We start from the raw sequence: 115,343 nt of genomic DNA, 5'->3' as shown, positions 1-115,343 counted from the left end.
TTGTCGACAAGGGCGGGGATTACGCGGATTCTGCCTGTAAATCAAGGGCTGATGCAGATCATAGCGGGATGGCGAGGGAAGCCTATAAAGGCAGAATGGATCAAGGCGACATCATCAAATGGTTGATGGCAGGGGATCCTGCCATCGCGTACCAAACCTCACGTGACCTGTTGGGAGAAGACAGGTTTAAAATGCGTCACGCAATGTTGAAAGGCGGTCAGGTTGAGAGGCTATTGGCATTGCGCGGCACGGATGGCGGTTGGGGTGACGGATATTATCGTCCCCGTTGGGCCTGCACCCATTACATCCTGCTAGAATTGAAAGAGATGGGTTTGGTTGCTCTCCCAGAAATTGCGGCGCTGCTCAATCAGGTGGCGTGCACGCATATGGCGGGCGAAGGCGGGCTGGGTCATGCACCCGGCGTTGCCAAGGCGGATGTTTGTATCAATGGCATGTTTCTGAATTTTGGATGCGCATTTGGGTTAGAGGAAACGCACGCTGCAGAGGTTCTAGATTGGCTTCTGTCGCAACAGATGTTCGATGGCGGCTGGAATTGTCGCAAAAACCGCTCGGGAGCAGTACATTCGTCCCTGCATTCTACGCTGTCGATCGTTGAAGGCTTGCATGAATACATCTGCGCCGGACATTCGTATCGAGTAGCAGAGGCACGCGCTGCAGCCGAAGCTGGCCGGGAATTCATCCTACAGCACCGGTTTTATCGCTCGGACCGAACCGGGCGGATCATCAAGTCAGAGTTCCTACGATTTCCCTATCCACCGCGCTGGAGATACAACGTGCTGCGCGCGTTGGACCATTTCCGCAATGCTGGATGCGCTTATGATCCACGGATGAAAGACGCACTGGACGTGATCGCGTCGAAACGCCGTGCCGATGGGCGCTGGCCGATTTACGCCTCCCAGAAAGGCGACACTTTAGGCCCTGAGAAAGGACCCGGGCCCAGCTATTGGGTCACATTGTTGGCTTTGAGGGTGTTGAAAATCTACCCGCGTGCCTGATCGACCACCGACAAGGCAGCCGCCACGGCATCCTCGATCGACAGCTCCGAGGTATCAATAGTCACCGCATCCCCGGCGGGTTTCAAAGGCGCCTCTTTCCGTTCGCTGTCACGTTTGTCGCGGGCGATCACGTCGGCCAGAACTTGATCGCGTGTCACATCATGTTCCTTGGCCGAAAGCTCCAGAAACCGGCGCTCGGCCCGCACTTCGGCGCTGGCGGTCACGAACAGCTTCACATCTGCGTCCGGACAAATCACCGTTCCGATATCGCGCCCATCCAGCACTGCTCCACCATTGCGGGCTGCGAAATTGCGTTGAAAGTCTACAAGTGCGGCGCGCACTTCAGAAATCACTGCGACTTTTGATGCTGCCTGCGCCACTTCGGGCGTGCGCAGATCGCCTTGCATGTCGGCAGGGGTGAGCGTCTTGGCAGCTTCAATCGGGTCGATGTCAGACAGCGTTTTCGCGCCAACAGCCCGGTACAGCAGTCCAGTATCAAGATGGGCAAATCCGAAATGGGCAGCGACTGCTTTGGAAATTGTTCCCTTTCCTGCCGCGGCAGGCCCGTCAATCGCAACGATGAATGTCATCCCGTTTGTCCCTTCCAACGACGCCACATCATGCCGGCAACCCCTGCAAGGAGTATGGTCAAAGCGACGGTCACAAAGCCCGATTTCAACATGGTGAGAAGTGCTGCGATCGAGACCACTTCTTCGTCAATGCCATTCGCACCCAGACGCAACAGATCCGCTACGGCACCGTTTTCATTCCAGTCAAAAACAGCGGCCAGAACAGCAAGACCCGAAAATCCTGCAGCCCATTTCGTTGGAAACAACAAGAGATAGGCCAAGATCAAAGAGAGGGCCATCAGACCGGGGTAAAGCGTATCCAGCTTGTGCTGCACACCCAAATAATGTGCTTTCCCGTTTTCGTTTAGAGCCATCAGAAATTCGCGCGCGTCGTCAGTCGTATATCCACTTGGGCGCAGATCGAACGGCATCAATCCATTCGCATCGCCCATAATGATCGGTAAGGACCAAAGCACCATGGCACAGTACACAAGTACCGTTGCGGCAAACACCGCCCAGAAGGTTCTCTTCAAGCTCATCCGTTGTTGCGCACCATCTGTGCGCCAAGGTCCGACATCAGCGGCTCAAATACCGGGAAGCTGGTGGCGATGGGGCCGCCATCATCCAAATTGACTGGCTTTTGCGAGGCAAAACCAAGGCAGGCAAAGCTCATCGCGATGCGGTGATCCAACACTGTGGCAACAGTGCAGCCGCCGGGGACACCATCGGGACCAAGGCCTTCAACGCTCCACCAGTCTACGCCTTCATCCACGGTGACACCTGCGGCACGCAGACCTTTGGCCATCGCGTCGATCCGATCGCTTTCCTTCACGCGCAGTTCGTGAACGCCAGGCATTTCGGTCTTGCCAGTGGCAAAGGACGCCACAACCGACAAGATCGGGTATTCGTCGATCATGCTGGCAGCCCGTTCCGGCGGCACCACGATGCCCTTCATGTTGGGCGAGTATTTCGCACGCAGATCCGCGACGGGCTCGCCGCCTTCCGTACGTTCGTTCTCGAACGTCAGATCCGCGCCCATGTCTTGCAGCGTATAAAACAGGCCTGCACGGGTTGGGTTCAGGCCAATGTTCGGGACTAGCACGTCCGATCCAGGCACAATCAGGGCTGCACAGACGGGAAATGCGGCCGAGCTTGGATCGCGCGGAACGGTAATCGTTTGCGGTTTCAGTTCCGGCTGACCAGTCAAAGTGATCTTGTGACCCTCGTCGGTGTCCTCAACCGTGATATCAGCCCCGAAACCCGCTAGCATCCGTTCGGTGTGGTCGCGGGTGGCTTCTTTTTCGATCACCACGGTTTTGCCCGGCACGTTCAAGCCAGCCAACAACACAGCGGATTTCACCTGCGCCGAGGCCATCGGAGTGGTGTAGGTCACATTCACAGGTTCGCGCGCACCAACGATGGTCATCGGGATGCGGCCACCTTCGCGGCCATAACTTTGCGCACCAAACTGCGCGATGGGGTCTGTCACGCGACCCATCGGGCGCGAGCGAAGCGAAGCATCCCCGGTAAAGGTCGCAGTGATCGGAGATGTCGCCATCGCGCCCATGATCAGACGCACGCCGGTGCCTGCGTTGCCACAGTCGATCACGTCTTCGGGTTCGGCAAACCCACCAACGCCCACGCCATTCACGCGCCATTCGCCTTCGCCCAAACGTTCCACATCAGCACCGAAAGCGCGCATGGCATCCGCGGTACCCAACACATCCTCGCCTTCCAAGAGGCCAGTGATGTGTGTTTCGCCCACGGCCATCGCCCCAAGGATCAGCGAGCGGTGGCTGATCGACTTATCGCCGGGCACACGGGCCTCGCCTTTCAGCGGGCCAGATTTGCGAGCGGTCATGGGGATGGCGGGGCCGTGTCCGGACATAGAGGGTCTCCTGTATTCTTAGAATGCTGATAGCGCAGACATTCCAACGAAGCCAGAGCTATTGGGCTTGCTAGACAACCCCGAAAGATTAGATGCGGCGGAAAGTCAGATAGTGCGGTGTACGGCCTTCGCGCAGAGCTTTTTGCTCATAGCGCGTCGAGATCCAGTCGCTCCAAGGTTTGCGCCAGTCTTCAGCATGTTCGCCCAGCCATTCAAAGCCCGCGCGCGGAACCTCTTCCAGCGTTTGGCGCACATAGTCGGGAATGTCTGTGGCGACGCGGAACTCGGCACCGGGTTTCAGCACCTTATGGAAGGGCTCAAGGTATTCGGGCGTGACAAAACGGCGGCGGTGGTGGCGTTTCTTGGGCCACGGATCTGGATAGAGCAGGAACGCCTTGTCGATGCTTTCCGGCGGCAGCACGTCAAATAGGTCGCGCACATCCCCCGGATGAACAGCAACATTTTCGCAACCGGCCGCGCGGATTTTACCCAGAAGCATGGCCACGCCATTGATGTAAGGTTCACACCCGATGATGCCGATGTCCGGATAGGTGGCGGCCTGATGCACCATATGCTCACCGCCGCCAAAGCCGGTTTCGAGCCAAACTGGCTTGCCACCAAACAGAGCGTTCAGGTCTAGCGGTGTACGATCGGGGTTCTCCTCCCAATCCACAGCACCGGGGCTGAGCGCTTTCAGATCTTCGTCCAGATAGGTCTTCTGACTGTCGCGCAGCCCTTTACCTTTCAAGCGGCCATAAAAATTGCGCCATGGCGCGCCCGAGCGGTGTTTGTTTTGCGATGCATCATCTTGTGTCATGGCCGGGCCTATGCCGTGCAAAGGGCGGGCGCGTCAAGTGACGGCCCGCCCTTTTGTGTTCTTGGTATGTGGTTCAGACCGCTTTCTTCAGCGCATCCACCAAATCGGTTTTTTCCCAGCTAAAGCCACCATCTGCTTCAGGTGCGCGGCCGAAGTGACCGTAAGCGGCCGTGCGTTGGTAAATAGGTTTGTTCAGGTCCAGATGCTCGCGAATTCCGCGCGGGGTCAGGTCCATTTCCTGCGCAACGGCGCGTTCAATCTCGGCCTCGGGCACTTCGCCTGTGCCGTGCGTATCGACGTAAATCGACAGCGGTTTAGCCACACCGATGGCATAGGACAATTGCAAGGTGCAGCGTTCAGCCATACCCGCGGCGACAATGTTCTTCGCCAGATAGCGCGCAGCGTATGCGGCCGAGCGGTCCACCTTTGTTGGATCTTTGCCTGAGAACGCACCGCCACCATGAGGCGCCGCGCCGCCATAAGTGTCCACGATGATTTTACGGCCGGTCAGGCCAGCGTCGCCATCAGGTCCCCCAATCACGAATTTTCCTGTCGGGTTCACGTGCCATTCTGTGCCACCGTTGATCCAGTCCGACGGAACGACTTCACGAATGTAGGGTTCTACCACGGCGCGCACGTCGTTGCTGGTCATCGTTTCATCCAGATGCTGGGTCGACAACACAATCGAGGTCACCTCAACCGGTTTCCCGTTCTCATACCGCAGTGAAAGCTGCGATTTCGCATCGGGGCCAAGTGTCGGTTCCGTACCGTTCTTGCGCACCTCTGCCAATCGCTTCAGGATCGCGTGCGAGTACTGAATTGGCGCCGGCATCAGCTCGGGCGTTTCATTTACGGCATAGCCGAACATGATGCCCTGATCCCCTGCTCCATCGCGATCCACGCCCTGTGCGATATGGGCGGATTGTTCATGCAAGAAGTTCAGCACGCGGCAGGTATTCCAGTGGAACTGTTCCTGCTCATACCCGATGTCGCGGATGCAATCGCGCGCAATTTGGCCGATCGAGCCCATCATGGCCTTCAGACGATCCTGATCAGTTAGGCCAACTTCACCGCCGATGACAACCATACCACTGGTGGCAAAGGTTTCGCAGGCCACGCGGGCTTGGGGTTCTTCCGCCAAAAATGCATCCAGCACCGCATCTGAGATACGGTCGCAAACCTTATCGGGGTGGCCTTCAGAAACGGATTCCGAAGTGAAAGTGTAGTTCTGACGTGACATGAAACATGCTCCATTTGAATCTGCCCGTCACGCCAGGAAGCCGTTGTGACGGTGGTCCAAAGTGGTATCCGGCCTATTGCTGCAAAGGTCAACGTGAAAAGCGACTGCGGGTTGAAATGGCGGCGAGTGCGACACAGGCCAGCAACAGAAAAAGTGGGATATCGCCGAAACGGGCGTAAATAGTTTCGGGTTGGGCATCGGGCAGCGTGACATCGAGAAACCCTGCCTGTCCAAGTGGAAGAGATTTCATCACACGCCCATGTGCATTGATCGAAGCGCTGATCCCAGTATTCGCAACGCGTATGATCGGCAGGCCAAATTCGATGGCTCGAAACCTGGCTTGTACAAGGTGCTGCTGGGGGCCTGAAAAGTCACCGAACCAAGCATCATTTGTGACCTGAAGCAACCAGTCCGGTCGGGTGGGCGCATTCCGGATATCCCGCGGGAAAACCGCCTCATAGCAGATCAGTGGCAACACTGTACCAAGCGGCCCTAAGTCCAATACTACGGGTCCCGGTCCGGCAGAGTACCCTTGCCCAAGTTGCGACGCAAAGGCCCGAATGCCAAAACGAAGCATGGCATCCCCAAATGGAATGTACTCTCCGAATGGGACCAAGTGATGCTTGTCGTAGACGGGATGGGCGCTCCCATCTGGCTCAACCATTGCCAAACTGTTGAAATAGCGCTGCCCGTCAGCTCGTTGAATGCCCAGCAGAACCGGCTTTCCATTTGCCGCATCAGCCACATGTGGCAGCAACCACTGGACGTGTTCGAGCAGCGACGGGACCGAAGTTTCTGGCCAGATGATCAAATCGAGGTCCGCGCCTTCGGGTTCGGCAGCCGTAAACTGCAACTGCCGCTCTACGAAACTCTCTGCGTAGTCCGGATCCCATTTCTGATGTTGGGGTGCATTTGGCTGCACCAGTCTAAGCGTATGTTCGGTGTTCCCGGGGGGCTCAGTTGACACCAGAAACGTTGCCAATCCGAGCACCGCAGTCAGGCCCCCGAGTGCCCACAATCCTTTGGCTGTGCGACCAACGATAAAGGCTGCGAGGAGACAGACCCATATCAAGGATAAAAATGTCAGACCCGCCACACCAATCCACGAGGCAAGCTGCGCAACAGATGTGTCGATCCATGCAAGGCCCGGGCCACCCCATGGAAATCCGGTGAACAACGTGCCGCGCAAAAGCTCGGCTGCGGTCATTCCAGCAGGCCAGAGCAGCCATTCAAGTCGGCGTTGTGGCCCAGCCAACCAGCGCGCGACTACCCAGCCCAGCGCCCATAGCAAGGAAAGACCGCCTGCCATCCCGAGAAGGGCGAAGGGGGCCATCCAGCCATGACGATCGGGCTCAACGAAGAAGGGATTGACCAGCCAACTCATCGTGACGGTGAAATAGCCAAGCCCAAGTAGCCAGCCATGAAGTGCTGCAATGCGTGGGGAATGGCTGTGACGCCAGATCAAATAGCCGACAAGAAGTCCAGCAAGCGTAGCAGCCCAGATCTGAAACGGAGCTTGCCCAAGCGCCGCGATCACACCCGCCACTATCAGGACGACAACACGCCAGCTTGGATGGGCCGCAATGCGCGCCGCACAGGCGTCAATGTCAGGCATTCTGTTTTGCAGTGTCATTTGCGTCGGGATTTTCATCCGCTGCGTCTTCGGCAGGCAATGGGCCGGGCACGCGCAGGCGCAATCGTTTTATGCGACGCGGATCAGCGTCCACAACCTCGATCTCGGCCCCACCAGGATGCGAGATCACTTCCCCTCGCGCTGGCACCTGCCCGCACAGAACAAACACCAACCCGCCAAGCGTTTCGATCTCGTCCCCATCGGCTTCTTCATGTTGAAGCTGAAACCCAGTTGCGGCTTCAAACTCATCAAGCGGAGTTTTGGCTTCAATCAGATACCACCCGGGCTTTTCTTCAACCCACAGCGCGCCTTCTTCAAGGTCGTGTTCGTCTTCGATCTCGCCGATTACCTGCTCGATCAAATCCTCGATGGTCACAAGGCCATCCACGCCGCCGTATTCGTCGATCACCAGAGCCATATGGATCCGCTCGGTTTGCATCTTTTGCAGCAGCACCCCGATCGGCATCGAGGGGGGAACAAACAGCAGTGGGCGGATCAGCTTCCGCAGAACAAAGCGCGCGGATTTCTTACCGGGCTTGCCATTGAACCCATGGTTCAGCGCCAAGTCTTTCAGGTGCACCATGCCAATGGGGCTGTCCAAAGTCCCGTCGAACACAGGCAAACGAGACAAACCACTTTCGCGGAACTCATCAACCAGCTCGTCTTTAAGGATATCAACAGGGGCGGATACGATCTCGGATTTCGGGATCATGACATCTTCGACGCGCAGGCGACGTAGGTTCATCATGCCGGGAACAGCGACAGGGGCCGTTCCGTTTCCCACGGGCGCAATGCTCGCGGGCACGATCTGTTCAGGTTCGACTGGTTTGCGCATACCAAAGATGCGGCTGAAAAATCCCGGTCTGTGATGTCTTGCTTCATCCTTCAGCGCGCTATGCGCTGCGTTAGAAGATCCGTCTGCGGTGTCGCCCATTAGTCCTTTTCCAGTTTCGCGCAAAAATTGCGCTGTTACTCTTCATATGGATTGGAAATGCTCATCTTGCCAAGGATTTCAACCTCCAACCCCTCCATCAATGCTGCATCTTTGTCGTCTATGTGATCATAACCCAACAGATGAAGCACGCCATGCACCAAAAGATGGCTTACGTGTTGGGGAAAATCCTTACCCTGCTCACCCGCTTCGCGCAGGCACGTCTCATAGGCGATGGCTATATCGCCAAGTTCCGGATCCTGAGGGGGCGCCGGATTGCCGCCCGCATCGCCCGCTGCACGTTCCTCTGATGGCCAAGACAACACGTTGGTTGCACTTTGCTTGTCGCGGAAGTCGCCATTTAGCTCTGCGATACGCGCGTCATTACACGCCAAGACACCGATCTCGAACTCACCCCCATTGGTGGGCTGAAGCTTCAGATGGCTTGTCACCGCCTCGGCTGCCGTCTGCGCCAAATGCTGAAGCCCCCCTTCTTCCCAGCGGGGATCTTCAAAAACGATATCAATCAGCATTTCAGGTATCGTGCGCCTGCTTTGTTGCCCGCGCCATAGCTTTTTGCGAAGCGTCGTCATAGGCCTCAATGATCTTGGCCACCAGCGGATGACGCACGACGTCTTTCGATGTAAAATAGTTAAAGGCGATCTGATCAATGCCCTTCAAAAGACCCTCTGCATCACGCAAGCCGCTGTCTACACCGCGCGGCAAATCGACCTGAGACCGATCGCCCGTGATCACCATGCGCGAGCCTTCGCCCAAACGAGTCAGAAACATCTTCATCTGCATGGTGGTAGCATTCTGCGCCTCGTCCAGCACGACAAAGGCATTCGCCAAGGTACGTCCTCGCATAAAGGCCAGCGGCGCAATCTCGATCTTTTTCTCTTCGATCAGCTTGGTGACCTGTTTCGAAGGCAGAAAATCATTCAGCGCGTCATAAAGCGGCTGCATATAGGGATCGACCTTGTCCTTCATGTCACCTGGCAGATAGCCAAGTTTTTCACCAGCCTCGACCGCTGGGCGTGACAGGATCAGACGGTCCACATGCCCGCCAAGGAACATGTTCACGCCAACCGCCACGGCCAAGTAGGTTTTGCCGGTGCCCGCAGGGCCGATCCCGAAGGCAAGCTCTTTGTTAAATAGGCTTTGGACATAGGCCTTTTGCGCATCGGTGCGCGGTTCAATGGTCTTTTTGCGGGTCTTAATCTCGACCGCGCTACCCTTGAACATCTCCATCTGGTCGCCATCGCGGGTGCCCGTGCCATCCTGCGTTCCGCCCATGCGGATTTCGGCGTCAATGTCACCCGGCTCCACTGCCTTTCCAGCCTCAAGCCGCTCGTACAACGCGCGCAGAACTTCGCCAGCCTTCTCGCGCGCACTGTTTTCACCCATGACCGCAAGCAGATTGCCGCGCCGGATGATCTGAACGCCCAAGTGGCTTTCGATATGGGTAAGATTGCGATCAAACTCGCCGCACAGGTCAATGAGAAGGCGGTTGTCGGGAAATTCCAGCAGCATTTCAGGGGCCGTTTCGGCTTCTGTTGCTGCGGTCAGGTCTGCTATTCCCAAATGGGGTCTCCTGTCAGATGTATGCCCTGATGGTGCCAAGAGCCGAGGGGACACGCAAGCCCCCACGTTAATTCTTCATGTGATTGTCATGAAGTCGCGCGTTTTTTGGGCCAACTAAACCGTTTCAAGCTATTGCTGAGATCCAACAATGACTGGAAACGCTTTAAAGATTAGTCCAGCAGTTCGCCCTTCAAAGAATTGGTGCGGCTTTCCACGATCTTGACGCGACGCAACGCGCCAACGGGCGCATCACTTTGCACATGAACGGCATGTAGGTGATCCGATTTCCCGACCATTTGCCCCTCAAACCGGCCCTTCTTTTCAAACAGAACGCCGACTTCCTGCCCAACCATCGCGCTTTGAACGGCACGTTGCTGTTCGGTCAGCAATGCTTGCAGGCGATGCAGCCGGTCCGTGGCGGCAGCATCATCGACCAATGCGCGCTCAGCGGCCGGCGTGCCGGGGCGGGACGAGTATTTGAAGCTGTAGGCCTGACCATAGTTAACTTCGCGGATCAGGTTCATGGTGTCTTCGAAATCCTGATCGTCCTCTTCCGGGAAGCCAACGATGAAGTCGCCCGAGATCAAGATGTCCGGGCGCGCCTCGCGGATGCGCTCAATCAAGCGCAGATAGCTTTCGGCTGTATGGCTCCGGTTCATCCGCTTAAGGATCTTATCCGATCCCGACTGAACCGGCAGGTGCAGATAGGGCATTAGCTTCTTGCAGGTGCCGTGTGCTTCAATCAGATCGTCGGTCATGTCATTGGGGTGCGATGTGGTGAAGCGAATACGCTCCAGCCCGTCAACCTCGTCTAGTGCCCAAATGAGCTTGGCCAATGACCAGTCCCCATCTGGCCCAGCGCCGTGATAGGCGTTGACGTTCTGCCCCAGCAGAGTGATTTCGCGCACGCCGCGTTCAACCAGATCCCGCGCCTCACGCAGGATACGTTCGACCGGGCGGCTGACTTCTGCCCCGCGCGTATAAGGCACCACGCAGAAGGCACAGAACTTGTCGCAGCCTTCCTGTACCGTCAGAAACGCCGTCGGATTACGCTTGGCCTTCTGTCTACGCAGTTTTGGCAGATGTTCAAACTTGTCTTCTTCGGGAAAGTCCGTATCGAGCGCTTTCTCACCCTTGGCCACCTGCTCCATCATTTCTGGCAGACGGTGGTAAGTTTGGGGTCCAACCACCAAATCGACCATCGGCTGGCGGCGCATAATCTCTTCGCCTTCCGCCTGTGCCACGCATCCAGCCACACCGATTTTCAAGTCAGGGTTCTCAGCCTTCAGCCCTTTGAAACGGCCCAGTTCGGAATAGACTTTCTCGGCGGCCTTTTCCCGAATATGACATGTGTTCATCAAGATCATATCCGCATCATCAGGCGTGTCCGTCTCAACGTACCCATCCGCGCCCAGCGCTTCGGCCATGCGTTCGCTGTCATAAACATTCATCTGGCACCCATAGGTGCGGATGTAGAGTTTTTTCTTGTCGGACATGGCGCGTTTCCCAAGATTTTGCAGCACGTGTTCAAGTCCCCGCCTCCTACAGCAAAGGGATCAGGCCCGCAACGCTTGCAAAACCTGTTGTTTTCGGGAAGTTTCTGACGGCAATCTGCAAAGAGCACAGATAAATGGGAACATATCATGCGGCATAGCGATCTTAGTCAGTTCCTAGAAACCTCAGGTGATGTCCTATCCCAAGGCCCTGTTGCGCTGATCTTTGTCGAGGATTTGGTTGAAGTTGAAAGCACAATTCAGCACCATCAGGATGCTGGATTTCGGCAGGTACTGGTATTTGCGCCTGACGCCTTAGAGTTGACCGCCGAAATGGAAGGTTCTGTACATCGGATCAGCTTCAACACATCCGCGCCGGGTGCCGTGGTAGAGGCTGTCAATCAGGTGATCGAAGCCGCACCGGGAACCTGGATATACTACTGCTACAACGCCGAATACCTTTTCCACCCCTTCTGTGAATCCCGCACAGTGGGAGAGCTGATTACCTTCCAAACAGAAGAACGCCGCGATGCGATCTTAAGTTATGTTGTCGACCTATATGCTGATGATTTGGAACAATTCCCAAATGCGGTTTCGATAGAGAACGCTCACCTGGACAAATCCGGTTACTATGCGCACGGACGAAACGACCCAGACGGAAATCCCCACGAGCGTCAGTTGGATTTCTACGGCGGGCTGCGTTGGCGATTCGAAGAACATGTACCGGTGAACGGTCACAAGATTGATCGTGTATCCCTTTTTCGGGCCAAACCCGGGCTCAAATTACGCGACAACCACACGTTCAACGACGAAGAATACAACACCTTTTCCTGCCCCTGGCACCACAACATCACCGTTGCAATCACAAGCTTCCGAGCGGCCAAGGCTCTGAAAACAAACGCCGGTTCAAAACACGATATTCCGAACTTCAAATGGCACAATACCACGAAGTTTCAGTGGAATTCGCAGCAATTGCTGGATCTTGGCCTTATGGAGCCCGGTCAGTGGTTTTGACCAGCATTCCAACTTACTCCGTTTCACGATAAACATGGCGGATCACCAAGCGAGCACCCGCCGCGACAACGCCTCGGCCTCGTTTATTCATCCCAAGACATCACGAGGTACTGATGACCGAAGTCACGCAAGGCGCGAAGGTGCGCATTCACTATACTGGTTCGCTTGAAGACGGCAGCGTTTTTGACAGCTCGGAAGGGCGCGACCCGCTGGAGTTCGAAGTAGGGTCCGGCATGATTATTCCCGGCCTCGACAAAGCCCTGCCCGGCATGACGGTTGGTGAGAAGAAAAAGGTCTCCATCGCCCCAGAAGAGGCCTATGGCCCACGTCAAGATCAGGCAATTTTGGAAGTCCCGCGCAGCGACATTCCTGCTGAAATTCCGTTGGAAGTTGGCATTCAGTTGCAGATGTCCGGCCCACAAGGCCAACCGGTCCCCGTGACCGTCACCAACCTGACCGATGACACCGTCACGCTGGACGCAAACCACGCGCTGGCAGGTAAGACATTAATCTTTGATTTTGAGGTTTTGTCGATCGGTTAACGATAGTGCGCATCGCTGGGTCGCGCGCTGAAACGTGCGGCTCAGCTACGGCGCAGACGGATCACCACATCGACTTTCGAGATCTCGGCACCTTCCGGCGCTTCCGGCAGTTGCGCGATCTTCAGGTCTTCATCCGGCGCATCCATCAATTCTTCCGTATCTTCCCAGAAGAAATGCGGGTGGTTCGAAACATTGGTGTCAAAATAGCTGCGCGCACCATTCACTGTAATCTCGCGCAGAAGTCCGGCGTCCGAGAAAACGCGCAGCGTGTTGTAGACCGTTGCAAGTGACACCTTATCCACTCCGTCGCGGGTTGCCTCGTACAGGCTTTCTGCGGTGACGTGGCGGTGATTACCGTCCCCAATCAACAGCTGAGCCAAGGCCAATCGCTGCCTGGTCGGGCGCAATCCGGCACTCGTCAACCAATTGGCTTCGGTATGTTTTTCTTGCTGCGTCATATTCTGGAACTCTTGGTACCTGCAGGGCGTTTCCAAACGAATATAGGGGGTCTGGGCACCAAGCGCCAATAAAAACTGGCTTTTGTGAACAACATACCCTTTCTGAGCGATCAGCTACCCTTGCGCCAAGCTTTCCCCGGGTGCTAGAGGGTGATGTAACTGAAGACACAAGATATGGGGCGGAGTGAATGGCGGACTACCCGACGAGCTTTGGCAAGGAAGACCTTTTGAAATGCGCGCGCGGAGAGCTTTTTGGCCCCGGCAATGCGCAGCTTCCAGCGCCCCCCATGTTGATGATGGACCGCATTACCGAAATCTCGGGTGATGGCGGCGCACATGGGAAAGGTCACGTTCTGGCCGAATTCGACATCACGCCCGACCTTTGGTTCTTTGAGTGCCACTTCCCCGGCAATCCGATCATGCCCGGCTGTCTTGGCCTGGACGGCCTGTGGCAACTGACCGGCTTCAACCTAGGTTGGCGCGGCTGGCTGGGTCGTGGCTACGCACTGGGCGTGGGCGAGGTCAAACTGACCGGTATGGTCCGCCCAGATCGCAAGATGCTGACCTACAAAATCGACTTCACTAAAGCGATCCAAACGCGCCGCCTGACAATGGGTGTGGCCGACGGTATTGTGGAAGCTGATGGAGAGGTTATCTATCAGGTCAAAGATATGAAGGTCGCTCTGTCCGAGAGCTGATCCGACTTACTATCGGTGCCCGAAGGCACCGCTACACGGAGGAGTGCGCGTATGCGTCGTGTCGTCGTTACCGGTCTGGGCATCGTCTCGGCCATCGGGAACAACAAGGACGAGGTTCTGACCTCGCTCAAGGCTGGCAAGTCCGGCATTTCCGCCAATCAGGACATGATTGATCATGGGTTCCGCAGCCAAATTGCGGGTATGCCTGACATCGACATTGCGGCACATGTGGATAAGCGCACGCTGCGTTTTATGGGGCCGGGTGCGGCCTATGCCCATATTGCCATGAGCCAAGCGATCGAAGATGCTGGCCTTGCTGAAGATGACGTGGTGAATCCACGCACCGGCCTTGTGGCGGGTTCAGGTGGTCCATCGACCAGCGCAATGTTTGCAGCCCACCAGACCGCCCTGAAAACCGGCGCCACGAAGCGGATTGGACCGTTTGCGGTTCCGAAATGCATGGGGTCGACCATTTCCGCGAACCTTGCAACTGCCTTTAAAATCAAGGGCATCAACTATTCGATCACCTCGGCCTGTTCGACCAGCCTGCACTGCATTGGCAACGCGGCCGAACAGATCATGATGGGCAAGCAGGATGTGATGTTTGCCGGCGGCGGCGAGGAGCTGGATTGGACGCTTTCGTGCCTCTTTGACGCAATGGGCGCGATGTCCTCGAAATACAACGACACGCCCGAGAAAGCCTCGCGCGCCTTCGACGCGGATCGCGACGGGTTCGTGATTGGCGGCGGCGGTGCCATTCTGGTGCTGGAAGATTTGGAACACGCCAAAGCACGTGGCGCGAAGGTTTACGCTGAAGTCACTGGTTACGGCGCGACCTCGGACGGCCACGACATGGTGGCACCGTCCGGTGAAGGCGGCGAGCGCGCAATGCGCTTGGCCATGGACATGCTGCCCGAGGGCCGCAAGGTCGGCTATATCAACGCCCATGGCACATCGACCCCCGTCGGTGATGTGGGCGAGGTTGAAGCCGTACGACGCGTCTTCGGCGAAGGCACAACACCTCCGATCAGCTCGACCAAATCGATGACAGGTCACAGCCAGGGCGCCACCGGTGCTCAGGAAGCGGTCTATTGCTTGCTGATGTTGGAAAATGACTTCATCGCGCCCTCGATCAATGTTGAAAACCTTGATCCCGGCATCAATGAAGGCGAGATCGCCACGGCGCTTGTAGAAAACGCTGGTCTGGATTCGGTGATGACCAACAGTTTTGGCTTTGGCGGCACCAATGGCTCGATGATCATGAGCAAATACCAAGACTGATACGACGACGAATTTGACACAAACAGAATTGAGGGACTGACATGGCAGGGCTTATGCAAGGTAAACGCGGCCTCATCATGGGGGTTGCAAACCAACGCTCGATCGCTTGGGGCATTGCGCAGGCAATGGCAAACGAAGGCGCAGAACTGGCGTTTTCCTATCAAGGCGATGCGTTTGGCGGGCGGGTTGCTCCGCTGGCTGAATCTGTTGGGTCGGACATTCTCGTCGACATGGACGTGACTGATGACGCGGCACTGGACAAAGGGTTCAACGACCTGTGGTCAAAATGGGACTCAATCGATTTCCTTGTTCACGCAATTGCCTATTCGGACAAGAACGAGCTGACCGGCCGCTTCGTCGACACGTCACGCGCGAACTTCAAGCACTCGATGGACATCAGTTGCTATTCCCTGATCGAAGTCGCGCGTCGCGTGGCCCCAAAGATGACCGAAGGCGGCACAATCCTGACCCTGACTTATGGCGGGTCGAACCGCGTGACGCCATTCTACAACGTAATGGGTGTCGCCAAAGCCGCACTGGAATCTTCCGTGCGTTATCTGGCCAACGACCTTGGCCCTGATGGCATCCGCGTCAACGCGATCTCACCCGGTCCGATGAAAACGCTGGCTGGCGCAGCCATTGGCGGCGCGCGCAAAACCTTCCGCCACACGGAACAAAACGCTCCGCTGCGCCAGAACGCAACGCTTGAAGCCGTGGGCGGCACCGCTGTTTATTTGGCAAGCGATTACGGCAACTGCACCACTGGCGAGATTATCACCGTGGACAGCGGCTTCCACGTTCTGGGCATGCCTCAGCCGGACAATCTCTGACGGGCACTGCGGCCCTCACCAAGAAGGCTCCCAATCGGGAGCCTTTTTTGTTTCAGATCTGGCTCTGGACCCTATCCCTGATCTGGTGCTTACTGCGCCAAACAAGATGAGGACCCGCAACATGCAAACATTCACCGCCAATGACGGTCTTGAACTTGCCTATCGGGACGAAGGTGAAGGTCTGCCGGTGCTGGCCCTGTCCGGACTCACGCGCAACTCAGACGACTTCAACTTCGTTGCGCCTCATCTGCAAGGCGTCCGCCTGATCCGCATGGATTATCGCGGGCGCGGACAATCTGACTGGGGTGACCACAAAACCTATACGGTGCCGCAAGAAGGGCTGGATGCGCTTTTCCTGATGAACCATCTGGGAATCGAAAAAGCCGCCATCCTTGGCACCTCGCGTGGCGGTCTGATCGCGATGGGGTTGGCAGCCACAGTAAGGGACAAACTTCTGGGCGTTTGCATGAACGACATTGGTCCCGAACTTGCCCCAAACGGGCTGGACAACATCATGGGGTATCTGGGGCGCAAACCGCGCACCAAAACCATCGAAGAGGCCGCCGAGGCGCGTTCGAAACTCATGGCTGATTTTGGCTTTAAAGATGTGCCGATGGAGCGCTGGATCGAAGAATGCCACAACCTGTTCGAACAGGACGATAAAGTCCTTACCAACCGCTATGACCCTGCCCTGCGCGATGCGGTCGAAGCCGCTGGTGCCCAACCCGCTCCGGACCTTTGGCCCTTCTTTGACGCGATGGATAGCCTGCCGCTGGCCTTGATCCATGGTGAAAATTCGGACCTTTTGTCCAATGACACCGTCGCCGAAATGCAAAAGCGCCGCCCAGATATGGGTTATGCAAAGGTGCCCAACCGCGGCCACGTGCCCTTCCTTGACGAACCCGAAGCCCTTGCAACCATCACAGAATGGCTAGGGAAGATGAGATGAACATCAACGAGATCAGAAACGCAGCCCAACGCTGTGCAGGGCATGTCCGGCGCACGCCACTTTTGTCTTCGCCGTTTCTGGATGAAATCGCAGGGCGGCGCATATTCGTGAAGCCCGAATGCCTGCAACATACGGGAAGCTTCAAGTATCGCGGTGCACATAACGCGATTTCCCAACTGACTGCCGATCAACGCGAGATGGGTGTGATCGCCTTCTCATCCGGCAATCACGCGCAAGGCATCGCGCTTGCGGCCCGCCAAAACGGCGCACCTTCTGTGATCGTGATGCCATCAGACGCCCCGCGCATGAAAATTGACAACACCCGCGCGCTTGGGGCCGAGGTGGTGCTCTATGACCGCACCAATGAAGACCGCGACGCCATCGGCGCCCAGATTGCAGAAGAACGCGAACTTACTCTGATCAAACCCTTCGACAACGAGGCCGTAATTGCAGGCCAAGGCACTGTTGGGCTTGAGGTTGCCAATCAGGTTCGTGAAGAATGCATTTCAAATGCACAGGTGCTGGTCCCTTGCGGTGGGGGTGGTTTGACCTCGGGCATTGCGCTTGCATTGGAGCATGAAGCTCCCGGCATGAAGGTACGTCCCGTTGAGCCTGCGGGGTTCGACGATGTGACACGCTCGCTTATCAGCGGTCAGATTGAAGAAAACGCCCAGCGCGCCGGGTCGATCTGCGATGCGATTATCACGCCCTCGCCCGGTGAGATCACCTTTCCCATCATGAAACGCCTGTGCGGACCCGGCATTGTTGTGCCGGATGAAAACTGCCTGCGTGCCATGGCGCAAGGATTCACCCGGTTGAAGCTGGTGATCGAACCCGGGGCGGCCATTGCCCTGGCTGCGGCCCTATTCCATCCCGACCAGATCGAAGGCGACGCGGTGATTGTAGTGGCCACCGGGGGCAATGTTGATGCCCCAGTATTCGCCGATGCCCTAAACCGTTTTGCCTGACCGGAGACCCCTATGACTGATTTCACGATTGCCTCGTTCAATGTCAAAAACCTAATTGGCGCAGACCAGGAGTTTTACCAGTTCCTCAGCTACACCCCAGAAGAATATGCGTGGAAGCGCGACTGGATGGCGGATCAGATGATGTCTCTGGATGCCGACATCATCGCTTTTCAAGAGATTTTCGAAGAAGACGCTCTTCTTGACGTGATCGGCGAGGCCAACATCCGCGCTCACGAATTGAACGCGGCAACCATTCCGGACGAAAGCAAACGCTATCACCGCAAGGCGATCTTTCGAAAGCTTGCCACACATCCTTGGCCCAAAGACGGGTTGGCTTTCGCGGCGAACTCGGCCGATGGTGGCCCCGGGGAACGTCGCCCTGGCGTAGCGGTGCTGTCGCGCTTTGGCTTTGTGGGCGAGCCCGAGATTATTCAGGATCTGCCCGAGCCCGTGACCATTCCCTTCCCTGCACTGCGTGGGGATGAAGGGGATGCGGGGCACTACACGTTGACCCGCCTGTCACGCCCAATCCTCAAGGTCCGCGTGCCCGTTGGGGATCAGGTCATCACCATCTTCAACTGCCACCTGAAATCTAAACTGGGCGAGTTCATTCGACCCGAAGGTGCCCCCTATGCACCCGAAGTTGATCTGACCCGCTATGACCCGGTGGGCCGTGCCCTTGGGTCTGCCCGCTCCGCCATGCGTCGAATGGCTGAGGCATGGGTATTGCGCAAGCTTGTGGTCGCGGAAATTAAAGTTGGCCATCCCGTCGCGGTTGCCGGAGATTTCAACGACGGCGAACATGCAGTCAGCTCGGAAATTATCGCGGGCGAAGTGCCGTTCAAGAACTATTCCTGGATGCTACGCCACGATGCCAAAACCGATCGCGACCGGTATAGCCGTGAAGAGAACAAGCAGATCACCGCCGCGGTCGAGGCCGTGCGCCTACATTCGGCCGAAAAGCTTTTCGTGCGCAAGTCGTTGCGCGATATGGTCTATACCTCGGCCTTTGGAGGTGTGTTTGAAAGCATCGACCAGATTTTCCTCAGCCGCCATTTCCACCCGGACAATCCCAAGCGGATCGCCGACATGACGTATTTCAGCGTCTTGAATGACCATATCACCGATGGCTCTCATCCCGAGGCACCGTATAACAAGCTCGCCTCGGATCACGGTCAGATCATGGCACATTTGACCCTGCTGGATGATGAGGAATGATCATCATACCCAATGACAACGGCGTGGCGCTTCACGTGGTTGACAGCGGGCCAAAGGACGGTCCCGCCGTGGTGTTTGCCCATGCGCTAGGGTCTGACTTGACTATGTGGGACGCGCTGACGTCGGAACTGCCAGACCACCTGCGCCTGATCCGAATGGACATGCGCGGACATGGCCAAAGCCGATGCCCCGACGGTCCCTATCCGATGGGGGACCTTGTGGGTGACGCTGGCCGCGCATTGGACCAGCTGGGCGTGAAAGACTGCGTCTTCGTAGGCCTCTCGATCGGCGGTATCATCGCACAAGGGCTGGCGGCCGAACGGCTGGATCTGGTCCGCGGGTTGGTGATTTCGAACAGCGCGGCCAAGATCGGCACACCGTGGATCTGGGCTGCACGTATTAAGAAGGTTCACGACAGCGGGATCGACGCTGTGGTTGATGCCAATATCGACCGTTGGTTTTCGCGCGCCAGCAAACGGGATCACCCGGAACTGCTGGAGGACGCTCGCGCCCGCATGCGCGCCACCCCGCTTCAGGGCTATCTAGGCTGCATGGAAGCCATCGCGGACACTGATTTATACGAAAGCACTGCACGGCTGCGGCTGCCAACGCTAGCGATTGCAGGCAGCGAAGATGGCTCGACCCCTGCCGACATGGTCCGGGAAACCGCTGCCCTGATCCCTGGCGCGCGCTTTGAACTGATCCGCGGCACGGGCCACATGTCCCCGGTCGAGAAATCCGCCGAGTATGCCGCGCTTTTGACGGACTTCCTGCGTTCCATCGGACATTTCTAGGAAACGCCGCGTCGTTTTCCGCCATTCCTGTCGCAACTCTGTTGGCAAGTCCGCGGTTTCCGCGCAAGCTTGCTTGAAAACCATGCCAACAGGAGCCGCCATGGACCGGATCAAAGCCGCCGTCTGCCACGAGTTTGGGAAACCGCTGGTGATCGAGGAGATCTCGATCCGCCCGCCAGAGGGCAGCGAGGTTGAAGTGACGCTGGACGCCGTCGCCATCTGTCACAGTGATATCTCCTATGCAGATGGCGCTTGGGGTGGATCCTTGCCCGCCGTCTATGGCCACGAGGCCGCCGGGCGGATCACCAATGTCGGCGATCACGTAAAGGGTCTGTCCGTGGGCGATCCCGTCGTCGTGACCCTGATCCGTGCCTGCCAAACCTGCCCCAGCTGTGCGTCTGGCACGCCAACTGCTTGCGGCACGCCCTATGATGGGGATCACGGGCCGATCACGGATGTAGACGGCGGCAAGATGCATCAAGCGATGGCCACTGGCGCGTTTGCTGAAAGGGTTGTGGTCGAACAAAGCCAAGTGGTCAAACTGCCCGAGAATATGGCGATGGACATCGCATCCCTATTGGCCTGCGGTGTGATCACCGGGGTTGGCGCTGCTGTCAACGCAGGCAATGTGCGCGCAGGCGATGTTGTCGTGGTCATCGGCGCAGGCGGCGTTGGCCTTAATGCCATTCAGGGCGCACGTATCGCCGGTGCCTCGCGGATCATCGCTGTCGACATGTCGGAAGAGAAGCTGGACGTCGCGATGGAATTTGGCGCCACGGACGGAGTACTCGCCACCTCAGAAAAGCCGTGGAAAGCCGCGATGAAGGCGACGGGGCGTGGAGCCGACGCTGTACTGGTCACCGTGGGCGCGATCCCCGCCTATGACAGCGCCCCGCGCTATCTGGCCCCCGGCGGTAAGGTGGTGATGGTCGGCATGCCCCATTCCGGAGACATGTCCAGCTATGAACCCGTGGTTCTGGCAGCCCTTGGTCAGGGCATGGTTGGGTCCAAAATGGGCGATGTGGTCATCCAGCGCGACATCCCGTGGATGATCGACCTCTATCAACAGGGGCGTCTGAAATTGGACGAGCTGATCTCGGGCCGATGGTCCTTTGATCAGATCAACGAGGCGATTGCCGACACCAAAACCGGGGCTGCGCGGCGCAACGTCATCCTGTTCGATAAGGTCTGATCGCATGAAGCTCCAAGATCTCGACATCATCGTAACCGCCCCGCCTGCCCCTGGCTGGGGTGGACGCTATTGGATCTTTGTGAAAGTCACGACGGACAACGGGATCACTGGATGGGGCGAGGTTTATGCCAGCGCCGTTGGCCCCGACGCCATGCTCGCTGTGATCGAGGATGTGTTTGCCCGCCATATGCAGGACGAAAACCCTGAGAATATCGAGTTGATGTTCCGCCGCTCTTATTCCGCCGGGTTCACACAACGCCCCGATCCCACTGTGATGGGGGCGTTCTCGGGGCTCGAGATCGCCTGCTGGGACATTTTGGGTAAAGCACGTGAGCGTCCCATCTGGGCGCTGCTGGGCGGCAAGATGAACGAACGGTTGCGGTCCTACACTTATCTTTATCCCGATCCACATCACGCCCTGCCCGAATTCTGGACCTCGCCGGAAATGGCTGCCGAGGCTGCCCTCACCCGCGTCGAACAAGGTTTCACCGCACTGAAGTTCGATCCTGCCGGACCTTACACGATCCGGTCGGGCCACATGCCTTCCATGAAAGACATCTCGCGGTCAGTGGCGTTCTGCAAGGCGATCCGCGAAGCCGTCGGCGACCGCGCCGACCTTCTATTCGGCACGCACGGCCAATTCACCACGGGCGGTGCAATCCGCATGGCCGAAGCCATCGCCCCCTATCAGCCGCTTTGGTTTGAAGAACCGATCCCACCTGACAACTTGGCGGAAATGGCGAAGGTCGCGCACGCCAGCACGGTGCCCGTTGCCACCGGTGAGCGTCTGTCGACCAAAGCCGAGTTTGCAGAAGTGTTACGACGAGGCGCCGCTTCAATCCTGCAGCCTGCACTTGGTCGCGCAGGCGGGATTTGGGAAGCCAAAAAAATCGCTACCATCGCCGAAGTGCACAACGCTTTGATTGCTCCGCACCTATATGCAGGACCAATTGAATGGGCCGCCAACCTGCAACTGGGCGCGTCCATTCCGAACCTATTAATGGTGGAAACCATCGAACAGGGGGGCGACTTCCACCTTGCCCTGACCGGCAACACGATCCGCTGGGAAGACGGGTTTGTTATACCACCGGACGCACCGGGACTTGGGATTGAACCGGACGAAGCCCTGATGCGAGCACATCCTTACACGGGAAGCGGATTACATTTGGAGATGCAGGAAGACCCCTGCAGCTATGATCAGGAAAATCAGTTTGAAGGAGGTGCACCGTCCATCAAATCTGACGACGCATAGCCCGGCCTAAACCAGCAGCGGTTTCTTGTTTTTGAAATGACGCTCAACAAGCTTCATTTGGCGCTTCGCATCAGGCGTGAACTTGGCAAAACTTGGGCTATAGTCCCGATCCGCCAGTTCCGGGAACAACGTCAGAACCTCATTTCGGGCTTCATCACTAATCGCCTTCAAGGCTTCTGGCCCGGTGTACAAGCTTTCGCTGGGTGCCCCTTCGGCATAGACCACCTGATGGTCGTCAAACAGCATGTGATAGTAGGTCACTTCGGTCATCGATTGGTCAATGTAAATGCCCGGAAGATGCGTCAACTTGATCGCATGCACCAATACATCCGTCGTTCCAAACATGCGCTGCGCAATGGGCGACCTGACCAGCATCCGGTGTTGACGGGAAACCATAAGATCGCGGTTCGGCAAGCCATCGCCCAACGCACCCGCGGTAATGCGGATCGGGAACAGCTTTGGGTTGCTAAGAAGCTTCTCGACCGTCACCGGGCTTTTTCCGATCCATCGCACAGGTTTCTTACCTTCGGCGGTCAGAACCAGATCACCAACTTGAACATCCTCAATCGCAACGGGGCCGCGTTCGGTTTCGATAAGTGTCCCTGTGGTAAAACAGGTGACATCATCCCATGGGAACCCAGAAGTCCAGTCTTGCCAGCCCCCTAGACTGTCAACGACAGCCCCGTCATCAAAAGCAGACCCCGGTGCTGGTACAAAAATAAAATTGCTACCTGTCGACCAAAGATAAAAATCTTCGGTATGTGTGGTACCGCCCGAATCCGTGAACGTCAGTTCGTAGGTGCCGCCGCGTGGATTGGTGTATGTCGTTCCACCGATCGTGATCTCTTCTGTGAAATCATCGGTGAAGTAAGGGGACATGTTGGGGTCATCATCTTCAATGGTAACAGGCAGCAAAGTGGTGGGCGAACCGGTCCCCGACCATATCCAACCTTGTACGTTATAGGTGGGCATAGCTCACCTCCACTCAACACACAGGCTTTCATCGCTGACTGAGAGCAATCCAATATAGCTATCGGCAGCTCAACAATTTCAGTCCTGTTCGCAACATAAATACTTGTCCGATAGTAGTACATTAATCAAAAGCTTGCAATTTTCATCTCGCTATAACTGCATTTCATGTCAAAACACACCCTAAAGAAGAGTGTCGCCAGTTTTCTCGAGGCTAAGGTTTTTCTGGCTTTTGGATACAGTATCCGTTAGTGACGATCTAACCCTGAGTTCCAACCCTGTTCCGCAAAAGGAAATCCCATGTCGCAATCCGTGTTCTCGGGCACCATGCCCGCTTTGATGACCCCATGCACAGCCGATCGCACGCCCGACTACGACGCGTTGGTCAAAAAGGGGCACGAGATGATCGCGACCGGCATGTCCGCTGTGGTTTATTGCGGGTCCATGGGCGATTGGCCGCTTCTGACAGATGAAGAGCGCATGACAGGTGTTGAACGCCTTGTTGAAGCAGGCATCCCGGTTGTTGTGGGAACGGGTGCAATCAACTCGAAATCTGCGGTAGCCCTTGCGGCGCACGCGCAGAAGATCGGTGCGGTTGGGTTGATGGTTATTCCGCGGGTTCTGTCACGCGGATCATCGATGGCTGCCCAGAAAAACCACTTCAAGGCGATCCTGTCTGCTGCACCGGATGTGCCCGCCATCATCTACAACAGCCCCGTTTATGGTTTCGCGACCAAAGCAGACCTGTTTTTCGCTCTGCGCGCCGAGCACCCCAACCTGATTGGCTTCAAAGAGTTCGGCGGCAAAGATGACCTGCGCTATGCGGCGGAGCACATCACCAGCCAAGATGACAGCGTAACGCTGATGGTTGGTGTCGATACCGAGGTCTATCATGGCTTCGTCAATTGCGGCGCGACGGGTTCCATCACCGGGATTGGCACTGCCCTTCCGAGAGAGGCACTTCTGCTGGCAGCCTTGTCGCAGAAAGCTGCAGAAGGTCATGCAGAAGCTCGCAAGCGCGCGCTTGAACTGGAAGATGCCTTTGGAGTTCTAGCCAGCTTCGACGAAGGCACCGATTTGGTGCTGTACTATAAGCACCTTCTGGTCCTGAATGGCGAAGAGGAATACCGCCTGCACTTCAACGAAACTGACGCCCTGTCAGATGCCCAGCGAAACTACTGCGAACAACAATACGCTTTGTTCAAAGCATGGTATGCTGACTGGTCAACACAGGGTGGCATCATCGCCGAGTGCATGTAAGCCAATCCGCAACCCAACAGGATCAAAATGCGCAGCAGCAAAACCATTCATGTCGTATCCGCCCATGCCGAGGGCGAGGTTGGCGATGTGATCGTCGGTGGCGTCGCCCCTCCGCCCGGAGACACAGTTTGGGAACAGCGCAATTTCATTGCCGAAGATCAGACCCTGCGCAACTTCGTGTTAAACGAACCACGTGGCGGCGTGTTTCGCCACGTGAACCTTCTGGTTCCACCCAAGCACCCGGATGCCGACGCGGCCTGGATCATCATGGAGCCTGAAGACACGCCGCCCATGTCGGGATCAAACTCGATCTGCGTGTCTACCGTGCTGCTGGACAGTGGCATTCTGCCAATGAACGAGCCCGAAACACACCTGACACTGGAAGCTCCGGGTGGGTTGGTTCGTGTGCGTGCCGAATGCAGGAATGGCAAAGCTGAACGGATACACGTGCGGAATGTGCCCAGCTTTGCGGACAAGATCGCGGTGCCGCTTGAGGTGGAAGGGGTGGGCACATTGACCGTTGATACGGCTTATGGTGGTGACAGCTTTGTCGTTGTCGATGCGCAATCACTCGGCTTCGAAATCGTCGAAAGCGAAGCCAAAGACATCGCCAGACTGGGTGTAAAAATCACCAATGCTGCGAACGACCAACTGGGCTTCTCACACCCTGAAAATCCAGATTGGAACCACATCTCGTTTTGCGCCTTTTGCGGTCCGCTCTCGCAAACGGAAACGGGGCTCACCGGCAAATCAGCCGTTGCGATCCAACCGGGGAAAGTTGATCGCTCGCCCACCGGCACAGCTGTTTCAGCCCGCATTGCGCTGATGTCCGCGAAAGGTCAGATGCAGGTGGGGCAAACCTTCGACGCGGTGTCGATTATTGGATCACGCTTTTCAGGAAAGCTGATTGAAACCACGAAAATTGGAAACACCGCTGCAATCATCCCCGAAATCTCGGGCCGCGGGTGGATCACCGGCACACACCAACACATGCTTGATCCTGATGATCCTTGGCCGGGCGGGTATCGCCTAAGCGACACATGGGGCGCTTAAGGCAGGCGTATCTGACCAATTGGTCAAGGAAACAATAGGTGCATCCCACTTGAACATCTGGCACACCGGTTCCAAAATGCCGCGCAACCAAACTCAGGGCCAACAATGACCGTCAAACGCAAGATCGCACGACAAAGCCTTCCGGATGTGATCACCAATGACCTGCGTGAGCGTATTCTAAGCGGCGACCTTATCGAAGGGACGGTAATCCGTCAGGAAGCTTTGGCGGATGAATATGACGTATCGCGCATGCCGATCCGTGAAGCCTTGAAACGGTTGGACGCAGAAGGTCTTGTCCATCTGACAAACAACCGCGGTGCATCCGTTGTGAAACACTCGATCGCGGAAATTGGTGAGATCTTTGATCTTCGTATTCTGATCGAAGTGGATTTGTTCAAACGTGCCATCCCAAACATGACGCAGGCCGATTTCGACAAATGCGAGATGATCCTGGCGCAAATGGAAACATCCTATGATGCGGATGATGTGGCCCATTGGGGTGCCCTAAATTTTGAATATCACACAGCGCTTTATGCAGCGGCAGAGCGCGGACTGACGAACGAGCTGTTGCATCGTGTGAACCTACAATCCGATCGCTATGTGCGGATGCATCTCAGTCTTATGGAACAGCGCGATGGCGCAAAGGACGAACACAGCCGTCTTTTGGAACTCGCGAAAGCCGGTGACGTGGACGCAGCAACAGCATTACTGACCCAGCATATCCAAAATACCAAAGACGAACTTCTGACCGTAATCACAGCACTGCGAGACGCTGAGGCGCGCTGATCAGCTGGTCAAGAAATGTCGGGGAATCTGACACCCGGCAAACAACTTCATTCGTTCCGGATAGAAAAGGACCAGACAACATTGATACGCTGTCTGGTCCATTTGTTTAGGTGCCTACTCAGCAGCCGAAGCTTGCTCTGCACGTGCCGACTTGTCGCGCAAGCCATCACGGTACAGTGCTTTCGTGAGCGAGATACACATCAGGCCCATCACCATCGTGAACGGCAAAGCGCCGATGATCATGGCGCTTTTCAGAGCTTCCATGGGATCAGCTCCACCGTTGGTCTTACCTGCGATCAACAACGTGCCAATCACAAACGTCAGGATAAGACCCCAAACGATTTTGTGCTTGTTGCCGATGTTCTGATCACCGCCAGACATGATGGTGTTCATCACCAGAATGCCCGAGTCAGCAGAGGTCACCAGGAAGGTCATGATCAGAACCACACACATCACGGTGATGCCGGTCAGAAGCCCGCCCGAGATGATCTGCTCAAGTGTCACGAACAGTTTGGCGGTGTTCGACGCACCGATGATTGCACCTTCGGCAGCACCGCTCAGTTCCATATCGATGGCAGTGCCACCCAGAACAGTCATCCACGCAAAGCAGACAAGTGCAGGGGCCAGAACGCAGCCTACGATGAATTCACGCACTGTGCGGCCTTTCGAGATACGCGCAAGGAACAACCCAACGAAGGGTGAGAACGCGATCCACCAAGCCCAGTAGAAGGTGGTCCAGCCAGCTTGCCAGCCGAACTGACGACCTTGCTCACCCGCAGCATATGCGGCTGTCAGAACTTCGTCAGGCAAGGCTGCAGCTTCGCCTTCAAGACCAGACTTGAAGCCTGCAAAAGAACCCCAAGCATTGGTTGCCCCACCACGCAGAGCGTCCGCATATGGAACGGCCTCGGCGGGCAAAGACGCCGCGAAGTCAGTCGCAGATTGCGGACCAAATGCGCCGAAGCTTAGCGAAACGTAGTGCAGGATGTAGTCAACAAATGCGGTTGCATAAGTTGTCATGGCGAACATGAACGATCCGAAAATGACAAAGGTCATCAGCAGGATGATCGACAGAACCAGGTTAAGGTTCGACAGGTATTTCACCCCGCGTCCAACACCGGAAACTGCAGACAGAATGGAAAGGCCCATGATCACAACAAGACCGACGATCAGGCCAACTGTGCCCGGCGCAGGTGCATCACCTGTCATGTCCATCATCCATTCAGCACCGGTGATCGCATAAAGACCATCGATAAACTGTGACACGCCAAAACCGATAGTTACGGATACACCAAGGATTGTTGCAACAACCCCAAGAACATCCACAACATGGCCAAGAAAGCCGTTCATCATCTTACCGAAAAGCGGTGTCAGGGCAGAACGGATCGTCAGCGGCATGTCACGCGTGTAGGCGTAATAAGCCAGCGATAGTCCAGTCGCGACGTAGATTGCCCAGGCATGGAAGCCATAGTGCAGGAACGTGTAGCGGAAGCCGGATTGAACGGCCTCTGGGCTGTTGGCACCTACGCTGCCTGCGAGCACTTCGGGGTTGGATCCCCAAAGGCCAAGAGGCTCGGCCGTGGCGAAGACCATCAGGCCTACGCCCAGACCAGCGCCAAACATCATCGAGAACCATGAGAAATTTGAGAACTCAGGGGCTTCGCCTGCGCGTCCCATGATCCTGCGACCAGTTTGCGGCAACAATGCCACCACCAGCAGGAAGAACGAGAAAAGGCCAACGATGACGATGTAGAACGAGTTGAAGCTTTCCAGAAGCTTCCAGTTCAGGCTGCCAAGAACGCCATTGGCGTTGGCAGGCCAGACAAGGGCCCAGATAACCAGGCCAACCATGATTGCTTTGCTGAGAAGCGCGATTTCAACGCTGTGCCCCTCGTAGAACCCACTTGCGGCCCTTTTGACCTGCAAATCGGTGAATGGTTGCTTTAAAGACATGCGTCTCCTCCCTGTTCGCACGTGAATTTTTCCGGGTTAGTTGATTTTCCGATGGCGGCCCCCCGGATGGTTTCCGCTCGGTTTAATTCAGGATAGACTCGATTTTAGCCAGTGTCGCCACATTCACAGCAACACCATTATCCTTGGCGGACAGCCGTTTGTTACGGCGTCCATCACCGGGCAAATGTGCGCCTTCTTGTTGGTGGATTGCTTCGACCAAACCGACAACACCTGTGGAATAAGCGTCACCCGAAGTCGTCCCTGGATCAACTGCCAAAAAGAATTGTCCGGTTTTCGGTGGGCCGCCTGCTGTCCCCGAAAACGGTGACGCATTGATGCCCAGAGTGGCTCCGGTCATAGCGGCTGCCATGATTTCGGTCATCAAGGCGACACCAACACCTTTGTAGCCCCCAGACGGCGCCATGGAGCCTTTCAGGCCAACTTCAGGATCGGTTGTTGGATTGCCTTCTGCATCGAGCGCCCAGCCGACGGGGATGGGTTTGCCTTCGCGGGCATGCTTCATCACTTCGCTTTTGGCGATGGTGCTGGCGCTTTGGTCGATCAGCACCGCTGGCTGCCCATCAGAACCCGGCGCAGCAATCGAGAAAGGGTTTGTGCCAACAACAGGCTTGGCACCGCCAGACGGCGCAATCGAGGCTGGCGCATTGGTGAAACCAATCCCCAACAAACCCGCCTGTGCCAGTCTGTGTGTGTGATAGCCCAGAACACCACAGTTATAACTATTGCGGATCGCCAGCGCGGCAATGCCTTGCTCGCGCGCAGCGGGGATCAAGGCTTCGAACCCCTGATCAATTGCGGAATGCGCAAAACCAGTGGCCGCATCAACAGTGATGACGCCCGGCTTTGGGCGCTCCAGAACAGGCTTGGCTTGTCCATCAACTTTCCCGCACTGAACGTGCTCACAGTAAATTGGGATATAGGCCAACCCGTGGCTGGCAACGCCGTCAGCTTCGGTCGCTGCGGTGGCAACGGCCAGCGGCCGTGCATTTTCCTCTGACGTTCCGGCCGCCACAAGCGCACGAAAGGACAGGTCTTCGATTTCAGCCAGTGTAAGTGTTTTCGTCTCTACCATAGTGTTGCCTTCTCAATCATTGTCGGACAGCCCCGCACCGGCACCCAGCTTTCGGGATTCCTCGGTTGCAGGGGCATAGGTTCGGTGTGCAAATCGGTTCAAAGCGTCCCAACTTGCTTTGTCGGGATGCGCACGTGTTTGTCTTTGGTGGGCCTTAACGGCGTCGGACGTGAGGGACACCACAACGCGCCGAGCGGTGTCAGGAAAATCCCCGGCCAGCTCCAAGCAAACGCCATCAGTCTTGGCAACGGCCCCGTCACAGTCGACACTCACCGTTTGCTGCGTAAGCTTTGCGACATTTGCGGCAAAGGGCAGAAGGAGGGACGGAACGGCCACATTTTGCATCTCGATCGACGTATCCGTCAGATGCCGTGCGCAATCAGACAGCAGAGCCCCGACAACGACTGGGCACAGATCACCTTCACTTTTCCAGACACCTTCAATTGCATGCGGTCGGTGGTCGTCCAACCGATCCGTAAGTTCACGATCAAGAACATGCAGCAGTTCTGCGCTGCCGTTTTGGCCCTGAACACACAGCCAGCGTGCAGCCTTTGAAGCCTCTTCGGCCAAGCCCCAGGAATATCCTGCGCCACGTGCGGCGCGTTTGGCGGTGGCTTCCATTTCGTTCAGGGAATAGCTCATTGCGCGACCTCCGGGTAAACCCAAAGATCCGCGTTCTCGTGGGTCAGCTCGTCGGGATAGGGCGCACCGGCATACATACAAATCCGGACCCAACGATCTGATCGTGGGTCAAAACGGGTTGCCCCGAAAAACGACAGCTTCGCCCGCAACATGTCGATGGGTAGAACCGAAGCCGAGATCGTATTATCGCGAATTTCCCCGTAAGGCGCGATTTGGCTGATCTGCGCCCGCCGAATGGTGTGGCGATGTTCTGGGTGCTGCAAAAGAAACTCAGCAATCGGCTGATCCGCGTCATACGAGGCCAGCGCATTGAACGCAGCAACGGCATCCCGGGCAGGGGCAAGCGGTTGCTCATATTCCGCGATGGGTTCCTCGAAACGCTCCCCAAGACGCGGTTCAAGCTTCTCCTCCGACACATACCAAGCCCGCGCTTGGTTTTCCTTTTCGGTCCAATCGGTGTCAAACGCCCAACCAAAACTGTCTTTGATCAAGGCACGGGTCTGCGCAATCGTGGCGGCCCCGTCGATCACGAAAGCCTCTTTATTGCTGTCCGCCATGCAAGTGGTCAGTCCGTCAACAAGATCGCCATAAGGCTCAAGCATCAAAGACGCGACAAGCTCTTGCCCTTCTTCGGTAAGTGCAGTTGCAGCCCAGTTCATAAGCTTGTCCCACGGGGCATCCCCTGCGAGCGCACCTCCGGAAAGATAGGCGTTCAAAAGCTTCAAGTCAGCTTTCAGCTCATTAAGCTTCTTAATCTGAATTGGGTGTTCGGATCGCCACTGATCAACCGACTTAGCGCTTCGTTGCAGAAGCGAGGTGAAGACGTCGCGCTCATCCGCACTTGCAGATTTCAATGCACGCACGCGTGCAATCGCCTCTTCCCTCACCATGATCCAGTTGTTGAACAAGACCGGGTGGTTGACGATGAACGGCGCCATACCCAAGCCCGTTGAATTTCCGATGCCAAGCTGGCGCGCGATGTTGGGATCAAGAGCAACAGCTTGGTCGCCCCCTTTCGCATTCGCCACGTGCTGCACTAGATCACGCACAAATGTCCGGGTCAGAAACACCGACAGCATCTCGGCCTGGAAAGGAACGGCCATCTCTTCACGATCAGCGATACCTTCGCGGTCCGATGCACCAAGCTTGCCCGATCCATAGACCGCCGTCGTACGCATCAAATAGCCAACCGCGTCGATCTTCTCCTGATCAGGCTGCTGCCCCGCTGCCAGTGCATCGACAAAATGTGCCCACAGACGCACGGACCTGTTGGCGCGAGACACCGAGATTTCACGCCCGCTGACTCGACCGGCTTCCTGCAGCGGCACATTCTGAGACAGACGTTGGATGTCCGCCGCATCTGGCACTCCATCAAACAGCGTAAATGTTGCATCCCATGCGGTCGCAATCACTCGGTCTGAACGCATTTCGGGGGGAAGGTCATGTGCAAACGCAACAAGCGAATAAGCGCGATCGGGACCTTGCGCTGTGTAAACTGCATTCCCTACGCCATCGGCATTGATGTTAAATACCGGGCGAGTGAACTTCCAGTTTTCGCGTGCCATGCGACGGGTCAACACGCGCATGAAGCTAAGCCGGCACTGATGCAAAGACCCTAGCCGTTTCAACCTCATCACATCTTCAGGGGCGCGGCGCGTGATATGATCGGCTGCTTGTCTCATTTGGATTGTGGCCCGAAATTGTTATCGAAGAAGCGGTACCAATTGCCGCCCATAATGCCGGCAACCTCGTCTGTGTTCATCCCCGTTGCGCGCAATCCGTCTTCGATATTTCCGAAGTCACGATTGTCCTCAAACCAGCTTGGCATGGGAGGGAAGCCGGGCGCGGATTTGGATCCTTCGCCATAGTCGATTTCTTTCGTCCAGCGGCCAACACGCATCCATTCCACAATACTGTCGGGCTGATCCTGACACAGATCGGTGCCAATCCCCAGATGCTCTACCCCGTACTTTTCTGCCGTCCGGGCAATCATCTCGCAGAAGCTTTCGAGCGTGCAATCGGACTTGTCCTTCAGGTGATGCGGATAGATCGAAAAGCCGAGCATTCCACCATGTTCGGTCACCGCGCGGATCACCGCATCGCGCTTGTTGCGCAAGGCAGGCGACCAATCATACGGATTCGCGTGAGTGATGGCGATGGGACGCTCGGACATTTCGGCGGCCTCGATGGTAGACCGATCAGCCGAATGGCTCATGTCGACCACAAGGCCTACCCGGTTCATCTCTTTGATGACCTGTTTGCCCATGCGGGTGATGCCGGTATCTTCTGCCTCGTAACAGCCCGTCGCAAGAAGCGATTGGTTGTTATAGGTCAGCTGCATAAAACGCGCACCCAATGTGTGTACGATTTCAACCAGACCGATGTCGTCTTCAATCGGCGACGGGTTTTGGAAGCCAAAGAACACGGCAGTGCGGCCAGTTTCGCGGGCCACGTCGATGTCGCTGGCCCACTGACCTTTCATGATCAGATCGGGATAGGTCTCGAACCAGCGGTTCCACTTTTCAAAATTCAGGACGGTCTCGCGGAAGTTCTCGTGATACGAGATGGTGACGTGGATCGCGTCCACGCCCCCTTCACGAAGCTGGCGAAAAATCTTCTCGGACCAGTTGGCGTATTGAAGACCGTCAATCCGCATCAGACGGGACCGGCGCTGATGTAAGCGGTCTTAACGGTGGTGTAGAACTCGGCGGCTGCCTTGCCCTGTTCGCGTGGTCCGTAAGAGCTGTCACCACGGCCACCGAAAGGCACGTGGTAATCCGTGCCTGCGGTTGGCAGGTTCACGGTAACAACACCGGTGCGCGCGTTGCGGCGGAAATGCGTGGCGCGAGCCAGCGATTTCGTGACGATGCCTGAAGTCAAACCGAAATTGGTGTCATTCACTGTGGCCAGCGCTTCGTCGTAACTGCCCACTTTGATCACACTGGTCAGGGGCGCAAACATTTCCTCGCGGTTGATGCGCATGTCATTGGTGGAGTTCAGGAACACGCCCGGTGACATGTAGAAACCTTCAGTCGGCATTTCCAGACGTGCACCACCACAGGCCAGTTCAGCCCCTTCCGACTTGCCCAGATCGACATAAGCAAGGTTTTCGCTCAGCTGCTGTTCGCTGACGACCGGACCCATCTGGGTACCCTCTTCCAGCGCGTGGCCAACTTTCATCGCTTGTGTGCCTGCCACCAGCTTTTCGACAAAGGCGTCGTGAATGACTTCATGGACAACAAGGCGCGAAGACGCGGTACATTTCTGGCCGGTGCCGCCAAAGGCGCCACCAAGCGCCAGCGTGACCGCCAAATCCAAATCGGCGTCGTCCATTACGGCCAGCGCGTTCTTCGATCCCATCTCCATCTGCACTTTGGTCAAGTTCTGGATGGCGGCGGCGGCAATACCTTTGCCCACCGGCACAGAGCCCGTAAAGGAAATCGCGTTCACTTTCGGGCTTTCCACCAGACGCTGCCCAATCGAGCGGCCAGCGCCCATTACAAGGCTGAACAGTCCCTTTGGGATGTCCTGACGGTTGATGATCTCGGCCAAAGCAACGGCCGATGCAGGCGTCGCATTGGCCGGCTTCCAAATCACAGCGTTGCCATAGCAAAGCGCAGGCGCAATTTTCCATGACGCGGTGGCGGTTGGGAAGTTCCACGGGCTGATGATGGCCACGGTCCCAACGGCTTCGCGACGCACGTCAATCTCAACACCCGGACGGACGCTGTCGGCGTTCTCGCCCAATTGGCGCAGACATTCGGCGGCGTAGTAGGTGAAGAATTGACCGGCGCGATACACCTCGCCTTTACCTTCTGCAAACGGCTTACCTTCTTCACGGGCCAGAAGCGTCCCCAGCTCTTCACAGCGTGCGATCAGTTCGTTGCCGATGGCCATCAGAACCGCTTGCTTACGCTCCATGCCATAGGCTTCCCACTCGCGCTGGGCGACACGGGCCTGATCCAAGGTCGCTTCAAGCTGGTCACCGCTGGCTTGTGCAAACATACCGACAAGATCGGATAGGTCTGACGGGTTGCGGTTTTCGATCTCGCTTTCGCCAGTCTGCCATTCGCCAGCAATCAGGTTTTTTTGGATATCAGTCATGGAAGAGTCGCCTTACACAGAAGTCAATTTCATCCAGTATGGACTTTTTACATCACTTCAATCAAACTCAAATTACTGAAGTAAGTTTCAATAATTTTGAATGTTGATCAATGACGCTGAAAATCGAAATGCTCCGGGGCTTCGCGACCGTTGCGCGACGTGGAAATCTAAGTGACGCAGCACATGCGTTGGGACGCACGCCATCGGCTGTATCTATGATGCTTAAACAGCTTGAAATACACCTGGGTGAACCGCTGTTCGAAACGGACCGCAAGAACAAATTGACCGCCCTTGGCGAATACGTTCTTGAACAGGCAGAACGCGAGCTGTCTCAGTTTGACAGCACCGTTCGAGCCATCGAAGGCTTTGCAAAGGCTACGCATGGACACGTGCGGATCGCAGCGGTTCCGTCCGTCGCAGGGTCAATCATTCCACAGGTTTTCCTGCGCTATATCAATGAACTAAGCAATGTGGATATCGAACTGCGAGACATGGATTCCCATTCCATCTTGCACGAGCTTTCCCGTGATCGCATCGATATCGGCATTGCAACCCTTGGTGAAAACAACGCAGGGCTTCACAGTCAGTTTCTGCTGTCTGACGCCTTTGGTGTGATCTGTCCAAAAGACCACCCGCTGGCGAAACAGCAAGGGCCGATAACTTGGGATGCACTGTGGAACGAACGGTTGATTGCCAACAGCCTGTCCGCCGGGATCGATGCCGCCCCCTCGCACGAGTTGCACCAAAAAGCACTGCTGACGGCACAAAACCTGACGTCCCTGACCGCGATGGTTCGAGCGGGAATTGGAATCACAATCCTGCCGGAAATGGCAGTCAGGGCATCAAATTCCACAGACCTTGCGTTTCGACCACTCACCGATCCCGTTGCGAAACGGCGAATCCACTTGCTGCGCAAAGCTGGGGCCACGCAGTCCCCGACCGCCCGGCGACTGGAACGTCACATCCTCGATTGCGCCAGCGAGTTGACTCAACAGGATGGGTTTGGAGCGGAGCCATGACCGACACACCTCTTACCCTTGGCATTCTGATCTTTCCAGGCTTTCCAATGGCGTGCCTGACATCCTGTATCGAACCCCTCCGCGCTGCCAACGAGATATCTGGACGTAAGGCGTTTCGATGGCAGGTGATTGCCGAAACAAACACGCCTGTTCCTTCCTCTGCGGGTGTCAGCTTCGCACCCGACATGGCCCTGTTCGAGGTCCAAGACATTGACCTGTTGTTGTTTACGTCCAGCCCAAATGAAAGCTTCAAAACGCCAGCCCGGGCACACGCAGCGCTGCAACGTTTGTCACGCCGAAAAACCCGGCTGGGTGCGATTAGCGGCGGTGTCTTTGCTCTTGCCCGCACAGGGCTAAGCGGTGACACGCCAATGTCTGTGCATTGGTGCTATGAAGCCGCGTTTCAGGCGGAATTTCCAGACATCCCAATCCAGAACACGGTGATTTGTCAGGATGGACCGCTGACCACAATTTCAGGTGCCTCGGCAGTTTTCGATCAAATGCTTACTCTGATCGAAGAGCGTTTGGGCGGCGACATCATGGCCGAGGTCGCCTGCTGGTTTCAGCACCCCTATATCCGAAGCGCAACGGCTGCTCAGAAAACGCCTGCGCACACGACTGCAAAAAGTCGAGACCAGCTTCCTCAACAGGTGGCGAAGGCCATCGAGCACTTTGCAGAGCATATCGAAAGTCCGATACAAATCAGCGATGTCGCCGAGGCCGTCGGGGTTTCCACCCGATCGCTTGAACGGAACTTCAAAGAGGCGACAGGACAGAGTCCTCTGAAGTATTATCGTAGGATGCGTATGAACCAAGCGCGGCAGCTTGTGCTTTACTCAAACACTCCTGTGACCGAGGTGGCTTTCATGGTTGGCTATTCCACGCCCAGCGCGTTCCTGCGTCACTATCGCGAAAGCTTTGGTCGAACGCCGATTGCAGATCGACGTGCCAAGAATTCGATGCGTGTTGGATCCAGCGATGCGCTGCCCATCGGTTGATCAGGCGATCGACTGGGCCGCCGCCATCAGCGCATGATGCAATGACGCCGCCGAGGAGCGCGGGGCAATCACCGCCACGCGGTCGTCATCCAGACGCCACAGGAACGCGCCCAGATGCTCGATCGTGCCACGGGTGACATCTCCGGCGGCCATTGTGCGCAGTCGGACGTTGGACAGCCGTTCAAACAGGTCGCAGAGCGCGGCGCCTGAAACGTCGAACCGGCACCAGCCGTCGGTCTGTTCCACGACCGAGGCCGTGTCGCCGACCATCTGCTTTAACTCAGCCGCCAGCAGTTCATGCTGGTCGTGACTGGCAGAGATCATCCACTGATCGGGGCCGGTCCATAACGCGGTGAAGTCGCTTTGAGACTCGGTTTTTCCCACGCCTGGAAGGATCAGTGGCAGTACTTTTTGCAGCGCATCCCGTCGGCCATCGCGCGCGGCCACAGACGCCAGTGCCTGATCCACAACCTCGGTGATGGTCTGCGTTCCGATTTGGTCCACGCGCGGAGTGTCCGCGCCCAGAGGGGTGATGGGTTTCAACTTATGCACGGAGCTTCTCTCCTTCCGGATCGACGAAGTGCGGACTGACTATTTCGACCAGAACTTCATGCCCTTCCAAGGGATTAACCAGCCGCAGCTGTTCGCCTATACGTTCGAAGCCAGACTTCACGAAGCCAAGCCCGATCGCACTTTCAAGGATCGGCGAATAGGCTGCCGAGGTGACATAGCCCTGATCATGCGCCGCATCGATGGGACCCAATGTGCCCATCAAATGCCCTCCGGCAGGCACGGGTTTCGACGCATCCACCGGGCGCAGGCCCACAAGGTTCAGCGCGTCCTCAGTGTTCATGCCCTCTCGCCGCGCCAGCACACTTCCAACAAAATCCTTCTTGGTCGAGACCATACGCCCAAGCCCAAGGTTCAGCGCGGTGGTGGTCCCGTTCAGTTCATTCCCTGCCGCGTGGCCCTTTTCGATCCGCATGACACCCAGCGCCTCGGTGCCGTAGGGGGTCACGTCGAACTCTTCACCTGCCGCCATCATCTCGCGCATCAAGGCGTCACCATATCGGGTGGGGACAGCGATTTCATAGGCCAGCTCGCCCGAGAACGAGATGCGGAAGAGCCGCGCGCGGCAGCCACCGCAGACGGTGATTTCACCGCAGGACATGAAGGGGAATGCCTCGTTCGAGATGTCGAACTCGGGGTCCACGATCTTTTGCAGAAGCCTGCGCGCATTGGGACCGGCCACGGCGTATTGCGCCCAGGCCTCGGTGGTGGAAATCAGCTGTACGTCTAGATCCGGCCACAGGCATTGGCGGGCGAATTCCATGTTGCGATAGACCAGAACCGCGTTGGCAGTGGTGGTGGTGACAACGAAGTGATCCTCGGCCAGACGCGCGGCGGTGCCGTCGTCATAGGCCACGCCATCTTCGCGCAGCATCAGGCCATAGCGCACCTTACCCACAGGCAGTTTCGCAAACCCGTTGGCATAGATTTTGTTCAGGAATTCGGCGGCATCCACCCCCTGCACGTCGATCTTGCCCAGCGTGGTTACGTCGCAAATACCGACAGAGCTGCGGGTCGCCAGAACCTCGCGATCCACGGATTGACGCCAGTGTGTCTCACCTTTCTGTGGGAACCATTGCGCGCGCAGCCAGTTGCCGACCTCAACAAACACGGCGCCCTGCTCCTCGGCCCATTTGTGGCTGGGGGTCAGGCGGGTCGGATGGAATTCCTTGCCCACCGCACGGCCCGCAAACGCACCCATCGACACGGGCGTATAGGGTGGGCGGAAAATGGTGGTGCCGGTGTCGGGGATCGACTTGCCGGTCAGCTCGGCCATTACAGCCAGCGCGCCCATGTTCGACGTCTTGCCCTGATCGGTTGCCATGCCCAGCGTGGTGTAGCGTTTCAAGTGTTCTACGGATGTGAAGTTTTCCTGATGCGCCAGCTTCACGTCCTTGACAGTCACGTCATTCTGGAAGTCCAGCCACGCGCGTTTCGCGCCCGAGACGTGCCAAAACGGGGTGAGCGACACCGGGCCATCTTCCGCCTTGGGCAGAACTACGGGGGACACGGTGATACCAAGATCGGACAGAGCCTCGACAGCCTTCGCCGCGCCCGAAGTCAGTGCCGCATGCGTCGACATCTCGCCCATTGCTGCCCCGGCAACGCATTGGCCGGGCGGTAGGTCCTTTCCCGGGACAAAGGCGTGGATATCTTCATTCCAAACCGGGCGACCGCGCTGGTGGCAGGTCAGGCTAAGGTTGGGGTTCCAGCCGCCGGACATGGCAAGCGCACCGCAGGGGATCACGCGGGTCTGGCCGTCGGCCAGCCGCACGGTGACAGACGTCAAACCCAAACGGCCCTTCGTGTCCACGATTTGCGCACCGGCCAGCACTTCGGTCCCGTCGATCTTGGGGGCATCCGGGCGAATATCCACCACGGCGGGCACTTCGACCCCTTTTGCGATCAGGTCACGGGCGGCCTGATGTGCGTCGTCATTGTTGGCAAAGACCGCCACCGACTGCGCGGGCGTAACCGCATAGCGGTTGGCATAGGCGCGGGTGGCCCCGGCCAGCATCACGCCGGGACGGTCGTTGTTCTCAAACCCAATCGGTCGTTCAATCGCTCCGGCTGCAACCAACGCCCGCTTGGAGTAGATCCGCCAAAGCGTCTGGCGCGGCTTGTCTGTCTCGGGGGCGATCAGGTGATCCGCGTTGCGCTCCACCGCGCCATAGATACCATGATCATAGGCTCCGAACACGGTGGTGCGTGGCATCACACGGACATTCGGCGACGAGGCAAGCTCGGTCTGTGCCTGTTCGACCCACTCGACGCCGGACATGTCGGACAGCGGTGCGGCTTCCATGAGCAGACGCCCACCCAGCCGGAAATCCTCGTCCGCGATAATGACTTGTGCACCCGCTCGACCCGCGGTTAGCGCCGCAGCCAGACCCGCAGGTCCTGCCCCGATCACCAGCAGATCACAATGCAGGAAGCCCTTGTCATAGACATCTGGATCATCTTCACCCGTCAGGCTACCCAGACCGGCAGCTTTACGGATGATCGGCTCATAGAGTTTCTCCCAAAACGCCTTCGGCCACATGAAGGTTTTGTAATAAAAACCGGCACTTAGGAAGTTCGAGAAGCGATCATTGATCGCCATCATATCGCGCTCCAGCGACGGCCAGCGATTTTGCGAGTTGGCGACAAGCCCATCATAGATCTCAGCCACGGTGGCGCGCGTGTTCGGTTCCTGACGCCCGCCCGACCGCAGTTCGACCAGCGCATTGGGTTCCTCGGACCCGGCGGTCAGCACGCCGCGCGGACGGTGATATTTGAACGACCGTCCCATCAAGCGCACGCCATTGGCCAACAGCGCAGAGGCCAGCGTGTCGCCTGCATGCCCCTGATAGCTATTGCCATCAAACGAGAAATTAAGCGTGGCTGACCGATCGATCAGCCCACCGGAAAGGCGGTTAAGCTGTGTCATGCACCCACCTCAGCGGCTCGGTTCACGCGGGCTACATCACGGGCCAGCTCGACCTTGGTGATTTCATGTGTGGTGGTATCGCGGGTTACGACCAGCCATGACCGATCGCCCTGTTCGTGAAACCACAGCTCGCGATGCAAACCAGCAGGGTTGTCGCGCAGATGCAGATAGTCGTGAAATTCTCGAAGCGCATTTTCTGACAACCAATACGGTCGATTGATCAGGCTCGCGTCACCCAGATAGGTGAATTCCTGCGCGTCGCGCGGCCCCAGAAGCGGATGGTTGATGATCATCTCGTCGTCCTCAGTGCAGGTATGGTTGGGCGCCCTGCCCTTTTTCGTCAATCATGTGCCCGGTCATGAATCGATCCAGCCGATACGCCGTGGCGGTCTCATGCGGACGGTCGGTTTTCAGAAGATGGGCAAAGCAATACCCCGCAGCGGGCGTGGCTTTAAAGCCGCCATAGCACCAGCCGCCATTGAAATAGAGCCCCTCGATATGGGTCTTGTCTATGAAGGGTGAGCCATCCATCGACATGTCCATAATGCCACCCCAGCTGCGCAGAAGCCGCGCGCGCCCAAGACCCGGGATCAGCGACATGCCGCTTTCAATCACGTCCTCGACCACCGGCAGGTTGCCGCGTTGGGCGTAAGAGTTGTAGCCGTCGATATCGCCACCAAAGACCAGCCCACCCTTGTCGGACTGGCTGCAATAGAAATGCCCAGCGCCATAGGTGATCACGCCTGGAATGAAGGGTTTCAGCCCTTCGGACACGAAGGCCTGCAGCACATGGCTTTCTATTGGCAAACGCATCCCCGCCATTGCCATCACACGGCTGGAGCTTCCCGCGACAGAGACACCCACTTTCTTAGCGCCGATGAACCCGCGCGAGGTTTCAACACCCAGCACGCGACCGTTTTCGATCTTGAAGCCCGTGACCTCGCAATTCTGAATGATGTCCACGCCGCGCTGGTCCGCGCCTCGTGCATAGCCCCAAGCGACCGCGTCGTGGCGCACGGTGCCGCCGCGCCGGTGCAACAGCCCGCCCTTAATGGGGAAACGGGCATTGTCGAAGTTCAGGAAAGGGTACATGGCGCGTACGCCATCCGTGTCCAGAAGCTCGGCATCCGATCCGTTCAGGATCATCGCGTTGCCTCGTCTGCGCGCCGCATCCCGTTGCGCGTCCGTATGCACAAGGTTCAGAATGCCGCGCTGGCTGACCATCGCGTTATAGTTCAGATCCTGTTCGAGCCCTTCCCAAAGTTTCAGCGAAAACTCATAGAACGGCTCGTTCCCATCCAGCAGATAGTTCGAGCGGATAATCGTCGTGTTACGGCCGACATTCCCGCCACCGATCCAGCCCTTTTCCAACACCGCGATCCGCGCGCCATTGAATTCTTTCGCCAAATAGTAAGCGGTCGCCAAACCATGCCCGCCGCCGCCGATGATCACATAGTCATAGGCATCGTGCGGGTCAGGATCACGCCATTGCGGTCCCCAACCTTTATGCCCGGTCAGTGCTTCTTTGATCAGCCTGAAAGCAGAGTATTTCATCGCAAATCCAATTATCGCCTGTGTCTATTGATCCGCTCCATAAGGGAAACCGACAGCGCGGTTTCTGACAATTGTGTGTATAAAACCGACAACCCCGCCACATGTGGTGCACTGATCAGGCCTAAAAGCGTATCTCAAACTCAGCGCCAACCGTTTTCGAAGCGGAGCTGTGGGGCGTGATGTGCAAACGCGCACCATAGATCTCTAAAAGGGCCGAGACTATGGCCAACCCCATCCCGGTTCCCCCCTGCGCGCGACGTGTGGTGAAGAAAGGATCAGCGAGTTTTGCGGTATCATTTTCCGAAATGCCTTCGCCGTCATCAGAAATTCGCAGAACCCCATTCTGATACTGCAGTTCCAAATTCTGCGCGCCGTGAGCCAAAGCATTCTGCGCCATGTGCAGAAGTATGATTTCGCCATGATCATTCGAAAGCGGAAGCTCGTCTTCACTGGGCTCGACAATTCGAATGGTCAGACCGTCAAGATCCGGCAGCATCGTCGGCAGCGACCCAGGTCCTTTTTGCGCTTCCTGACGTAGCTGAGACATCTCGCGCAGTCGGGTTAGCAAGGTGTTCATCCGCTCGCTTTCGCTGTGGATATTTCCAAGCAATTTGGCGCGGTTTTCTGGACTCATTTCTTCGCTTTGAAGCAGCTCAGCAGCACCCGATATCGAGGTGACCGGAGATTTCAGTTCATGGGTGACATGGTCCGTATAGGTCGCAATCTCTTGCGATCTTTGATCCAAGGTATCAGCCATCGACAGCATACTTTCACCAAGATCCGCTAGTTCGCGCATACCGTAGTGTCGCAAAGGCTCCGACTTGGGCTTTTCACCCGCGGCAATTGCCCGCGCCTCATCGCGCAGCCCGCGTACGGGGCGCGACATGAGTCGCAACAAAAGGAAGCCAAGCAGTAAAGCCCCCGACAGGGTGAAGATTCCCATGATCATCAACGGATCGCGCTCGCGGAAGACAAACTTTCGAAGGCTAAGCGGCGTGCGGGATAACAGAACCGCGCCAATGACGCGATCCTTGGACAAGACCGGATAGGCCACGAACACGCGAAACCCTGTGTCACGACTGATCGAGTTTAAAGGATGGCGACTATAGTCATCGTCACGGGCGCGCAGTGCGACCCCGACCTCTCCTGCCAGCGCCGCCTTAACCTCGGGCAGGGTCGAGATATTGCGCAACCCCGCTTCCCCAACACCGACCCCCTGATGATCCAGAAAAATGACGCCCGCCAGCGTGGTTTTTCCTGCGAATTGGGCCAGCTCGCCAAGGGTTGGCATGATTGTGTCGTGTCTGGGATCAACACGCGCTTTAACCAGATCGCCCTCAGGCAAAGGCGGCAGAACCGGATGATTGCGGACATCAATCTTGGAAGACAGCGGATGAAGGGACGCATTCCAGAACGCCAAAACATCCTTGTCGGGGATAGAGCCGATTTCGGGGCCTTCCAATGTCTCGAACTGAGTGCGGTAGACCTCGGCGTAGATGGCGCCTTGCTTCACAAGCGATTGCTCTGTTTCTCTTACGAACTGATTGGACGTCAACTGCACGGTCAGCATCGCGGCAAGTGGGATCGACACCAGTGCAACACAGATGAACACCACCACCAGAGCCATCGAAGGGCGCCATTTTTGGTGAATACGCGTCACGTGTTGCATGGCCCAAGCTTAATACCGACGCCATGAACGGTCACAATGACATCATCACACCCCGCCTGCGCAGCCTTGGCGCGTATGTTGCGAACATGGCTGTCGATTGTGCGGCCCGACATGGTTGAATTCGCTCCGTATATGGCCTGTATCAACTGATTGCGGTCATGCACGTGATCCGGCCGGGCCAATAAGCTTGCCAGAAGCTGAAATTCAGTTGCGGTCAGGTCCAGCGCCTGCCCGGCCACTTGGCAAACATGCCCCGCCGCATCCAACGACAATTCGCCGTAATGCTGGCGCCGGGTGGCCGCACTTGCGCGCGATAAGATCGCCTTGATCCGCAGCACAAGCTCGCGCGGGCTGAAGGGTTTGGGGACGAAATCATCCGCCCCCAATTGAAAGCCCAGAACCCTATCGATCTCATCATCGCGCGCGGTCAGAAACAGGACCGGCACATCTGATCGCGCCCTGATCGCTTTGCAGCAATCGAACCCGTCCATATTCGGCATACCAATATCCAACACCACCAGATCGATTTTCTCGCGCCCGATATGGGTCAATGCGATTTCACCGTTCGCGGCCTCGGTTGTGCGCATTCCGGCAGCTTCCACGGCGATACGGGTGATGTCGCGGATCTTGGGATCATCGTCTACGATCAGAATATGCGTAACCATGTTTGATGTCTTGCAAGGGGCAGAGCCGTTGTCCAGTCTAACTTGGTTGTGGATCATCCCTCAGACCCCCCACTTTGCGCCGGGGTCGCAGCCCCAACAGTGTCATCACAGCGATCATGATCATTCCAAGCATAGCTTCCGGCTCGGGCGATGATGATCCTGCGAACCCCTGCGGATAGGCATTCTTGGACACGCCCGATACCATCGGCAACGGAACGCTGGCTTGTTTCGCAGCTTTCCCAGATGTGTTCACCACTTTCTGAGACACTGCGACGAATGAAGTGTTGCGGGTTTGCAGTGAGAACTCTAACCCCAGCCGGGTGATTTCCTTGTCAGCAGCGTCCGCCTGATCACGCACAGCAATGCGGCGATCGAGTGTTGAAATCTGATTGCGTGCCCAGATCAATGGAAGTGCCGCTTCACCTTCCTGATCTGACAGGATCAGTTTCACAGGCATCTCCGCCTTCCGACCCTTTACAAGGCCTTTCAATGTAACCTGCCCCTGATCACTGCCTTTGTAGCGTGCATAGACACGCAAACTGCTTCCCGCGAAAAGGTCCGGCAGGCGCGAAGGCGTCATATCGGTGACTTCCAGATCACCCCAGTCAATTTCAATGTCTGTCAAAAGGGGTGTCTTCAGGTTCGCGGCCATAACCTCGGCCACGTCCATGGCGTCTTCGTCTAAGCCCACATAGCGTGCGTATCCGCGACCCTCATCTGCCATGGCATCCAGCAGATACCTGTTGGTCGAGCTTCCGATCCCAAACGCGTAAATACGCGATTGCCCGATTTGTTCACGAATGGTGCGCAGCACCGTAGCCTCGTCCCCGATATATCCATCAGATAGGAAAACCACGATGCGCATTGTGTTGTCAGGGTTGTCGGTTGCGAAGGCCGTGCGGATGGCCCTGTCGATCTCGGTCCCGCCGCTGGCAGATAGGCGCGAGACGAACTTGCGGCCTGCTTCAACGTTGAAAGTGGTTGCTGGGGTAGCGTCTTCCGCGAAATGCCGGGCGGTTCTGGAAAATGGGATGATCCGGAAATAGTCGTCGGGGCGCAGACCCTTTAGGGCGGCGTCCATGAATCGTTTGCTTGCAGCCAACGGTTGCCCGGACATTGAGCCTGAGGTGTCCAACACAAAAACCAGCTCGCGCGGGGTGGCTGTGGTTTCATCAGGCATGGCGGGCGGTTCGATCATGACTGACAGGAAGCCACCACGTTCGTCATGATGGGTCAGCGTTGCTGCCTGCAACGAGTCACCGCCCAGCATGTAGCGCAGGATCAAGTCTTTGTTGTCCATGACCTTTCCCTGCGAAAACTGAGCGCTTAGACCGGCTTGTGTTTCGACGATGTCCAGTGGATGCGTTGGGCTTGCAAATTGCGACATCTCAACCCCGGCGACCATGTTCAGGTCCAGCGAAACGCGTTCCGATAGGATGTTTTTGGGCAGGTCCAAACCGGCCACAGCTGGATATGCAGGCACGGGGCTGACCGACCAAGTGGCGTTCTGCACAGGCCCGTCGAGGTCGGAGGTGCGCTCTTCATCGCTCGAAGCCGGGCTTTCATAGCGCGGCCCAACGATCATCGGCACAACCAGCTCAAACTGCCCGTCTACCTTGGGCACCATTTGCACGTATTTCAGCGTGACCTCGACCGGCAGACCCGGCATCAAATTGGCGATCTTCTGAGTGAACATGTTCGGGCGGTGTTGGGTCAGCAACGCAGCTGCTTTGCCCTCGGATGCGGCTTGTTTGTACTCGGCTTCCGCGGTTGCTTTTTCGCGGATTACGGCCTGCACAATCTCGTCCCCGACCTCCATGGTCATCCCGAATACGGCCGCATTCTGGTTCAGCGGGAATAGATATTCTGCCTCTAACGGCACCTCGGAGGGGTTCGAAAAAACCTGACGCAGCTCAACCGTTGCCATGTCGCCCTCGATATTGACCTTGTAAGCGCTGTCCAGCATGGGCAGCTCAACTGTTTCGCCATTCACCTGCGCAATCACCCGCCCCGCGACGTCATCCAATACCGCTTGAGCAAACGCCGAAATTGGCAACGAGATCGCAAAGGCCACGGCTACAATCAGCAGCGTCGCGCGATTGATCCGGGGAAATCTGCGGCTAAAACTATGCGGTGATCGGCGTGGTCTTGTGATGGACATGGGAAACTCCTTCTGTCGAACAATGGTCAAAGGTCCAAAGCTGCAAGGGCCGCCTGCTCATAGGCAGCACGCTCGGGCTCGGGCATGGATTTTGGGGTGATGCGTTGGATGGATTGCCACACGCGTGAAGAGCCGTTCAGCCAGCTCCAGACAGCTTCGCCGACACCTGCGGTCTGCGCGCCGTCTTGCGAGACAAAGCTGACAGCGACGGTCCAGACCTGCCCATCAGGCGACGTGGCTTCGTAAACGGATGTGGGAAGCGGATCGAACCGCGTGCCCAGAAAGCGAACGTCGTAGCCCATCCCAAGCAGGCAGGTTGCCGGTGAATGAAGGTGCCGCAAGGGCGATGATGTGCGCACCACATTCAATCCCATGGGGCCAAACTGCGCCTTCTGCGCAAAGCCACCATAGCTTGCGAAATACAGCTTCTCAGTTGCGCTCAGCGGCACGGCCTGCGCGGGTTTCCCAAGAAGCTGGCCGGGCAAATTTATCTGCGCCACGGTATCGGACCGATCCAACGGCGTGCGCGGTGCGTTAACCACGGCTACGGCCATCACAAGCGCCAAACAAGCGATAGGAAAATGTAGCACGCGCGGCAATCTGAAAGCAGGCAACCAATGCCCACGGGCTTTGGCAGGTTGCGGGCGGTAGAGCACCACAACGGGCAGGGCAACCAGCGCTAATGACACAAGCCCGATTGTTGAATGCAGGCCCGGTTCCATCGTATTCACGCCTTGGCCAAGCCCAGCCGCAAGAAGCGTAATCCGCACACCATTGCCAATCACAGTGGCCAGAGCGATCACAACACCCGCAAGCAGCGCATGGAAGAATGCGGGACGAAACAGGACATTAATGAAGGCCCAGAGGCTGACCATCAACAGAAGGCCGGACGCGCCAGAACAGGGAAGGTCTACCAAGACATCCACGCCGTTCAGTTGCAGGCGCACGCCCTCGCAAGTCAGGTCCGCAAAGAACGGGGACAACATCGCGCAGGCAACGTCGGCTGACATCATCTGAAGCGGAAAGCCTGCGACGCGTTGAAGGATGGGGGCCAATGGCAAGCAGAACAGGAAGAACACTGAAAGCCAAAGCGGCGAAAGCGCAATGCGGCGCTGATCCAGCCGCAGGAACGTCGCCAGTGCAAACACATCAATCGCCAGCGCCAACGCGCTTAGGATGTTGATGGCGAGCATCTGACCCGCAAGCCGGACCCCGGCAGCAAAAAGGAATAGAACAAAAACGCGCCCCCGCGTGTCAGGGCCATTTGGACGGGAGCTCCAAAGGGACAGGACTGCAAGCCCGATAATCAAAGCGCCATACAATCCGCCATTGGATTGGTATGAGGGATCGCGCCAACTGGTAATCAGCCATCGCAAGGGTTCGATGGCCAGAAGAGCCGATGCAGTCGACAGGCCAATCCACAACAGGGTATCGCGTTTTTGTTCCATGCCATCGTTTTGCGCAGACAGTTGTGCAGATCAGCGCTGCAAGGTGTGCAGGAAATGTGCAGGAAGGCGCCTTAGTAAAGCATTCAACATGCCGTAGGCCTCTTGCACTCAATCAAGAATTGCATTTCCATGCGCGCAGCAGGAGTATTTGAGCTATGAAGAATTTCACACGGCGCGCGGCGCTTATTGGTGCTGGAGGTGCCGCAGGCTGGGTAATGTCTTCCTTGATCCGTGCGCAATTACCCGTCTATGAGGGAACCCGCCGCATAGTTGTTCCCGCTGGTGACAAGATACTGAATGACGCAAGCGGATTGTCGGCAACGCCGATCAACAAGCACCTACGCCTCAGCAGCTCTGCTAATGACAATTTGATTGACGCCATCCGCCGCGAAATTACCGAGGCAAAATCCGAAAACCGCCCGCTTAATGTTGGTGCAGCGCGGCATTCCATGGGTGGCCAAGCCATTCCCCGCGACGGGACAGCAATCACCTTTGACAACACAGAGGTTGAGCTGGACAGCACCGCATTGGCCTATCGCGCGCATGCAGGCGCACGTTGGTCCGATGTGATTGCCGCGCTTGATCCAGCGGGCTTCTCACCGAAAGTTATGCAATCCAACAACGACTTTGGGCTGGCGGCCACATATTCCGTGAACGCACATGGCTGGCCCGTCCCCTTTGGTCCGATGGGGTCAACCGTTCGTTCGTTGCGGATGATCTTGCCGTCCGGCGATCTGGTGACATGTTCGAAAACCGAAAATGCCGACCTGTTCAACCTCGCAATGGGGGGATACGGGCTGATTGGCGTCATCATCGATATGGAAATCGAGATGGTGAAGAACACGCGCCTTTCCCCCAGCTTTAAGGTGATGGCGACAAGTGAATTTGCCGCTGCATTTAAAAAGGCCGTCGAAGACCCTTCAGTCACCATGGCCTATGGGCGCTTGAACGTCGAACGCGAGACGTTCTTCGAGAAAGCCCTGCTGGTCACCTATCGCGAGACCGATGACCAATCCGACCTGCCCGTTGCACCGAGCTCAGGCTGGATGGCCCACGCCGCCAGCCGCCTTTACCGTGCGCAGTTGGGCAATGAGACGTTCAAATCATTTCGGTGGTGGAATGAAACCAGCGTGGGGCCGGCACTTGGCGGCGGGGATGTCACGCGAAACTCACTGATCAACGAACCTGTTGTCACGTTGGATGATCGAAACCCCGATCGGACTGACATTTTGCACGAGCACTTTGTCGGCTTTGACGCGTTCGATGCTTTCGTGGGCGCCTGCCAAGAGGTCATTCCTGCCTCGTATCAAGAGTTTCTGAATGTGACGCTTCGATACGTAGCGCAGGACGACCAAAGTGTTTTGTCTTTTGCACCAGAACCGCGCATTGCGGCCGTCATGTCATTCAGCCAAGAGCTGACACAGCGGGCCGAGGCGGACATGACGCGAATGACACAAGAACTAATTGATCGTGTTGTAGAGGTCGGCGGGGCCTATTACTTGCCCTATCGACCACATGCGCGGTTAGAACAACTCTCTGATGCCTATGCGAATGTAGGCCAATTCGTACGTGCGAAACGCGAGGTCGATCCTGACCTCGTTTTGCGCAACAATTTATGGGACCAGTATCTGGGGCGTTTATGACCAATCTACAAAAACTTTGCATGGGGTATTTCTTGGCATTGATGGGTGCTGCATCCCTGAATTACATACCCGGCCTGACTGACGAAGACGGTCTAGCGTTTGGGATATTTGCGCTTGATATTTATGACGATGCGCTTCATGTGGCCTCGGCCATTTGGGCGCTGGTTGCGGGGCTTTTGTCGCACAAGGCAGCCAGAAGCTTTCTGATCCTGTTTGGACTGGCTTATCTTGGCGACGGGGTTTTCGGCTTCTTCATCGGCTATGGATACCTTGATCTTGGGATCTTCACCAACGGATCGGCGGGGATGGAGTTTTCACTGCCGCGCGTGTTGGCCAACCTTCCCCATCTGGCTTTGGGTGGATTCGCCGTTTGGGCGGGCTTCGGACGTATGGGGCGCGCAGGTTGAAGCGGATCTGGCGATATACGAAGCGGCTGTTGCTGCTTGGCACCCTGATGATTGTGGGATTGCTGCTGCCGGTGGGCTATGTCGAAACGATGTGCCGCGGTGACGCTGAGCCTAAGGCCTACACCGCCCTGATTGCACCTGCCCATCACCGACCGGAATCCCGAACGCTTATGACCTATCCTGAATGGGATATCGTTCATGCGTATGAGGATTATGCGCGGGTCATCAATACCGCTGATCCGCATGATTTTAGCTTTTTTCAATCAATTGGTGGGTTCTGGTCATCCCTTTGCTCGCTTACTCGTGAGGCATCAAAACACGGCCATGTCGATGGTGAAACAAAGCAAATGGTCTATGTGATCGGCGTCAGTTTCACCGCCGAGCTGTTGCTTAAAGCCGCTTATGAAGAAACCATTGGGCGCTTGTTTACTGCCCTTCGCGGGGCCGAGCGCGCTCCGCTCGACGATGTATCGGCGCGTCAGGCCTCGGCCTATGCGGAGTTCCTTCAGCAAGTCCCATGGTACAAGTGGGACTTTCAAACGGATGAAGAGGAATTGAAAACAGCCGCGACCGGCAGCTTGCGCGATCAGGAACGTCGTTTCGCACTTGGCACCGAGTATGGGACCAAGGCCGCATATGCCGACGTGATTGCCAACGCAGTCGCGCAGGTTGGCGAAGATGCTCTAACACTCAGGATGATCGTATCCGGAGTGAATGCTGCGTATTTCGACAGGATCAGGGATGTACAGGTCGTCGGCGACCACGCGGAAGGGCTTGAGATCGAGACGCCCCGCTACCGCGCATTGACGCATCTTTTAACGAAGTTCGCGGAAGATGAGATCGACTTCGTGGAAATTGCAGGAAATGACGACATTATGTTTACCGCCCTGTCCGCGAACACCGCTGAACCGGGCGCGATTTACAGTCGTGCGCGGCAAGGGGCTGACGATCATCGCCACCTCATCGTTGTCAAAACTGTCGATCTGGCGGCCCGCCTGCGCAGCCTATCCGACACCGGTCTGATCTTGGAACATATCCATGACTATTAGGCGCTTTCTGGTCGCCATCCCGCTGATGTTTCTGGGATGGATTTCAGTGTTGCTTGCGGTTGCATTGGTCACCGATGAAGCGCCTGCCTATGTCGTCGTGTTTCCAAGCCAGTCTCTTCTGGGAAATCTGGCATCGGACACATCCGTGATCTCTAGGTCCCACTTCACAGTATCAGTCAGCTCAGAACAGTCCGGGTTCGCAAAGTCTTTGTACAAGAAGGGGGCGTGGTTTGTCCTTCCGGCTGGTCTGGCTGGATGCTTACCAATGCCACAGTCCACCTTCGTTCATTAGCCAGATTCAGTCAGCCTCGGACCTGTTAGAATTGAAAGGTGGGATTCTGCTTTGTCTGCAGGACGGAATGCTGTACTAATTCTCTAGTTGTCACAGACGGAGATATGCCGTGGCGCGCCGACGCAGCGAGTTGCTCACAGATGTTGAGCTAGAATTTATGATCGCCCTCTGGAGCTTAGGCTCTGGTTCGGTGCGTGATATCATGGGCGCCCTAAATGGTGAAACCAAGCGGGCCTATACGTCCGTGGCGACCATCATGAAGATCTTGGATGACAAAGGGTATGTAACGTCCGAGCGGCAGGCCAGAAGCCTGGTGTATATGCCCGCCATTCAACGTGATGAATACGAGGGACGGTCCCTCAAAAATTTATCAGATGCTTTGTTTGGAGGAACACCAACCGCGCTTGTAGCGAGGTTGGTGGATAACGAAGATCTGACGGACGAAATGATCCAGGAAATAAAAGAGATCATTGATACAAGGATCAGAAAGGATGACGATTGAACAAATCGTAGGGGGGGTGATCTGGATTCAATCCATGATCTTGCTGGCCGCGTTGGTCTTTGCCGTTTTCGAAGCAGCATTCATGCTGTGCGGACAACGGCGATGCTTCCTGACGCGCCGCCGTTTGGGCGTGACCGCCTGTGCCAGCCTTGCCGTATTGCCAATTCTTCTGCCATTTCTGGTGTCATCGCCGCTGGCGACATCAGTGAATGCGACGGACGCGATTGTGGCGCAATATTTGAAGGGCAATCTTTCCGTCAGCGCCAGTGAAATGAGCGCCTTAATCTCGGTCAAACCCCAGATCGTTGACCTTGTCACCGGCGGTGGCTCGACACTGGCTATGATGCTGGTCGCAGCGTTTCTGGCGACACTCATCGGTCGAAGCTTTTACCTAGCCATCAATGTCGCGCGAATTCATCGGTCCATCCGCGCGGGACGCGTCATGGGGCAAAGCCGGCGCGTACGTGTGGTGCTCAGCCCCGAAATCACTGTGCCGTTCTCGACGCGCGGGCTGTGGTATTACTATGTCGTACTTCCAGAAAACCTGTACCGAGATCGCGATGCGATGCAGATGTCCATCGGGCACGAAATGCAGCACATCCGTCAGGGTGACGTGGATGCCGAAGTGATCTTGTCGTTGATCTCACCCTTGGCTGTTCTGAACCCCGGCTTTTGGTTCCTGTCAGGTCGCCTGCGCAAACTGGGTGAACTGGCTTGCGATCGCGCCTATCTGGCACGCCGTGGATTTGACGCACATGGCTACTCGATCCGTCTTCTCAGTATCGCCCGCCGCAACCGAAACACTCGCGGTCAGCCCCGCGCTTTTGGTGTGCCGTTGGTTGGGCGTTCTATTCCGTTCATGGGGCGTCGCTCGATGCTGAAAGATCGCATTCTTGAGATTGCTCGCGATCAGGCCAACCCAACACGCGAACGTCGCTTTGTGGGTATCGCTATGTCCATCGTGATGACCGCTTGTGTGTTTGTTGGGGCGACCTCGCTTGCGCAACCCGCGGATTGGAGCCACGAGCGGATTATGCTGTCGACGGTTGCCAATCTTGAGCGGCTGAACCAGCTGAACACAATGGCACAGCGAAGCTGGTAGTCATCACTACTTTAGGTGAAAAGAAAACGGCCCAGAAAACTGGGCCGTTTTTTGGTTTTCGTGAGTGGTGGAATGTAAACCTAGACTTTCCAGAAGCAGAAGACGCCCCATGCGATTGAAATTGCCAGCGGCCCCCAAAGCGGCATTCCGATAAGGCCCAACCAGATCAGAAAGATGAAACTGGTGCCCAGAAGGCTTAAGAAATAGCGATCACCGCGGGTGGTGGTCAGTCCCAGCACGCCCTGACGCTCTGCCCCGCCCGGGTATTTGATCTCGGTGATTGTCAGGATTGCGATCCCAGTGAAAATTCCAATGAAGACGAACGCTGTGGGCCACGTCCAAGCCATCCAACTTAGCATATCAAACCCTTCCCATCGCGAAGCCCTTCGCGATGTAGTTGCGGACGAAGTAAATCACGATTGCGCCCGGAATGATGGTCAAGGTGCCAGCGGCTGCTAGCAGTCCCAGTTCATACCCTGCGCTTGAGGCGGTTTTGGTCATGGTGGCGGCAATAGGCTTGGCGGCGACCGCCGTCAGCGTCTTGGCCAGCAGCAGCTCGACCCACGAGAACATGAAGCAGAAGAAGGCAGCCACACCGACACCGGCTTTAATCGTCGGGATGAAGATCGACACGAAGAAACGCGGGAAGGAATAGCCATCGACATAGGCTGTCTCGTCCAGTTCTTTCGGGACACCACCCATGAAGCCCTCCAAGATCCACACAGCCAGCGGGATGTTAAACAGGCAATGCGCCAGCGCCACTGCAAGGTGCGTGTCAAAGATACCCACCGCCGAATAGAGCTGGAAGAACGGCAGGGCGAACACCGCCGCCGGGGCCATCCGGTTTGTCAGCAGCCAAAAGAACAAATGCTTGTCACCAAGAAAGCGATAGCGCGAGAATGCATAGGCTGCGGGCAAGGCCACCGCGATCGAGATGACGGTGTTGATCGACACATAGAGGATCGAGTTTATGTATCCCCAGTACCATGTCGGATCGGTAAAGATTGTCCGGTAAGCATCCAGTGTGAAGGTTTGCGGGAACAGCGAGAACCCGGCGAGGATTTCATTCGTGGTCTTGAAGCTCATCGCGACAAGCCAATAGATCGGCAACATCAGGAAGATGATGTAGATGATCGGGACGAGGGATCGTTTCTTCATGGTTTCGCCCTTAATTCAGGTCGTCTTTGGTCATCACGGTGTAGAACACCCAAGACACCAAAAGCGTGATTGCGAAATAGATCAGAGACATCGCCGCTGCCGGTCCAAGGTCGAACTGCCCAAGGGCGATTTTCACCAAGTCGATGGACAAAAGCGTCGTCGAGTTGCCGGGGCCACCGCCGGTTAGGACGAAGGGTTCGGTATAGATGTTGAAGCTGTCCATGAACCTCAGCAGGATCGCGATGGTCAGCACGTTTTTCATCTTCGGCAATTGGATATAGCGAAACACCGACCAGTTAGATGCGCCATCAATCTTGGCCGCTTGATAGTAAGCATCCGGAATCGAGACGAGACCCGCATAGGCCAGCAGCACCACAAGGGATGTCCAATGCCACACGTCCATCGTAATGATGGTCACCCAAGCCGCGAACGGGTTTTGGGTCATGTCATAACTGATGCCCAGAACATGGTTAATGAAGTAGCCCAGCAGCCCAATATCAGGCAGCGCAAAGATGTTCCACATTGCGCCAACCACGTTCCACGGGATCAACATCGGAAGGGCCATTAGGACCAGACAGACCGGCACCCAGAAGCCTTTGCGGGGCATTGAAAGCGCGATGGCAATACCCAGTGGGACCTCGATGATTAGGATCAGGAAGGTGAACAGGAACTGGCGACCAAGGGCGGCGTGGAACCGTTCAGATCGCAGGATCTGTTCAAACCAAGTCAGCCCTTCCCAGAAGAAAAGGTTGTTACCGAAGGTTTCTTGAACCGAGTAGTTCACCACGGTCATCATCGGGATCAGGGCGTTGAACGCCACCAGGATCAACACCGGGAGCACAAAGAACCACGCCTTTTGGTTTTCGGTTTTCATGCTGAAACCTCCTGCGGGGCGGGATCGGTTGCGATCCAGCCATCGGAATAAACTCGGGTCTGGCTTTGCTGAAACTGCAAATGAACTTTGTCACCTTGCGCCGGTGCAGGACCGTTCAGAATGGCCGAGACCTTTTGGTCGCCCACCATCGCTTCGACCACGTTGTGGCGACCAACGTCAGCCACACGGTTGACCCGTGCTTCGATGCCAGTATCACCAACGGCCACAAATTCGGGACGGACACCGATTTCAATTCGGCCATCCGTGCCGGGCTTCACAGCACCTTCCAGTGGCACATTCTGACCTTGGAAGAAGGCGCCTCCGTCACGCAATTCAGCCGGAATAACGTTCATGCCGGGCGACCCGATAAAGTGGCCGACAAAGGTGTGAGCCGGTCGTTCGAACAGCTCGACCGGGGTGCCGATTTGAACCACTTCGCCGTCTTCCATCACCACGACCTGATCGGCAAAGGTCAGAGCCTCGGTCTGGTCATGGGTGACGTAGATCATCGTCGCTTTGACGCGCTGATGTAGCTCTTTCAACTTTGATCGTAGCTTCCATTTCAGATGCGGGTCGATCACGGTCAGTGGTTCATCGAACATCACGACATTCACGTCGTTACGCACCAATCCGCGCCCCATCGAGATCTTTTGTTTGTTGTCAGGTGACAGCCCGGCCGCGCGACGATCCAGCATGTCAGTGACCTCCAACATCTCGGCAATCGCGAGCACTCGTTCGCGCACAGTGGCTTCGTCCCTGCCCCGGTTGCGCAGTGGGAACGCGAGATTATCATAGACCGTCATCGTGTCGTAGATGACCGGAAACTGGAAAACCTGCGCGATGTTGCGTTGATCGGGCGGCAATGGTGTTACGTCCTGATCGTCAAACAATATCTGACCATCGGACGGCATCAGAAGCCCTGAAATGATGTTCAGAAGCGTGGATTTACCGCAGCCTGACGGGCCAAGCAGCGCATAGGCCCCGCCGTCTTCCCAATCAATATCGAGGTGCTTCAGCGCGTAGTCCTCGGGACCTTGCGGGTCCGGCATGTAAGAATGCCGTAGGTTCTTTAGTGTGATCTTGGCCATCTCGTCCCCCTTAGACGGCGCGGCTGCCATCGGGTGCAAAGTAAAGGCACGCGTTGGCATCCATGAAGAATGTGTGGTTTTCGCCGACCTCATACGGGTGGGCGCCGTGGGCAAGTGAAACCCAGGCATGGTTGTCAAATTCAAAATGCGCTGAGCTTTCGGAACCGCTGAGTTCCGTCACAGCGATGCGGCCCTCAAGTGGGACGGTTGCCATGTCATTTGGCTGCGGCACGATGTGATTGGGGCGCACGGCGACCGTGTATTCACCGTCAGCAAGACCAGACGTTTCAGAATTGGCAGTCCAATTGATATCCCCCATCCGGAAACTGCCACCCTGCTTCACCACAGGCGCATAGTTGATCGGTGGGTCCGAGAATATGCGCGCAGCTGCCAACGTGTCAGGAGCACGATAGATTTCTGCGGTTGTTCCGAATTGTGCGACGTACCCGTCGGCCATCAGTGCGGTTTGCCCGCCTAGAAGCAGCGCCTCTTCCGGTTCCGAAGTCGCATAGACCACCACGGCCCCGCGCCCGGCAAACAGCTCGGGCAGCAGCTCGCGCAATTCCTCGCGCAGCTTGTAGTCGAGGTTCGCCAATGGCTCGTCCAAGAACACGGCTTGGCTGTCTTTTGCGATTGCACGCGCAAGTGCGCAGCGTTGCTGTTGTCCGCCCGACAATTCATGTGGGCGGCGATGCAGCATCGGGCGCAGCTTCAGAATATCTGCGGCCTCTTCCACGCGGCCCTGAATTTCGGATTTCGCCATCCCAGCCACTTTCAGCGGCGAGGCGATGTTGTCGTAAACTGTCATATGGGGATAGTTGACGAAGAACTGGTGCACCAAGCTGATCTTGCGCTTTTGCGTCGTCAGTTTCGTTACATTCACTCCGTCCATAACGATCTGCCCGGATGCGATTGGGTCCAACCCCGCCATCATCTTGATCAACGATGTTTTGCCCGCTCCGGTTTCGCCTAAAAGCACATTGAAGTGCCCTTTTTCCAACGTCAGGCTGGTGGGTTTGATATGCGTCACCCCTTGAACCACCTTGGTGATGTCTTTCAGCACAAGTGCCATCGTTCGTCCTTGATTGAATACGCGCCAGTGGGCGGAAAGGGGGGCTGAGGCCTGATTAGGCCCCAGCCCTTGCTTGGTCACGAGGGATAGATCCCGTGACGCGGGAGAATGTTAGTTGGCACTCCAGCGCGCTACCAGCTCGTCATAGTTGACGGTCTGACCTTGCGGCTTTTCGTTGTCCAACGGAGGCTTGGCGCCGCCATTGGCATACCACCACTCTGCGTCTTTCTCTTCGTTCAGACGAGGACCACAGCCGCCATAAACATTCTGGGCTTCGTCTGCACGCTGCATACGCGCCATGGTAATATCCATCTCCTCGGCCAGACGGTTCATCGCTTCCTGCGGGGTAAACGCACCCGAGTTCACGTCACCGATCTGCTGCCACCAAATCTGGGCCAGCTTCGGATAGTCAGGCACGTTGACGCCAGTCGGCGACCATGCAACGCGGTCAGGCGAGCGGTAGAATTCTACCAATCCACCCAGCTTCGATGCGCGTTCCGAGAAGCTCTCGTGGTTGACCGAGCTGTCGCGGATGAAGGTTAGACCCACATGCGACTTCTTCACATCCACGGTTTTCGAGGTCACGAACTGAGCATAGAGCCAAGCCGCTTGTGCACGATCCGACGGGGTCGACTTCAAGAAGGTCCAAGATCCAACGTCCTGATATCCAACCTTCTGGCCTTCTTCCCAATAGGGACCATGCGGGCTTGGTGCCATACGCCACAGCGGGTTGCCGTCGCCGTCAACCGTGTTGTTGCCTTCTGACTGCGGCTTCACCATGTCTGCGGTGAAGGCAGTGTACCAGAAGATTTGTTGGGCCACGTTGCCCTGTGCAAGTGCTGGCAGCGACTGATAGAAGTCATAGCTTGCAGCACCCGGAGGAGCATAGTTGCGCAGCCATTCATCCCATTTGCGGATCGCATAAACAGCCGCAGGGCCGTTTGCTGCTCCACCACGGGAAACGCTTGCACCTGCTGGGTTACACGAACCGGCTTCCATGCGGATACCCCATTCGTCGATCGGCACACCGTTGGGTTCACCTTTCGAACCGGCACCGGCCATCGACAGCCAAGCGTCTGTCATACGCCAGCCAAGGTCAGGCGCACGTTTGCCGTAATCCATATGGCCGTAGATATCGACACCGTCGATGTTCTTCACGTCTTTCGAGAAGAACTCGGCAATGTCTTCATAAGCCGACCAGTTGACGGGAACGCCAAGGTCATAGCCGTATTTTTCCTTAAAGGCAGCTTGCAAGTCCTCACGGTCAAACCAGTCTTTGCGGAACCAATAAAGGTTCGCAAATTGCTGATCTGGCAGCTGGTACAGATCACCATCCGGACCGGTGGTGAATTGCGTGCCCATAAAGTCATCCAGATCCAGCGTGGGCGACGTTGTCGCGGCCCAATCGCCAGTCATCTGATCCGTCAGGTTATAGGCCAGTTGCAGGCGCGAATGCGTCCCGATCAGATCCGAGTCATTCACGTAACCATCATATAGGTTCCGCTTGGTCTGCATCTGTGTCTGCACAGCTTGCACAACCTCGCCTTCACCCAGGATCTGGTGATTGACCTTGATGCCGGTGATTTCTTCGAACGCCTTGGTTAGAACCTCGGCCTCGTAACCGTGGGTCGGAATACCTTCCGACAGCACGTTGATCTCCATCCCAGCATAGGGTTGAGCGGCGTCGATGAACCATTTCATCTCGGCCATTTGTTCGTCTTTGCTTAGCGACGAAGGTTGAAACTCGCTGTCGATCCAGCGCGTTGCAGCCGCTTCATCGGCATAAATCGAGTGTGTCCCCGCAATCACGGCAGTCGCCGCAACTGCGGACATAAGATACGTCCGCATCTTGTCCTCCCAGTTTTTTTATAAACCGGCCTCCCGCCGGATGCTTAACGTTTGCAAAGACAGCGCTAACAGTCAACTAATAAATTAGTAGAAATACAATTGACGCCTAAGAGCGTTGAAAAACAGGGCCGTCCTTTGGCCTGATTGCCGCGCGACAAGTTGATTTTATCTTTTAATTTCTGATCACTAAAACCAAGCCAGCTAACAGCCCACCCTTAACGAAAGGCCGAGTTCATTCGAAGGTTTGGTTTTGTGGATGCCAAGGGAGCGCACCAATCAGACCTTCCAGAACTTGCTAGATCAGGATTGTGGAACAGAGGATTTGCAAGAACTAAGGTAGGTTTCAGCGCCCCCTACACCATCTCAATCAGTTTGATCCTTTGGATCTTCCCCGAGGGTCCCTTGGGCAAATCTTCCAGCACATAGATGGCATCGGGGGATTTAAACTTGCCCAGCTTCTCGACACAGATATTCACCAGCTGCTCGGTCGACAGCTCTGATCCATCGCGCAGTTTAACGGCCGCCTCGACCCGCTCACCATAGGTTTCGCAGGGACGGGCAAACGCGGCAGCTTCAACCACATCTGGGTGCGAATAAAGCGCCTCGTCGATCTCACGTGGGGCGATGTTTTCGCCGCCTTTGATGATCAACTCTTTCAAACGCCCCGTGACAAAGAAATACCCGTCTTCATCCACATGCCCAAGATCCCCGGTGCGCAACCATCCGTCGGAGGTGAACGTTTCACGCGTGGCTTCGGGGTTCTTCAGATACTCGCGCATCACATTTGGACCACGCACTGCGATCTCACCTTTGGTGTTCGGCGGCAGGGGTTTCAGGTCAGAAGACAAAATACACGCTTCATTCCCATAGGCCTTTCCCGGTGACCCTATTTTGCGCACACCCGGAGGCAAAGGATTGGATAGGATCTGTGCCGCAGTTTCCGTCAGCCCCATCGTCTCGACAATCGGGACCTCGAAGCGGGTTTCGAACGCGGTTTGAACATCCGGCGATAGCGGAGAAGAGGCTGAACGCCCAAAGCGCAGACCGGCACGGGTTTCGGATGAAGGTGTGATATCCGAATGCAGTAGATGAGAGATGATCGTCGGCACGACCGAGAACCACGTCACCTTGGCAGTTTCGCACTGGTCCCAGAATTTGCTTGCCGAAAACTTCTCGGACACAGCCAATGACCCACCCGAAACCAGCGCGCTCAAGACGGTCACGCATAGCCCGTTGATATGATAAATCGGAAGCACGCAAAGGCCACGATCTTTTGGCGTCAGCTTGTGGGCCACAGTGGGCGTCCAACCGCCGGCCAGCAGACTCGCGTGGCTGTGAACAACACCCTTTGGGCGGCCAGTCGTGCCCGATGTATACATCAAAAGCGCATCGTCTTCGGGGCCGAGCGGGTGCAATGTCGCGCTCTCGCTCGTGCAAGCAACAGAGAACCGTGACATATCTTTGGGGCGAACTCTTTCGAACAACTCCAGCTGGGCGTCACCAACAAGCGCGATACGTGCCTCGCAATGGTCCAGCGCATATCCAATTGCCTCGTCCCCAGCGACAAGGTTGATCACGGTCGCGCGGAACCCGCCATAGAGCGCACCATAAAGGCATTCGACTGCCTCGCGCCCGTTAGGCTGAAGGATCGCAACACTGGCCCCCTTTTCCAGTCCCAACGCTGTCAAATGCCCGGCCAACTGCCGCGCCCTACCCTGCAACTCTGACCATGTCAGCGCAGGCTCTCCGTCGAAAAACAGATAGGCGTCACGATCACCGATGGTGCCTGCCCGATCATCCAGCCAGTCTCGGACGGTGCCATTGGGGGGCGTATGATCGTTCGCGATCATTTCCCGGCGTCGGCCCAGTAATCCGCGAAGATGTCTTCGACGGCCGGTTCAACGGGTGGGATCTCTCGCACGATCTTTGTGCTCTGGATGAAGTGCTTCCAATGTAGGTTTTCATCTATCGCATTGCCGCCCCAACTGCCGCATCCCATCGAAAGCGAGAAGGGCATGCCGTTGTTGAAAGACCCTCCGGTCGCAAAGGTATGCGCCTGATTGACGATGACCCGGCAGGTCGGCATCGACGCCCCCAGCGACACGGCGCGTGCATCATCAGCGGTGTGAATGCCGATGGAATGCCCTGCCCCTTGATACTCCAGAATACGCGTTGCGATGGCCTGCGCGTCCTCATAGTCCCTCGCGCGATACAGCGCCGCGACACGGCTGAGTTTTTCGCCCGAAAGCGGATGGTCCGCGCCGATCCCTTGCGTTTCGACCGCAAGGAACTTGGTATCATCCGGCACTTGACCGGACAGGCCCAGTGCCTCGATCATTTTGTCTGCATCCTGCGCGATGACTTCGCGGTTCAGGTGCCCGTCGGGCCAAAGCTTCGAAACGATCTGCGCTTCGTCTACCACCAGCGCTCCTCCTTCTTCGGCGAGCGCTGAGATGAAGTCGTCATAGATCGCATCGACCACGATCATCGAGTTTTCCGACGAACACGAGGTCGCGTTGTCAAAGGTCTTAGACGCGGTGATCTTCTGGGCTGCGGCGGTCAGATCTGCGGTCTCATCCACGATCACGGTGACATTGCCCGCACCAACGGCCACGGCGGGTGTCCCACAAGTTTGCGCACGATGAACGTTGTTTTGGCTCCCAGTGCAGATCACACGGTCGCTCAGCTCCATCATCGCTTGTGTTTTTGCTTTGGAGCCCGGCGCGGGGATCATCTGGACCAGATCATGATCCAGCCCCAGCTTGTCGAACTCGGCGTGAATGTAGGACAGAAGCAGCTCGCAGCTTGCCACACCTTTGGGCGACGGGGCAACAACCACCGCGTTGCCACACTTCAAAGCGTTGATGATGTTGTTGGCGGGCGTCGCCGCCGGATTGGTCGAAGGCACCACAGCGCCAATCACCCCTATGGGGCGGGCGATCTCGGTGATGCCGGTGGCCGCGTCATCGCTGATGATCCCATGCGTTTTCACGCCCTTGATGTCGCGCATAAGGCCAAGCGTCTTGCGATGGTTTTTGATGATCTTGTCGGGCACGTTGCCAAGCCCGGTCGTCTCGACCGCAAGCTCGGCCAAAGCCTTGTTGCGTGAAGGCTCCATGATCGCCCAAGCGGCGGCTTCGGCCGCGCGGTCATATCGTGCTTGGTTGGCGCCAGACTCGTAAGCTTTCTGGGCAGCACGCGCACTGGCCACAATCGCGCTTACTTGGGCTACATCATCATGTGCATTCATCACGAAAATCCTATTGAAGTGGATAGGGCGCCATCCGCCCTATCCGTTGGTACTGCTCTACTTGTTAAAGACCTGCCAGAAGCTCTTTCAGGGTCTCTTGACGGGCTGCCCACATCGCTTGAACCTCTTCACGGGTCATGATGTGCATGGGCGAACCACCGGCTTTCATTTTACCTGCCACGCGCGAATTCTTGAACATTTCAGGCACGGCAGCGGCAAGCTTGTCGATGACCTCTTGCGGGGTGCCTTTGGGCACCATAACACCGCGGAAGTTCACGCTGGCGTTGTCGATGTCAAATCCCTGCTCTTTCAGGGTTGGAACGTCGGGCAGGAACTCGTTGCGTTCCAGGTCGAACACGCCAAGAATTTTGACGTTGCCTGCTTCCTGAGCGCGGAATGCGTCGGACAAGTTGTTCACCCCGCCCATGACGTCACCTGCGATCACGGCTTTCATGGCTGCTGCGCCGCCACCTTTGGTCGGGATGTAAGCCATTTTCACGCCTGCGGCTTTCTCAAGCTGAAGGGCTGCAATGTGGTGACCCACAAACAGGCCTGCACCTGAGAAGGTCAACTTGCCTGGGTTTTCCTTGGCGTAGTTCACAACGTCTTCCATCGAGTTCATCGGGCTGTCTTTACCGACGACGAAGACCGCAGGGTCTGCACCCCAGTTGGCGATCGGCTCAAAGCTGTCTGCCGAATACTCGACACCGCCTTTGATCGACTGTGCGATGAAGTGCGGGATGTTGTAGGCACCCAGCGTGTAGCCATCAGCCTCGGCCTGAGTTGCAAACCAGTTCCAACCCACGCGGCCACCCGCGCCCGGCTTGTTGATGATCGCGATGGGCATGCCAAGCGCGTCTTCGTTTCCCGCTGTCATGGTGACGATACGCGCTTGGAAGTCGGTTGCGCCGCCTGCACCATAGCTAACCATCATCATGATGGGACGTTCAGGGTAGTCCTCGGCGATGGCTACGCCACCGGTTAGGGACATCAGCGCCAATGCGGCGCCTGCCAGTAGATGTTTCATTTTAGATCCTCCCTTGGATGTGCGTTTGCCGCTTTTGCGCGGTCTTGTTCAGAAAAATATCTCTCGTGGTGTGTAAACCTTGAGCAGCATGGCGAAGAGCCCATACATCACGGCCAGAAACCCAGCGGTGATGATCACCCGCTTGATCCAGGTTTTGGCTACGCCATGTGGTGAAGGGTCGTAAAAGCTTAGCAAGATGAAGAAGGCGATGGTGCCAGCTGTGTAGAAGCCCAGCGCCTTTGCCCCCCAGAAAATGTAAATGAGCGCGATGATCAAACCCGGAAGCAGCCAGACGAAATCCCGTCGCGAAACTCCGTTACCGACCTTTGTCCAGCCAAGGATTGCTTTGACAAACGTCCACAAGGCCAACACGACGAAGACTGTCGAGATGAGGCGCGGGAACAGGAATGCCTCGGACGGTTGCTGGGTATAGCTTATCCAAGCCACCCACATCCCAACTGCTGCAATAAAGCCAGAGGCCACGATGTGTTGAACGCGGGGAAGACTTACATAGCTCATCCCATGATCTCCTCTTTCGACGTGTAGCGGCGGCTGCGAAGTTCCATCCAAACCGAATAGGCAATGGAAGCGACGACGATTGCGATCAGGACGATGTTCAGCGTGCCGGTCAGGAAATAGCTGGCCATGCCATCGGTGGCCCCTGCAATCATCGATCCTTGGATGAAGTTTGCCTCGGCGATCGGGCCAAGGATCAGGCCGAGCACCAGTGGTGCGGCCGAAAATCCGAAGCGTTCAAGGAAGTACATCATGACGCCCAGCGTCGCCATAACGTAAACGTCGCCCATGCTGGACTGGACCGAGTAGCTGCCGAAGACAGCAAGCCCAAGCACGACCGCAGCCATGACGCTTTGCGGGACCTGCGCCACACGGGCGGCAAGGCCAGCGACGTAAAGACCGAAGATGCACATCAGGATTTGTCCGATCAGCATCGAATTGATGAAGGTCCACGCCACGTCTGGGTGATTATCAAAGAGGTCAGTGCCCGGGAAAATGCCGTGGATCAGCAAACCGCCGAGCAGCACCGCCGCAGTGGGTGAACCAGGGATCGAAAGCGTCAAAAGCGGCACAAGACTGGGTCCAACCATCGCGTTGTTTGCGCTTTCGGCCGCGATCACGCCTTCGCTGTGGCCCTTACCGAATTTCTCTCGCTCCGAGCTGAATTTCTTGGTTTGGTCATAGGCGACAAGGCCCGCAATCTGGCCACCAACACCCGGTATAAGTCCGATGACCGAACCTGTGATGGTTCCGATGGTCAGGGCTTTAGGACGACGAAGAAGCTCTCTCACCGCATCCATGATCGAATGCTTCTCGACTTCGATCACCTCCGCATTCGTCGCGCTGCGCCCTTTGGCGAACATGGTCAGAACCTGAGGAATGGCAAACAGCCCGATCAGCGCGGCGATGATGTTGATCCCACCACCTAAAGCCGGGTGGAAGATAAACCGCTGTGCACCCATGATGTCGTCAAATCCAATGGTTGCGAGCCACAGGCCAATGCAACCCGACAGCAGACCCTTCACCACCGAAGCGCTGTCCAGCGATCCAATGACGGTAACGCCAAGGATGGCGAGCCAGAACAGATGGCTGGGACCGAAAGCCAGTGCCCATTGTGCCAGAACAGGCGTCAAGAAGATCAAGAGAAGCACACCAATCACGCCCCCAACCGCCGACGCAAGGAAGCTTAGCTGAAGTGCCTGTGCGCCTTTGCCTTGCTTCGCCATTGTGTGGCCATCCAGCGTTGTCGCGATGTTTGCAGGCGCGCCGGGAATTTTCAGAAGGATTGCACTGACCGCGCCACCCGCCACAGTCGACGTGTAGGCTGCCCCTAGAAGGATCAGACCCTGAACGGGCGCCAGATGAAAAGTGAAAGGAATTAACAGCGCGACAGCCATCGTGGGCGAAAGCCCTGGTGTGGCACCAAGGATGAGCCCCCCAATCGTGCCCAAAAGCAAAAGGCCAAATGAGATGGGGGTGAACACATCACCGAAGTAGTAGAGAAATTCCAAGATGCAGTCCCGTTGTTGATCACGCGTTGACAATTTAAGCTAAGACATGAAAATAGTTTTGCAAATGTTTTCATTTTTTAGCGTGAAAAACCCGAAATATGAATCAAAAACAAAAGAGTAAGCCAGATATTGTCGATGTTGCGAAGGCGGCTGGGGTATCAATCTCGACCGTGTCGCGAAGCTTCAATCACCCGGATTTGTTGAAGCCAGCGACTCGCAAGAAAATCGATCGGGCGGTGCAAAAGCTGGGATATATCCGCAACCGGGCCGCGCAGGTTATGCATGGTCGCAGGACCGGGACTATCGGATTGGTAGTCCCGACAATCGACAATGCAATCTTTGCAGAGCTCATCCAATCGTTTTCCGAAGCGCTGGATCAGCTGGGATTTACGATGCTTATTGTGTCGCACGGCTTCGACCTTGATCGTGAATATGCGATGCTGCGAAAACTTCTTGAGCACCGGGTTGATGGGCTTGCAGTTATTGGCCTTGAGCACAGCGAAGCGACCTATCAACTGATCGAACAGCAAGCCATTCCAAGCGTCGCAATCTGGAACTACGAAACAGATGCACGGCTATCCTGTGTTGGTGTTCAGAACTCAGAAGCAGGTCGATTGGCCGCGCGGCATCTATTGGACTTAGGTCATCGCGACATCGCGCTTATCTTTCCAGATCCGGATGGAAATGACCGTGCCCGCGACCGCCTGCAAGGGGCCTCTGATACGTTTCAGCAAGATCAGATTGCGATCCCGGATGACTGGCGACTTGAAGCCCCCTACAATATTGCAGACGCCAAACAGGCGAGTCTGACACTGCTGTCCGGGCCCCAACGACCGACAGCAATCCTGTGTGGCAATGACATCATTGCGCAAGGCGTTCTATATGCCGCGCTTCAGCTAGGCCTTCATGTGCCAGATGATCTGTCGATCATGGGGATCGGGGACTTCAAAGGCTCTGGCGAGATCGAACCATCGCTGTCCACCATCCGCATTCCAGCACGGCGTATCGGCACGTTGGCAGCTGAGCAGATTATCAAAACGGTGACAGGCGAAACCGAAGGGACAACTGCCACGAATTGCGAACTTCGGCTTGTGCAAAGGGCGTCGACTTCTTCACCAAGAAGCACAACGCCCTAAGAGTTTCTTGTGGTCGCCGCTCACAGCAAAGCGCTGAGTGTGGCGACTTTTGAACGGTCGCATCAAGCAGGCGCGTTTGCGCCTCGCAAAAGCCGCCGTCCTACGGTCAAGCCGTTCACCTTCTCGACAATCGCTTGGGCATCAATCCCGTGATGGCGATACAGATCGCCGATCGTTCCGGTTTGGCCGAAATGCTCGATACCCAGCGGGATCGTCTGATGACCAGCCACTGAACCCAACCACGAAAGCGTCGCGGGGTGGCCGTCGATCACCGTGATGATCTTGCAATGGGGGGGCAACGTGGCCAACAGCGCTTCGATGTGAGATTGCGCGTCGGTATTGCCACGCGACCGCGCACGTTGCGCTGCTGTCCAGCCTGCGTTCAAACGATCTGCCGAGGTGACAGAGAGAACGCCGACATCGCGACGCCCTTCACCGATCCTGCCAGCGGCCTTGATCGCTTCTGGGGCGACCGAACCTTGATAGGCAATCACGACCTCGCAATTGGGACCAGGTTTGCGCATCCAATAGGCACCATCGATGGCCCCTTGGCGGAAGTCCTCGTCCACCCGTTTACCGGGCTGCTCAATTGGGTTGGTGGTCAGACGCAGATAGACCGAGCCGCCGGTCTCGTCACGCAGCCATGTGCGCTCGTCCGGATCGCCTTCGCCATCACGCTGAAGGTAGTCAAACGCCCACTCCATGATCACCGCCAATTCGTCTGCAAAGGCTGGCTCGAACGATGCAAGCCCATCTTGCGACATGCCGATCAGCGGCGAACCAATCGACTGGTGCGCGCCACCTTCTGGGGCCAGCGTGACGCCTGATGGGGTGCCGACCAGCAGGAATCGCGCATCCTGATAACAAGCATAGTTCAACGCATCCAACCCGCGCGCCACGAAGGGATCGTAGACGGTACCAACCGGAATCAATCGCTTACCAAACAAGCTGTGGCTCAGGCCCGCAGCCCCCAGAAGAAGCATCAGGTTCATCTCGGCAATGCCAAGTTCGATATGTTGCCCTTCCGGTTTGAATTCCCACTTCGCGGTCGAGGGGATGCGGTTTTCGATAAACGCATCTGCCTGAGCGGTGCGGGCGAACAGCTTGCGGCGGTTCACCCACGGACCAAGGTTCGTGGTGCCCGTCACGTCAGGGGAAGTCGTTACAATCCGCTCCGCTAGCTTGCTGTCACCCTTGGACAGGTCATCGAGCACCTTACCAAACGCCATCTGGGTCGAGATCTCGCGCGAGGTATCCATCTCGATCGCAGGCACTTCGATCTTTTCATCGGAAAGTCGGCGCGGACCTTGGGCAAAGAACGGCACTTTCGACAAGAAATCTCGCATGGCGGCCTGATCTTCGACGGTGGCCAGAGGCTCCCATTCATCATCTTCAGCCACGCCCATGTGCTTCTGCCACGCGCCAAACTGCGTGTTGTTCATCAAGCCGCCGTGGTTGTCCTTATGGCCTGCAATCGGCGTGCCCCAGCCCTTGATCGTATAGGCCAGGAAACAAGTAGGACGGTCGTGGTCGATGGCGTCAAAGGTCTGGGCCATCGTCTCGACGCAGTTACCGCCGAGGTTTTCCATAAGGGCGGCCAGCTCTTCATCGCTGCGCTTTTCAATCAGCGCAGTGACGTCGCCTTGATCGCCCAGATCATCCATCAGCCGCTTGCGCCAAACTTCGCCACCCATGAACGTCAGGGCCGAGTAGTCTTGGTTCGGGCAACTATCGATCCAGTCGCGCAGCTTGTCGCCGCCCGGTTCTTCAAACGCCGCACGTTGCAGCGCGCCATGCTTGATGCGCACAACGACCCAGCCGAAGGCGTCAAAGATCTTCTCGACACGCTCGAACAGGCCTTCGCGCACGATCCCGTCCAGCGATTGGCGGTTATAGTCGATAATCCACCACGTGTTACGCAGGTCGTTTTTCCAACCTTCCTGAAGGGCTTCGTAGATGTTGCCCTCGTCCAATTCAGCGTCACCAACCAGCGCCACCATACGACCCATCGGCGCATCCGCACCCCAGCTTTTTGCCTTGATGTAATCTTGGATCAGCGACGCAAACGAGGTCACCGCCACACCCAGGCCTACCGAACCCGTCGAGAAATCAACGTCGTCAATATCCTTGGTCCGGCTGGGATAGCTCTGCACCCCACCATAACCACGGAAGTTTTCCATCTTCTCGCGAGTCTGGTTGCCCATCAGATACTGAATGGCGTGAAACACGGGCGAAGCGTGCGGCTTTACCGCCACACGATCTTCCGGCTTCAGGGTTGAGAAATACAGCGCAGTCATAATCGACACCATCGAGGCCGAGCTGGCCTGGTGCCCGCCTACTTTGATCCCGTCCACTTTGGGACGTACGTGGTTGGCGTGATGGATCATCCAATGCGACAGCCAAAGCAGGCGCTGTTCAATGGTCTTAAGGTGGTGATGGTCTGTGGTCGTCATATTGGAACTTTCTGGCAGAGCTGTTTTGGCGTGGCAGGACCGTGCCGGTCAGCTTTCGATTTGGGTGCTTATGATCTCGCCCGTCATCTGCACGGGGTTCATGATCGTCTGGGCATTCGGGCTGTGTGAAACCGACTTGCGGTGAAGTTCGGCGAATTGTTCTTCTGTCCCGTCGCCCGTCACGTAGATGCGGTATTTGACTTCTGGAAATCCAACGGTGCTGTTGGTACCCAACCCCATAAATCCGCGCAGGTCCAGCGTGGCATCAAAATCAATACGCACGGTTTCCAGCTGAATACCGGCAGCTGTGGCACCAGCCACAAAGCTAACCATCATGCACGACCCCAGCCCCGACAGCAGAAGTTCTTGCGGGTTTGGCCCATGATTGTTGCCCATCAACTGGCGCGGTTCATCCGATTTCCAGGTGAACGAGCGGCTGATCTGATGCGGTCCAACTTTCATCGGTTTGGTTTCGCTGCGCGAGCGGGTGCCGCTTTCCCATTTGATTTCCAATCCATAGTCCATCAACGCCTCTTCGGGGACGTCGGCCACTTCATTCACGAATTCGCTAAGAGCGGCTACAGGGATATTGTTACGCATGGGCGGGTTCCTTTGATGAGTATATGGTGGCAAATGCGCGGTCAAAATCGGCGATAAGATCGTCTGCATCCTCAATGCCGACAGACAGGCGTACACATCCGGGATCAATGCCGATATCGGCCCGCTGACGGGTGGTGAACGTGGCTTGCGATGTGTTGAATGGCAGGCTGATCAAGCTTTCCACACCGCCTAGGCTGGTGGCCTGTTTCGGAATGCGCAACGCATCCACCAATCGCAGTGCAGCCTTGTCCCCGCCTTCAATGACGAAGGTGATATTGCCCATCCCGTTCTTCAAAAGCCGTTTGGCCGTGTCATAGTCAGGATGGCTTTCCAAGAACGGGTAGAAGACCTTTTTCACCCGTGGATGTGTCTCTAGGAACTTTGCCAAAGCGGTTGCGCTTTCCTCGTGGGCGCGCATGCGTACATCAAGCGTTTTCAACCCGCGCTCCAACAGGAAACAGGCATGCGGATCCAGCGAGCCACCGTAGTTCAGCAACCGTGGCCAGATCATGTCGATCAGCTTTCGCGGACCAGCGGCAACACCGGCAATCAGGTCACTGTGCCCGTTCAGGTATTTCGACGCTGAGTGCACCACGACATCAACGCCATGCTCCAGCGTGCGCATTGCGACAGGCGGGGCAAAAGTGGCGTCTACCACCAGCCGCACGTTGCGACGTTTCGCGATCTCAACCAGCCGCGGAATGTCGATCACCTTCAGAAGCGGGTTGGTGATCGCTTCGAAATACATCAGCTGAGTATTGGGCTGAATGGCGGCTTCGATCGCATCAAAATCATAAGAATCGACCATGGTGCAGGACATTCCGAATGTCGGGAATTCCTGATTAAACAGGTTGAACGTGCCGCCATACAGGTCGCTTGAGGCCACGACATGCGCGCCCTTGTCCACCAACGCCATCACAGTGCTGGTAATGGCCGCCATGCCCGAGCTGAATACGATCGCGGATTCAGCGCCTTCCAGCGCCGCCAGCTTTTCCTGCACCGCCCATTGCGACGGGTTGCCATAACGCGAGTAAATGAAGCGGTCACGTGCAAACCCATCTTCGACGGACTGATACTGATTGTCATTCAGCACAAAGGTCGACGCCTGATAAATCGGGGTTCCAACGGCACCAGTGCGTGGATCGTCATGGGTACCTGCATGAACGCAAGTCGTGGACATTCCTCTGCCCGGTGCTGGGTGATTGGCCAGAAACGGACCAGCACCACGGGTGCGGCCCAGCTCGTTCAGCCAGCCATCATTTAAATAGTCGGGTGCTATGCTGGACGGATCGCCCAGAATATTCTTATTCGACATGGTGAACTCCGATTTCTCCCTAAAAGAATGACGGCGTGACTAAAACCCGCACTGCCTGTCCGCCTGTTTCTTGTATCAGGCTGCCTGTGCGTTGTGCGCACCAAGCGCGGCATAAAGATCGTCAATGATGTCATCAGAGGCTTCCAATCCAACAGACAAGCGGACCAGACCTTCTGCGATGCCATGTTCGGCGCGTTCTTCAGGCGTGTAGGTGGAATGCGTCATGGACGCAGGGTGTTGGATAAGGCTTTCCGCATCGCCAAGGCTGACAGCGCGCTGGATCAGTTTCAGACGGTTCATCACCGCGATCCCTCCGGCCTTCCCGCCTTTCACTTCAAACGGGATCATACCCCCGAAAGCAGACATCTGCCGTCCTGCAAGCTCGCGCTGCTCAAAGCTGTCCAGCCCAGGATAGGAAACCTTCAGCACCGCGGGATGAGCCTCAAGTGCTTGTGCCACTTTCATGGCGCTTTCACTGTGTCGCGCGACCCGCAGCTCAAGCGTTTTGATCCCACGTAGCAGAAGCATGGCAGTTATCGGCGACATAACCGCGCCGGTCATATCCTTCAGGCCGACCAGACGGATCTGAGTGATGTCTTCCTCGCTTCCGACCACAAGACCGGCAATGACATCACCATGCCCGCCCAGAAACTTGGTCGCAGAATGCACAACGATATCCGCGCCATGTTCAATCGGCCGGGTCAGCACTGGCGTTGCATAAGTATTATCAACGATGACCTTGGCCCCAGCGCGGTGCGCGATTGCGGAAATCGCTTCAATGTCGATCAATCGGTTGTTCGGGTTGGCAGGCGTTTCGAAATAGACGATCTTGGTTTTGTCGCTGATGGCCGCGCTCAAGTTGGCTGGGTCCGTCAAATCAACCAAGTTCACCTTCACCCCAAAGCGCGGCAAGCCATGGGTCATAAAGGCAAAGGTGCAGCCATAAAGCGTTTTGTCGATGATCACCTCATCGCCCGCGCTTAGAAACGACCAAAGGGTCGAGGTGATCGCGCCCATGCCCGAAGCAGTACACAGCCCCGCTTCACCACCTTCAAGATTTGCAATGCGCTGTTCCAGATGATCCAGCGTCGGGTTTGAGATCCGCGAATAGAAATGTCCTTCGCGTTCGCCGGCAAACATCTCGCCACCTGCCTCGGCATTTTCAAAGGTGAAGGTCGACGTCATGTAGATCGGTGGATTCAGTGCCCCCTGCTCGGATCTTGGGTCATAGCCGTGATGGATGGCACGGGTTGCGAAACCTGGCGATTGGGTCATGGGAAGCTCCTGATTCATTTTGAGACATAATGAACCCCTTTGAGCAGCAATGAATTGCCAACTATGCCACCATTTAGTAAAATATTGGCATAATATGCCAATAGAGGACCCGAGATGGACGCGAAAGACAGGCAGATCATACGCGCATTGCAAAAAGATGGCCGTATGACCAATCAAGATCTTGCACAGGAAGTGAACCTGTCGCCCTCGCCATGCCTGCGCAGAGTGCGCAATCTGGAAGCCGATGGCGTGATCCAAGGATACAGCGCTGAAGTGGATCCAGCTGCCTACGGCCTGTCCATCACAGTCTTCGTGCGTGTTCGGCTTGAACGACATAACGAAGCAGATGTGCAGAATTTCGAAAAACGCGTCCGCCTGATTGACGAAGTTCTGGAATGTCACGTGATGACGGGCGCGATGGACTATCAGCTTCGGGTTCTGGTGCCTGACCTGAACGCATACGAGGATTTCATCCGCACCCGGATCCACCCAATCGGAGGCATCGCTTCAATCGACACCAGCTTTGTCTACGGGACGGTCAAGAAGACAGCGGTCTTCCCGCCAGCGTCTTAGTGTCCGCCCCACAAGGATTGCGCCCACCAAACGGTTGTCACGCTGTCAGGTGGAACCCCCGGAATTCCTTCACCGTCGAAAGGCACAGCAAGGTCTTCATCTGCGCGACCGATGGGATTAGCGACAACCGCTCACGATAAAGCGCTTCGTAATCCTCGGTATTTCGGGCGGCCACCCGGATGAGATAGTCAAATTCACCCGAAATCAGATGGCATTCCAGAACCTCAGGCATCTGGCAAATGGCCTCTTCAAATGCCGAAATATCGGTCCGCCGTGCACTTACCAGTTTGACCTCGATGAAAATTTGTATTTCAAGCCCCACGGACTTGCGATTCAAACGGGCAGCGTAGTGGGAAATTTTCCCCTCAGCCTCAAGCAGTTTGACGCGCCTATGGCACGCAGACAACGACAGGCCGACCTTGTCGGATAGTCGTGCCATCGATATCTGACCGTCCTTCTGAAGGATGGAAAGAATGTGGATATCGAGTTGGTCCATAGGAAATTTTCTCTTTTGAGGCGCTCAGATGGAAATATTTCCAGAAATTTTCCTGTAAATCAAGAAATGGAAGAACCTTTCTTATCTTGGTTGCGCTAACCTGAAACTGTCCTGAAACGGACGCTACAACTAAGGGAGGGAAACATGTCCCATAAGATCGTCGTCGGTTATGACGGCAGTGACAGCGCCAATGCGGCGCTCGCATTCGCTACGGATCTGGCCAAAACTCTGGGGGGCAGCATCGTTGTTGCTCACGTACTGGAATGGTCGCCATATTCGTTTTTGACACCAACTGAATTGGAAGAACGTCATAAGCGACGCGGTGAAGAATTGGCCCGTGCTGAGGCTGCTATTCTTGCCCCAGCCGTTGAAAGCCTGAAAGACAGCGGGCTGCAGATCGACACGGCGCTGAAATACGGAAACATCGCAACAACCCTTGGAGAAATTGCCGGGGAATGCGGAGCCAATCAGATTGTGATCGGTCGCAATGGCGAACCTGGCCTTTCATCCCGCGTTTTCGGGTCAGCGGCCATCAGCCTGGCGCAGGCAGCGCCGGTGCCAGTGACCATTGTGCCATAAGCGAACAGGAAACATCATGACCAATCAAATTAAGGCGGCAGCTCTCGCTGCACCCGCCATGTTGGCAGCATCTGCGCCAGCCATGGCACAATCATTGGACCAGACCATCAATGAAGGCTTCGCAAGCGCGACCGGATGGTTTGTTACACTTATCTTCAGCCCGTTCCCCGGAACTTCCTTCCCGTGGATCGTGATGTGGCTGGTGATCGCCGCAACTGTATTTACGCTTTACTTCGGCTTTATCCAGTTCCGGGCTTTCCCTCACTCTATCTCGCTGGTCAAAGGTGACTATTCCGACCCCAATGACGCGGGCGAGGTTAGCCACTTCCAAGCACTTGCAACCGCCCTTTCCGGCACCGTGGGTCTTGGCAACATTGCCGGCGTTGCAGTCGCGGTAGGCATCGGTGGACCCGGTGCAACATTCTGGATGATCCTCGCTGGCCTCATGGGCATGGCGTCGAAATTCACCGAATGTACGCTGGGCGTGAAGTACCGCAATGAGTACGAAGACGGCACCGTATCCGGGGGCCCTATGTACTACATGACCAAAGGCTTTGCCGAACGTGGTCTGCCAGCAGGCGGCTTCATGGCGGTCCTATTCTCGGTCTTCTGTATCTTAGGTGCCTTTGGTGGCGGCAACATGTTCCAGGCCAACCAAGCGCATGCTCAGATCGCAAACGTTGTTGGTGACTTCCCGGGTTGGATCACTGGTCTGATCTTTGCCATCATCGTATTCTTAGTGATCGTTGGTGGTCTGAAATCCATCGCCAAAGTAACCGAGAAAGTCGTGCCTTTCATGGGCGTGCTTTATGTGCTGACTGCACTGGTTATCCTGATCATGAACGCAAACATGATCGGTTGGGCGTTTGGCGAAATCTTCTCTGGTGCCTTTACCGGAGCCGGTGTTGCTGGCGGCATGGTCGGCGCCCTGATCCAGGGCTTCAAACGGGCCGCATTCTCGAACGAAGCAGGCGTGGGTTCGGCCGCGATCGCCCACTCGGCAGTTCGTACGAAAGAGCCCATCACCGAGGGCTTCGTGTCCTTGCTTGAGCCGTTCATTGACACCGTTGTGATCTGTACGATGACCGCTTTGGTGATCATCATCACTGGCCAGTTGGTCAGCGATCCGAACACAGGCCTGTATCTGCTGGACGAAGGTGCATCGACCATTCAAACGGTTGATGGCAACAAAGGCGTCGCGCTGACATCTGCAGCATTCTCGTCAGCCATTCCGTTCTTCAAGTACATCCTGGCGATTGCGGTAATCTTGTTTGCCTTCTCGACCATGATCAGCTGGTCCTACTACGGCCTTAAGGCCTGGACCTTCCTGTTCGGCGAAGGACAGACCAAAGAACTGGTGTTCAAGATCATCTTCTGCATCTTCGTGGTGATCGGTGCCTCGGCCAACCTTGGCCCAGTAATCGACTTCTCGGACGCAGCGATCTTTGCCATGGCTGTTGTGAACATCGTAGCGCTGTACTTCCTGATGCCCGTGGTGAAAGGCGAACTGGACAGTTACCTGTCGCGCCTCAAGTCAGGCGAAATCAAAAAGTTCCACTAGTGTAGTTGCATCCCTTTAACGAGTGATTGGAACACAAAGCCGCCGAGTTTTCTCGGCGGCTTTTTTTGTTCAAGGGTCACAGAAGAAAAGAAACCCAGTGCCCCCACACCTAACGGAAGAGAACAGTTGGGTGCAGCGTTCGAAGATATCTTGGCAACTTGGCGATCCCTGAAGGACTCGAACCCTCAACCTGCTGATTAGAAGTCAGCTGCTCTATCCAGTTGAGCTAAGGGACCGCACGCCAGAGCATTACCCCCGCGTGCGGTGCAGTTTCAACCTGAAATCGCGTGTCAGCTGTTGATCTGTTTGGCCACGAACCACGAAACGGGCAGTGCGACGACGAAGCCAGCCATGGCTGACCACAGGATCGGCTGCAATGTGTCCTGTCCGATGGTCAATGCGGCGACCATGAAAATGCCGGCCAGAGTGGCACCCAACAGGATGTAAATCACGGCAGCAAGACGTAACATGTTAATCTCCTTGCATTATATTTGCAGGGGGACATTCTGCCCGTCCAACTTACGGCGCTTTGATCCGGATCAATCGCCGGCCATCGCACGCGCGACATAGTAACTCACCGGAAGGCCGACTACGAAGCCCACCGCCGCAGCGCCCAGCAAGGGCCACAAGCCGGATACGCCGTTCACCAATGCGATCACCACCAGCACCGACGCGACGGTCGAACCGATGATGCCGTAGAACGTGGCGACGATTTTCCAAAGCGGTGCGCGCATGGTGGGTCTCCTTCGCGGGCGGCATAGCCCACGGGGCCCGGGCTGCCTACTTCTTCTTCACAAACTGCGTCAGAATGACAATGCGCTGACCTTCCACGCGGCCCTCGATATGCTCGGGATTGTCCGCGACAAGGCTGATCCCTCGCACCGCCGTCCCGCGCTTCGCCGTGAACCCAGCCCCCTTCACCGGCAGATCCTTGATCAACACCACGTTATCCCCCGCATTCAGCGTGACCCCGTTGCTGTCCTTGTGGTTTGAGGCCGCGGCCACATTGTCGACCCACGCCTGCGTATCTTCGTCCAGATAGACCTGATCCAGCAAATCCCGCGCCCACGCCGCCTCCAACCGCTTCAACATCCGCACCGACAACACCTGCACCGCCGCATCCTCGGACCACATCGAGGACGCCAGCCCCCGCCAGTGATTTTCGTCCGGCGTGCCTTCGATCTGAACGGCGCATGTGGCGCAGATATCTGCCGAGGCGTCAGCGGGTCCGCCGGGAACGGGGAAGGAGGAAAGAGGCGCGTCTGAGGCGCAGAGGGGGCAATGCATTGGGGCTCCGAGGTTGGGTGAGGGAGCTATAGGGGGGATTGGTAGGAGGAGTCACGCGGAAGATTTTTTACCGGGGTGTAAAGCCGCCCAGTCAACCTCAATTGAAGCTAGATCTTGAAACCCGAGACCCCATATTCGTACCTGTCCGCGTCAGCAGGCCGCATCCAAAACCACCTGAACCTCGTGACAATGTTTTTTTCATCGCAAGGGTTGGGCGTGTCATTGTGCTTACAATACTCAAGAAAACGCGAGTACTCGACCGCCAGCACCTTGGGGAAAAACAAAAAGTCCCCCACCTCCCATCCCGCGACCCAAACGTCATAGAAGAACATCGGTGTCTTACCAACCGCACCCACCCAGTCCTGCGGAATCGCTGTGAGCTCCCCTTCGCCATACAATAAACCATGGGTATGGATCGGTTGACCTAGTTTCGTGCGTATTTCGGTATAGCTTTCTTGAGTGAAGTCTGACGACCACGCTTCGGGCGCGGGGTCGAAGAAGTGAAGCGAAAGATCAATCGCCAAGCTCACAATCAAAACCGAGAACAGAGCTATTCTCATAGATCAACACTTTCACGCACAATTATCATTCAACCTCAATCAGACACTCAAACCCATCGAGTGAACTAAGAGCCATTATTTGACAGCGGTCTTCATGGGCACAGTTCACCCGAATGCAGGAAAGCATTCAATCAATAATTGCATCTCAGAATCTAACAGGCGGACATCGCCTTACCCTAGGTGGGCGGAACGCCCTCCCGTAGGGAGGGTCGGGCGTTGTCCGGTCTGTCGACCGGACGGAAGGGGCGTGGAAATTCCGACGGGTTAGCGCTCTGGGTGGGAGCTAGATGGATGCAATGTGTGGACACGGAATCGAAGGAGTTGCGACGGGATGCGCACGCGATTTGTTTCGCAATTCGCTGCCGCGCACTGGGGCAATCTGCGTTGGCCCCCATATCTTGCAGGCTTGCAACAATATAGCGGTTCCGCACCCAGCCCCCACAATATATTGTTGCCCAAACCCCGCATGCCCCTTATAGATCACCCCACAGGTGCTAGACGCGGAATGCATACTGACGCAGCAAGCGGAGTTCGGAGGCCAGACGGCAAACGGGCTCCGCTTCGCGTTTGGGGGGATGCGATGTGAGGGGGTAGAATAGGAAAAGGCGCCAGGTGCTCAGACGCGGTCTTTGCATTGGTCTTGCGACCTCCTGACGCCTTCCTGAACGGTTCCGCCCGAGGGCTTTCCCGATCATTGGTTCCGGTTCGAAAGAACCTTCACCTGCCAGTTCTAATCCGAAGATCTTTCCCAGCTACCAGTCTTGATCCGAGGACCCTTTCCAGCCCACCCTGACCCGAAGGCCTTGGCGTCCAGCGCGTCTTCCGAAGAAGTCTTGCTGTAAGGAAACTGTTGCATTGGGGTGCGATTCCCTCAAGGAAAAAACTGCGATTCAGGCAAATTTCTTGGGGATAAGCTGTTGATAATGCAGCGTTTTATCTGTGGAAAAGCTGTGGACAGATACCAGATTGCGCCGCGATCCCAATGGGTTGGGATGTGGATAGAGCCGCAAAGGGGTACGCACGCGATTTTCTGCGAAATTCGCTGCCGCGCACTGATGAAAGGGCCACTTTCGCGGCCATTTCATTCTTAATCGTCCATTTTCAGAGCACTGATGAAGGCTTCCTGCGGGATGTCCACCTTGCCGAACTGGCGCATCTTCTTCTTACCGGCCTTCTGCTTTTCAAGCAGTTTCTTCTTCCGGGTCGCGTCGCCGCCATAGCATTTCGCCGTCACGTCTTTACGCAGCGCCGAAAGCGTCTCGCGCGCGATGACCTTGCCGCCAATCGCCGCCTGGATCGGAATTTTGAACATGTGGCGGGGGATCAGGTCTTTTAGTTTCTCGCACATCGCCCGGCCCCGCATCTCGGCGCGGTCACGATGCACCATGGTGGACAGCGCGTCGACGGGTTCGTCGTTCACAAGGATGGACATCTTCACAAGGTTATCCTCGCGGTAGCCCTCCATCTGATAGTCAAACGACGCGTAGCCCTTCGTGACCGATTTCAGTCGATCATAGAAGTCGAACACCACCTCGTTCAGCGGCAGGTCATAAACGACCATGGCGCGCGACCCTGCATAGGTCAGGTCCAGCTGGATTCCGCGGCGGTCCTGACACAGCTTCAGCACGTCGCCCAGATATTCGTCGGGCACTAGAATGGTCGCCTTGATGCGCGGCTCTTCCATGTGGTCGACTTTGGACAGATCGGGCATGTCGGCGGGGTTGTGCAGCTCGATCATTTCGCCGGGCTCGTTGTCCTTGCCCTTCATGTAGACATGATAGATCACCGAAGGCGCGGTGGTGATGAGCTCGATATTGTATTCGCGTTCAATCCGGTCGCGGATGACCTCGAGGTGCAGAAGGCCAAGGAAACCACAGCGGAAGCCAAAGCCCAGCGCGGCCGAGGTCTCCATCTCGTAACTGAACGACGCGTCATTCAGTGCGAGCTTTTCGATCGAGTCACGCAGGTCCTCGAACTCGGCGCTGTCGACCGGGAACAGACCACAGAACACCACGGGCTGCGAAGGCTTAAAGCCCGGCAGCGCGTCTTCGGTGCCTTTGCGTTCATGGGTGATCGTATCGCCCACACGCGTGTCGCGCACCTGCTTGATAGAGGCGGTCAGGAAGCCAATCTCGCCCGGGCCCAAAACATCAATCGGTTTCATCTCGGGCGTGAAAACACCCACGCGGTCGACGGGATAAACGGCATTGGTCGAGAGCATGCGGATCCGCTCGCCCTTTTTCAGTTTACCGTCAATCACCCGGATCAGAACAATCACGCCGAGGTAGGCGTCATACCAGCTGTCCACCAGCATCGCCTTCAGCGGCGCATCGGGATCGCCGGTCGGCGCGGGCAAATCGTTCACGACAGCTTCCAGCGTTTCGTGGATACCCTGCCCGGTCTTGGCCGAGACCTGAATGGCGCCAGACGCATCAATGCCGATCACATCCTCGATCTGTTCCGCCACGCGGTCACAGTCAGAGGCGGGCAAATCGATCTTGTTCAGAACCGGCACGATGTCGTGGTCCGCGTCGATGGCTTGATACACGTTCGCCAGCGTCTGCGCCTCGACCCCTTGGGTGCTGTCGACGACCAGCAGAGACCCTTCAACTGCGCGCATCGAGCGGCTGACCTCATAGGCGAAATCCACGTGGCCGGGGGTGTCGATTAGGTTGAGGATATACTCCTCGCCGTTATCGGCGGTGTATTCGATCCGAACAGTGTTCGCCTTGATGGTAATCCCGCGCTCCCGCTCGATATCCATACTGTCGAGCATCTGCTCTTTCATGTCACGGTCAGCAACGGTGTTCGTCTCTTGAATGAGGCGATCAGCAAGCGTGGATTTCCCGTGGTCGATATGTGCGACGATCGAGAAATTGCGGATGTGTTTCAGGTCGGTCATGGGCCGGATATGATGTGGTTTTAAAGGGCCGTCAAGGACTTCGATGCATCCCCTACTCTACGGGCAGCACATTCCGTGTCACCATCGTCCGCAAGGTGAAGCTCGACCGCATGCGTGCGATGCCGTCTACGCGCATGAGTTTCTCCTCCATGAAGCGGTCAAAGGCGGTCAGGTCGGCGACGGCGACGCGCAGAAGGATGTCTCGGTTGCCGCTCATCAAATGGCATTCCATCACCTCGTCCATGCGCGAAACGGCACGTTCGAATTTGGTGACGGCCTCGCGGTTTTGGCTTTCCAGCTCGACCGAGATGAAGACCGTCACCGGAAGGCCCAGCTTTGACTGATCCACCCGCGCGCCATAGCCGGTGATGATCCCGTTTTGCTCTAACGCAGCGATCCGGCGGGCGCAGGGTGTGGGGGACAGGCCGACGGAATCAGCGAGGTCGCCAAGCTTTTGGCGGCCGTTCTCTTGCAGGGCGGCGATGATGCGGTGGTCGATGGCGTCCATTAGATAATTCTCGTTTTTGCGTGCCTGTCATCAGATAATCTCCAAGATTTCACGAGTCTACGCCTAATTTTGGTGAATTTCCCCCATGTCGCGTTGTTAGCTTGTGCGGAACACGGAGGACATCATGAATATCACACAAGTGGCAACGCCCACCCACGAAGGAGTGTATCGCGTCGAAGCAGCCGAGTTCGGCTTGGTCGGATTTATCGCCATTCACTCCACAACGCTTGGCCCTGCGGCGGGCGGTTTGCGGATGAAACCTTACGGGTCCGAGGACGAGGCGCTGACAGATGCGCTGCGCTTGTCCGAGGGCATGACCTATAAGAACGCGGCGGCCGGGCTGCCTTTGGGTGGCGGAAAATCCGTCATCATGGGTGATCCGACAAGCCTGAAGACGCCAAAGCTTCTGCGCGCGTTTGGCAAGGCCGTTGACGCTTGCGAAGGTCGGTACTGGACCGCCGAAGACATGGGCATGACGCCTGCGGACATGGCCGAAGTGGCCAAGGAAACCCGGTTTGTTGCGGGTTTGGCAGATGGCAAGTTCGCGTCCGGCGATCCCTCCCCCATCACCGCACGCGGGATTTTCAACTCGATCCGTCAGGTCGCCCGTCATGGCTTGGGGGACGCCCGGTTGAAGGGCCGTACCGTGTCCGTTCAAGGCTTGGGGCATGTTGGCTGGCATCTGTGTCATCGCCTGAAGGCGGCGGGTGCCAATTTGGTGGTCACGGATATCGACGCTGACCGCGTCAAAGCCGCCGTGACTGGGATTGGGGCGGAAGCTGTATCTCTGGACGATATCTACGGCGTCGAAGCTGACATCTTTGCACCCTGTGCAATCGGCGGCATTCTGAATGCTCAGACCATTCCCAACCTGAATGTGAAAGCTGTGGCCGGTGGGGCCAACAACCAGCTGGCGACACCACAAGACGCAGAGCTTCTGCACGGGCGCGGCATTCTTTATGCGCCGGATTACGTTGCCAATGGCGGTGGTATCATCAACGCAGCCGCCGAGATCCTCGAGATCGAAACCCGCGTCGATTGGGTTGATGAAAAACTGCGTGCCTTGGACGATACGATGAACAACATTCTGACTTCGGCCAAAGACGCAGGCGTCAGCCCGGCCGTGGTCGCGCAGGATGTTGTGGCGCAATCGATGACCTCGCGCGCAGCGTAAACCTGAAGGGGGCGTTGTGGCGCCCCCATTCTCGGCTTAGTCTCTGGTTGAAAGCCAGAGAGACATGATCACACAACAATCTGACATTCTGACCATCACGCTGAACCCGGCGTTGGACCTATCCACGCAAATGGGTCAGGTGCGCGCGAACGAGAAACTGCGCTGTGATACCCCCGCCATCGACCCCGGAGGTGGGGGCATCAACGTGGCCCGGGCTATCCAACGTCTTGGGGGCTACGCAACGGCCTTTGTCGCTTTGGCGGGGTTGCGGGGACAACAGCTTTCTGCCCTCTTGGAACAAGAAGGTGTGCCACAGCTGGTGCTGGAGCTTCCGGGGGAAACCCGGATCTCATTGGCCGTCACCGAACAATCGGCGCAGACCCAATACCGCTTCGTGATGCCCGGCCCAGAATGGACGGAAGAGCATGTGGCAAAGCTATGTGAGCGGCTTAAAGGCGAGCTTCGCGAAGGAACTCATGTCGTCCTGTCTGGATCGCAGCCACCTGGACTTTCGCCGCAGTTTCCGTCCGATTTCATCAAACTGGCACATGCCAAAGGGGCTTTGGTGTATTTGGACACGTCCGGCCCGGCCATGATGGCTTTGCAGGAAGTTGGGTCGCTCGCACCTGATGTTCTACGATTGGATAGTGCAGAAAGCGAAGCATTGGCGGGACGAGCGCTTGAGACAATCGAGGACGCCGTGCAGTTCGCTCAAAAACTGATTGAATCCGGCAAAGCGCATTGCGTCGTGCTTGCGCGTGGGGCGGAAGGATCAGTGCTTGTGACGTCAGACCAAGCCCTGCATGCGCAAACGCCCCCTGTTCCGGTTCAAAGCAAAGTGGGCGCTGGCGACAGTTTCATGGGCGGCTTCATACTGTCGTGTGCAAGGGGTAAGAGCTGGGAAGATGCGCTGCGATCCGGGGTTGCATCGGCAAGCGCAGCGGTTATGAGCCCCGCAACAGAGCTTTGCAGAGCATCGGATGTCGCCCGCCTGCTGCCCGAGGTCTCGGTCACAAAACTTTGACCCATTGCGGAAATTGCATTCGTCCGATCCAACCTGTATTCTGAAGCCCAAGCGGGCAAATCAGATCTGCAGCCAGAGGCGGAAATTTAAGAGGTTAAGATGAAACGAGTGGTTCTTGCGGCGACGCTGGTAGCGGCGCTTTTACCAGGACAATCCGCAATTGCCGGTGGCACCATCGAACGCGCCTGCATAAAGGCTGATCGCCCCAGCGCGTCACGTAGCCTTTGCAGCTGCATTCAGAAAGTGGCCAATGCGACACTGACGGGCGGAGAGCGTTCGAAAGTTGCCAAGTTCTTCAAGGACCCGCACAAAAGCCAATCGACCCGTCAATCTGACCGCCGCACGGACGAGAAGTTCTGGAAGAAATACAAGAAGTTCGGCGCTTTGGTCGCCAAACACTGCAGCTAACCCAAGTGCTTGATCAACCCAACTGACGCCACCTGAACCAGATCCAACGTCTGGTCGAAGTCGCGCGTATAATAGGGATCAGGAACGTGATCCATGCCAGCCTCGGGCGCGAAATCGGTGAACAATCGAACCGGTGTCTGGGACCCCGTCGGGCGCAAATGTTCGATATTGTCGATATTGCTGTCATCCATGCCGATGATTAGATCGAACTGATCAAAATCACGAGCCGTGAATTGCCGTGCGCGCAGATCAGACAGATCAACCCCCCGGAGTTTCGCAGCAGCTTGCATCGGCGTGTAAGGCGGGTCGCCAACATGCCAGTTTGATGTGCCTGCACTGTCAGTGATCACATCCAACCCAGCTTTGGTTGCAAGGGCGCGAAATACACCCTCGGCGCTGGGGGAACGGCAGATATTACCAAGGCAAACGAAAAGAACACGTGTGGTCATAAGGCGGTTGTAGCGATGGCGCCCCAGACTGTCACGGTCCAGACGGTATATCGCGCCAGATCATCTTCATATACAAGCGTCCGCCTGCAAGCTCTTCGCACATTTGATCAATACGCTTTTGCCGCGTCTCGAGCCGTTTAGCCTGCGCGATCCACCCAAGATAATCATTTCGCTGATAGGGCGGACGCTGATCATAAGCGTGTTGCAACCCGTCGGATTGCAGCCGAGCGGCAATATCCGGGGGCATAGGTTGGATTGGGCGTATCAGTGCCATGATCTTAGGATGCACCGCCCGTCAAAACCGGTCAACTCAGCGCCACGGGCGCTGTTTCGCTTAAACTTCACATCCTCTCTTGCAGGCCGGTTGGCACTGCGCCAAAAGCACCCCATGTCGCGCGCTAAACCTTACTCTTTGAACTGTCCGATTTCCCTATCCCTTGACCTTCTGGGCAACCGCTGGGCCATGCATGTCCTGCGCGAGCTGCACGCGGGTCCATCTGGCTTTGGCAAACTGCGAGAGGGTTTGCCGGGGATCGCTACGAATATGTTGTCCTCCCGCTTGGCAGAACTGGTCGAGGCGGGTCTCGTTTCCAAAAACGGGCGCACCTATGCCTTGACTGATCGCGGGAATGCGACACGTGGCATCCTGTTCGAATTGGCGCGGTTTGGACGCGATCTTCCTTTGCCAGAAGGGGGCGTTTCGATGAATGCCCCGTCCTCTCGCGTTGCTATTCTTGCCGGAGCCATTGAACGGGCTGCCGGTCCTTTGGACGAACTGCGCGCCGAAATCTGGCTTGATGAAGCGCCGTTCGCCCTGACGGTTTCCAAAGGGCGCGCAGCGATGCTCGCCGGGCAAATGCCGCTTGCCCCCGTGCGGCTTGGTTTTTCCTGGAGCGACCTTGAGGCCGTGGCCGAGGGCCAACAAAGGGTCGCCAACTTCGCAGCACAAGGCGAGATTGAGGCGCAAGATCCCTTGCAAGTGGCCGCGTTGCTTGATCTGTTGCAAAAGGCAATGGACATATACGGCGGCTTTAAATGACACATATCCTGATCCTGACCGGCGCTGGCATTTCAGCTGAAAGCGGGTTGGGGACGTTTCGGGATGTCGATGGGCTTTGGACAAAATATGATCTGGACGAGGTTGCCACGCCCGAAGGCTTCGCCCGCAATCCGACCTTGGTTCATGAATTTTACAACGCGCGGCGTGCAAATTGCTTTGATGCTACGCCCAATGCGGCCCACACCGCACTTGGTCGGTTGCAGTCCGAACATGCCGGGCGGGTGACGATTATCACCCAAAATGTTGATGACCTGCACGAACGCGGCGGCGCAACGGATATCATCCATATGCACGGAGAGTTGCGATCCGCCCTATGTGCCAATTGCGATCACCGTTGGCCAGCACCTCGCGAAATGTCGGCCGAGGCACCCTGCCCCAGTTGCGCGGAACCAAACACACGACCTGACATCGTCTGGTTTGGCGAAATGCCTTATCGGATGGAGGATATCTATGCGGCGCTCAGCGAGGCTGATCTTTTTGTCGCCATTGGTACTTCGGGCAATGTCTATCCCGCCGCAGGATTTGTAATGGAAGCCCGCGCCATGGGCATTCCGACCCTGGAGCTAAACCTAGAACCTTCGGACACGGCCAGCGCTTTTAACGAAGCGCGGTTCGGACCTGCAACGCAAATTGTGCCGGGCTGGGTAGAAGACGTTTTGAAAAGCTGAGACAGGAAAGGCCGCAGCGAAACGCTACGGCCGTCCGGGGTGACGAAACCCCTATTCAGGGTGCGGGGATGGGGACGCATTCACCGCCCCGCACCCCTTATCCTCAGTTGGTTTTGGTGCCACCTTGGTGCGTGGCGCCATGGCCTTCGCCCATCTTGCCATCTTCAGGCTTGCCATGCTGCATGCCGCCACCCATCGGGTTGCGTTTCAGATCCACGGGGATCTCAACAGTCATTTCACCGGCTTTTTCAAACACCAGCGTGACGGTCACGGTTCCACCATCCACAAAGGGTTCGTTCAAGCCCATGAACATCACGTGGTCGCCACCACGTTGCAGGGCGTGCATGCCGCCTGCTGCAATCGCGAAGCCTTCTTCGACTTCCATCATTTTCATCACGCCATCACCCATATCCTTGTGGGTGTGCAGCTCGACCCGTTTGGAGGCGTCAGATTTCGCGGCAATCAGGCGGTCATCTTCCGCGCCGTGGTTCATGATCTGGAAGAAGGCGGCACCGGCCTTGGCATTCATGCCCGAGGCGCGTGCATATGCATCGTTGATCATGATGTCGCCAGCCAAAGCAGGCAGAGCAAAAAGGGCAGCTGCACCGGCAGCCAAAACGGTTTTCATAGGGGACATAGTCTTTTCCTTAGGTCTTTGGGTTGGTCTTGATTGAAGGGTTCAGACCAGCGCCGGGGGACCTCGGGCAGACGGGGACAGTTCATCGCGACCAGCAGGCGGAGTGACTTGTGAAGGGACAATATAGGCCACAAATCGGGAAACTGGCGTATCCATGGCTGGAAGCGCGAACGAGGCCGCAAAAATCGATGTGCCATCGGGGCACAGATGCACCGATTCGATGGGCTCGCCATCCGGGCCAAGCGTAATAGTTGTCATGCCGGTGCCCGTACACAGCACCGTTTCAAATGACCCGCCAATATCAGGATGATCACCACGGGCATCTGCCAGCGCAAAGCTGGTGATGGTCAGCGCAAAAGCCAGAACATATGCAAATACCGCACGGATCATGCCACTTAGCTATGCCCCTTTTTCAGGAGGGACAAGTGACAAAATGTAACAGGTGCAGCACACGCGAAAACCGCCCACAGCCAAAGGCCGGGGCGGTTCAAAATCTGGTCGATCCAGAAAGGCGCGGGGCTTAGGCGGCTGCCAGAGCTTTCGCAACTTCTTTCTTGATCTTCAGGGCGTTGGCCGACAGTTCGTCGTTCTTGGCTTTTGCCAGGAACGCGTCCAGACCACCACGGTGGTCAACCGAACGCAGGGCAGCAGCCGAGATGCGCAGTTTGAATGCGCGGCCCAGTGCTTCCGACTGAAGCGTCACGTCGTTCAGGTTCGGCAGAAACCGGCGGCGGGTTCTGTTTTTGGCGTGGCTGACATTGTTGCCAGTCATCGGGCCTTTTCCGGTCAGTTCGCAAACACGCGACATGGCTCTTTTCCTTGCTCACTCGGGCCAGATTGGTGAGATTTTCAGCGCGCCCTCGCGCCGCTCACGTCCAGCCGGTCAATACAAACGGGCACTGCCACGGCAGCGCCCCGAATTCCGTCCGCGGTGAATAGACGCCTTCAGAGGGGACGTCAAGTGAGTCGCGGGGCGGTGGGACAGGAAATTTCTGCCCCACTGCAATTGATTACTCCTCGGCCAAGAAACCGCCTGATTGACGTTCCCATAGACCTGCATAGATGCCCTTGGTGGCCAGAAGTTCATCATGGCTGCCGCCCTCGATCACCCGGCCTTCATCCAGCACGACGATCCGGTCCATCTGGGCGATGGTGGACAAGCGGTGCGCGATGGCGATCACGGTTTTGCCCTCCATCATACCATAAAGAGTTTTCTGAATGGCGGCCTCGACTTCGCTGTCCAAGGCAGATGTCGCCTCGTCCAGCACCAGAATGGGAGCGTTCTTCAGCATCACGCGGGCGATGGCCACCCTTTGGCGCTGGCCTCCGGACAGTTTCACGCCACGCTCGCCAACATGGGCATCATAGCCAGTACGCCCTTTCGGGTCTTCCAGCGAATGGATGAAGTCGTGCGCCTCGGCCCGTTCGGCGGCAGCAATCATCTCGGCCTCGGTGGCTGAGGGGCGGCCATAGAGCAGGTTCGCCCGCACAGATCGGTGCAGAAGCGAGCTGTCTTGCGTGACCATCCCGATCTGTGCGCGCAGGCTGTCTTGCGTGACACCTGCCACGTCCTGACCGTCGATCAGAATGCGCCCACCCTCGGGATCGCGAAACCGCAAGAGAAGATTCACAAGGCTGGATTTTCCAGCACCCGAACGTCCAACCAAGCCCACTTTCTCACCGGGTTTCACGGACAAGTTCACGCCATCCAAACCGCCAGACCCCTTCCCATAGTGATGGGTTAGATCGTCAAATCGGATCTCTCCTTTCGACAACTGAAGTGCGGGGGCATTTGGCGCGTCGGTCACCTCGTGCTCGACCGAGATCGAGCGCAGGCCTTCACGGATCACGCCCGCATGCTCAAACAGCCGCACGGTGACCCACATGATCCAACCGGACATACCATTTAGGCGAATGGTCAGGGCGGATGCGGCGGCAACCTCGCCCACGGATACGGCACCGCGGCTCCAGAAATAGATCGAAGTGCCCAGGACGCCCGTGATCAGAAGCCCGTTCAGGATGTTCAGGCCGAAGCTAAGCTCCGTCATCAGGCGCAGGAACCGTTGCAGACGCAGACGGTGGCGTTTCAGTGCCGATAGAACATAGCGCTCTTCGCTTTCGCCTTGGCTAAACAGCTTGACGCTTTCGATATTGGCATAAGCATCCACGATCCGCCCGGACAGAAGCGACCGCGCGTCCGACCATTTTTCGGACGCTGCTGCAACACGCAGCGCGACCCAACGGGTATAGAAAATATAGAGCACCAGCCAGATCACCAGCGGCAGGGCCAATCGCGGATCAATCTGGCTGAGGATCAACGCGGCCGCGATAACATAGGTCAGCGCGTACCAAATGCCCTCGAACGCCATATAGGTTCCGTCCTCGACCGCGCCGCCCAATTGCATCACGCGATTAGACAGCCGCCCGGCAAAGTCGTTCTGGAAGAACCCCATGCTCTGACCCAGCAGGTGCTTATGCGCACGCCAGCGAACCTGATCATGCAGGTTGCCCACGAGGGTTTGTTCAAGCAGCAGGTGGTTAAGGCCGATCATGGCGGGACGGAGAAACAAGATGAACAGCGCCGCCAACAGCAGTTCCAGCCCGTGCGTCTGGAAGAATGTCGCGGCGTCAGAGCCGTCCATCAAGTCAATCACGCGACCGGAGTAGAAGATCAGCCCAGTTTCGATCAGGGCCACCACAACACCTGACAGCGCCATAAGCGCCATCAGTTTGCCAAAGCCGTCATATTGCGACTTCAGATAGGGCCACAGTTTTGTGGGCGGAGTTTCGTCCGAAAAAGAACGGAATGGGTCGATAAGGTTTTCGAAAAATCGAAACATGATGCGCTCCGTGCGCTAAAGGAAAATACAAAGGATAATCGGGGCTGACGTGAGCCCAACAGGACCAGCGTCTAGCGTCGCGGTGGGGTCCTGAATTGAATCATCCTGCATTCTCCTGCATGTTTCAAAGTCACGCTAACCCAGCTATTAGCGCATATCAACCCCCGACAGCAGAGCGTCAGAATTCAGCTGTCAGATGCCATTTTCAGGTAAGCAAGCATCTGATCCGCAGCGCGCGAAGCTGACAATTCGCCCGCCGCAACCTGCCCGCCCAGCGCGTCAATTCGTGCGCGTGCGTCACCTGTTTCCAGCGCAGACAAAAGGCCGATACGCAGGTCTTCCTCGAACCAGTGACGGGCCTGCGCGGCGCGACGCTTTTCCCAGTGGCCATGTTCGCGACGCCATGCGACAAGCTCTTCCATCGTCTCCCATGCCTCGGGCAGACCGTCCTGCGTGACGGCAGAGACCATCAGAGCTTTCGGGAAGCCTTCGGGATCATAGACACGTTTGCGCAACAGGCGCAGCGCACCCGCATAGTCGGCACAGGTGCGCATCGCGGTTTCTTTCAGCGGGCCATCGGCCTTGTTCACCAGGATTAGGTCGGCGATCTCCATGATACCGCGCTTCACGCCTTGCAATTCATCGCCGCCTGCCGGGGCGAGAAGCAAAAGGAACAGATCCGACATCTCAGCCACCATGGTTTCGGACTGCCCAACGCCCACAGTTTCGATCAGCACGATGTCAAAACCAGCAGCCTCGCACAGGGCCACAGCCTCGCGGGTTCGACGGGCAACTCCGCCCATTTGCGCCTGCGAAGGGGATGGACGGATGAAGGCGTTCTTCTCGCGGCTCAGGCTTTCCATGCGGGTTTTGTCACCCAGAATAGAGCCACCCGACCGGGCCGAGCTGGGATCCACCGCCAACACAGCTACCTTCAGACCCTTTTCGATCAGGAACATGCCAAACGCTTCGATAAACGTGGACTTACCCACTCCGGGTGTGCCCGACAGACCGATGCGCAGGGCTTGGCGGTTTTCCGGTGCAGTCGCTTCCAGAAGCTCTACCGCTTGTTCGCGGTGATCCGCACGTCCACTTTCCACCAGCGTAATGGCACGCGCCAAAGCACGGCGTTCGCCCGCGATCACTCGTTTGGCCAGATCCTGAATGTCCATGTCGCCTCCGCCTGTTCGCACCGTTTCTGACGCCTGCACCTGCGCCTGTCCAGAGGCCACTGACATGTTAGCGCCGATTGCGGCAGAGTTCCGGGCTGGACCCGACGCGCGGGGCATCGGATAAGGGCAGGATGACGGATCAATTGCCCATCCATGATGCCATCCCTGCGCTGCTTTCAGCGCTGGCGGATCACGGCCGCGCTGTTCTGATGGCGCCGCCGGGCGCCGGTAAGACCACGGTCGTACCGCTTGAGATGCTGAAGGCCGGTGCGTTTTCCGGGCGGCTGGTCATGTTGGAACCCCGCCGTCTGGCGGCACGCGGAGCGGCCGAACGCATGGCGCAGACATTAGGCGAGAAAACGGGCGAGACCGTCGGTTATCGCATTCGTGGCGAAGCCAAAGTGTCAAAGGCCACCCGGATCGAGGTGGTGACCGAGGGCATCCTGACGCGAATGCTGCAATCCGACCCATCGCTTGAGGGCATCGGCGCGGTGATCTTTGATGAATTTCACGAACGTTCCTTGAATGCAGACCTGGGGCTCGCGCTCACATGGGAAGCGATGGGCGCGCTGCGCGATGATCTGAGGCTCGTCGTGATGTCGGCCACGCTGGATGCGGACCCTGTGGCAAAGCTGTTGGACGACGCACCCATCGTGCGTTCGGAAGGGCGGGCCTTTCCGGTCGAGACCAAGCATCTGGATCGCCCCTTGGCAAAAGGTGCACGACTGCCCGATACGACAGCGGATCTGGTTCTGACCGCGCTGAGCGAAACCAAAGGCGGCGTCTTGGTCTTCTTGCCCGGCGAAGGTGAAATCCGGCGATGCGAAGGGGTGCTCAAGGGCCGCTTGCCCGGTGACTGCCAGTTGCACACTCTGTTCGGCGCAATGGATTTCACTGCCCAACGCGCAGCCATTCAGCCTGCCAAAGAGGGTCGCAAGATCGTACTAGCAACCGCGATTGCCGAGACGTCTTTGACCATTCAGGACATCCGTGTTGTTGTCGATGCAGGACAGGCGCGGCGCGCGCGGTTCGACCCGGGCAGCGGCATGTCCCGACTTGTAACCGAACGCGTTTCCAAGGCCGAAGCTGAACAACGGCGGGGCCGCGCAGGGCGTGTCGCTCCGGGCACCTGCTATCGGCTTTGGACCAAAGGCGAGGAGGGCGGAATGCCGCCCTTTGCACCTGCCGAGATCGAAACCGCAGACCTTGCGCCTTTGGCGTTGGAGCTTGCCGGGTGGGGCAGCTCGGACGCGGCCGGGTTAGCGTTTCTGACGCCGCCAAACACGGGCGTACTGGCCGAGGCACAGAGCCTTCTGAAAAACCTCGGCGCGCTGGATGATGGCGGCAGGATCACCGATCATGGGACAAAGCTCGCCCGCCTGCCGCTACACCCGCGCCTTGGACACATGCTTCTGACCGCAGGTCCGGACGCTGCCGACCTTGCCGCGCTCTGGAGCGACCGCGACCCCCTGCCCCGCGGCGCCCCGATGGATTTATCGCTGAGGCTTGAGGCGATCCGCGACCCGAAAGGCTTTGCTGCGAAACGGGGTATTCAAGCGAACCGCGGCGGGATCGAGCATATACGCACCGAGGCAAAACGCTTGCGCCGCATGGCTGGCGACGCGCCCCCGGACTGCAGCCCAGCGCAGATGGCCGCGTTGGCCTATCCAGACCGCGTGGCGCTGCGCCGCCCCGGTGATATTCCACGTTTCGTCATGTCTGGCGGCAAAGGCGGGATCATCGACGAAGGTGACGCGCTGGCAGGTGCACGACTTATCGTGGTGACCGACACTGACGGCAACCCGCGCGAGGCGCGGATACGTCAGGCGATCCAGATGGGTGAGGGCGAGCTTCGGGAATTGTTCGCAGATCAAATCAGTTGGATTGACAGCTGCGCATGGTCGAAACGCGACGGACGGGTGGTGGCGCGGCGACAGGAATGTCTGGGCGCGGTGGTGCTGGATGATCGCATTTGGAAAGACGCACCCGCTGACACTGTTGCGCAAGCGATGCTTGATGGGGTGCGCGATCTGGGGCTGCGCCCTTCAGATGCCGCCAAGCGGTTCATCGCGCGGGTTGAATTGGTGCGTGCTGGTGGCGAAACGCTGCCAGACATGCGTGCAGAGGCGCTGATGGCGACGCTCGAAGATTGGTTGTTGCCGCATCTGTCTGGGGTAAAGACCTCTGCCGACTGGAAGAAGTTCGACATCCTAGAGGCCCTGCGCGCGTGGCTGGACTGGAACCAGATGTCGCGACTTGATCAAGAAGCGCCCGCCCACTTCACCACGCCTTTGGGGCACAAGACCCCCATCGACTATTCCGGCGAAACACCCGAAATCAGCCTGCGCCTGCAAGAGTTGTTCGGCGTCACCCGCCACCCAATGGTGGGCAGAACACCTCTGCGCGTGACGCTTCTGTCACCCGCGCGTCGACCGGTTCAGACAACAACCGACATCCCGAATTTCTGGGCGACAAGTTACGCGGACGTGCGCAAGGACATGCGCGGACGCTACCCAAAACACCCTTGGCCCGAGGACCCCACGCAAGCCGATCCCACCCTGCGAGCGAAGCGAAAAGGCACCTGATCGAAGTCACTTCACCGTGATGAATCCCTGCTAAATCTGGCGTTTGCTTGCATTTTTCCTTCGTTTCCCCATATAATGACGTCTAATCAATAACGTTCAAAAACGAATGCAGGCCCAAAATGTCATCGCTTTTCAAACAAGCCTGGGAAGAGGTTGTCTCTCCTATGTTCAAACGTCCCAACCGATTGCAGGTGGCGGCGCTCTGCTATCGCGGCACGGGTGATGACAAAGAAGTGCTTCTGGTTACATCCCGCGGCACAGGTCGTTGGATCCTGCCCAAAGGTTGGCCAATGGACGGCAAAAACGCCGCCGAAGCCGCACGCGAAGAAGCGTGGGAAGAGGCTGGCGTTTGCGAAGGTCAGCTCGACCGCGCACCGATTGGTGAGTATTTCTATGACAAAGAGCTCGACACAGGCGGCGTGGCCCGGTGTTCGGCATCGGTTTATCCGCTGAAGGTGGAAAAGCTGGCTGAAGAGTTCCCAGAAGCCGATGAACGCACGCGCAAGTGGGTATCCCCCGAAGAAGCTGCCGAAATGGTCGACGAAAAGGACCTGAGCCAACTTCTACGCGACTTCTAAGACGCGCGTAGCGGTTTCCGCCCCAACCCCCTATCGAATCTGTTGCATTTGAAGCGCCGACAAGCTAGCGCAGGCGCTGAATTGTAACGTCTAAGTTACAGCCAGATGACAGCTGCAGCGCGGGGGACAGACCATGAGCGGCGAGAATAACGGCAACCAGTGGAAAACACTGGATAAAGACCTGAACCGGATCAGTCAGGTCGAGTACGCCACGCAATATGTTGCGCGCCCCTTGGTGGGCATGGGCGTCGCATTGGCCTTCATCGTGCTGGCAGCCCTTGGGGCAGCTGTGTTCTTTGGACAAACACCAACCTCGCTGGTTGTCGTAATCGCCGCGGCCTTCGGTGCCTATATGGCGCTTAACATCGGCGCCAATGACGTTGCCAACAACATGGGTCCTGCAGTGGGTGCAAACGCACTGACCATGGGCGGTGCCATTGTAATCGCTGCCCTATTTGAAAGCGCAGGTGCGTTGTTAGCAGGTGGCGATGTGGTCTCGACCATTTCGAAAGGGATCATTGATCCTGCGGGATTTGACCAATCGCGCACGTTTGTGTGGGCTATGATGGCCGCGCTGATCTCGTCTGCGCTTTGGGTAAACCTTGCTACGTGGGTTGGCGCACCGGTATCGACCACACACTCGGTTGTGGGTGGCGTTATGGGGGCTGGTATTGCGGCAGCAGGCTTCGCCGCTGTGAACTGGCCGACCATGGGCAAGATCGCTGCTTCTTGGGTCATCTCGCCCGTTCTGGGCGGTGTGGTTGCCGCCCTGTTCCTGGCCCTGATCAAGCACAAAATTGTCTACCAAGAAGACAAGATTGCCGCCGCCAAACGCTGGGTCCCAATCCTGATCGGGATCATGGCTGCTGCTTTTGGCGCGTATCTGTCAATCAAAGGCTTGAAGCGGATTGTTAAGATTGATCTGGGAACCGCTTTGTTGATCGGTGCTGGCGTTGGCGCTGTGGCCTATGTGGTCACCGCACCACTGATCGCCCGTCAGGCTGAGGGGCTTGAGAACCGCACCAAATCCCTGAAAACCCTGTTCGCACTGCCGCTGATCTTTTCGGCCGCTCTGCTGTCATTTGCACATGGTGCCAATGATGTGGCAAACGCCGTTGGTCCGCTGGCGGCCATCGTACACGTGGAAAGCGTCGGTGATTTCGCCGCGAAAGTTACGATCCCAACATGGGTCATGGTCATTGGCGCGTTCGGCATCAGCTTTGGCCTGATGCTGTTCGGCCCCAAACTGATCCGCATGGTGGGCAGCCAGATCACAAAGTTGAACCCAATGCGCGCCTATTGCGTGGCGTTGTCTGCCGCCATCACCGTGATTGTTGCCAGCTGGCTGGGCCTGCCCGTCAGCTCGACCCACATCGCGGTGGGTGGTGTTTTTGGCGTGGGCTTCTATCGCGAGTTCCACATGGAGCGCCGGTTGCGCAATTCACGCGCTGCCCGGCCAGAAGCCAAGCGCATCGCGCCCGAGGAGCGCCGTCGCCGCAAATTGGTGCGCCGTTCGCACTTCATGACCATCGTAGCCGCTTGGGTGATCACAGTCCCCGCTGCGGCTCTGATGTCGGCTGCGATCTTCTTTGTCTTGAATGCCGTCATGGCTTAATTGATGGAAAACGGAAAAAGAAGGGCGCTCGATTTGAGCGCCCTTCTTTTGAGACTCACCTAACTTACTTCCCCAAACACCACCGCATCACGGCCTTCTGTGCATGAAGCCTGTTCTCAGCCTCATCAAAGATTACCGATTGCGGGCCGTCCATCACCGAGCTTGTCACTTCCTCTTCCCGATGGGCCGGAAGGCAGTGCATGAACAACGCGTCGGGTTTGGTGTGTGCCATCAGTTCGTCGTTGATCTGGTAAGGACGCAGCAGGTTATGGCGACGCTCGCGGGCTGAAGGCGCGTCGTGCATCGAAACCCAAGTGTCTGAGACCAGAAGGTCCGCACCTTGAACCGCTTCAACGGGGTCACGGATGATGTCGACATTCACGCCCTTGGCGCGGGCTTCTTCAACGAACAGCGCTTCCGGATCTAAGGGCTCTGGTCCTGTGAAGGTCAGGTCGAACCCGAACTGCCCAGCGGCATGCAGGAAAGACGCGCAGACATTGTTGCCGTCACCCGCCCAGACCACTTTCTTGCCTTTGATCGACCCTCGATGCTCTTCGTAGGTCAGAATATCGGCCATGATCTGGCATGGGTGCGAACGGTTGGTCAGCCCGTTGATCACCGGCACATCGGCGTATTCCGCCATTTCCTGAAGCGTTGCCTCTTCAAAGGTACGGATCATTATCATGTCGACATAACGGGACAGAACCTTGGCGGTATCCGCAACAGTTTCACCATGACCCAGCTGCATTTCCGAACCCGACAGAACCATGGTTTCGCCGCCCATTTGGCGCACGCCTACGTCAAAGCTGACGCGCGTCCGGGTCGAGGGCTTTTCAAAGATCAGCGCGACCATGTGGCCGTCCAAGGGCGTTTCTGCGTCAAGCGCCGCTTTGGGCTGTCCATTGCGCGCAGCTTTGATCCGGTGCGCTTCCGAAATGATGCCTTTCAGGTCTTCAGGCGATGTGGCGTTGATATCGAGGAAATGTTTCATGTGCTCTGGCCCTCCACAGCCTTGGCAGCGGTTTCAAGGCGGGTGATGGCCTCGGCAATGTCTTCATCTTCAATTGTCAGTGCGGGCAGGATGCGCAGCACGTTGTCTGCGGCGGGCACGCACAGGACGCCCGCGTCATAGCATTTCGCCAGCACATCCATGTTGGTGGCTTTGCATTTTAAACCCAGCATCAGGCCCGATCCACGTACGCTGTCAAAGACGTCCGGGTGGGCAGCCACTAGGCCTTCTAGCTTCTGACGGAACAGACCTGCCTTGCGGCTGACATCTGCAAGGAATTCGGGATCGGCGACGATCTCGGTTACTTTCGAGCCAACGGCACAGGCCAGCGGGTTACCGCCATAAGTGGACCCATGCGTACCTGCGACCATGCCGCTTGCAGCCTCTTCCGTCGCGAGAACGGCGCCCAAGGGGAAGCCGCCGCCAATGCCCTTGGCGACCATCATGATATCAGGTGTGATACCCGAGAATTCATGTGCAAACAGCTTGCCGGTCCGGCCCATGCCGCATTGCACTTCGTCAAAGATCAAAAGTGCGCCTGCGTCGTCACAGGCGGCTCGGATGGCCTTCAGTTCGTCGTCGGGCACGGGACGGATACCGCCCTCGCCCTGTACGGGTTCGATGATCACAGCCGCGACGTTGCCTTCGGCAAGCGCATCGGTCAGGCCATCAAGGTCCCCGAACGGTAAATGAGTAAAGCCGGGCAGAAGCGGGCCGAAACCAGTGGTCAGTTTCTCGCCACCCGCCGCAGCAATCCCCGCCGACGACCGACCGTGGAATGAGCCATCAAAGCCAATGATTTGCGTGCGTTCATGCTGGTCTTTGTCGTGCCAGTATTTCCGCGCCATTTTCACAGCAAGCTCACAAGCTTCCGTACCTGAATTGGTAAAGAACACGGTGTCCGCAAAACTCAGATCGACCAATTGGTCCGCCAATTTTTGCTGCTGCGGGATCTTATAAAGGTTCGACACATGCCAAAGCTTCGCGCCCTGCTCAGCCAGAACCTCGACCAATGTTGGATGGGCGTGGCCCAGCGCGTTCACCGCGATGCCCGCACCCAGATCCAGGTATCGCTCGCCCCCATCCGTGATAAGCCAGCTGCCCTGGCCCCGCTCGAAAGCAAGGTCAACACGGTTATAGGTGGGAAGAAGCGACGGGATCATGTCGGTATCCTTTGTAAAAGAAGCCTTTGGGTGCCGGATGGGCGACGCCAAGTCAACAATTTCAGGTGTTTTTGAAGGTGTGTTGCGCCTATAGCGCAGGATCAAACGGGGACGGACGTCAGGCGCGGGTGCGTCGGCGTCGGGTGTCAGCGATATGAGTGCGTTTGATCATGGGGGCGGGATAGGGGATCACGCGGGTTCTGTCCAGCCTTTTCAATCCGAACAAGGGCGCGTAGGTGGAAGGGATGGAAACGCGCAACTCCCCTTTAGCCGCCGTTGGCTTCATGCTGGTGGCCACCGTCTTCGTCGCAGGCACAACCCTGATGGCAAAGCTGGCGGGTAAGGACCTGTTGGGCGAGCCACTGCACCCGTTCCAGATTACCCACGGCCGCTTCACATTTGCATTTTTAGCCATTGGCAGCTTCGCGCTGTTTAAACGCCTTCGCATCACTCGACCCAGTCTGAAGCTGCATGTGGCGCGATCAGCGGCAGGGTTTGCGGGCGTGACCCTAATGTTTGCCGCCGCCACGCTGATCCCGCTGGCGGATGCGACTGCGATTAGTTTCCTGAACCCCGTCTTTGCAATGCTGCTAGCCATCCCCCTTTTGGGAGAGCGCGTTGGTCCATGGCGCTGGCTGTCCGTAGCGATGGCCCTTGTTGGGGCACTGATCCTGATCAAGCCAGGCGCAACCAGCTTTGATCCCGCTGCCCTTCTGGCCTTGGGGGCCGCCGCCCTTTTGGGGCTCGAGACGATCTTCATCAAACGGCTTGCCGGGCGCGAGGCACCTTTGCAGATCCTTGTGGTCAACAACGCCATCGGCCTAACCATCGCCTCGTGTGCGGTGCTGTTTGTCTGGCAATCCCCGACACCTGCCCAATGGGGCGTGTTGGCAGCGCTTGGCTTTATGATGGCCGCTGCGCAGGCGTGCTATGTGCAAGCGATCCGCCGCGCGGATGCAAGCTTTGTCGTGCCGTTCTCCTACGCCACTTTGATCTTCGCTGCCTTGTACGATTTTGGGGTGTTCGACGTGCGTCCGGGCCTCACAAGCCTGCTTGGTGCCGCTATCATTATCGCCGGAGGGGCCATTTTGGCGTGGCGCGAAGGTGTTCACCGTCGCTAGAGTCCGATCTGCGCTTGTATCCAGCGCGTGGGTGATTAGTATAGGGGCTTGTGAATTCACAGGGGCATTGGCCGATGACGGCTTGCCCCAAGCAGACGGGAAGAAAGCATGTCCTGGACCGACGAGCGCGTTGAAATCCTGAAGAAGATGTGGGGCGAGGGCCAATCGGCCTCGGTTATCGCAAAGGAACTGGGTGGAGTGACCCGCAATGCGGTGATTGGCAAAGTGCACCGTTTGGGCCTGTCGAACAGGTCCAGCAGCACCAAAGCACCCGCCAAGGAAAAAGCCGCACCAAAAGCAGCGGCCAAGCCCAAGGCAGCCGCCAAGCCCAAGGCCGCGCCGAAAAAGGAAGCCGCTGCACCAAAGGCAGAGGCCGCCGAGGCGAAGCCAATGTCGCCTGCGCGCAAAGCCATCATTCCGGCAGGCCAACCCTTGCCTCCGCAGCCCTCAGCGAATGAGATCAGCCCCGAGGCTTTGGCGAAAGTCAGCGAAATCGAAAAGGACGCAAAGCGCCTGAACCTGATGGAACTGACCGAGAAAACCTGCAAATGGCCCGTGGGTGACCCGGCCACCGACGATTTCTGGTTCTGCGGACTGGCCGTACAGCAAGGCAAACCCTACTGTGAGGCCCATGTGGGCGTGGCATTCCAGCCGATGTCCTCGCGACGCGACCGCAAGCGGTAAACCCGCATCGCATAGATTTTCGAAAGCGCGTCCCACCGGGCGCGCTTTTTCATTCCACACCCGCGCCCTTCCCATAACGCACAGCTTTAGCTATACGGCCCGCCATGACTGATCCAGTAAATCCGCCCAACCTACGTCCCGACCTTGCCCCGAAGCCACGCTTCTCTGACCCCGCCCGCGACGGTCAGCCCACTGTTGGCATGGTCAGCCTTGGCTGCCCCAAGGCGCTGGTCGACAGTGAGCGCATCCTGACGCGCCTGCGTGCCGAGGGCTATGCGATCAGCCCGGATTATTCCGGCGCGGATGCGGTGATCGTGAACACCTGCGGGTTTTTGGATAGCGCCAAGGCCGAGAGCCTTGAAGCGATCGGCGAAGCTTTGAACGAAAACGGCAAGGTGATTGTCACCGGTTGTCTGGGTGCGGAAGAGGATTACATCCGCGGGACCCATCCCAGCGTGTTGGCCGTCACCGGCCCGCATCAGTACGAGCAGGTTCTGGACGCTGTTCATGGCGCCGTGCCGCCCAGCCCGGACCCGTTCATCGACCTTCTACCTGCAACCGGCGTTAGCCTGACCCCGCGCCACTACAGCTATCTGAAGATCTCCGAGGGCTGTAACCACAAATGCAAGTTCTGCATCATCCCGGACATGCGCGGAAAGCTGGCCAGCCGCCCCGCCCACGCGGTCGTTCGCGAGGCTGGCAAACTGGTAGACGCTGGCGTGAAAGAGCTCTTGGTGATTTCACAGGACACGTCGGCCTATGGCGTCGACATCAAATACGCAGAAGAGCGTGGGCACCGCGCACATATCACCGATCTGGCGCGCGATCTTGGGGCGCTGGGTGCCGGCAAGGACCTGTGGGTCCGTTTGCACTATGTCTATCCTTATCCGCATGTGCGCAATCTGATCCCACTAATGGCCGAGGGGTTGATCCTGCCCTATTTGGACATACCGTTCCAACACGCCCACCCGGACACGCTGAAACGCATGGCCCGCCCGGCGGCGGCATCCAAAACGCTGGACGAGATCGCCGCGTGGCGCGCGGATTGCCCGGACATCACCCTGCGCTCGACCTTCATCGTCGGCTATCCCGGCGAGACCGAGGAAGAATTCCAAACCCTTCTGGACTGGATGGATGAGGCGCAACTGGATCGTGTCGGCTGCTTCCAATACGAAAACGTAGACGGCGCGCGCTCAAACGATCTGCCTGACCACGTCCCCGCCGAGATCAAACAGGAACGCTGGGAACGCTTTATGGAGAAGGCACAGGCGATTTCAGAAACCAAGCTGGCCGCGAAAGTCGGTCAGGTGATCGACGTGATTGTTGACGACATCGACGCAGACGGCATCGCAACCTGCCGCACCAAAGCCGACGCGCCCGAGATCGACGGGAACCTGTTTATCGACGACGGCACCGAAGGACTGTCGGTCGGAGATATTGTGTCGGTCGAAGTTGACGAAGCAGGCGAATACGACCTGTGGGGCCAACTACGATAGAGAGCAATCCCCGAGATTGATCCAAGCACCCCCTTCCCGCGTATTATAACAGTACAAGGAGAAGGACATGCGACATGTATTTATCGCCGTTGGCCTGATCAGCACGCTAGGTTTTGGTGCTTACGCTCAGGAAAACACGATCGAAGACGTCATTTCGGACCAGATCAGCGCGCTGAAAGCGGGTGATGTGGAGGGGGCTTTTTCGTTTGCCTCGCCCAATATTCAACGCCTCTTTGGAACGCCCGACGTGTTCGGAGAGATGGTGCAAAATGGGTATCCAATGGTAATGAACCCTGCGAAAGTTGAGCATCTCGACCAGATCACAAATGGATCTTACACGCTGCAGCGTCTGCGCATCCAAGACCAAGCTGGCGAAGACCATTGGTTCGCTTATGAAATGATCATGGTGAATGGAAACTGGCGGATCAACGGTGTCTATCGGATTGATCCCCCCGGGCTTAGTGCATAACGCCTCGAAAGCCACTCGCTAAGCGCGAGTTTTCAACATATTCCATTATTCACTTGCTATGTTGACCCGATAGTCTATCCGAATGGCCTAACACCACAAAAGCAGGCCCATGACAGAGCTTTCAAAGATCCCGCAGCCCGAACAAGATGCAACCTCAGCACGCGATTGGGTCAGAACCCTTGCGAAGTACCGCGAACCAAGTGCGTTTCGCAGTTCGTTTGAACTTGTCGTCAGTGCCGGGCCGTTCATCCTTCTCTGGGCGCTTGCGTGGTATTGCTTGTCCATCAGCCCGTGGCTGAGCCTTGCGATTGCGATATTCAACTCTGCCTTTCTACTGCGCCTGTTTGCGATTCAGCATGATTGTGGGCACGGTTCGGTTTTCAAAAGCCGGAGTGTAAGCGATTGGGTTGGTCGGGTGATCGGCGTGGTCACCTTGACGCCCTATGACGTCTGGCGACGCACCCACTCCATCCACCACAACTCGGCCGGCAATCTGGGCAAACGCGGCATCGGGGACATCATGACCCTGACCGTTGAGGAATACAAAGCCCTGTCACCAATGCGTCAGTTCCAATACCGCTTGTATCGCAACCCGATAACTCTGTTCGGATTCGCCCCCGGTTACCTGTTCTTGCTGCAAAATCGCCTGCCCATTGGGTTGATGAACGCCGCCCGCTACTGGATTAGCGCCATGGGGACGAACTTTGCCATCGTCGCCGCGCTTATATTGATCTGGTATTTCGGAGGCCTGATGCCTGTGCTTCTGATCTTCTTGCCAACCACCCTTTTGGCGGCGACCGCAGGCATGTGGCTGTTCTATGTCCAGCACCAGTTCGAAGAGACCCACTGGAATGTTGAAGAAGATTGGCAGCTCCACGATTCTGCCCTGCATGGCAGTTCGCACTACGTGATGCCGTCAGTGCTGCAATGGTTCAGCGCCAACATCGGCATTCACCACGTGCATCACCTGCACAGCCGCATCCCGTTCTATCGGCTGACAGAGGTCCTTAAGGATCATGAGTATCTGGCAACGATCAACCGCATGACCATTCGCGAAAGCTTGGCCAGTGTGCGTTTGCACCTGTGGGATGAAAAAAGCAGGACGCTGATGTCATTTGCGCAGGCGCGGCAGCTTTACGGCTGATCGCGCCCGACGCTATCTTGCAGGTCAAATCCCGCTGGGTACGCTGAAAAGAACCCAACCATCAATCCGTGCGACCTCGACGCCGCCGGTGTCAGTCTGGAAAACCCCCAAGCCTTCGTAGTCTTCGGGGCACCCGACCAGATCGGCGGTGTGGTCCAGATAGTTGATGGTAAGTTCATTCTCACCCAACTTTTCGCATTCGTCTGCCGGGCTGCGATATCCGCCCATCAACGGAAGATCGGTAACGTTGGTGGTGGGCGTAGTTGTCGGGTTGAATGCCTCGCATCCGGTCAATAGACCGACAAAGGCAAGCGGGGCAATCATTGGTGCAAAGGGTTTCATTACTGCTCTCCTTCTGTTTGCGAAGAGCATATCACAAGTCGCGCAAATTGGGTGAGGTTTTCACCCTGAACACGAAAAAGGGCGCGGAGTTGCCGCGCCCTTAGAACTTGGACTTGCAATAGGGTTAGACCTCTTGCAGCGCCTTCACTGTGATTTCGCGTTCGCCGCGGATCATCATGGCACGAGCTGCCGCATGGCTGCCAGCCAGCGTGGTGAAATATGGGATCTTGTCCATCAACGCGACATTGCGCATTTCACGGCTATCATTAACCGACTGAGCACCCTCGGTCGTGTTCATAACCAGATGCACTTCACCGTCTTTCATAATGTCGATGATCATACGGCCGGGCTCATACGCTTTGGCGACCACATCTGCTTCAACCCCATTTTCTGCAAGGAACTTGGCGGTGCCCGAGGTTGCCAGAATGCGGAAGCCCTGCTGGGTCAGAAGTGCGGCTGTCTCAACCAACTGCCCGGTCTTATCGCCGTCCTTAATCGACAGGAACACAGTGCCTTCGGTCGGCAGCAAAGTACCCGCGCCCAACTGAGCCTTCAGGAACGCCATTGCGAAATCCTTGTCCGCCCCCATCACCTCGCCGGTAGAACGCATTTCAGGACCTAGGATTGTATCGACACCGGGGAAGCGGGCGAAGGGCAGCACCGCCTCTTTCACAGCGAATGTATCGATGTTGGGGTCAACCAGATCAAAGGCGTCCAGCTTTTCGCCCGCCATAACACGCGCAGCGATGGACGCGATGGGCGACAGAACTGCTTTAGCCACGAACGGCACAGTGCGCGAGGCACGCGGGTTCACCTCGATCAAATAGATCTCGCCGTCTTTCACGGCAAATTGCACGTTCATCAGACCGACGACATTCAAGGCCAGCGCCAGTTCGCGCGATTGGCGGCGCAGCTCGGCGATGATGTCTTCCGACAGGCTGTAAGGCGGCAGCGAACAACCACTGTCGCCCGAGTGTACGCCAGCCTCTTCGATGTGCTGCATGATGCCCGCAACGTGCACGTTTTCACCATCGCAAAGCGCATCCACGTCAACCTCGATCGCGCCGGACAAATAGCTGTCCAACAGCACGGGGCTGTCACCTGACACAACCACCGCTTCCGCGATATAGCGTTTCAACTGCCCCATATCGCGGACAATCTCCATCGCGCGGCCACCCAGAACGTAAGACGGGCGGATCACCAGCGGGAAGCCGATCTCTTGTGCTATCTCAAGCGCCTGCTCATCGGTCGAGGCGATGCCGTTGTGGGGTTGCTTCAGGCCAAGCTTGTTGACCAGATCCTGGAACCGTTCGCGGTCTTCAGCAAGATCGATGGCATCCGGCGTGGTGCCAAGGATCGGGATACCTTCTTCTTCCAGCGCATTGGCCAGCTTCAGCGGGGTCTGCCCGCCAAACTGAACGATTACGCCGTGCAATTCGCCGTTTTCCTGCTCGGTGCGCAGAATTTCCATGACGTGTTCGAAGGTCAGCGGCTCAAAGTACAGACGATCAGATGTGTCATAGTCCGTGGACACGGTTTCTGGATTGCAGTTGACCATGATGGTTTCATAGCCCTGATCCGTCAGCGCAAAACATGCGTGACAGCAGCAATAGTCAAACTCGATCCCCTGGCCGATCCGGTTCGGGCCACCACCCAAGATGACCACTTTTTTGCGGTCCGAGGGGCGTGCTTCGCATTCTACTTCACCCATCATCGGGACTTCGTAGGTCGAATACATGTAAGGAGTCTGCGCTTCGAATTCGGCGGCGCAGGTGTCAATGCGTTTGAAAACTGCCTTCACGCCAGCCCCACGACGCACATCACGTACATCTTTCTCGGTGCGACCCGAGAGCTTGGCCAGACGGGCGTCTGTAAAGCCCAGCATCTTAAGTTTACGCAGACCTTCAGCGTCCAACGGCAGGCCATTTCCGCGGACCACGTTTTCAGCATCCACGATCTCGCGGATGCGATCTAGGAACCATGGGTCAAATGCGGTCACGCGCTGAATGTCGGCATTCGACATGCCATGACGCATGGCTTGCGCGATTTTCAGGATGCGGTCCGGACGCTGTTCGGAAATGGCCTTCACGATAGCTGCTTCTTCCGGAGCGCCTTCGATCTCGATCTCATCAAATCCAGTCAGCCCGGTTTCCATCGAGGCCAGCGCTTTTTGTAGGCTCTCATGGATGGTCCGACCGATCGACATGACCTCACCCACCGATTTCATCGCGGTGGTCAGTTCGGGCTTTGCTCCGGGGAACTTCTCGAACGCAAAACGCGGGATCTTGGTGACCACATAATCGATGGTCGGCTCGAACGAGGCGGGCGTGACCTTGGTGATGTCATTGTCCAGCTCGTCCAAAGTGTAACCCACGGCTAGCTTCGCAGCGATCTTGGCGATCGGGAAACCGGTGGCTTTTGAAGCCAGCGCCGACGAACGCGACACACGTGGGTTCATCTCGATGACAACCATACGACCATCTTCTGGGTTCACGGCCCACTGTACGTTTGACCCGCCTGTTTCCACACCGATCTCACGCAGCACGTTGATCGAATGCGTGCGCATGAGCTGGTATTCCTTGTCGGTCAGCGTCAGCGCGGGCGCGACAGTGATCGAGTCACCAGTGTGAACCCCCATCGGGTCTACGTTTTCAATCGAGCAAACGATGATGGCATTGTCGGCAGTGTCGCGCACAACCTCCATCTCGTATTCTTTCCAGCCCAGTAGGCTTTCATCCACAAGGATCTGGTTCACGGGCGAGGCGTCCATACCGGTGCGGCAGTAGTGTTCGTATTCCTCGCGGTTATAAGCCACACCACCACCGGTGCCACCCAAGGTGAAAGCGGGACGAATGATGGCTGGCAGACCAATGTCGTCGAGCGTTTCCAACGCAGTTTTCACACCTGCATCTAGATCAGCGTGACCCTTTTCGTTGGTCGGTGCGGTAACGATGGTCGCGCGTGGATTTTCGATCCCCAGACGGTCCATTGCTTCGCGGAACAGTTTACGGTCTTCTGCCATCTCGATGGCGTCGCGCTTGGCGCCGATCAGTTCGACGTTGAACTTGTCCAGAACACCCAGATCGTCCAGCTCCAGCGCGGTGTTTAGACCAGTCTGACCGCCCATCGTGGGCAGCAACGCATCCGGGCGCTCTTTCTCGATGATCTTGGCGACAACCTCGGCGGTGATCGGCTCGATATAAGTCGCATCGGCAAGGCCGGGGTCCGTCATGATCGTCGCCGGGTTCGAGTTCACCAGAATGACACGGTAACCTTCTTCGCGCAGCGCCTTACAGGCTTGCGCACCCGAATAATCGAACTCGCAGGCCTGCCCAATAATAATGGGCCCCGCGCCGATGATCATAATCGAGTTGATATCGGTTCTCTTTGGCATGGTAACCCCCATCGGCAGACTGGACACACGCGGGAATCCCAACCGCGCGCAAATTGTCGTGGGTTATAGACACGAACGGGGTTTGTGCAAGCCCTGTTTGTGGATTCATTCGCGTTGATTGCGCCCTAACTGCAGTAGAGTAATACATGTCACAACAAGCAGGCTGAAATGCAGATAGACCTCTCCGAATCCTGCAATCGGGCTAAATGCGAAGAACAGGTAGACCGGTAGTGAAGTTAAAACTGCCATTGCAAACAAGACGATCCCCGGGATTTGGGGCACAATCAATCCATACGCTACCAAGGCGAGCATCGCTGGCAGAAGCATGTAATGCAGCCAAGCAAGCGGCGATGTCGCGTTAACAAGCGCAAGAACCAATGTAAAACGCAGCCAAATGCGGATCGATTGCCCGATTTCACGTGTCGTCCACCAAACACCCACCAATCCAAAGAAAAGGACCGCCCGTCCAAACAGCGATACAAACGCGGATTTGGGCTCTTTCGACGGTCCAGAAATGTCCCAAAAGACAAACCCATGCCACAGGTTTTCCAGGTGATAAGCTAAAGTCTCGAATCCTGTGGACAGCCTACTGACAGAGACATGATTGCCAAGATAGTCGATCCGCACCAACAAGGCTTGATGCAAAGGCCATCCACACAGAAAGATCGAAAGCAACCCAAGCGCGCCGCCTATTCCCAAAAACCAAAATAAAGCGCGCCAGCGTCGTTCAAAGACAAACACAATCACCAGCATGGTCGGCATCAGCTTGATCGCAGCGGCCAAGGCCAGCACTCCACCCGCCGAAAGATCACGACCTGCAATCAGCAGGTGCAAGCTGAGCATCATCAAGAAAGACACGATGATTTGAGGCTGCCCCAACTGAAAAGACAACGCGCCGTAAGAGGTGAAACCCGCGACGAAAGCTCCGGACAGACAGAAGACCCAGATTGGCGGCCCCAGCTTGCCTAACGATGCCGCAATGCGCCCTGCGATGGCATACGCCAATCCAATCATGCCGAGGATCGAACCGATGAACAGGACAAAAAACGCATTCGCGAAGCTCACGAAATCAACCGCACGCGCAACAGGGCCCAGCAAAGCCGTCCAAAGAGGCGGATAGATATAAGCAGGGATTAGATCCGAGTAATACCCCTGTGAGTGCGCCAGTTCGCGCCACTCGAGGTGAGCTTGCCTCCAAAAGGCTTGGCCATCGGGCGCGTAAACAAGTTCATACGCACCCGCATCAAAGAAATAGGCTGCAAAATAAAGTGCTGACAAATCGACTGGCCAGTTTCCCCAATAGATTTTCACAGTCCAAACGACAAAAATACACACAATGGCAAAACTCAGGGCTTTGTCTTTGTTGTCTCTCATGCTGCTTCTCCTCGCAGGGGGCGAAGGGCAGCAACAACGGTCCAGAAAATCAAAAGGCTAACTGTGGTGTAAAGGAAAGACTGCAACAGGAAGGTTTCTGCATGGTCAGTCAATCGTAGATACAGCGGCAGAGCATAGCCAATGCCTGTGACTGCGATCAGAGTTGCCACAAGCGGCGGGCGCGCAAGCTCAATCAAGCCGGGCAAAAGTACAAGCGGCAAGATCATATAGTGCAGCCAACCCAGTGGGCTGGTGAGCAGCAGAAGTATTGCAACCAACAACAAGCGCGCCCAGATGCGACAACGCAAATCTTCGATGCGGGTCTGAAAAGCAATAAGTACCACCCCAAAAACCAATAGCAATCGCGTGGCCCACGTAACCCAAATGGGTTTGGGAAACGTGTCAGGCTCATAAATCGAAAATACGAATTCTCCGCGTATAAATTGATCAATTTGAAACAGGGCAAGCTCTAGACTTAGGTTCAAGCGCGAAACCAACACTTGCCCTTCGACTTGTGAGAGCTTGGTCAAGAATGCCTCGTGTATTGGCCAGCCCATCAACATGACCGATAGACCGGCAAGAACACTGCCAAACACTGTGAAGCTCCCTAAAGCTTTCCAGTTCCTTTCCATTAAGAAAATCACCACAAAAAGCGCTGGCGCCAACTTGATCGAGGCTGCAAGCGCCAACCATGCCCCCGCGCGTACGGGGCGGTTTTTCACAAGATCCACAAAAGCCAGTAAGGTTAGCAAAGACACCAAAACCTGCGGCTGCCCAAGATGCAGCGCAAGCCGGGATATCGTGCTGGTGACAAGAAGCAAGGTCAGGATCAAAACCCAATGAAACAGTGTGATCCGACGCGGCTGTATCAAATCGAAAACGATCCGGAGCATGGCTAAAAGAGAAGCGACATTCAGCAAAAGCATGGCGTGCGACGCCTGCTTGAAATCCAAGACTTTGGACAGCCAAGACAACGGCAACACCCATATCGGCGGATAGATGTAAGGCGTCACGATACGGGCAGGTCGATCATAAAACTGACTTGCGGCATCTGCTTTCAACTGCCACTCGTGCGGAGGCACATCCCAAAAAAATGTCTCACCTTTGGGATAGATCGAAGCCGGCGTTCCTTCGGCAAAGAACTGGCCTGCGAAATAAAGCGCCGCGAAATCGGGTGGGTAATGACCCCAGTGCAAAAACACCAGAAAACCGCCCAATATCAACATGGCCAGATATGCGGTGCGGTGCCCGTTAGAAGTCTCTGCGTGCTCAATTCGCGCGACCATTCGGTCTTTGCCTTTATACTTTTGCCTGCCTTCGCGCAGGTTGGAATAGATGCTTTTTATCCAGTGATCCGGCGAAGACCAAGAAAATTGCGCCTAGTTGATGATCTTTTACGCTCTTGGCGCCGCTGCGGCTTGACTTTGCCCGCCAAGGCAGGTGTATCGGCCCGAGACTTACAAATGCTCGTGGGAGCCTGACATGCACGCCTATCGCAGCCACACCTGTGCTGAACTGAACAAATCCAACGTCGGTGACACCGTCCGCCTGTCGGGCTGGGTCCACCGTGTCCGCGATCATGGCGGCATCCTGTTCATCGACCTTCGCGACCATTACGGCATGACGCAGGTTCTGTGCGACCCTGATAGCCCCGTCTTTGCGGAAATGGAGAAGGTACGCTCGGAATGGTGTATCCGTATCGACGGCAACGTCAAAGCGCGTGACACCGATCTGGTGAACGAAAAGATCCCGACCGGCGAAGTTGAAGTCTTCGTCCGTGACCTTGAGGTTCTGGGCGCCGCTGACGAACTGCCTCTGATGGTCTTCGGCGATCAGGAATACCCGGAAGAAACTCGCCTGAAGTACCGCTTCCTCGACCTGCGCCGCGAGGTGATGCAGGAAAACATGAAGCTGCGGTCGGACGTAGTGGCCTCGATGCGAAAGCGCATGTGGGATCAAGGGTTCCGCGAGTATCAGACGCCGATCATTACGGCCTCGTCGCCGGAAGGTGCGCGTGACTTTCTAGTGCCATCGCGTTTGCACCCGGGCAAATTCTATGCTCTGCCGCAGGCTCCTCAGCAATTCAAACAGCTGATGATGGTTGCCGGTTTCGACAAGTATTTCCAGATTGCGCCTTGCTTCCGCGACGAAGACCCGCGCGCTGACCGTTCGCCGACCGACTTCTATCAGCTGGATATGGAAATGTCCTTTGTAGAACAGCAAGATGTGTTCGACACGATCGAACCGGTTCTGCGCGGTGTCTTTGAAGAGTTCGGCGGCGGCCGGAAAGTCGACCAGACATGGGAACAGATTTCCTATGCGAACTCAGCTCTGTGGTACGGCACCGACAAGCCGGACCTACGCAACCCGATCAAGATGCAGATCGTCTCGGACCACTTCCGTGGTTCGGGATTTGCAATCTTCGCCAAATTGCTGGAGCAGGACGGCACCGAGATTCGCGCCATTCCCGCCCCGAAAGGTGGCTCGCGGAAGTTCTGCGACCGGATGAACAAGTTTGCACAGCAAGAAGGTTTGCCCGGCATGGGTTATATCTTCTGGCGCGAGAAGACCGCAGATGCCGTGGCGCAAGAGCTAGCCATCACGGTGAAAGAAGCTCAGGCCAAGCTGAAATCCGGTGAAGTCGAAGGCGGAATGGAAGCCGCCGGTCCGCTGGCCAAGAACATTGGCCCCGAGCGTACCGAGGCGATCCGCCAGCAACTGGGTCTGGACATCGGGGACGCAGCCTTCTTCCTCGGCGGCAAACCTAAAGCCTTCGAAGGCGTCGCAGGCCGTGCCCGATCCGTCATCGGCGACGAGCTGGGTCTAACTGACAAGGACCGTTTCGCCTTCGCTTGGATCGTCGACTTCCCGATCTTCCAGCTGGACGAAGAAAATGGCGGCCTAGACTTCGACCACAACCCGTTCTCGATGCCGCAAGGCGGGTTGGACGCGCTTCTGGGCGATCCGCTGCACGTAAAGGGTTTCCAGTACGACTTGGCCTGTAACGGCTATGAACTGGTGTCGGGCGCAATCCGAAATCATCAGCCTGAAATCATGTTCAAAGCCTTTGAACTGGCTGGCTATGGCAAGAGCGAAGTGATCAAGCGTTTCGGCGGCATGGTCAACGCGTTCCAGTATGGTGCCCCCCCGCACGGTGGCTGTGCCGCTGGCGTCGACCGCATCGTGATGCTGCTGGCCGATCAAGACAACATCCGCGAAGTAATGATGTTCCCGATGAACCAGCGCGCCGAAGACCTGATGATGAATGCGCCATCCGAGCCGCAGAACGAACAGCTGCGTGAACTGCATCTGCGCGTCATTCCACAAGAGTGATTTGACCACCGTCATCGCATATCAATAATTCCCCTGGCATAAACAGGCTTGCCCACACAACATGTGAGGGCCAGTCTGGTGCCAGGAGAACTTGATGTCATTTGATCCAAATATTGCACAGACCCGTTTTGGCTATGGGCCAAGACTTGGTTTGGATGCGCCGAAATCTGTTTCACAGATGCTGGATATGCTGGCTGGTCCAGACACTCAGGCAGAACGCTTTCCCATCCCCGGGTTCGTCGATATTTACGACCACCTGAAAGAAGTTAAGCAACTGACCATTGCCGTCCGTAAAGCACGTAACAAAGGTGGGCCAGCTGTCGAAAAAACCATAGCTGCGCGTAAGAAGAAATACGCCCAGATGAACCGCAAGCGAGAGGCCTGGTTCATATCGACACTGAACCGATGCACCACAACCGAGGACGCTTTCCGTGAACGTCTGGTGCGATTTTGGACCGACCACTTCACCGTTATCGGCAAAGGGCCTCAGTTCAGAAGCGTAGCCTCGACCTTCTCCGAAGACGTTGTGCGGCCACATGTAAATGGCCGTTTCGTGGACATGCTGAAGGCCAGCAGCACCCACCCGGTGATGCTGCATTTTCTTGACCAATTTGCTTCCGCCGGGGAAGGCAGCAAGCTGGCGATGCAAGGCAAGCGTAGCCTAAACGAAAACTTGGCACGCGAGATTCTAGAACTTCACACGCTTGGCGTCGACGGAGCCTATACGCAGAAAGACGTGCGTTCATTTGCCAATCTTCTTGCGGGTTTTGCGTTGGGGGAAGACGGCCGCTACAGGTTTCACCCCCGCAAAGGCAACCCGGGTCCCGAGGTGGTTTTGGGCAAACGTTATGGCCGAAAAAAACCGCGGGTTGACGATGTATTTGAGGCGCTGGAAGACATCGCCCGGCACCCGGACACAGCGCGCTACATCGCGACCAAACTGGCAACGCATTTCGTGTCCGACATTCCTGATCCAGATTTGGTTCGAGCTTTGTCCGGAAGCTTCATAGAAAGCGATGGCGACCTGATGGCGCTTTACGAGGTTTTGTTGAACCATCCAGCTGCATGGGCACCGGAACGTAATAAGGTCAAGCAGCCGTTTGATTTTGTTGCGTCTTCGGTTCGCGCACTGGGCGTGCCCGAAGGCACCCTCACCGCCATGAAGCGCAAACAACGCAATCTTGTATTCTTTGGGCCATTGAAATTAATGGGCCAGCAATGGGAAACCCCAAATGGTCCTGATGGCTGGCCCGAAGATTCGGCCCATTGGATCACACCGCAGGGCCTGGCAGCGCGCATTCAGTGGGCCGTTTCTGCCCCATCTGCTTTGGACTTCAAACTGCCTGATCCGCGTGACTTCGTAGAAACTGCATTGGCCGGGCAGGCTTCGGACGCCACCGATTTTGCCGCCCGAGCAGCGGAAACACGGTGGGAGGGGATTGGGATCATTCTGTCTTCGCCCGAATTCCAGCGCCGTTAACAAGGAAACCGATTATGACGAAACATACTTCTCTCTCACGTCGCGGCTTTCTGAAGAACGCAGGTATCCTTGGCTGTTCACTTGCGGCAAGCCCTTTGCTGACACCGGTCAGTCTTGCATCAACGCCCGGCGACCATCGGCTGGTGGTCATCGTACTGCGCGGCGGGATGGACGGGTTGGATCTTGTGCGTCCGGTTGGGGACCCTCTGTTCTCCAGCCTCAGACCCGATCTTTCCGCAGATCAGAATGCGCTTCCACTGAACGATTTCTATGCTCTGCACCCGGCGGCTGATCGGTTGCACAGCTTGTGGAAATCTGGGGAATTGGCCTTTGGCCAAGCTGTTTCGACACCATATCGCGACAAACGGAGCCATTTTGATGGGCAAGACATATTGGAAGCAGGCGTAGACGCGAACGGAGCGATCCGTGACGGCTGGTTGAATCGGCTGGTGCAAACCATACCCAACAGCAGTTTGCGCACAGCCTTCGCGGTCGGGCGCGAGGATCTGCTGATCCTCAACGGGGACGCTGCTACTTCGGGCTGGTCACCAGATGTGACTTTGTCCCTGTCAGAAGCCACGCGCCTTTTGATGAAGAAGGTCCACCAAAATGATCCATTGTTTTCGTCCGCATTGAGCGAAGCTGTGGACCTGACCGAGGTTCTGCACCCAGAGATGCTGATAACCACCGAGGAGGCCGCCGACGATCCGGCCGAAATGATGTCCGACGCCATGAGAATGGCACGTGAGCATGGAAGCATCTCTGGCATTGCGTCGTTCACCGCCGAAATGCTGAGACACGATACGCGGATTGCTTCTTTTTCGATCGGCGGGTGGGATACACATGTCGGTCAAGCGCGGAACTTCAAGCGTGCTTTGTCCAAACTGCAAGACGCGATTATGACACTGAAAGCGGATCTGGGACCGGTATGGGAAAAGACCACCGTCATGGCCATGACCGAATTCGGGCGCACCGTGCGCCAGAATGGCAGCAAAGGAACCGATCACGGAACTGGCGGGGCCATCGTAATGGCTGGCGGCGCCATCCGAGGGGGACAGGTCTATGGAAACTGGCCGGGGCTGGAAGAAGAGGCGCTTTATAATCGGCGTGATTTGATGCCGACTGCGGACATTCGCCTTTATGCGGCTTCGGCCATGCAGGGCCTGTTCAGCGCAAGTACATCCGACATTGAGGGGACGGTCTTCCCGGGCTTGGATTTGTCTCCCGGCCTGCCAAAAATCATAGCTTAAAATATAACAGGGCGCGCTGCGAAGCGCGCCCGATACTCATAACAACAGAACGCTACAATAAGGTCAGGCTAACCTGCCAAGGGCTGCGTCTCGATGATTTCACTTACTGCTTCGCTTACCGGCGTGCCGGGCTCAACAACAGCTAAAACAACCGCGGTAACCATCATAACTGCACCAGCAATTAGTACAGTCCAGTCAACAACAGCGTTTCCAAGCTCTTCATCAGCAAACTTCTTGATCAGGTCTTTCATACTATCAACCTCGCAATTGATTAAATTCACCCTTCCTCGAGACCCAATCTGCATCTGAAAAAGGGCGGAAATGAGGAAGCCGGGGGTCCATTTCGTGCCGAACAGGTTAATTTCTGAGCCTAGAGCTGCCTTCGATCCTTCAATCGATCTTCGACCAGATGAATCACGCGGGCCATAGCTGCGCTTGTTGAACGCCCTGCAACCCGAGAAGCCGCAAGGCTTTGGGCGGCAACCGCCATCGGCTGATCATGGGCGCTGAGCGCAAGGCCACCCAGAAATTGCGCAACATAGTCCTGTGCTGGCCCATCATCGCGATCATGGATTATCCTTGCCAGATGTGACAGATCATCCTGAAGCGCCAGTTCATCTGGCTGAACAATCTCGCTTGGCAAAACCTTTAGGCTTACCGGTCCTTCTTGTGGAGGTAAAACCGACAAGATCGCCTGTTGAAACTCCGCCAGAGATTCGACCGGCTTCACAAGAAACCCGTCTGCACCAGCTCCCAGAGCTACTTCTTGCGTTCCTGCATCACCGCTCATCCCAAGGATCACCGGAACGCGAATTGCATCGTTGGTCAGCTCCTCAATCAGCTCCGCTCCGGATCCATCAGGCAGCCCCATATCAATAATGACGGCGGTAGGACGATAAACCCGGAGATGCCGATGTGCAGCTGCAAGATTGTCGGCCCTGCGAATGCGCGCGCCAGAGCGCAGGCACAACAGGCGGATCGCCTCTGACGCAAATCGACTGTCCTCCACCACAAGCACCGTCATCCCATTCAGGGGTCGGTCTGCCGTTGGGGGTTGGGTCATCATAAAGGTTTCAAGATCGTCGCTCATCTTCTGGCTCCTTTCACGGTCACCATGGCTCAGAACTGCCTAACAGGAGGTTAAACTGGCATCCGTGAACACAACACGCACCTGTGGCACCGTGCCGCTTGCCCAAACCCGGTCGCTTGGGCATAAGCAGCACAGCATTCGAAACGGGAGAGACAAGATGATCGGACGCCTGAACCACGTAGCCATCGCTGTACCGGACCTTGAGGCCGCCGCCGCGCAATATCGCGACACGCTGGGCGCAAAGGTAAACGCCCCTCAGGACGAACCCGATCATGGCGTGACCGTTGTGTTCATCGAGCTACCGAACACCAAGATCGAGCTGCTTTATCCGCTGGGCGACAATTCTCCCATCGCGGGCTTTCTGGAAAAGAACCCGTCGGGCGGCATTCACCACATCTGCTATGAAGTAGACGATATTCTTGCCGCACGTGATCAGCTGCAGGCGTCAGGCGCACGCGTTCTGGGCACTGGCGAACCCAAGATCGGCGCGCACGGCAAGCCGGTCCTGTTCCTGCACCCGAAAGACTTCACCGGCACTTTGGTCGAGCTGGAACAAGTCTGATGTCCATCACCGCCGCCATCGTTCTTTATGTGGTGATCTGGTTCGTGACCATGTTCGTGGTCCTTCCAATCCGCTTGCGCACCCAAGGCGACGAGGGCGAAATCGTGCCCGGTACACATGCCGGTGCCCCCGCCAATTTCAAACTCGGGCGCACACTGATCATCGTGACCATCGTTGGTACCATCGTCTTCGCGATTATCGCGGGGATCATCGTCTCGGGCTGGATCGGGATTGAAGATATCGACTGGTTTGATCGGTATGAGGATGTGCGTGGGTAAGAAAAGGGCGCCCAGCGGGCGCCCTTAGTATGTGTGAACTATGCGGCAGTTCGTTTCCAGTCGATCTTCAAGAGGTTGCGTGAACCGCACCGAGAAGCCTTTTGCCCTCCTGATCGTACTTAACTGTCGCCCACAGCCCAATCAGCATCTCCTCATCTGAGATCTGTCTCAAAAACTCTTTAGTTTTTCGGACGCGGCCATTCTGTAGATACTCATCGGCTTCTATTAGTGCTGGCGTGAATTCAGAAAACTTCAGATACAGGTATGCAAAAGCCATGATCTGGCGCTTTTCGATTGAAACTAGATAGTTTTCAATTTTCTGCACTGCGGATTGAGTAGCATCGAAACTACTGTTTCGCACCGCACGTTCAAGATCAACAAATAGAGAGAACAAATACCGATCTTGCAACGTCAGCGCGCCATCCTCGGTATTTTCAACACCGTGGGTGACGAGTTTTTCTTTGACGAACTGATAAATTGAAATCTCGGTCATAGGCGTTCCGATATCATCCAAATGGGACTTCTTGCAAATTTGGATGATCGTAGATTTGGGTTCATAACCTAAATTCCACAAGAACGCTGGGCTACAAATAGTAGCAAGCCCAGCCTTACTCAGCCCTCTGAAGGCGCACGGCAAGCACTTCGCCGACTTCTAACGCCCCGCAAGACGGTGGAACATGTGTGTAAAGCTCGCCGCACCTAAGATTGGGATCAAAAGATTCACCAAAGGGATGGATAGCGGCACTGCCATCAAACAGCCAGCCAGCCAGATCTGGGCGTTGTGGCGTTTGCGCAGAAGATGGGCTTCGTGCCGCCCAATGCGCCGCATGGCGGCCATTGTGAAATACTCGCGTCCCAGAAGGTAGCCGTTCACGGCGTAAAACAGGATCGGTGCAAGCGGGCCGACGAAGAAGAACATTATCAGTGCGATCAGGTTCACGCCCACGATCACCCCGAAGAACCCAAGGCTTTCGCGTACTGCAACCATAAGGGGCTGTTCCGCGTTGGGGGCAAGATGGGGATAGTGCTTGGCCTCGACCGCGTCGGCGACCTCGTCCAGAAACAAGCCTGTAAACGCACCCGCTACGGGCACCATCAGAACAACTGACAAGACGATCAT

At 56.7% G+C, this 115,343-nt stretch carries 110 protein-coding genes, 1 tRNA gene and 1 riboswitch; of the genes, 45 read left to right on the top strand and 66 right to left on the bottom strand.

Annotated features, from left to right (window positions below; all coding sequences use genetic code 11):
* Positions 1–95: 95 nt before the first annotated feature.
* On the top strand, positions 96–1,016 hold the full coding sequence (locus MWU55_RS04775; RefSeq protein WP_246934613.1) for a prenyltransferase/squalene oxidase repeat-containing protein: 921 nt from the start codon (positions 96–98) through the stop codon (positions 1,014–1,016).
* Here the strand turns inward: MWU55_RS04775 and cmk are convergent.
* The 10 genes from cmk to miaB all read right to left on the bottom strand — a co-directional run bounded on the left by cmk (position 1,001) and on the right by miaB (position 11,174).
* Entirely contained in the window at positions 1,001–1,606 is a 606-nt protein-coding gene (cmk, locus tag MWU55_RS04770) for a (d)CMP kinase (protein ID WP_246934612.1), read from the bottom strand. The two genes, MWU55_RS04775 and cmk, sit on opposite strands and share 16 nt — an antisense overlap.
* Positions 1,603–2,124, bottom strand: a complete 522-nt coding sequence (locus MWU55_RS04765; protein WP_246934611.1) for a hypothetical protein — start codon at positions 2,122–2,124, stop codon at positions 1,603–1,605. The genes cmk and MWU55_RS04765 overlap by 4 nt, the downstream gene beginning before the upstream one ends.
* Complete coding sequence (aroA, locus tag MWU55_RS04760; RefSeq protein ID WP_246934610.1) at positions 2,121–3,473, bottom strand: 3-phosphoshikimate 1-carboxyvinyltransferase; 1,353 nt, start codon at positions 3,471–3,473, stop codon at positions 2,121–2,123. Before aroA ends, MWU55_RS04765 begins: the two co-directional genes overlap by 4 nt.
* 88 nt (positions 3,474–3,561) lie before the next feature.
* A complete protein-coding gene (locus MWU55_RS04755) occupies positions 3,562–4,290 on the bottom strand; it encodes a tRNA (guanine(46)-N(7))-methyltransferase TrmB (protein WP_246934609.1) in 729 nt (242 codons plus the stop codon).
* A gap of 73 nt (positions 4,291–4,363) precedes the next feature.
* Positions 4,364–5,530, bottom strand: coding sequence for a methionine adenosyltransferase (metK, locus tag MWU55_RS04750; RefSeq protein ID WP_246934608.1), 1,167 nt, complete (start codon positions 5,528–5,530; stop codon positions 4,364–4,366).
* Positions 5,531–5,536: 6 nt separating this feature from the next.
* Positions 5,537–5,585, bottom strand: a riboswitch (SAM-SAH riboswitch).
* A 33-nt stretch (positions 5,586–5,618) separates the two neighbouring features.
* On the bottom strand, positions 5,619–7,145 hold the full coding sequence (gene lnt / locus MWU55_RS04745; protein WP_246934607.1) for an apolipoprotein N-acyltransferase: 1,527 nt from the start codon (positions 7,143–7,145) through the stop codon (positions 5,619–5,621).
* Positions 7,138–8,097 (bottom strand): hemolysin family protein, encoded by a 960-nt coding sequence (locus MWU55_RS04740; RefSeq protein WP_246934606.1) that lies wholly within the window; start codon positions 8,095–8,097, stop codon positions 7,138–7,140. Before MWU55_RS04740 ends, lnt begins: the two co-directional genes overlap by 8 nt.
* Positions 8,098–8,132: 35 nt before the next feature.
* Positions 8,133–8,627, bottom strand: a complete 495-nt coding sequence (gene ybeY / locus MWU55_RS04735) for an rRNA maturation RNase YbeY (RefSeq protein ID WP_246934605.1) — start codon at positions 8,625–8,627, stop codon at positions 8,133–8,135.
* Position 8,628: 1 nt separating this feature from the next.
* On the bottom strand, positions 8,629–9,627 hold the full coding sequence (locus MWU55_RS04730; RefSeq protein ID WP_246934793.1) for a PhoH family protein: 999 nt from the start codon (positions 9,625–9,627) through the stop codon (positions 8,629–8,631).
* A 221-nt stretch (positions 9,628–9,848) separates the two neighbouring features.
* Entirely contained in the window at positions 9,849–11,174 is a 1,326-nt protein-coding gene (gene miaB / locus MWU55_RS04725) for a tRNA (N6-isopentenyl adenosine(37)-C2)-methylthiotransferase MiaB (RefSeq protein ID WP_246934604.1), read from the bottom strand.
* A 147-nt stretch (positions 11,175–11,321) separates the two neighbouring features.
* Here miaB and MWU55_RS04720 point away from each other — a divergent pair, with 147 nt between their 5' ends.
* A complete protein-coding gene (locus tag MWU55_RS04720) occupies positions 11,322–12,185 on the top strand; it encodes a glycosyltransferase family 2 protein (protein WP_246934603.1) in 864 nt (287 codons plus the stop codon).
* A gap of 113 nt (positions 12,186–12,298) precedes the next feature.
* A complete protein-coding gene (locus MWU55_RS04715; protein ID WP_246934602.1) occupies positions 12,299–12,727 on the top strand; it encodes a peptidylprolyl isomerase in 429 nt (142 codons plus the stop codon).
* Between the two features lie 41 nt (positions 12,728–12,768).
* Here the strand turns inward: MWU55_RS04715 and irrA are convergent, their stop codons facing one another.
* The gene (gene irrA / locus MWU55_RS04710; RefSeq protein ID WP_246934601.1) at positions 12,769–13,185 is read right to left on the bottom strand and encodes an iron response transcriptional regulator IrrA; all 417 of its coding nucleotides are present in this window, start codon (positions 13,183–13,185) and stop codon (positions 12,769–12,771) included.
* Positions 13,186–13,373: 188 nt separating this feature from the next.
* Between irrA and fabA the strand changes: the two genes are divergently transcribed.
* From fabA to MWU55_RS04665, 9 genes are all read left to right on the top strand, one after another.
* Positions 13,374–13,883 carry a bifunctional 3-hydroxydecanoyl-ACP dehydratase/trans-2-decenoyl-ACP isomerase gene (fabA, locus tag MWU55_RS04705; RefSeq protein WP_246934600.1) on the top strand — a complete coding sequence of 170 codons (510 nt, stop codon included), beginning with the start codon at positions 13,374–13,376 and terminating at the stop codon, positions 13,881–13,883.
* 51 nt (positions 13,884–13,934) lie between these two features.
* Complete coding sequence (fabB, locus tag MWU55_RS04700) at positions 13,935–15,164, top strand: beta-ketoacyl-ACP synthase I (RefSeq protein WP_246934599.1); 1,230 nt, start codon at positions 13,935–13,937, stop codon at positions 15,162–15,164.
* A gap of 41 nt (positions 15,165–15,205) precedes the next feature.
* Positions 15,206–15,994, top strand: a complete 789-nt coding sequence (locus tag MWU55_RS04695; RefSeq protein ID WP_246934598.1) for an enoyl-ACP reductase — start codon at positions 15,206–15,208, stop codon at positions 15,992–15,994.
* A gap of 121 nt (positions 15,995–16,115) precedes the next feature.
* Complete coding sequence (locus MWU55_RS04690) at positions 16,116–16,943, top strand: alpha/beta hydrolase (RefSeq protein WP_246934597.1); 828 nt, start codon at positions 16,116–16,118, stop codon at positions 16,941–16,943.
* Complete coding sequence (locus MWU55_RS04685) at positions 16,940–17,911, top strand: threonine/serine dehydratase (RefSeq protein ID WP_246934792.1); 972 nt, start codon at positions 16,940–16,942, stop codon at positions 17,909–17,911. The genes MWU55_RS04690 and MWU55_RS04685 overlap by 4 nt, the downstream gene beginning before the upstream one ends.
* Before the next feature lie 12 nt (positions 17,912–17,923).
* The gene (locus MWU55_RS04680) at positions 17,924–19,129 is read left to right on the top strand and encodes an endonuclease/exonuclease/phosphatase family protein (RefSeq protein WP_246934596.1); all 1,206 of its coding nucleotides are present in this window, start codon (positions 17,924–17,926) and stop codon (positions 19,127–19,129) included.
* Complete coding sequence (pcaD, locus tag MWU55_RS04675) at positions 19,126–19,923, top strand: 3-oxoadipate enol-lactonase (RefSeq protein WP_246934595.1); 798 nt, start codon at positions 19,126–19,128, stop codon at positions 19,921–19,923. The genes MWU55_RS04680 and pcaD overlap by 4 nt, the downstream gene beginning before the upstream one ends.
* A gap of 100 nt (positions 19,924–20,023) precedes the next feature.
* The gene (locus MWU55_RS04670) at positions 20,024–21,115 is read left to right on the top strand and encodes a zinc-binding dehydrogenase (protein ID WP_246934594.1); all 1,092 of its coding nucleotides are present in this window, start codon (positions 20,024–20,026) and stop codon (positions 21,113–21,115) included.
* A 4-nt stretch (positions 21,116–21,119) separates the two neighbouring features.
* The gene (locus MWU55_RS04665) at positions 21,120–22,367 is read left to right on the top strand and encodes a mandelate racemase/muconate lactonizing enzyme family protein (RefSeq protein WP_246934593.1); all 1,248 of its coding nucleotides are present in this window, start codon (positions 21,120–21,122) and stop codon (positions 22,365–22,367) included.
* Between the two features lie 6 nt (positions 22,368–22,373).
* On the opposite strand, the gene MWU55_RS04660 is transcribed toward MWU55_RS04665, so the two are convergent.
* Positions 22,374–23,339, bottom strand: a complete 966-nt coding sequence (locus MWU55_RS04660) for a Hint domain-containing protein (protein ID WP_246934592.1) — start codon at positions 23,337–23,339, stop codon at positions 22,374–22,376.
* Positions 23,340–23,636: 297 nt separating this feature from the next.
* On the opposite strand from MWU55_RS04660, the gene MWU55_RS04655 reads away from it, so the two are divergent.
* From MWU55_RS04655 to MWU55_RS04645, 3 genes are all read left to right on the top strand, one after another.
* Entirely contained in the window at positions 23,637–24,596 is a 960-nt protein-coding gene (locus tag MWU55_RS04655; protein ID WP_246934591.1) for a dihydrodipicolinate synthase family protein, read from the top strand.
* Positions 24,597–24,623: 27 nt separating this feature from the next.
* On the top strand, positions 24,624–25,649 hold the full coding sequence (locus MWU55_RS04650; RefSeq protein WP_246934590.1) for a proline racemase family protein: 1,026 nt from the start codon (positions 24,624–24,626) through the stop codon (positions 25,647–25,649).
* 105 nt (positions 25,650–25,754) lie between these two features.
* Positions 25,755–26,435 (top strand): GntR family transcriptional regulator, encoded by a 681-nt coding sequence (locus MWU55_RS04645; protein WP_246934589.1) that lies wholly within the window; start codon positions 25,755–25,757, stop codon positions 26,433–26,435.
* A gap of 114 nt (positions 26,436–26,549) precedes the next feature.
* On the opposite strand, the gene MWU55_RS04640 is transcribed toward MWU55_RS04645, so the two are convergent.
* The 6 genes from MWU55_RS04640 to MWU55_RS04615 form a co-directional block, all read right to left on the bottom strand.
* Positions 26,550–28,388 (bottom strand): BCCT family transporter, encoded by a 1,839-nt coding sequence (locus tag MWU55_RS04640; RefSeq protein WP_246934588.1) that lies wholly within the window; start codon positions 28,386–28,388, stop codon positions 26,550–26,552.
* A gap of 82 nt (positions 28,389–28,470) precedes the next feature.
* Positions 28,471–29,481 (bottom strand): Ldh family oxidoreductase, encoded by a 1,011-nt coding sequence (locus tag MWU55_RS04635; RefSeq protein ID WP_246934587.1) that lies wholly within the window; start codon positions 29,479–29,481, stop codon positions 28,471–28,473.
* A 12-nt stretch (positions 29,482–29,493) separates the two neighbouring features.
* Positions 29,494–30,123: a DUF3726 domain-containing protein gene (locus tag MWU55_RS04630; protein ID WP_246934586.1), complete on the bottom strand. Its 630-nt coding sequence runs from the start codon at positions 30,121–30,123 to the stop codon at positions 29,494–29,496.
* Complete coding sequence (locus MWU55_RS04625; RefSeq protein WP_246934585.1) at positions 30,120–31,805, bottom strand: hypothetical protein; 1,686 nt, start codon at positions 31,803–31,805, stop codon at positions 30,120–30,122. The genes MWU55_RS04630 and MWU55_RS04625 overlap by 4 nt, the downstream gene beginning before the upstream one ends.
* A complete protein-coding gene (locus tag MWU55_RS04620) occupies positions 31,802–32,779 on the bottom strand; it encodes a membrane dipeptidase (protein WP_246934584.1) in 978 nt (325 codons plus the stop codon). Before MWU55_RS04620 ends, MWU55_RS04625 begins: the two co-directional genes overlap by 4 nt.
* Positions 32,779–34,227: an aldehyde dehydrogenase family protein gene (locus tag MWU55_RS04615; RefSeq protein WP_246934583.1), complete on the bottom strand. Its 1,449-nt coding sequence runs from the start codon at positions 34,225–34,227 to the stop codon at positions 32,779–32,781. The genes MWU55_RS04620 and MWU55_RS04615 overlap by 1 nt, the downstream gene beginning before the upstream one ends.
* Before the next feature lie 110 nt (positions 34,228–34,337).
* Between MWU55_RS04615 and MWU55_RS04610 the strand changes: the two genes are divergently transcribed.
* A complete protein-coding gene (locus tag MWU55_RS04610) occupies positions 34,338–35,246 on the top strand; it encodes a LysR family transcriptional regulator (protein WP_246934582.1) in 909 nt (302 codons plus the stop codon).
* Entirely contained in the window at positions 35,243–36,244 is a 1,002-nt protein-coding gene (locus MWU55_RS04605; protein WP_246934581.1) for a helix-turn-helix domain-containing protein, read from the top strand. The genes MWU55_RS04610 and MWU55_RS04605 overlap by 4 nt, the downstream gene beginning before the upstream one ends.
* Here the strand turns inward: MWU55_RS04605 and MWU55_RS04600 are convergent, their stop codons facing one another.
* The 8 genes from MWU55_RS04600 to xrtT form a co-directional block, all read right to left on the bottom strand.
* Entirely contained in the window at positions 36,245–36,796 is a 552-nt protein-coding gene (locus MWU55_RS04600; RefSeq protein ID WP_246934580.1) for a sarcosine oxidase subunit gamma, read from the bottom strand. It lies immediately after the preceding gene.
* Positions 36,789–39,743 (bottom strand): sarcosine oxidase subunit alpha family protein, encoded by a 2,955-nt coding sequence (locus MWU55_RS04595; RefSeq protein WP_246934579.1) that lies wholly within the window; start codon positions 39,741–39,743, stop codon positions 36,789–36,791. The genes MWU55_RS04600 and MWU55_RS04595 overlap by 8 nt, the downstream gene beginning before the upstream one ends.
* Entirely contained in the window at positions 39,740–40,036 is a 297-nt protein-coding gene (locus MWU55_RS04590; RefSeq protein ID WP_246934578.1) for a sarcosine oxidase subunit delta, read from the bottom strand. Before MWU55_RS04590 ends, MWU55_RS04595 begins: the two co-directional genes overlap by 4 nt.
* Before the next feature lie 10 nt (positions 40,037–40,046).
* The gene (locus tag MWU55_RS04585) at positions 40,047–41,297 is read right to left on the bottom strand and encodes a sarcosine oxidase subunit beta family protein (RefSeq protein WP_246934577.1); all 1,251 of its coding nucleotides are present in this window, start codon (positions 41,295–41,297) and stop codon (positions 40,047–40,049) included.
* 121 nt (positions 41,298–41,418) lie between these two features.
* Entirely contained in the window at positions 41,419–42,924 is a 1,506-nt protein-coding gene (locus MWU55_RS04580) for an ATP-binding protein (protein WP_246934576.1), read from the bottom strand.
* 29 nt (positions 42,925–42,953) lie between these two features.
* Positions 42,954–43,631, bottom strand: coding sequence for a response regulator transcription factor (locus MWU55_RS04575; RefSeq protein ID WP_246934575.1), 678 nt, complete (start codon positions 43,629–43,631; stop codon positions 42,954–42,956).
* A gap of 37 nt (positions 43,632–43,668) precedes the next feature.
* Positions 43,669–45,792, bottom strand: a complete 2,124-nt coding sequence (locus tag MWU55_RS04570) for a VIT and VWA domain-containing protein (protein ID WP_246934574.1) — start codon at positions 45,790–45,792, stop codon at positions 43,669–43,671.
* 26 nt (positions 45,793–45,818) lie between these two features.
* Positions 45,819–47,240 carry an exosortase T gene (gene xrtT, locus MWU55_RS04565; protein WP_246934573.1) on the bottom strand — a complete coding sequence of 474 codons (1,422 nt, stop codon included), beginning with the start codon at positions 47,238–47,240 and terminating at the stop codon, positions 45,819–45,821.
* 155 nt (positions 47,241–47,395) lie between these two features.
* On the opposite strand from xrtT, the gene MWU55_RS04560 reads away from it, so the two are divergent.
* The 6 genes from MWU55_RS04560 (at position 47,396) to MWU55_RS04535 (ending at position 52,235) form a co-directional block, all read left to right on the top strand.
* Positions 47,396–48,883 (top strand): FAD-binding oxidoreductase, encoded by a 1,488-nt coding sequence (locus MWU55_RS04560; protein ID WP_246934572.1) that lies wholly within the window; start codon positions 47,396–47,398, stop codon positions 48,881–48,883.
* On the top strand, positions 48,880–49,290 hold the full coding sequence (locus MWU55_RS04555) for a hypothetical protein (RefSeq protein ID WP_246934571.1): 411 nt from the start codon (positions 48,880–48,882) through the stop codon (positions 49,288–49,290). Before MWU55_RS04560 ends, MWU55_RS04555 begins: the two co-directional genes overlap by 4 nt.
* A gap of 29 nt (positions 49,291–49,319) precedes the next feature.
* Positions 49,320–50,339, top strand: coding sequence for a hypothetical protein (locus MWU55_RS04550; RefSeq protein WP_246934570.1), 1,020 nt, complete (start codon positions 49,320–49,322; stop codon positions 50,337–50,339).
* Positions 50,329–50,631, top strand: coding sequence for a hypothetical protein (locus MWU55_RS04545; protein ID WP_246934569.1), 303 nt, complete (start codon positions 50,329–50,331; stop codon positions 50,629–50,631). Before MWU55_RS04550 ends, MWU55_RS04545 begins: the two co-directional genes overlap by 11 nt.
* Before the next feature lie 109 nt (positions 50,632–50,740).
* Positions 50,741–51,133 carry a BlaI/MecI/CopY family transcriptional regulator gene (locus MWU55_RS04540; RefSeq protein WP_246934568.1) on the top strand — a complete coding sequence of 131 codons (393 nt, stop codon included), beginning with the start codon at positions 50,741–50,743 and terminating at the stop codon, positions 51,131–51,133.
* Entirely contained in the window at positions 51,123–52,235 is a 1,113-nt protein-coding gene (locus MWU55_RS04535) for a M56 family metallopeptidase (RefSeq protein ID WP_246934567.1), read from the top strand. Before MWU55_RS04540 ends, MWU55_RS04535 begins: the two co-directional genes overlap by 11 nt.
* An 80-nt stretch (positions 52,236–52,315) precedes the next feature.
* Here the strand turns inward: MWU55_RS04535 and MWU55_RS04530 are convergent, their stop codons facing one another.
* From MWU55_RS04530 to MWU55_RS04480, 11 genes are all read right to left on the bottom strand, one after another.
* Positions 52,316–52,594, bottom strand: a complete 279-nt coding sequence (locus MWU55_RS04530; protein ID WP_246934566.1) for a DUF2160 domain-containing protein — start codon at positions 52,592–52,594, stop codon at positions 52,316–52,318.
* 1 nt (position 52,595) lies between these two features.
* A complete protein-coding gene (locus tag MWU55_RS04525) occupies positions 52,596–53,393 on the bottom strand; it encodes a carbohydrate ABC transporter permease (protein ID WP_246934565.1) in 798 nt (265 codons plus the stop codon).
* 10 nt (positions 53,394–53,403) lie between these two features.
* A complete protein-coding gene (locus MWU55_RS04520) occupies positions 53,404–54,267 on the bottom strand; it encodes a sugar ABC transporter permease (protein ID WP_246934564.1) in 864 nt (287 codons plus the stop codon).
* A complete protein-coding gene (locus MWU55_RS04515; RefSeq protein WP_246934563.1) occupies positions 54,264–55,355 on the bottom strand; it encodes an ABC transporter ATP-binding protein in 1,092 nt (363 codons plus the stop codon). Before MWU55_RS04515 ends, MWU55_RS04520 begins: the two co-directional genes overlap by 4 nt.
* A 10-nt stretch (positions 55,356–55,365) precedes the next feature.
* Positions 55,366–56,427, bottom strand: coding sequence for an ABC transporter ATP-binding protein (locus tag MWU55_RS04510; RefSeq protein ID WP_246934562.1), 1,062 nt, complete (start codon positions 56,425–56,427; stop codon positions 55,366–55,368).
* Between the two features lie 111 nt (positions 56,428–56,538).
* Positions 56,539–58,275: an ABC transporter substrate-binding protein gene (locus tag MWU55_RS04505; RefSeq protein WP_246934561.1), complete on the bottom strand. Its 1,737-nt coding sequence runs from the start codon at positions 58,273–58,275 to the stop codon at positions 56,539–56,541.
* Positions 58,276–58,628: 353 nt separating this feature from the next.
* Positions 58,629–60,125: an AMP-binding protein gene (locus tag MWU55_RS04500; protein WP_246934560.1), complete on the bottom strand. Its 1,497-nt coding sequence runs from the start codon at positions 60,123–60,125 to the stop codon at positions 58,629–58,631.
* Positions 60,122–61,525 carry an aldehyde dehydrogenase family protein gene (locus MWU55_RS04495; protein ID WP_246934559.1) on the bottom strand — a complete coding sequence of 468 codons (1,404 nt, stop codon included), beginning with the start codon at positions 61,523–61,525 and terminating at the stop codon, positions 60,122–60,124. Before MWU55_RS04495 ends, MWU55_RS04500 begins: the two co-directional genes overlap by 4 nt.
* A gap of 64 nt (positions 61,526–61,589) precedes the next feature.
* On the bottom strand, positions 61,590–62,552 hold the full coding sequence (locus tag MWU55_RS04490) for a tripartite tricarboxylate transporter substrate binding protein (RefSeq protein ID WP_246934558.1): 963 nt from the start codon (positions 62,550–62,552) through the stop codon (positions 61,590–61,592).
* A gap of 48 nt (positions 62,553–62,600) precedes the next feature.
* Positions 62,601–63,071 carry a tripartite tricarboxylate transporter TctB family protein gene (locus MWU55_RS04485; RefSeq protein WP_246934557.1) on the bottom strand — a complete coding sequence of 157 codons (471 nt, stop codon included), beginning with the start codon at positions 63,069–63,071 and terminating at the stop codon, positions 62,601–62,603.
* The gene (locus tag MWU55_RS04480) at positions 63,068–64,579 is read right to left on the bottom strand and encodes a tripartite tricarboxylate transporter permease (protein WP_246934556.1); all 1,512 of its coding nucleotides are present in this window, start codon (positions 64,577–64,579) and stop codon (positions 63,068–63,070) included. The genes MWU55_RS04485 and MWU55_RS04480 overlap by 4 nt, the downstream gene beginning before the upstream one ends.
* Positions 64,580–64,677: 98 nt before the next feature.
* Between MWU55_RS04480 and MWU55_RS04475 the strand changes: the two genes are divergently transcribed.
* Positions 64,678–65,715, top strand: coding sequence for a LacI family DNA-binding transcriptional regulator (locus tag MWU55_RS04475; protein ID WP_246934555.1), 1,038 nt, complete (start codon positions 64,678–64,680; stop codon positions 65,713–65,715).
* Positions 65,716–65,777: 62 nt separating this feature from the next.
* Here MWU55_RS04475 and MWU55_RS04470 read toward each other — a convergent pair whose 3' ends face one another.
* The 4 genes from MWU55_RS04470 to MWU55_RS04455 form a co-directional block, all read right to left on the bottom strand.
* Entirely contained in the window at positions 65,778–68,168 is a 2,391-nt protein-coding gene (locus MWU55_RS04470; protein WP_246934554.1) for a 1-deoxy-D-xylulose-5-phosphate synthase N-terminal domain-containing protein, read from the bottom strand.
* Between the two features lie 48 nt (positions 68,169–68,216).
* Positions 68,217–68,768, bottom strand: a complete 552-nt coding sequence (locus MWU55_RS04465; RefSeq protein ID WP_246934553.1) for an OsmC family protein — start codon at positions 68,766–68,768, stop codon at positions 68,217–68,219.
* Complete coding sequence (locus MWU55_RS04460; RefSeq protein ID WP_246934552.1) at positions 68,761–70,083, bottom strand: PLP-dependent aspartate aminotransferase family protein; 1,323 nt, start codon at positions 70,081–70,083, stop codon at positions 68,761–68,763. The genes MWU55_RS04465 and MWU55_RS04460 overlap by 8 nt, the downstream gene beginning before the upstream one ends.
* Positions 70,084–70,158: 75 nt before the next feature.
* A complete protein-coding gene (locus MWU55_RS04455; protein ID WP_246934551.1) occupies positions 70,159–71,358 on the bottom strand; it encodes a methionine gamma-lyase in 1,200 nt (399 codons plus the stop codon).
* A gap of 114 nt (positions 71,359–71,472) precedes the next feature.
* Between MWU55_RS04455 and MWU55_RS04450 the strand changes: the two genes are divergently transcribed.
* Entirely contained in the window at positions 71,473–71,931 is a 459-nt protein-coding gene (locus MWU55_RS04450; RefSeq protein ID WP_246934550.1) for an Lrp/AsnC family transcriptional regulator, read from the top strand.
* 37 nt (positions 71,932–71,968) lie between these two features.
* Here MWU55_RS04450 and MWU55_RS04445 read toward each other — a convergent pair whose 3' ends face one another.
* On the bottom strand, positions 71,969–72,427 hold the full coding sequence (locus tag MWU55_RS04445) for an Lrp/AsnC family transcriptional regulator (RefSeq protein WP_246934549.1): 459 nt from the start codon (positions 72,425–72,427) through the stop codon (positions 71,969–71,971).
* Positions 72,428–72,571: 144 nt separating this feature from the next.
* Here MWU55_RS04445 and MWU55_RS04440 point away from each other — a divergent pair, with 144 nt between their 5' ends.
* Both MWU55_RS04440 and MWU55_RS04435 read left to right on the top strand, forming a co-directional pair.
* Positions 72,572–73,006 (top strand): universal stress protein, encoded by a 435-nt coding sequence (locus MWU55_RS04440; protein ID WP_246934548.1) that lies wholly within the window; start codon positions 72,572–72,574, stop codon positions 73,004–73,006.
* A 16-nt stretch (positions 73,007–73,022) separates the two neighbouring features.
* The gene (locus MWU55_RS04435) at positions 73,023–74,567 is read left to right on the top strand and encodes an alanine/glycine:cation symporter family protein (RefSeq protein ID WP_246934547.1); all 1,545 of its coding nucleotides are present in this window, start codon (positions 73,023–73,025) and stop codon (positions 74,565–74,567) included.
* 159 nt (positions 74,568–74,726) lie between these two features.
* Here the strand turns inward: MWU55_RS04435 and MWU55_RS04430 are convergent.
* The 7 genes from MWU55_RS04430 to MWU55_RS04400 all read right to left on the bottom strand — a co-directional run bounded on the left by MWU55_RS04430 (position 74,727) and on the right by MWU55_RS04400 (position 79,824).
* A tRNA-Arg gene (locus MWU55_RS04430) sits at positions 74,727–74,803 on the bottom strand.
* A gap of 54 nt (positions 74,804–74,857) precedes the next feature.
* On the bottom strand, positions 74,858–75,037 hold the full coding sequence (locus MWU55_RS04425; protein ID WP_246934546.1) for a CTP synthetase: 180 nt from the start codon (positions 75,035–75,037) through the stop codon (positions 74,858–74,860).
* A 69-nt stretch (positions 75,038–75,106) separates the two neighbouring features.
* Entirely contained in the window at positions 75,107–75,301 is a 195-nt protein-coding gene (locus tag MWU55_RS04420; RefSeq protein WP_246934545.1) for a CTP synthetase, read from the bottom strand.
* A 46-nt stretch (positions 75,302–75,347) separates the two neighbouring features.
* Positions 75,348–75,854, bottom strand: a complete 507-nt coding sequence (locus MWU55_RS04415; RefSeq protein ID WP_246934544.1) for an alkylphosphonate utilization protein — start codon at positions 75,852–75,854, stop codon at positions 75,348–75,350.
* Positions 75,855–75,961: 107 nt separating this feature from the next.
* Positions 75,962–76,378: a hypothetical protein gene (locus tag MWU55_RS04410; RefSeq protein ID WP_246934543.1), complete on the bottom strand. Its 417-nt coding sequence runs from the start codon at positions 76,376–76,378 to the stop codon at positions 75,962–75,964.
* Positions 76,379–77,501: 1,123 nt separating this feature from the next.
* Positions 77,502–79,316, bottom strand: a complete 1,815-nt coding sequence (lepA, locus tag MWU55_RS04405) for a translation elongation factor 4 (RefSeq protein ID WP_246934542.1) — start codon at positions 79,314–79,316, stop codon at positions 77,502–77,504.
* Between the two features lie 52 nt (positions 79,317–79,368).
* Positions 79,369–79,824 carry an Lrp/AsnC family transcriptional regulator gene (locus MWU55_RS04400; RefSeq protein WP_246934541.1) on the bottom strand — a complete coding sequence of 152 codons (456 nt, stop codon included), beginning with the start codon at positions 79,822–79,824 and terminating at the stop codon, positions 79,369–79,371.
* A 124-nt stretch (positions 79,825–79,948) separates the two neighbouring features.
* On the opposite strand from MWU55_RS04400, the gene MWU55_RS04395 reads away from it, so the two are divergent.
* The 3 genes from MWU55_RS04395 (at position 79,949) to MWU55_RS04385 (ending at position 82,430) form a co-directional block, all read left to right on the top strand.
* Entirely contained in the window at positions 79,949–80,998 is a 1,050-nt protein-coding gene (locus MWU55_RS04395) for a Glu/Leu/Phe/Val dehydrogenase dimerization domain-containing protein (RefSeq protein ID WP_246934540.1), read from the top strand.
* A 64-nt stretch (positions 80,999–81,062) separates the two neighbouring features.
* The gene (locus tag MWU55_RS04390; RefSeq protein WP_246934539.1) at positions 81,063–82,022 is read left to right on the top strand and encodes a 1-phosphofructokinase family hexose kinase; all 960 of its coding nucleotides are present in this window, start codon (positions 81,063–81,065) and stop codon (positions 82,020–82,022) included.
* 99 nt (positions 82,023–82,121) lie between these two features.
* A complete protein-coding gene (locus MWU55_RS04385) occupies positions 82,122–82,430 on the top strand; it encodes a hypothetical protein (RefSeq protein ID WP_246934538.1) in 309 nt (102 codons plus the stop codon).
* Here MWU55_RS04385 and MWU55_RS04380 read toward each other — a convergent pair.
* Together MWU55_RS04380 and MWU55_RS04375 are read right to left on the bottom strand one after the other, a co-directional pair.
* A complete protein-coding gene (locus MWU55_RS04380; RefSeq protein ID WP_246934537.1) occupies positions 82,427–82,879 on the bottom strand; it encodes a low molecular weight protein-tyrosine-phosphatase in 453 nt (150 codons plus the stop codon). The two genes, MWU55_RS04385 and MWU55_RS04380, sit on opposite strands and share 4 nt — an antisense overlap.
* A gap of 31 nt (positions 82,880–82,910) precedes the next feature.
* Positions 82,911–83,153: a YdeI/OmpD-associated family protein gene (locus MWU55_RS04375; protein WP_246934536.1), complete on the bottom strand. Its 243-nt coding sequence runs from the start codon at positions 83,151–83,153 to the stop codon at positions 82,911–82,913.
* Positions 83,154–83,267: 114 nt separating this feature from the next.
* Between MWU55_RS04375 and MWU55_RS04370 the strand changes: the two genes are divergently transcribed.
* A complete protein-coding gene (locus MWU55_RS04370) occupies positions 83,268–83,918 on the top strand; it encodes a helix-turn-helix domain-containing protein (protein WP_246934535.1) in 651 nt (216 codons plus the stop codon).
* Entirely contained in the window at positions 83,915–84,607 is a 693-nt protein-coding gene (locus MWU55_RS04365; RefSeq protein WP_246934534.1) for an NAD-dependent deacylase, read from the top strand. Before MWU55_RS04370 ends, MWU55_RS04365 begins: the two co-directional genes overlap by 4 nt.
* A gap of 103 nt (positions 84,608–84,710) precedes the next feature.
* Here the strand turns inward: MWU55_RS04365 and MWU55_RS04360 are convergent, their stop codons facing one another.
* From MWU55_RS04360 to meaB, 5 genes are all read right to left on the bottom strand, one after another.
* The gene (locus tag MWU55_RS04360) at positions 84,711–85,244 is read right to left on the bottom strand and encodes a copper chaperone PCu(A)C (RefSeq protein ID WP_246934533.1); all 534 of its coding nucleotides are present in this window, start codon (positions 85,242–85,244) and stop codon (positions 84,711–84,713) included.
* A 42-nt stretch (positions 85,245–85,286) separates the two neighbouring features.
* A complete protein-coding gene (locus MWU55_RS04355) occupies positions 85,287–85,634 on the bottom strand; it encodes a hypothetical protein (protein ID WP_246934532.1) in 348 nt (115 codons plus the stop codon).
* Between the two features lie 130 nt (positions 85,635–85,764).
* On the bottom strand, positions 85,765–86,052 hold the full coding sequence (gene rpmB, locus MWU55_RS04350) for a 50S ribosomal protein L28 (protein WP_246934531.1): 288 nt from the start codon (positions 86,050–86,052) through the stop codon (positions 85,765–85,767).
* Between the two features lie 202 nt (positions 86,053–86,254).
* Positions 86,255–88,084, bottom strand: coding sequence for an ABC transporter ATP-binding protein (locus MWU55_RS04345; RefSeq protein WP_246934530.1), 1,830 nt, complete (start codon positions 88,082–88,084; stop codon positions 86,255–86,257).
* Positions 88,085–88,269: 185 nt separating this feature from the next.
* Entirely contained in the window at positions 88,270–89,256 is a 987-nt protein-coding gene (meaB, locus tag MWU55_RS04340; protein ID WP_246934791.1) for a methylmalonyl Co-A mutase-associated GTPase MeaB, read from the bottom strand.
* Positions 89,257–89,387: 131 nt separating this feature from the next.
* On the opposite strand from meaB, the gene hrpB reads away from it, so the two are divergent.
* The 3 genes from hrpB to MWU55_RS04325 all read left to right on the top strand — a co-directional run bounded on the left by hrpB (position 89,388) and on the right by MWU55_RS04325 (position 94,034).
* Positions 89,388–91,841 carry an ATP-dependent helicase HrpB gene (hrpB, locus tag MWU55_RS04335; protein WP_246934529.1) on the top strand — a complete coding sequence of 818 codons (2,454 nt, stop codon included), beginning with the start codon at positions 89,388–89,390 and terminating at the stop codon, positions 91,839–91,841.
* 119 nt (positions 91,842–91,960) lie between these two features.
* Positions 91,961–92,419, top strand: a complete 459-nt coding sequence (locus MWU55_RS04330) for an NUDIX hydrolase (protein ID WP_246934528.1) — start codon at positions 91,961–91,963, stop codon at positions 92,417–92,419.
* A gap of 133 nt (positions 92,420–92,552) precedes the next feature.
* Positions 92,553–94,034 (top strand): inorganic phosphate transporter, encoded by a 1,482-nt coding sequence (locus MWU55_RS04325; protein WP_246934527.1) that lies wholly within the window; start codon positions 92,553–92,555, stop codon positions 94,032–94,034.
* Between the two features lie 64 nt (positions 94,035–94,098).
* Here MWU55_RS04325 and argF read toward each other — a convergent pair whose 3' ends face one another.
* Together argF and MWU55_RS04315 are read right to left on the bottom strand one after the other, a co-directional pair.
* Positions 94,099–95,025 (bottom strand): ornithine carbamoyltransferase, encoded by a 927-nt coding sequence (argF, locus tag MWU55_RS04320; protein WP_246934526.1) that lies wholly within the window; start codon positions 95,023–95,025, stop codon positions 94,099–94,101.
* Complete coding sequence (locus tag MWU55_RS04315; RefSeq protein ID WP_246934525.1) at positions 95,022–96,206, bottom strand: aspartate aminotransferase family protein; 1,185 nt, start codon at positions 96,204–96,206, stop codon at positions 95,022–95,024. Before MWU55_RS04315 ends, argF begins: the two co-directional genes overlap by 4 nt.
* Positions 96,207–96,451: 245 nt before the next feature.
* On the opposite strand from MWU55_RS04315, the gene MWU55_RS04310 reads away from it, so the two are divergent.
* The 5 genes from MWU55_RS04310 to MWU55_RS04290 all read left to right on the top strand — a co-directional run bounded on the left by MWU55_RS04310 (position 96,452) and on the right by MWU55_RS04290 (position 101,120).
* Complete coding sequence (locus MWU55_RS04310; RefSeq protein ID WP_246934524.1) at positions 96,452–97,327, top strand: DMT family transporter; 876 nt, start codon at positions 96,452–96,454, stop codon at positions 97,325–97,327.
* Between the two features lie 108 nt (positions 97,328–97,435).
* Positions 97,436–98,011 carry a GcrA family cell cycle regulator gene (locus MWU55_RS04305; protein ID WP_246934523.1) on the top strand — a complete coding sequence of 192 codons (576 nt, stop codon included), beginning with the start codon at positions 97,436–97,438 and terminating at the stop codon, positions 98,009–98,011.
* 104 nt (positions 98,012–98,115) lie between these two features.
* Entirely contained in the window at positions 98,116–99,507 is a 1,392-nt protein-coding gene (rimO, locus tag MWU55_RS04300) for a 30S ribosomal protein S12 methylthiotransferase RimO (RefSeq protein ID WP_246934522.1), read from the top strand.
* Between the two features lie 67 nt (positions 99,508–99,574).
* Positions 99,575–99,976: a DUF4864 domain-containing protein gene (locus tag MWU55_RS04295; protein WP_246934521.1), complete on the top strand. Its 402-nt coding sequence runs from the start codon at positions 99,575–99,577 to the stop codon at positions 99,974–99,976.
* Positions 99,977–100,085: 109 nt separating this feature from the next.
* Positions 100,086–101,120 carry a fatty acid desaturase gene (locus MWU55_RS04290; RefSeq protein ID WP_246934520.1) on the top strand — a complete coding sequence of 345 codons (1,035 nt, stop codon included), beginning with the start codon at positions 100,086–100,088 and terminating at the stop codon, positions 101,118–101,120.
* 24 nt (positions 101,121–101,144) lie between these two features.
* On the opposite strand, the gene MWU55_RS04285 is transcribed toward MWU55_RS04290, so the two are convergent.
* The 4 genes from MWU55_RS04285 to MWU55_RS04270 form a co-directional block, all read right to left on the bottom strand.
* Positions 101,145–101,462 carry a hypothetical protein gene (locus tag MWU55_RS04285; protein WP_246934519.1) on the bottom strand — a complete coding sequence of 106 codons (318 nt, stop codon included), beginning with the start codon at positions 101,460–101,462 and terminating at the stop codon, positions 101,145–101,147.
* A 124-nt stretch (positions 101,463–101,586) separates the two neighbouring features.
* Entirely contained in the window at positions 101,587–104,856 is a 3,270-nt protein-coding gene (gene carB / locus MWU55_RS04280) for a carbamoyl-phosphate synthase large subunit (RefSeq protein WP_246934518.1), read from the bottom strand.
* Positions 104,857–104,961: 105 nt separating this feature from the next.
* Positions 104,962–106,230 (bottom strand): glycosyltransferase family 87 protein, encoded by a 1,269-nt coding sequence (locus tag MWU55_RS04275; RefSeq protein ID WP_246934517.1) that lies wholly within the window; start codon positions 106,228–106,230, stop codon positions 104,962–104,964.
* A complete protein-coding gene (locus MWU55_RS04270) occupies positions 106,227–107,516 on the bottom strand; it encodes a glycosyltransferase family 87 protein (RefSeq protein ID WP_246934516.1) in 1,290 nt (429 codons plus the stop codon). The genes MWU55_RS04275 and MWU55_RS04270 overlap by 4 nt, the downstream gene beginning before the upstream one ends.
* A gap of 196 nt (positions 107,517–107,712) precedes the next feature.
* Between MWU55_RS04270 and aspS the strand changes: the two genes are divergently transcribed.
* From aspS to MWU55_RS04255, 3 genes are all read left to right on the top strand, one after another.
* A complete protein-coding gene (gene aspS / locus MWU55_RS04265; protein WP_246934515.1) occupies positions 107,713–109,563 on the top strand; it encodes an aspartate--tRNA ligase in 1,851 nt (616 codons plus the stop codon).
* Positions 109,564–109,657: 94 nt separating this feature from the next.
* The gene (locus MWU55_RS04260) at positions 109,658–111,043 is read left to right on the top strand and encodes a DUF1800 domain-containing protein (protein ID WP_246934514.1); all 1,386 of its coding nucleotides are present in this window, start codon (positions 109,658–109,660) and stop codon (positions 111,041–111,043) included.
* Between the two features lie 14 nt (positions 111,044–111,057).
* The gene (locus MWU55_RS04255) at positions 111,058–112,293 is read left to right on the top strand and encodes a DUF1501 domain-containing protein (protein WP_246934513.1); all 1,236 of its coding nucleotides are present in this window, start codon (positions 111,058–111,060) and stop codon (positions 112,291–112,293) included.
* Between the two features lie 68 nt (positions 112,294–112,361).
* On the opposite strand, the gene MWU55_RS04250 is transcribed toward MWU55_RS04255, so the two are convergent.
* Both MWU55_RS04250 and MWU55_RS04245 read right to left on the bottom strand, forming a co-directional pair.
* Positions 112,362–112,544, bottom strand: a complete 183-nt coding sequence (locus MWU55_RS04250; protein WP_246934512.1) for a hypothetical protein — start codon at positions 112,542–112,544, stop codon at positions 112,362–112,364.
* Between the two features lie 119 nt (positions 112,545–112,663).
* Entirely contained in the window at positions 112,664–113,383 is a 720-nt protein-coding gene (locus MWU55_RS04245; protein WP_246934511.1) for a response regulator, read from the bottom strand.
* Between the two features lie 157 nt (positions 113,384–113,540).
* Between MWU55_RS04245 and mce the strand changes: the two genes are divergently transcribed.
* Positions 113,541–113,945, top strand: a complete 405-nt coding sequence (gene mce / locus MWU55_RS04240; RefSeq protein WP_133489179.1) for a methylmalonyl-CoA epimerase — start codon at positions 113,541–113,543, stop codon at positions 113,943–113,945.
* Positions 113,945–114,223, top strand: coding sequence for a DUF1467 family protein (locus tag MWU55_RS04235; protein ID WP_246934510.1), 279 nt, complete (start codon positions 113,945–113,947; stop codon positions 114,221–114,223). The genes mce and MWU55_RS04235 overlap by 1 nt, the downstream gene beginning before the upstream one ends.
* A 67-nt stretch (positions 114,224–114,290) precedes the next feature.
* Here MWU55_RS04235 and MWU55_RS04230 read toward each other — a convergent pair whose 3' ends face one another.
* On the bottom strand, positions 114,291–114,737 hold the full coding sequence (locus tag MWU55_RS04230) for a hypothetical protein (RefSeq protein WP_246934509.1): 447 nt from the start codon (positions 114,735–114,737) through the stop codon (positions 114,291–114,293).
* Positions 114,738–114,875: 138 nt separating this feature from the next.
* Positions 114,876–115,343, bottom strand: a 468-nt coding sequence (locus MWU55_RS04225; protein WP_246934508.1) for an EI24 domain-containing protein, incomplete at its 5' end; no start/stop codon positions are given.

Origin of the sequence: Aliiroseovarius sp. F20344 (assembly GCF_023016155.1) — a bacterium.
Lineage (GTDB): Bacteria > Pseudomonadota > Alphaproteobacteria > Rhodobacterales > Rhodobacteraceae > Aliiroseovarius.
The sequence above is the reverse complement of the archived record's forward strand: the minus strand, read 5'-3'. Positions and strand labels throughout refer to the sequence as shown.

Coding starts and splice junctions, on each gene's coding strand:
- MWU55_RS04715 (WP_246934602.1), top strand. CDS start 12,299: ATGACCGAAGTCACGCAAGGCGCGAAGGTGCGCATTCACTATACTGGT.
- ybeY (WP_246934605.1), bottom strand. CDS start 8,627: ATGCTGATTGATATCGTTTTTGAAGATCCCCGCTGGGAAGAAGGGGGG.
- MWU55_RS04765 (WP_246934611.1), bottom strand. CDS start 2,124: ATGAGCTTGAAGAGAACCTTCTGGGCGGTGTTTGCCGCAACGGTACTT.
- MWU55_RS04655 (WP_246934591.1), top strand. CDS start 23,637: ATGTCGCAATCCGTGTTCTCGGGCACCATGCCCGCTTTGATGACCCCA.
- MWU55_RS04595 (WP_246934579.1), bottom strand. CDS start 39,743: ATGACACAGCTTAACCGCCTTTCCGGTGGGCTGATCGATCGGTCAGCC.
- MWU55_RS04610 (WP_246934582.1), top strand. CDS start 34,338: ATGACGCTGAAAATCGAAATGCTCCGGGGCTTCGCGACCGTTGCGCGA.
- MWU55_RS04620 (WP_246934584.1), bottom strand. CDS start 32,779: ATGCGGATTGACGGTCTTCAATACGCCAACTGGTCCGAGAAGATTTTT.
- MWU55_RS04685 (WP_246934792.1), top strand. CDS start 16,940: ATGAACATCAACGAGATCAGAAACGCAGCCCAACGCTGTGCAGGGCAT.
- MWU55_RS04325 (WP_246934527.1), top strand. CDS start 92,553: ATGAGCGGCGAGAATAACGGCAACCAGTGGAAAACACTGGATAAAGAC.
- MWU55_RS04520 (WP_246934564.1), bottom strand. CDS start 54,267: ATGAAAACCGAAAACCAAAAGGCGTGGTTCTTTGTGCTCCCGGTGTTG.
- MWU55_RS04255 (WP_246934513.1), top strand. CDS start 111,058: ATGACGAAACATACTTCTCTCTCACGTCGCGGCTTTCTGAAGAACGCA.
- MWU55_RS04525 (WP_246934565.1), bottom strand. CDS start 53,393: ATGAAGAAACGATCCCTCGTCCCGATCATCTACATCATCTTCCTGATG.
- MWU55_RS04605 (WP_246934581.1), top strand. CDS start 35,243: ATGACCGACACACCTCTTACCCTTGGCATTCTGATCTTTCCAGGCTTT.
- MWU55_RS04395 (WP_246934540.1), top strand. CDS start 79,949: ATGAATATCACACAAGTGGCAACGCCCACCCACGAAGGAGTGTATCGC.
- carB (WP_246934518.1), bottom strand. CDS start 104,856: ATGCCAAAGAGAACCGATATCAACTCGATTATGATCATCGGCGCGGGG.
- MWU55_RS04690 (WP_246934597.1), top strand. CDS start 16,116: ATGCAAACATTCACCGCCAATGACGGTCTTGAACTTGCCTATCGGGAC.
- irrA (WP_246934601.1), bottom strand. CDS start 13,185: ATGACGCAGCAAGAAAAACATACCGAAGCCAATTGGTTGACGAGTGCC.
- MWU55_RS04660 (WP_246934592.1), bottom strand. CDS start 23,339: ATGCCCACCTATAACGTACAAGGTTGGATATGGTCGGGGACCGGTTCG.
- aspS (WP_246934515.1), top strand. CDS start 107,713: ATGCACGCCTATCGCAGCCACACCTGTGCTGAACTGAACAAATCCAAC.
- MWU55_RS04575 (WP_246934575.1), bottom strand. CDS start 43,631: ATGGTTACGCATATTCTGATCGTAGACGATGATCCCAAGATCCGCGAC.
- MWU55_RS04360 (WP_246934533.1), bottom strand. CDS start 85,244: ATGTCCCCTATGAAAACCGTTTTGGCTGCCGGTGCAGCTGCCCTTTTT.
- MWU55_RS04545 (WP_246934569.1), top strand. CDS start 50,329: ATGACTATTAGGCGCTTTCTGGTCGCCATCCCGCTGATGTTTCTGGGA.
- MWU55_RS04285 (WP_246934519.1), bottom strand. CDS start 101,462: ATGAAACCCTTTGCACCAATGATTGCCCCGCTTGCCTTTGTCGGTCTA.
- MWU55_RS04330 (WP_246934528.1), top strand. CDS start 91,961: ATGTCATCGCTTTTCAAACAAGCCTGGGAAGAGGTTGTCTCTCCTATG.
- MWU55_RS04570 (WP_246934574.1), bottom strand. CDS start 45,792: ATGTCCATCACAAGACCACGCCGATCACCGCATAGTTTTAGCCGCAGA.
- MWU55_RS04420 (WP_246934545.1), bottom strand. CDS start 75,301: ATGCGCGCACCGCTTTGGAAAATCGTCGCCACGTTCTACGGCATCATC.
- MWU55_RS04245 (WP_246934511.1), bottom strand. CDS start 113,383: ATGAGCGACGATCTTGAAACCTTTATGATGACCCAACCCCCAACGGCA.
- MWU55_RS04645 (WP_246934589.1), top strand. CDS start 25,755: ATGACCGTCAAACGCAAGATCGCACGACAAAGCCTTCCGGATGTGATC.
- MWU55_RS04635 (WP_246934587.1), bottom strand. CDS start 29,481: ATGGTAGAGACGAAAACACTTACACTGGCTGAAATCGAAGACCTGTCC.
- MWU55_RS04530 (WP_246934566.1), bottom strand. CDS start 52,594: ATGCTAAGTTGGATGGCTTGGACGTGGCCCACAGCGTTCGTCTTCATT.
- MWU55_RS04740 (WP_246934606.1), bottom strand. CDS start 8,097: ATGGGCGACACCGCAGACGGATCTTCTAACGCAGCGCATAGCGCGCTG.
- MWU55_RS04425 (WP_246934546.1), bottom strand. CDS start 75,037: ATGTTACGTCTTGCTGCCGTGATTTACATCCTGTTGGGTGCCACTCTG.
- MWU55_RS04630 (WP_246934586.1), bottom strand. CDS start 30,123: ATGAGCTATTCCCTGAACGAAATGGAAGCCACCGCCAAACGCGCCGCA.
- MWU55_RS04730 (WP_246934793.1), bottom strand. CDS start 9,627: ATGCTGCTGGAATTTCCCGACAACCGCCTTCTCATTGACCTGTGCGGC.
- MWU55_RS04755 (WP_246934609.1), bottom strand. CDS start 4,290: ATGACACAAGATGATGCATCGCAAAACAAACACCGCTCGGGCGCGCCA.
- MWU55_RS04460 (WP_246934552.1), bottom strand. CDS start 70,083: ATGTCGAATAAGAATATTCTGGGCGATCCGTCCAGCATAGCACCCGAC.
- MWU55_RS04370 (WP_246934535.1), top strand. CDS start 83,268: ATGTCGCGCGCTAAACCTTACTCTTTGAACTGTCCGATTTCCCTATCC.
- MWU55_RS04470 (WP_246934554.1), bottom strand. CDS start 68,168: ATGACGACCACAGACCATCACCACCTTAAGACCATTGAACAGCGCCTG.
- MWU55_RS04485 (WP_246934557.1), bottom strand. CDS start 63,071: ATGAGCTATGTAAGTCTTCCCCGCGTTCAACACATCGTGGCCTCTGGC.
- rpmB (WP_246934531.1), bottom strand. CDS start 86,052: ATGTCGCGTGTTTGCGAACTGACCGGAAAAGGCCCGATGACTGGCAAC.
- MWU55_RS04670 (WP_246934594.1), top strand. CDS start 20,024: ATGGACCGGATCAAAGCCGCCGTCTGCCACGAGTTTGGGAAACCGCTG.
- MWU55_RS04390 (WP_246934539.1), top strand. CDS start 81,063: ATGATCACACAACAATCTGACATTCTGACCATCACGCTGAACCCGGCG.
- MWU55_RS04515 (WP_246934563.1), bottom strand. CDS start 55,355: ATGGCCAAGATCACACTAAAGAACCTACGGCATTCTTACATGCCGGAC.
- miaB (WP_246934604.1), bottom strand. CDS start 11,174: ATGTCCGACAAGAAAAAACTCTACATCCGCACCTATGGGTGCCAGATG.
- fabA (WP_246934600.1), top strand. CDS start 13,374: ATGGCGGACTACCCGACGAGCTTTGGCAAGGAAGACCTTTTGAAATGC.
- MWU55_RS04455 (WP_246934551.1), bottom strand. CDS start 71,358: ATGACCCAATCGCCAGGTTTCGCAACCCGTGCCATCCATCACGGCTAT.
- MWU55_RS04415 (WP_246934544.1), bottom strand. CDS start 75,854: ATGCATTGCCCCCTCTGCGCCTCAGACGCGCCTCTTTCCTCCTTCCCC.
- MWU55_RS04435 (WP_246934547.1), top strand. CDS start 73,023: ATGACCAATCAAATTAAGGCGGCAGCTCTCGCTGCACCCGCCATGTTG.
- hrpB (WP_246934529.1), top strand. CDS start 89,388: ATGACGGATCAATTGCCCATCCATGATGCCATCCCTGCGCTGCTTTCA.
- cmk (WP_246934612.1), bottom strand. CDS start 1,606: ATGACATTCATCGTTGCGATTGACGGGCCTGCCGCGGCAGGAAAGGGA.
- MWU55_RS04640 (WP_246934588.1), bottom strand. CDS start 28,388: ATGTCTTTAAAGCAACCATTCACCGATTTGCAGGTCAAAAGGGCCGCA.
- MWU55_RS04310 (WP_246934524.1), top strand. CDS start 96,452: ATGGAAACGCGCAACTCCCCTTTAGCCGCCGTTGGCTTCATGCTGGTG.
- MWU55_RS04250 (WP_246934512.1), bottom strand. CDS start 112,544: ATGAAAGACCTGATCAAGAAGTTTGCTGATGAAGAGCTTGGAAACGCT.
- aroA (WP_246934610.1), bottom strand. CDS start 3,473: ATGTCCGGACACGGCCCCGCCATCCCCATGACCGCTCGCAAATCTGGC.
- MWU55_RS04375 (WP_246934536.1), bottom strand. CDS start 83,153: ATGGCACTGATACGCCCAATCCAACCTATGCCCCCGGATATTGCCGCT.
- MWU55_RS04775 (WP_246934613.1), top strand. CDS start 96: ATGGATCAAGGCGACATCATCAAATGGTTGATGGCAGGGGATCCTGCC.
- MWU55_RS04475 (WP_246934555.1), top strand. CDS start 64,678: ATGAATCAAAAACAAAAGAGTAAGCCAGATATTGTCGATGTTGCGAAG.
- MWU55_RS04495 (WP_246934559.1), bottom strand. CDS start 61,525: ATGAATGCACATGATGATGTAGCCCAAGTAAGCGCGATTGTGGCCAGT.
- MWU55_RS04560 (WP_246934572.1), top strand. CDS start 47,396: ATGAAGAATTTCACACGGCGCGCGGCGCTTATTGGTGCTGGAGGTGCC.
- MWU55_RS04445 (WP_246934549.1), bottom strand. CDS start 72,427: ATGGACCAACTCGATATCCACATTCTTTCCATCCTTCAGAAGGACGGT.
- MWU55_RS04260 (WP_246934514.1), top strand. CDS start 109,658: ATGTCATTTGATCCAAATATTGCACAGACCCGTTTTGGCTATGGGCCA.
- MWU55_RS04465 (WP_246934553.1), bottom strand. CDS start 68,768: ATGCGTAACAATATCCCTGTAGCCGCTCTTAGCGAATTCGTGAATGAA.
- meaB (WP_246934791.1), bottom strand. CDS start 89,256: ATGGACATTCAGGATCTGGCCAAACGAGTGATCGCGGGCGAACGCCGT.
- mce (WP_133489179.1), top strand. CDS start 113,541: ATGATCGGACGCCTGAACCACGTAGCCATCGCTGTACCGGACCTTGAG.
- MWU55_RS04400 (WP_246934541.1), bottom strand. CDS start 79,824: ATGGACGCCATCGACCACCGCATCATCGCCGCCCTGCAAGAGAACGGC.
- MWU55_RS04695 (WP_246934598.1), top strand. CDS start 15,206: ATGGCAGGGCTTATGCAAGGTAAACGCGGCCTCATCATGGGGGTTGCA.
- metK (WP_246934608.1), bottom strand. CDS start 5,530: ATGTCACGTCAGAACTACACTTTCACTTCGGAATCCGTTTCTGAAGGC.
- lnt (WP_246934607.1), bottom strand. CDS start 7,145: ATGCCTGACATTGACGCCTGTGCGGCGCGCATTGCGGCCCATCCAAGC.
- lepA (WP_246934542.1), bottom strand. CDS start 79,316: ATGACCGACCTGAAACACATCCGCAATTTCTCGATCGTCGCACATATC.
- MWU55_RS04505 (WP_246934561.1), bottom strand. CDS start 58,275: ATGCGGACGTATCTTATGTCCGCAGTTGCGGCGACTGCCGTGATTGCG.
- MWU55_RS04500 (WP_246934560.1), bottom strand. CDS start 60,125: ATGATCGCGAACGATCATACGCCCCCCAATGGCACCGTCCGAGACTGG.
- MWU55_RS04365 (WP_246934534.1), top strand. CDS start 83,915: ATGACACATATCCTGATCCTGACCGGCGCTGGCATTTCAGCTGAAAGC.
- MWU55_RS04295 (WP_246934521.1), top strand. CDS start 99,575: ATGCGACATGTATTTATCGCCGTTGGCCTGATCAGCACGCTAGGTTTT.
- MWU55_RS04490 (WP_246934558.1), bottom strand. CDS start 62,552: ATGAAACATCTACTGGCAGGCGCCGCATTGGCGCTGATGTCCCTAACC.
- MWU55_RS04590 (WP_246934578.1), bottom strand. CDS start 40,036: ATGATCATCAACCATCCGCTTCTGGGGCCGCGCGACGCGCAGGAATTC.
- MWU55_RS04535 (WP_246934567.1), top strand. CDS start 51,123: ATGACGATTGAACAAATCGTAGGGGGGGTGATCTGGATTCAATCCATG.
- MWU55_RS04355 (WP_246934532.1), bottom strand. CDS start 85,634: ATGATCCGTGCGGTATTTGCATATGTTCTGGCTTTTGCGCTGACCATC.
- pcaD (WP_246934595.1), top strand. CDS start 19,126: ATGATCATCATACCCAATGACAACGGCGTGGCGCTTCACGTGGTTGAC.
- MWU55_RS04720 (WP_246934603.1), top strand. CDS start 11,322: ATGCGGCATAGCGATCTTAGTCAGTTCCTAGAAACCTCAGGTGATGTC.
- MWU55_RS04440 (WP_246934548.1), top strand. CDS start 72,572: ATGTCCCATAAGATCGTCGTCGGTTATGACGGCAGTGACAGCGCCAAT.
- MWU55_RS04615 (WP_246934583.1), bottom strand. CDS start 34,227: ATGACTGATATCCAAAAAAACCTGATTGCTGGCGAATGGCAGACTGGC.
- MWU55_RS04315 (WP_246934525.1), bottom strand. CDS start 96,206: ATGATCCCGTCGCTTCTTCCCACCTATAACCGTGTTGACCTTGCTTTC.
- MWU55_RS04385 (WP_246934538.1), top strand. CDS start 82,122: ATGAAACGAGTGGTTCTTGCGGCGACGCTGGTAGCGGCGCTTTTACCA.
- MWU55_RS04305 (WP_246934523.1), top strand. CDS start 97,436: ATGTCCTGGACCGACGAGCGCGTTGAAATCCTGAAGAAGATGTGGGGC.
- xrtT (WP_246934573.1), bottom strand. CDS start 47,240: ATGGAACAAAAACGCGATACCCTGTTGTGGATTGGCCTGTCGACTGCA.
- MWU55_RS04275 (WP_246934517.1), bottom strand. CDS start 106,230: ATGAGAGACAACAAAGACAAAGCCCTGAGTTTTGCCATTGTGTGTATT.
- MWU55_RS04380 (WP_246934537.1), bottom strand. CDS start 82,879: ATGACCACACGTGTTCTTTTCGTTTGCCTTGGTAATATCTGCCGTTCC.
- MWU55_RS04580 (WP_246934576.1), bottom strand. CDS start 42,924: ATGGCTCTGGTGGTGGTGTTCATCTGTGTTGCACTGGTGTCGATCCCA.
- rimO (WP_246934522.1), top strand. CDS start 98,116: ATGACTGATCCAGTAAATCCGCCCAACCTACGTCCCGACCTTGCCCCG.
- MWU55_RS04665 (WP_246934593.1), top strand. CDS start 21,120: ATGAAGCTCCAAGATCTCGACATCATCGTAACCGCCCCGCCTGCCCCT.
- MWU55_RS04585 (WP_246934577.1), bottom strand. CDS start 41,297: ATGAAATACTCTGCTTTCAGGCTGATCAAAGAAGCACTGACCGGGCAT.
- fabB (WP_246934599.1), top strand. CDS start 13,935: ATGCGTCGTGTCGTCGTTACCGGTCTGGGCATCGTCTCGGCCATCGGG.
- MWU55_RS04680 (WP_246934596.1), top strand. CDS start 17,924: ATGACTGATTTCACGATTGCCTCGTTCAATGTCAAAAACCTAATTGGC.
- MWU55_RS04345 (WP_246934530.1), bottom strand. CDS start 88,084: ATGTTTCGATTTTTCGAAAACCTTATCGACCCATTCCGTTCTTTTTCG.
- MWU55_RS04290 (WP_246934520.1), top strand. CDS start 100,086: ATGACAGAGCTTTCAAAGATCCCGCAGCCCGAACAAGATGCAACCTCA.
- MWU55_RS04650 (WP_246934590.1), top strand. CDS start 24,624: ATGCGCAGCAGCAAAACCATTCATGTCGTATCCGCCCATGCCGAGGGC.
- MWU55_RS04510 (WP_246934562.1), bottom strand. CDS start 56,427: ATGGCACTTGTGCTGAAAGACATCACCAAGGTGGTTCAAGGGGTGACG.
- MWU55_RS04235 (WP_246934510.1), top strand. CDS start 113,945: ATGTCCATCACCGCCGCCATCGTTCTTTATGTGGTGATCTGGTTCGTG.
- MWU55_RS04625 (WP_246934585.1), bottom strand. CDS start 31,805: ATGAGACAAGCAGCCGATCATATCACGCGCCGCGCCCCTGAAGATGTG.
- argF (WP_246934526.1), bottom strand. CDS start 95,025: ATGAAACATTTCCTCGATATCAACGCCACATCGCCTGAAGACCTGAAA.
- MWU55_RS04270 (WP_246934516.1), bottom strand. CDS start 107,516: ATGGTCGCGCGAATTGAGCACGCAGAGACTTCTAACGGGCACCGCACC.
- MWU55_RS04555 (WP_246934571.1), top strand. CDS start 48,880: ATGACCAATCTACAAAAACTTTGCATGGGGTATTTCTTGGCATTGATG.
- MWU55_RS04450 (WP_246934550.1), top strand. CDS start 71,473: ATGGACGCGAAAGACAGGCAGATCATACGCGCATTGCAAAAAGATGGC.